Source organism: Sphingomonas phyllosphaerae FA2, assembly GCF_000427645.1.
Lineage (GTDB): Bacteria > Pseudomonadota > Alphaproteobacteria > Sphingomonadales > Sphingomonadaceae > Sphingomonas > Sphingomonas phyllosphaerae.
Window position 1 is genome coordinate 3040288 of sequence record NZ_KE386571.1, and the last position, 111140, is coordinate 3151427.

Annotated in this window: 115 protein-coding genes, 1 tRNA gene and 1 riboswitch (2 of these 117 only partly in view); of the genes, 57 read left to right on the top strand and 59 right to left on the bottom strand. The window is 67.7% G+C overall.

Translation table 11 applies throughout. From position 1 onward, the window contains the following. Nucleotides 1-268, bottom strand: the start of a protein-coding gene (locus SPHPH_RS0114750) for a ligase-associated DNA damage response exonuclease (RefSeq protein ID WP_028967385.1). Its footprint begins 731 nt before the window's first position; the window shows 268 of its 999 coding nt (coding positions 1-268); it begins with the start codon at nt 266-268; the stop codon falls past the left edge of the window. A gap of 73 nt (nt 269-341) precedes the next feature. Between SPHPH_RS0114750 and SPHPH_RS0114755 the strand changes: the two genes are divergently transcribed. The 5 genes from SPHPH_RS0114755 to pdeM all read left to right on the top strand — a co-directional run bounded on the left by SPHPH_RS0114755 (nt 342) and on the right by pdeM (nt 6228). Further along, entirely contained in the window at nt 342-521 is a 180-nt protein-coding gene (locus tag SPHPH_RS0114755) for a hypothetical protein (protein ID WP_028967386.1), read from the top strand. A gap of 172 nt (nt 522-693) precedes the next feature. Beyond that, nucleotides 694-3102, top strand: a complete 2409-nt coding sequence (locus SPHPH_RS0114760) for a ligase-associated DNA damage response DEXH box helicase (protein ID WP_028967387.1) — start codon at nt 694-696, stop codon at nt 3100-3102. A 30-nt stretch (nt 3103-3132) separates the two neighbouring features. Then, the gene (locus tag SPHPH_RS0114765; protein WP_028967388.1) at nt 3133-4056 is read left to right on the top strand and encodes an aspartyl protease family protein; all 924 of its coding nucleotides are present in this window, start codon (nt 3133-3135) and stop codon (nt 4054-4056) included. A 59-nt stretch (nt 4057-4115) separates the two neighbouring features. Beyond that, nucleotides 4116-5510 (top strand): M20/M25/M40 family metallo-hydrolase, encoded by a 1395-nt coding sequence (locus SPHPH_RS0114770; RefSeq protein WP_028967389.1) that lies wholly within the window; start codon nt 4116-4118, stop codon nt 5508-5510. A 40-nt stretch (nt 5511-5550) separates the two neighbouring features. Further along, nucleotides 5551-6228: a ligase-associated DNA damage response endonuclease PdeM gene (gene pdeM / locus SPHPH_RS0114775; protein WP_028967390.1), complete on the top strand. Its 678-nt coding sequence runs from the start codon at nt 5551-5553 to the stop codon at nt 6226-6228. A 3-nt stretch (nt 6229-6231) separates the two neighbouring features. Here the strand turns inward: pdeM and SPHPH_RS0114780 are convergent, their stop codons facing one another. Then, nucleotides 6232-7461 carry a UbiH/UbiF/VisC/COQ6 family ubiquinone biosynthesis hydroxylase gene (locus SPHPH_RS0114780; RefSeq protein ID WP_028967391.1) on the bottom strand — a complete coding sequence of 410 codons (1230 nt, stop codon included), beginning with the start codon at nt 7459-7461 and terminating at the stop codon, nt 6232-6234. Nucleotides 7462-7574: 113 nt separating this feature from the next. Here SPHPH_RS0114780 and SPHPH_RS0114785 point away from each other — a divergent pair, with 113 nt between their 5' ends. After that, the gene (locus SPHPH_RS0114785; protein WP_028967392.1) at nt 7575-9893 is read left to right on the top strand and encodes an FtsK/SpoIIIE family DNA translocase; all 2319 of its coding nucleotides are present in this window, start codon (nt 7575-7577) and stop codon (nt 9891-9893) included. Nucleotides 9894-10019: 126 nt separating this feature from the next. Here the strand turns inward: SPHPH_RS0114785 and SPHPH_RS0114790 are convergent, their stop codons facing one another. Then, nucleotides 10020-10712 carry a dienelactone hydrolase family protein gene (locus SPHPH_RS0114790; RefSeq protein ID WP_028967393.1) on the bottom strand — a complete coding sequence of 231 codons (693 nt, stop codon included), beginning with the start codon at nt 10710-10712 and terminating at the stop codon, nt 10020-10022. A 144-nt stretch (nt 10713-10856) separates the two neighbouring features. Here SPHPH_RS0114790 and SPHPH_RS0114795 point away from each other — a divergent pair, with 144 nt between their 5' ends. The 6 genes from SPHPH_RS0114795 to SPHPH_RS0114820 are packed head-to-tail and all read left to right on the top strand — an operon-like array spanning nt 10857 to nt 16393. After that, the gene (locus SPHPH_RS0114795; protein WP_028967394.1) at nt 10857-11093 is read left to right on the top strand and encodes a DUF6489 family protein; all 237 of its coding nucleotides are present in this window, start codon (nt 10857-10859) and stop codon (nt 11091-11093) included. Beyond that, nucleotides 11090-12367, top strand: a complete 1278-nt coding sequence (gene mnmE, locus SPHPH_RS0114800; protein ID WP_028967395.1) for a tRNA uridine-5-carboxymethylaminomethyl(34) synthesis GTPase MnmE — start codon at nt 11090-11092, stop codon at nt 12365-12367. The genes SPHPH_RS0114795 and mnmE overlap by 4 nt, the downstream gene beginning before the upstream one ends. A 9-nt stretch (nt 12368-12376) precedes the next feature. Next, entirely contained in the window at nt 12377-14089 is a 1713-nt protein-coding gene (gene mnmG / locus SPHPH_RS0114805) for a tRNA uridine-5-carboxymethylaminomethyl(34) synthesis enzyme MnmG (protein ID WP_037489734.1), read from the top strand. Next, nucleotides 14086-14694: a 16S rRNA (guanine(527)-N(7))-methyltransferase RsmG gene (gene rsmG, locus SPHPH_RS0114810; protein ID WP_028967397.1), complete on the top strand. Its 609-nt coding sequence runs from the start codon at nt 14086-14088 to the stop codon at nt 14692-14694. Before mnmG ends, rsmG begins: the two co-directional genes overlap by 4 nt. After that, the gene (locus tag SPHPH_RS0114815) at nt 14694-15476 is read left to right on the top strand and encodes a ParA family protein (protein WP_028967398.1); all 783 of its coding nucleotides are present in this window, start codon (nt 14694-14696) and stop codon (nt 15474-15476) included. The genes rsmG and SPHPH_RS0114815 overlap by 1 nt, the downstream gene beginning before the upstream one ends. Beyond that, on the top strand, nt 15473-16393 hold the full coding sequence (locus SPHPH_RS0114820) for a ParB/RepB/Spo0J family partition protein (protein ID WP_028967399.1): 921 nt from the start codon (nt 15473-15475) through the stop codon (nt 16391-16393). Before SPHPH_RS0114815 ends, SPHPH_RS0114820 begins: the two co-directional genes overlap by 4 nt. A 349-nt stretch (nt 16394-16742) precedes the next feature. Here the strand turns inward: SPHPH_RS0114820 and holA are convergent, their stop codons facing one another. Genes holA through SPHPH_RS0114840 form a run of 4 tightly spaced genes read right to left on the bottom strand, consistent with a single transcriptional unit; the run spans nt 16743 to nt 21262 of the window. Then, complete coding sequence (gene holA, locus SPHPH_RS0114825; protein ID WP_028967400.1) at nt 16743-17753, bottom strand: DNA polymerase III subunit delta; 1011 nt, start codon at nt 17751-17753, stop codon at nt 16743-16745. After that, complete coding sequence (lptE, locus tag SPHPH_RS0114830) at nt 17750-18220, bottom strand: LPS assembly lipoprotein LptE (protein ID WP_037489737.1); 471 nt, start codon at nt 18218-18220, stop codon at nt 17750-17752. The genes holA and lptE overlap by 4 nt, the downstream gene beginning before the upstream one ends. Before the next feature lie 38 nt (nt 18221-18258). Further along, a complete protein-coding gene (leuS, locus tag SPHPH_RS0114835; RefSeq protein WP_028967402.1) occupies nt 18259-20799 on the bottom strand; it encodes a leucine--tRNA ligase in 2541 nt (846 codons plus the stop codon). 16 nt (nt 20800-20815) lie between these two features. Beyond that, nucleotides 20816-21262 (bottom strand): DUF3576 domain-containing protein, encoded by a 447-nt coding sequence (locus SPHPH_RS0114840; RefSeq protein WP_028967403.1) that lies wholly within the window; start codon nt 21260-21262, stop codon nt 20816-20818. Between the two features lie 248 nt (nt 21263-21510). Here SPHPH_RS0114840 and SPHPH_RS0114845 point away from each other — a divergent pair, with 248 nt between their 5' ends. Next, nucleotides 21511-22179 carry a hypothetical protein gene (locus SPHPH_RS0114845; protein ID WP_238303118.1) on the top strand — a complete coding sequence of 223 codons (669 nt, stop codon included), beginning with the start codon at nt 21511-21513 and terminating at the stop codon, nt 22177-22179. Nucleotides 22180-22283: 104 nt separating this feature from the next. On the opposite strand, the gene SPHPH_RS0114850 is transcribed toward SPHPH_RS0114845, so the two are convergent. After that, nucleotides 22284-22820, bottom strand: a complete 537-nt coding sequence (locus SPHPH_RS0114850) for a thiamine phosphate synthase (protein WP_028967405.1) — start codon at nt 22818-22820, stop codon at nt 22284-22286. On the opposite strand from SPHPH_RS0114850, the gene SPHPH_RS0114855 reads away from it, so the two are divergent. Continuing rightward, on the top strand, nt 22819-23502 hold the full coding sequence (locus tag SPHPH_RS0114855) for a YggS family pyridoxal phosphate-dependent enzyme (RefSeq protein ID WP_238303120.1): 684 nt from the start codon (nt 22819-22821) through the stop codon (nt 23500-23502). The genes SPHPH_RS0114850 and SPHPH_RS0114855 overlap by 2 nt on opposite strands. Beyond that, nucleotides 23499-24167: an HAD family hydrolase gene (locus SPHPH_RS0114860; RefSeq protein ID WP_028967407.1), complete on the top strand. Its 669-nt coding sequence runs from the start codon at nt 23499-23501 to the stop codon at nt 24165-24167. Before SPHPH_RS0114855 ends, SPHPH_RS0114860 begins: the two co-directional genes overlap by 4 nt. Nucleotides 24168-24276: 109 nt before the next feature. On the opposite strand, the gene ribA is transcribed toward SPHPH_RS0114860, so the two are convergent. From ribA to hemE, 7 genes are all read right to left on the bottom strand, one after another. Next, a complete protein-coding gene (gene ribA / locus SPHPH_RS0114865) occupies nt 24277-25299 on the bottom strand; it encodes a GTP cyclohydrolase II (protein WP_051273316.1) in 1023 nt (340 codons plus the stop codon). 44 nt (nt 25300-25343) lie between these two features. Next, nucleotides 25344-26126 (bottom strand): exodeoxyribonuclease III, encoded by a 783-nt coding sequence (locus SPHPH_RS0114870; protein WP_028967409.1) that lies wholly within the window; start codon nt 26124-26126, stop codon nt 25344-25346. 256 nt (nt 26127-26382) lie between these two features. Then, entirely contained in the window at nt 26383-26994 is a 612-nt protein-coding gene (locus tag SPHPH_RS0114875; protein WP_028967410.1) for a LolA family protein, read from the bottom strand. A 65-nt stretch (nt 26995-27059) separates the two neighbouring features. Next, nucleotides 27060-27794: a TerC family protein gene (locus SPHPH_RS0114880; protein WP_028967411.1), complete on the bottom strand. Its 735-nt coding sequence runs from the start codon at nt 27792-27794 to the stop codon at nt 27060-27062. Nucleotides 27795-28029: 235 nt separating this feature from the next. Continuing rightward, entirely contained in the window at nt 28030-29286 is a 1257-nt protein-coding gene (gene rho / locus SPHPH_RS0114885; protein ID WP_028967412.1) for a transcription termination factor Rho, read from the bottom strand. A 293-nt stretch (nt 29287-29579) separates the two neighbouring features. Then, nucleotides 29580-30035: a CopD family protein gene (locus tag SPHPH_RS0114890; protein ID WP_028967413.1), complete on the bottom strand. Its 456-nt coding sequence runs from the start codon at nt 30033-30035 to the stop codon at nt 29580-29582. A gap of 2 nt (nt 30036-30037) precedes the next feature. Continuing rightward, a complete protein-coding gene (hemE, locus tag SPHPH_RS0114895; protein ID WP_028967414.1) occupies nt 30038-31057 on the bottom strand; it encodes a uroporphyrinogen decarboxylase in 1020 nt (339 codons plus the stop codon). A gap of 314 nt (nt 31058-31371) precedes the next feature. Between hemE and SPHPH_RS0114900 the strand changes: the two genes are divergently transcribed. The 11 genes from SPHPH_RS0114900 (at nt 31372) to SPHPH_RS0114950 (ending at nt 38273) form a co-directional block, all read left to right on the top strand. Continuing rightward, on the top strand, nt 31372-32202 hold the full coding sequence (locus SPHPH_RS0114900; protein ID WP_028967415.1) for a pyruvate, water dikinase regulatory protein: 831 nt from the start codon (nt 31372-31374) through the stop codon (nt 32200-32202). Then, nucleotides 32202-32789, top strand: a complete 588-nt coding sequence (locus tag SPHPH_RS0114905) for a Maf family protein (RefSeq protein WP_081668645.1) — start codon at nt 32202-32204, stop codon at nt 32787-32789. Before SPHPH_RS0114900 ends, SPHPH_RS0114905 begins: the two co-directional genes overlap by 1 nt. A gap of 120 nt (nt 32790-32909) precedes the next feature. After that, nucleotides 32910-33725 (top strand): shikimate dehydrogenase family protein, encoded by an 816-nt coding sequence (locus SPHPH_RS0114910; RefSeq protein WP_028967417.1) that lies wholly within the window; start codon nt 32910-32912, stop codon nt 33723-33725. Next, the gene (coaE, locus tag SPHPH_RS0114915) at nt 33722-34315 is read left to right on the top strand and encodes a dephospho-CoA kinase (protein ID WP_028967418.1); all 594 of its coding nucleotides are present in this window, start codon (nt 33722-33724) and stop codon (nt 34313-34315) included. The genes SPHPH_RS0114910 and coaE overlap by 4 nt, the downstream gene beginning before the upstream one ends. A gap of 10 nt (nt 34316-34325) precedes the next feature. Then, nucleotides 34326-35015 (top strand): DNA polymerase III subunit epsilon, encoded by a 690-nt coding sequence (gene dnaQ, locus SPHPH_RS0114920; RefSeq protein ID WP_028967419.1) that lies wholly within the window; start codon nt 34326-34328, stop codon nt 35013-35015. Nucleotides 35016-35070: 55 nt separating this feature from the next. Then, nucleotides 35071-35661 carry a ribosome hibernation-promoting factor, HPF/YfiA family gene (gene hpf / locus SPHPH_RS0114925; RefSeq protein ID WP_028967420.1) on the top strand — a complete coding sequence of 197 codons (591 nt, stop codon included), beginning with the start codon at nt 35071-35073 and terminating at the stop codon, nt 35659-35661. A gap of 9 nt (nt 35662-35670) precedes the next feature. After that, nucleotides 35671-36141, top strand: coding sequence for a PTS sugar transporter subunit IIA (locus SPHPH_RS0114930; protein WP_037488660.1), 471 nt, complete (start codon nt 35671-35673; stop codon nt 36139-36141). Next, complete coding sequence (locus tag SPHPH_RS0114935; RefSeq protein ID WP_028967422.1) at nt 36131-36583, top strand: PaaI family thioesterase; 453 nt, start codon at nt 36131-36133, stop codon at nt 36581-36583. The genes SPHPH_RS0114930 and SPHPH_RS0114935 overlap by 11 nt, the downstream gene beginning before the upstream one ends. Continuing rightward, entirely contained in the window at nt 36580-36909 is a 330-nt protein-coding gene (locus SPHPH_RS0114940; RefSeq protein ID WP_028967423.1) for a DUF1491 family protein, read from the top strand. Before SPHPH_RS0114935 ends, SPHPH_RS0114940 begins: the two co-directional genes overlap by 4 nt. Nucleotides 36910-37084: 175 nt before the next feature. Continuing rightward, complete coding sequence (locus tag SPHPH_RS0114945; RefSeq protein ID WP_028967424.1) at nt 37085-37717, top strand: cell wall hydrolase; 633 nt, start codon at nt 37085-37087, stop codon at nt 37715-37717. A 64-nt stretch (nt 37718-37781) separates the two neighbouring features. Then, complete coding sequence (locus SPHPH_RS0114950; protein WP_028967425.1) at nt 37782-38273, top strand: MmcB family DNA repair protein; 492 nt, start codon at nt 37782-37784, stop codon at nt 38271-38273. 51 nt (nt 38274-38324) lie between these two features. On the opposite strand, the gene SPHPH_RS0114955 is transcribed toward SPHPH_RS0114950, so the two are convergent. Continuing rightward, on the bottom strand, nt 38325-38936 hold the full coding sequence (locus SPHPH_RS0114955) for an ankyrin repeat domain-containing protein (protein WP_028967426.1): 612 nt from the start codon (nt 38934-38936) through the stop codon (nt 38325-38327). Nucleotides 38937-39002: 66 nt separating this feature from the next. On the opposite strand from SPHPH_RS0114955, the gene SPHPH_RS0114960 reads away from it, so the two are divergent. The 3 genes from SPHPH_RS0114960 to SPHPH_RS0114970 are packed head-to-tail and all read left to right on the top strand — an operon-like array spanning nt 39003 to nt 40695. Then, a complete protein-coding gene (locus tag SPHPH_RS0114960) occupies nt 39003-39590 on the top strand; it encodes an SCO family protein (protein WP_028967427.1) in 588 nt (195 codons plus the stop codon). After that, the gene (locus SPHPH_RS0114965) at nt 39578-40021 is read left to right on the top strand and encodes a YcgN family cysteine cluster protein (RefSeq protein WP_028967428.1); all 444 of its coding nucleotides are present in this window, start codon (nt 39578-39580) and stop codon (nt 40019-40021) included. Before SPHPH_RS0114960 ends, SPHPH_RS0114965 begins: the two co-directional genes overlap by 13 nt. After that, nucleotides 40018-40695, top strand: coding sequence for a M48 family metallopeptidase (locus SPHPH_RS0114970; protein WP_028967429.1), 678 nt, complete (start codon nt 40018-40020; stop codon nt 40693-40695). The genes SPHPH_RS0114965 and SPHPH_RS0114970 overlap by 4 nt, the downstream gene beginning before the upstream one ends. On the opposite strand, the gene SPHPH_RS19910 is transcribed toward SPHPH_RS0114970, so the two are convergent. The 4 genes from SPHPH_RS19910 to SPHPH_RS0114990 all read right to left on the bottom strand — a co-directional run bounded on the left by SPHPH_RS19910 (nt 40668) and on the right by SPHPH_RS0114990 (nt 44481). Next, complete coding sequence (locus SPHPH_RS19910) at nt 40668-42845, bottom strand: transglycosylase domain-containing protein (RefSeq protein ID WP_081668646.1); 2178 nt, start codon at nt 42843-42845, stop codon at nt 40668-40670. The two genes, SPHPH_RS0114970 and SPHPH_RS19910, sit on opposite strands and share 28 nt — an antisense overlap. A 109-nt stretch (nt 42846-42954) precedes the next feature. Further along, nucleotides 42955-43302, bottom strand: coding sequence for a hypothetical protein (locus tag SPHPH_RS0114980; protein ID WP_051273040.1), 348 nt, complete (start codon nt 43300-43302; stop codon nt 42955-42957). A 244-nt stretch (nt 43303-43546) separates the two neighbouring features. Then, nucleotides 43547-43633: transfer RNA gene (locus SPHPH_RS0114985), tRNA-Leu, on the bottom strand. Between the two features lie 92 nt (nt 43634-43725). Then, entirely contained in the window at nt 43726-44481 is a 756-nt protein-coding gene (locus SPHPH_RS0114990; RefSeq protein ID WP_028967431.1) for an MJ0042-type zinc finger domain-containing protein, read from the bottom strand. A 115-nt stretch (nt 44482-44596) separates the two neighbouring features. On the opposite strand from SPHPH_RS0114990, the gene ftsE reads away from it, so the two are divergent. Genes ftsE through SPHPH_RS0115010 form a run of 4 tightly spaced genes read left to right on the top strand, consistent with a single transcriptional unit; the run spans nt 44597 to nt 47386 of the window. Then, complete coding sequence (gene ftsE, locus SPHPH_RS0114995; RefSeq protein WP_028967432.1) at nt 44597-45304, top strand: cell division ATP-binding protein FtsE; 708 nt, start codon at nt 44597-44599, stop codon at nt 45302-45304. After that, the gene (locus SPHPH_RS0115000) at nt 45301-46173 is read left to right on the top strand and encodes a cell division protein FtsX (RefSeq protein ID WP_028967433.1); all 873 of its coding nucleotides are present in this window, start codon (nt 45301-45303) and stop codon (nt 46171-46173) included. Before ftsE ends, SPHPH_RS0115000 begins: the two co-directional genes overlap by 4 nt. After that, the gene (locus tag SPHPH_RS0115005) at nt 46170-46706 is read left to right on the top strand and encodes a YdcF family protein (protein WP_028967434.1); all 537 of its coding nucleotides are present in this window, start codon (nt 46170-46172) and stop codon (nt 46704-46706) included. The genes SPHPH_RS0115000 and SPHPH_RS0115005 overlap by 4 nt, the downstream gene beginning before the upstream one ends. Continuing rightward, nucleotides 46703-47386 (top strand): lysophospholipid acyltransferase family protein, encoded by a 684-nt coding sequence (locus SPHPH_RS0115010; protein ID WP_028967435.1) that lies wholly within the window; start codon nt 46703-46705, stop codon nt 47384-47386. The genes SPHPH_RS0115005 and SPHPH_RS0115010 overlap by 4 nt, the downstream gene beginning before the upstream one ends. A gap of 4 nt (nt 47387-47390) precedes the next feature. Here the strand turns inward: SPHPH_RS0115010 and SPHPH_RS0115015 are convergent, their stop codons facing one another. Both SPHPH_RS0115015 and SPHPH_RS0115020 read right to left on the bottom strand, forming a co-directional pair. After that, nucleotides 47391-47921 (bottom strand): YceD family protein, encoded by a 531-nt coding sequence (locus SPHPH_RS0115015; protein WP_028967436.1) that lies wholly within the window; start codon nt 47919-47921, stop codon nt 47391-47393. Beyond that, nucleotides 47918-48427, bottom strand: coding sequence for a ubiquinol-cytochrome C chaperone family protein (locus SPHPH_RS0115020; protein WP_028967437.1), 510 nt, complete (start codon nt 48425-48427; stop codon nt 47918-47920). The genes SPHPH_RS0115015 and SPHPH_RS0115020 overlap by 4 nt, the downstream gene beginning before the upstream one ends. A 119-nt stretch (nt 48428-48546) precedes the next feature. Between SPHPH_RS0115020 and SPHPH_RS0115030 the strand changes: the two genes are divergently transcribed. The 7 genes from SPHPH_RS0115030 to SPHPH_RS0115060 all read left to right on the top strand — a co-directional run bounded on the left by SPHPH_RS0115030 (nt 48547) and on the right by SPHPH_RS0115060 (nt 55739). Beyond that, on the top strand, nt 48547-49014 hold the full coding sequence (locus SPHPH_RS0115030; protein ID WP_028967438.1) for an outer membrane protein assembly factor BamE: 468 nt from the start codon (nt 48547-48549) through the stop codon (nt 49012-49014). Nucleotides 49015-49131: 117 nt separating this feature from the next. Then, nucleotides 49132-49677, top strand: a complete 546-nt coding sequence (locus tag SPHPH_RS0115035; RefSeq protein ID WP_028967439.1) for an RcnB family protein — start codon at nt 49132-49134, stop codon at nt 49675-49677. Nucleotides 49678-49899: 222 nt separating this feature from the next. Beyond that, nucleotides 49900-51273: a glycosyl transferase family protein gene (locus SPHPH_RS0115040; RefSeq protein ID WP_028967440.1), complete on the top strand. Its 1374-nt coding sequence runs from the start codon at nt 49900-49902 to the stop codon at nt 51271-51273. Further along, complete coding sequence (locus tag SPHPH_RS0115045; RefSeq protein WP_156026041.1) at nt 51270-52286, top strand: hypothetical protein; 1017 nt, start codon at nt 51270-51272, stop codon at nt 52284-52286. The genes SPHPH_RS0115040 and SPHPH_RS0115045 overlap by 4 nt, the downstream gene beginning before the upstream one ends. 40 nt (nt 52287-52326) lie before the next feature. Then, nucleotides 52327-53241: a sulfite exporter TauE/SafE family protein gene (locus SPHPH_RS0115050; protein WP_028967442.1), complete on the top strand. Its 915-nt coding sequence runs from the start codon at nt 52327-52329 to the stop codon at nt 53239-53241. A gap of 35 nt (nt 53242-53276) precedes the next feature. After that, on the top strand, nt 53277-53993 hold the full coding sequence (locus SPHPH_RS0115055; RefSeq protein ID WP_051273320.1) for a TIGR02186 family protein: 717 nt from the start codon (nt 53277-53279) through the stop codon (nt 53991-53993). Between the two features lie 72 nt (nt 53994-54065). Further along, complete coding sequence (locus SPHPH_RS0115060; RefSeq protein WP_028967444.1) at nt 54066-55739, top strand: ATP-binding protein; 1674 nt, start codon at nt 54066-54068, stop codon at nt 55737-55739. On the opposite strand, the gene SPHPH_RS0115065 is transcribed toward SPHPH_RS0115060, so the two are convergent. The 3 genes from SPHPH_RS0115065 to SPHPH_RS0115085 form a co-directional block, all read right to left on the bottom strand. Beyond that, entirely contained in the window at nt 55736-56143 is a 408-nt protein-coding gene (locus SPHPH_RS0115065; protein WP_028967445.1) for a DUF1810 domain-containing protein, read from the bottom strand. The two genes, SPHPH_RS0115060 and SPHPH_RS0115065, sit on opposite strands and share 4 nt — an antisense overlap. A gap of 425 nt (nt 56144-56568) precedes the next feature. Next, complete coding sequence (locus tag SPHPH_RS0115080) at nt 56569-57618, bottom strand: GGDEF domain-containing protein (RefSeq protein WP_238303122.1); 1050 nt, start codon at nt 57616-57618, stop codon at nt 56569-56571. 77 nt (nt 57619-57695) lie between these two features. Then, on the bottom strand, nt 57696-58229 hold the full coding sequence (locus SPHPH_RS0115085; RefSeq protein ID WP_028967447.1) for a peroxiredoxin: 534 nt from the start codon (nt 58227-58229) through the stop codon (nt 57696-57698). 112 nt (nt 58230-58341) lie between these two features. Here SPHPH_RS0115085 and crtY point away from each other — a divergent pair, with 112 nt between their 5' ends. The 3 genes from crtY to SPHPH_RS19915 all read left to right on the top strand — a co-directional run bounded on the left by crtY (nt 58342) and on the right by SPHPH_RS19915 (nt 62163). Then, nucleotides 58342-59499, top strand: coding sequence for a lycopene beta-cyclase CrtY (gene crtY, locus SPHPH_RS0115090; protein ID WP_028967448.1), 1158 nt, complete (start codon nt 58342-58344; stop codon nt 59497-59499). Continuing rightward, a complete protein-coding gene (locus tag SPHPH_RS0115095) occupies nt 59496-60971 on the top strand; it encodes a phytoene desaturase (RefSeq protein ID WP_028967449.1) in 1476 nt (491 codons plus the stop codon). The genes crtY and SPHPH_RS0115095 overlap by 4 nt, the downstream gene beginning before the upstream one ends. A gap of 160 nt (nt 60972-61131) precedes the next feature. After that, on the top strand, nt 61132-62163 hold the full coding sequence (locus tag SPHPH_RS19915) for an acyltransferase family protein (protein ID WP_162143932.1): 1032 nt from the start codon (nt 61132-61134) through the stop codon (nt 62161-62163). A gap of 36 nt (nt 62164-62199) precedes the next feature. Here the strand turns inward: SPHPH_RS19915 and thiC are convergent, their stop codons facing one another. The 6 genes from thiC to SPHPH_RS19920 form a co-directional block, all read right to left on the bottom strand. Continuing rightward, nucleotides 62200-64047, bottom strand: a complete 1848-nt coding sequence (gene thiC / locus SPHPH_RS0115105) for a phosphomethylpyrimidine synthase ThiC (protein WP_028967450.1) — start codon at nt 64045-64047, stop codon at nt 62200-62202. Between the two features lie 40 nt (nt 64048-64087). Next, nucleotides 64088-64198: riboswitch (TPP riboswitch) on the bottom strand. Between the two features lie 91 nt (nt 64199-64289). Continuing rightward, nucleotides 64290-65345 carry a ferritin-like domain-containing protein gene (locus SPHPH_RS0115110; RefSeq protein ID WP_028967451.1) on the bottom strand — a complete coding sequence of 352 codons (1056 nt, stop codon included), beginning with the start codon at nt 65343-65345 and terminating at the stop codon, nt 64290-64292. A gap of 63 nt (nt 65346-65408) precedes the next feature. Beyond that, entirely contained in the window at nt 65409-66467 is a 1059-nt protein-coding gene (locus tag SPHPH_RS0115115; protein WP_028967452.1) for a ferritin-like domain-containing protein, read from the bottom strand. 276 nt (nt 66468-66743) lie between these two features. Beyond that, a complete protein-coding gene (locus tag SPHPH_RS0115120) occupies nt 66744-67565 on the bottom strand; it encodes a MipA/OmpV family protein (protein WP_051273324.1) in 822 nt (273 codons plus the stop codon). Nucleotides 67566-67687: 122 nt separating this feature from the next. After that, entirely contained in the window at nt 67688-68041 is a 354-nt protein-coding gene (locus SPHPH_RS0115125) for a DUF2141 domain-containing protein (RefSeq protein WP_238303124.1), read from the bottom strand. After that, nucleotides 67977-68849 carry a sterol desaturase family protein gene (locus tag SPHPH_RS19920; RefSeq protein WP_051273044.1) on the bottom strand — a complete coding sequence of 291 codons (873 nt, stop codon included), beginning with the start codon at nt 68847-68849 and terminating at the stop codon, nt 67977-67979. Before SPHPH_RS19920 ends, SPHPH_RS0115125 begins: the two co-directional genes overlap by 65 nt. A gap of 46 nt (nt 68850-68895) precedes the next feature. Between SPHPH_RS19920 and SPHPH_RS0115135 the strand changes: the two genes are divergently transcribed. Next, nucleotides 68896-69714 (top strand): inositol monophosphatase family protein, encoded by an 819-nt coding sequence (locus SPHPH_RS0115135; protein ID WP_028967455.1) that lies wholly within the window; start codon nt 68896-68898, stop codon nt 69712-69714. A gap of 23 nt (nt 69715-69737) precedes the next feature. On the opposite strand, the gene SPHPH_RS0115140 is transcribed toward SPHPH_RS0115135, so the two are convergent. Further along, nucleotides 69738-71285 (bottom strand): glycoside hydrolase family 43 protein, encoded by a 1548-nt coding sequence (locus SPHPH_RS0115140; RefSeq protein ID WP_037488667.1) that lies wholly within the window; start codon nt 71283-71285, stop codon nt 69738-69740. Between the two features lie 261 nt (nt 71286-71546). Between SPHPH_RS0115140 and SPHPH_RS0115145 the strand changes: the two genes are divergently transcribed. From SPHPH_RS0115145 to SPHPH_RS0115160, 4 genes are all read left to right on the top strand, one after another. After that, entirely contained in the window at nt 71547-74729 is a 3183-nt protein-coding gene (locus tag SPHPH_RS0115145) for a TonB-dependent receptor (protein ID WP_337587826.1), read from the top strand. A gap of 73 nt (nt 74730-74802) precedes the next feature. Continuing rightward, nucleotides 74803-75504, top strand: a complete 702-nt coding sequence (locus SPHPH_RS0115150) for a SapC family protein (protein ID WP_028967458.1) — start codon at nt 74803-74805, stop codon at nt 75502-75504. Then, on the top strand, nt 75501-76526 hold the full coding sequence (locus SPHPH_RS0115155) for a cupin-like domain-containing protein (RefSeq protein ID WP_028967459.1): 1026 nt from the start codon (nt 75501-75503) through the stop codon (nt 76524-76526). The genes SPHPH_RS0115150 and SPHPH_RS0115155 overlap by 4 nt, the downstream gene beginning before the upstream one ends. After that, nucleotides 76523-77986: a tryptophan halogenase family protein gene (locus SPHPH_RS0115160; RefSeq protein WP_028967460.1), complete on the top strand. Its 1464-nt coding sequence runs from the start codon at nt 76523-76525 to the stop codon at nt 77984-77986. Before SPHPH_RS0115155 ends, SPHPH_RS0115160 begins: the two co-directional genes overlap by 4 nt. A gap of 5 nt (nt 77987-77991) precedes the next feature. Here SPHPH_RS0115160 and SPHPH_RS19925 read toward each other — a convergent pair whose 3' ends face one another. Together SPHPH_RS19925 and SPHPH_RS0115170 are read right to left on the bottom strand one after the other, a co-directional pair. Beyond that, nucleotides 77992-79041, bottom strand: a complete 1050-nt coding sequence (locus SPHPH_RS19925; protein ID WP_081668647.1) for a phytoene/squalene synthase family protein — start codon at nt 79039-79041, stop codon at nt 77992-77994. Next, entirely contained in the window at nt 79038-79619 is a 582-nt protein-coding gene (locus tag SPHPH_RS0115170) for an LOG family protein (protein WP_028967461.1), read from the bottom strand. The genes SPHPH_RS19925 and SPHPH_RS0115170 overlap by 4 nt, the downstream gene beginning before the upstream one ends. 104 nt (nt 79620-79723) lie before the next feature. Between SPHPH_RS0115170 and SPHPH_RS0115175 the strand changes: the two genes are divergently transcribed. Beyond that, a complete protein-coding gene (locus tag SPHPH_RS0115175; RefSeq protein ID WP_028967462.1) occupies nt 79724-80140 on the top strand; it encodes a hypothetical protein in 417 nt (138 codons plus the stop codon). Between the two features lie 53 nt (nt 80141-80193). On the opposite strand, the gene SPHPH_RS21240 is transcribed toward SPHPH_RS0115175, so the two are convergent. The 8 genes from SPHPH_RS21240 to sucC form a co-directional block, all read right to left on the bottom strand. Continuing rightward, on the bottom strand, nt 80194-80598 hold the full coding sequence (locus tag SPHPH_RS21240) for a hypothetical protein (RefSeq protein ID WP_156026043.1): 405 nt from the start codon (nt 80596-80598) through the stop codon (nt 80194-80196). A 179-nt stretch (nt 80599-80777) separates the two neighbouring features. After that, nucleotides 80778-81479: a uracil-DNA glycosylase gene (ung, locus tag SPHPH_RS0115185; protein ID WP_028967463.1), complete on the bottom strand. Its 702-nt coding sequence runs from the start codon at nt 81477-81479 to the stop codon at nt 80778-80780. Nucleotides 81480-81484: 5 nt separating this feature from the next. Next, a complete protein-coding gene (locus tag SPHPH_RS0115190; RefSeq protein ID WP_028967464.1) occupies nt 81485-82132 on the bottom strand; it encodes a peptidylprolyl isomerase in 648 nt (215 codons plus the stop codon). A gap of 40 nt (nt 82133-82172) precedes the next feature. After that, nucleotides 82173-82322, bottom strand: a complete 150-nt coding sequence (locus SPHPH_RS21445; RefSeq protein WP_202900669.1) for a hypothetical protein — start codon at nt 82320-82322, stop codon at nt 82173-82175. 76 nt (nt 82323-82398) lie between these two features. After that, nucleotides 82399-82779 carry a hypothetical protein gene (locus SPHPH_RS21450; protein WP_037489759.1) on the bottom strand — a complete coding sequence of 127 codons (381 nt, stop codon included), beginning with the start codon at nt 82777-82779 and terminating at the stop codon, nt 82399-82401. A gap of 210 nt (nt 82780-82989) precedes the next feature. Then, nucleotides 82990-83919, bottom strand: a complete 930-nt coding sequence (locus SPHPH_RS0115200) for an electron transfer flavoprotein subunit alpha/FixB family protein (protein WP_028967465.1) — start codon at nt 83917-83919, stop codon at nt 82990-82992. A 137-nt stretch (nt 83920-84056) separates the two neighbouring features. Further along, entirely contained in the window at nt 84057-84806 is a 750-nt protein-coding gene (locus SPHPH_RS0115205; RefSeq protein WP_028967466.1) for an electron transfer flavoprotein subunit beta/FixA family protein, read from the bottom strand. Between the two features lie 251 nt (nt 84807-85057). Continuing rightward, nucleotides 85058-86257 (bottom strand): ADP-forming succinate--CoA ligase subunit beta, encoded by a 1200-nt coding sequence (gene sucC, locus SPHPH_RS0115215; RefSeq protein WP_028967467.1) that lies wholly within the window; start codon nt 86255-86257, stop codon nt 85058-85060. A 239-nt stretch (nt 86258-86496) separates the two neighbouring features. On the opposite strand from sucC, the gene SPHPH_RS0115220 reads away from it, so the two are divergent. Continuing rightward, on the top strand, nt 86497-89217 hold the full coding sequence (locus tag SPHPH_RS0115220) for an ATP-dependent DNA helicase (RefSeq protein WP_028967468.1): 2721 nt from the start codon (nt 86497-86499) through the stop codon (nt 89215-89217). 16 nt (nt 89218-89233) lie between these two features. Next, nucleotides 89234-89773 carry a SixA phosphatase family protein gene (locus SPHPH_RS0115225; RefSeq protein WP_028967469.1) on the top strand — a complete coding sequence of 180 codons (540 nt, stop codon included), beginning with the start codon at nt 89234-89236 and terminating at the stop codon, nt 89771-89773. 13 nt (nt 89774-89786) lie between these two features. Here the strand turns inward: SPHPH_RS0115225 and SPHPH_RS0115230 are convergent, their stop codons facing one another. The 7 genes from SPHPH_RS0115230 to SPHPH_RS0115260 form a co-directional block, all read right to left on the bottom strand. Next, on the bottom strand, nt 89787-90446 hold the full coding sequence (locus SPHPH_RS0115230; protein WP_028967470.1) for a GIN domain-containing protein: 660 nt from the start codon (nt 90444-90446) through the stop codon (nt 89787-89789). Beyond that, nucleotides 90434-91144 carry a head GIN domain-containing protein gene (locus tag SPHPH_RS0115235; RefSeq protein ID WP_028967471.1) on the bottom strand — a complete coding sequence of 237 codons (711 nt, stop codon included), beginning with the start codon at nt 91142-91144 and terminating at the stop codon, nt 90434-90436. Before SPHPH_RS0115235 ends, SPHPH_RS0115230 begins: the two co-directional genes overlap by 13 nt. A 112-nt stretch (nt 91145-91256) precedes the next feature. Then, complete coding sequence (locus tag SPHPH_RS0115240) at nt 91257-91790, bottom strand: CarD family transcriptional regulator (RefSeq protein ID WP_022684772.1); 534 nt, start codon at nt 91788-91790, stop codon at nt 91257-91259. Between the two features lie 195 nt (nt 91791-91985). Next, the gene (locus SPHPH_RS0115245; protein WP_051273046.1) at nt 91986-92975 is read right to left on the bottom strand and encodes a proline iminopeptidase-family hydrolase; all 990 of its coding nucleotides are present in this window, start codon (nt 92973-92975) and stop codon (nt 91986-91988) included. 5 nt (nt 92976-92980) lie between these two features. After that, on the bottom strand, nt 92981-93322 hold the full coding sequence (gene fdxA, locus SPHPH_RS0115250; RefSeq protein ID WP_028967473.1) for a ferredoxin FdxA: 342 nt from the start codon (nt 93320-93322) through the stop codon (nt 92981-92983). 55 nt (nt 93323-93377) lie between these two features. Beyond that, nucleotides 93378-93656: an RNA-binding S4 domain-containing protein gene (locus SPHPH_RS0115255; protein WP_081668648.1), complete on the bottom strand. Its 279-nt coding sequence runs from the start codon at nt 93654-93656 to the stop codon at nt 93378-93380. Nucleotides 93657-93670: 14 nt separating this feature from the next. Beyond that, on the bottom strand, nt 93671-96283 hold the full coding sequence (locus tag SPHPH_RS0115260) for a helicase-related protein (protein ID WP_028967475.1): 2613 nt from the start codon (nt 96281-96283) through the stop codon (nt 93671-93673). A gap of 207 nt (nt 96284-96490) precedes the next feature. Here SPHPH_RS0115260 and SPHPH_RS0115265 point away from each other — a divergent pair, with 207 nt between their 5' ends. Together SPHPH_RS0115265 and SPHPH_RS0115270 are read left to right on the top strand one after the other, a co-directional pair. Continuing rightward, complete coding sequence (locus SPHPH_RS0115265) at nt 96491-97948, top strand: M23 family metallopeptidase (RefSeq protein WP_028967476.1); 1458 nt, start codon at nt 96491-96493, stop codon at nt 97946-97948. A gap of 40 nt (nt 97949-97988) precedes the next feature. After that, the gene (locus SPHPH_RS0115270; protein WP_028967477.1) at nt 97989-98396 is read left to right on the top strand and encodes a DUF1489 family protein; all 408 of its coding nucleotides are present in this window, start codon (nt 97989-97991) and stop codon (nt 98394-98396) included. 116 nt (nt 98397-98512) lie between these two features. Here SPHPH_RS0115270 and SPHPH_RS0115275 read toward each other — a convergent pair whose 3' ends face one another. From SPHPH_RS0115275 to SPHPH_RS0115285, 3 genes are all read right to left on the bottom strand, one after another. After that, on the bottom strand, nt 98513-99421 hold the full coding sequence (locus SPHPH_RS0115275) for a prephenate/arogenate dehydrogenase family protein (protein ID WP_028967478.1): 909 nt from the start codon (nt 99419-99421) through the stop codon (nt 98513-98515). Continuing rightward, nucleotides 99421-100569 carry a histidinol-phosphate transaminase gene (gene hisC, locus SPHPH_RS0115280; RefSeq protein WP_051273047.1) on the bottom strand — a complete coding sequence of 383 codons (1149 nt, stop codon included), beginning with the start codon at nt 100567-100569 and terminating at the stop codon, nt 99421-99423. The genes SPHPH_RS0115275 and hisC overlap by 1 nt, the downstream gene beginning before the upstream one ends. 74 nt (nt 100570-100643) lie before the next feature. Further along, nucleotides 100644-101204 carry a hypothetical protein gene (locus SPHPH_RS0115285; RefSeq protein ID WP_028967480.1) on the bottom strand — a complete coding sequence of 187 codons (561 nt, stop codon included), beginning with the start codon at nt 101202-101204 and terminating at the stop codon, nt 100644-100646. A 236-nt stretch (nt 101205-101440) separates the two neighbouring features. Here SPHPH_RS0115285 and metX point away from each other — a divergent pair, with 236 nt between their 5' ends. Genes metX through SPHPH_RS0115300 form a run of 3 tightly spaced genes read left to right on the top strand, consistent with a single transcriptional unit; the run spans nt 101441 to nt 103632 of the window. After that, entirely contained in the window at nt 101441-102571 is a 1131-nt protein-coding gene (metX, locus tag SPHPH_RS0115290; protein ID WP_028967481.1) for a homoserine O-acetyltransferase MetX, read from the top strand. Continuing rightward, on the top strand, nt 102568-103179 hold the full coding sequence (metW, locus tag SPHPH_RS0115295) for a methionine biosynthesis protein MetW (protein ID WP_028967482.1): 612 nt from the start codon (nt 102568-102570) through the stop codon (nt 103177-103179). Before metX ends, metW begins: the two co-directional genes overlap by 4 nt. Before the next feature lie 24 nt (nt 103180-103203). Beyond that, a complete protein-coding gene (locus SPHPH_RS0115300; RefSeq protein ID WP_028967483.1) occupies nt 103204-103632 on the top strand; it encodes a response regulator in 429 nt (142 codons plus the stop codon). Between the two features lie 42 nt (nt 103633-103674). Here SPHPH_RS0115300 and SPHPH_RS0115305 read toward each other — a convergent pair whose 3' ends face one another. The 7 genes from SPHPH_RS0115305 to SPHPH_RS0115335 form a co-directional block, all read right to left on the bottom strand. After that, complete coding sequence (locus tag SPHPH_RS0115305; RefSeq protein WP_051273048.1) at nt 103675-105222, bottom strand: PAS domain-containing protein; 1548 nt, start codon at nt 105220-105222, stop codon at nt 103675-103677. Beyond that, nucleotides 105223-105792 (bottom strand): single-stranded DNA-binding protein, encoded by a 570-nt coding sequence (ssb, locus tag SPHPH_RS0115310; protein WP_028967485.1) that lies wholly within the window; start codon nt 105790-105792, stop codon nt 105223-105225. A 9-nt stretch (nt 105793-105801) separates the two neighbouring features. Continuing rightward, the gene (gene feoB, locus SPHPH_RS0115315; protein ID WP_028967486.1) at nt 105802-107652 is read right to left on the bottom strand and encodes a ferrous iron transporter B; all 1851 of its coding nucleotides are present in this window, start codon (nt 107650-107652) and stop codon (nt 105802-105804) included. 22 nt (nt 107653-107674) lie between these two features. Then, nucleotides 107675-107938 carry a FeoA family protein gene (locus SPHPH_RS0115320; protein WP_028967487.1) on the bottom strand — a complete coding sequence of 88 codons (264 nt, stop codon included), beginning with the start codon at nt 107936-107938 and terminating at the stop codon, nt 107675-107677. Nucleotides 107939-107998: 60 nt separating this feature from the next. Then, nucleotides 107999-108667 carry a COQ9 family protein gene (locus tag SPHPH_RS0115325; protein WP_028967488.1) on the bottom strand — a complete coding sequence of 223 codons (669 nt, stop codon included), beginning with the start codon at nt 108665-108667 and terminating at the stop codon, nt 107999-108001. Beyond that, the gene (locus SPHPH_RS19935) at nt 108664-109584 is read right to left on the bottom strand and encodes a DMT family transporter (protein ID WP_202900670.1); all 921 of its coding nucleotides are present in this window, start codon (nt 109582-109584) and stop codon (nt 108664-108666) included. The genes SPHPH_RS0115325 and SPHPH_RS19935 overlap by 4 nt, the downstream gene beginning before the upstream one ends. A gap of 142 nt (nt 109585-109726) precedes the next feature. After that, nucleotides 109727-110302, bottom strand: coding sequence for a TlpA family protein disulfide reductase (locus SPHPH_RS0115335; RefSeq protein WP_028967489.1), 576 nt, complete (start codon nt 110300-110302; stop codon nt 109727-109729). Nucleotides 110303-110318: 16 nt separating this feature from the next. On the opposite strand from SPHPH_RS0115335, the gene argH reads away from it, so the two are divergent. After that, a protein-coding gene (gene argH / locus SPHPH_RS0115340; RefSeq protein ID WP_028967490.1) for an argininosuccinate lyase crosses the window boundary here: on the top strand, nt 110319-111140 show its 5' portion. It continues 537 nt past the right edge of the window; 822 of the gene's 1359 nt are visible here — the first part of the coding sequence; it begins with the start codon at nt 110319-110321; its stop codon lies beyond the right edge, outside the window.

A 111140-nucleotide genomic window follows, 5' to 3' on the forward strand; every position in this document is an offset into this window, starting at 1 on the left:
CAGGGACGAAGCCGACCTGGACGTCGCCGAGCCGGATGCTCTCGCCGTAGGCGACCGGGCGGCCGACCTGCTCACCGTAGCGCGCGTCCATGATCGCGAGCGTCTCGGGGGTCGCCCACACCTCGCCGTGCCCGCCGCGCGCGTGATCGGCGTGGCCGTGCGTGACGAGCGCACGCGCGACCGGGATCGAGGGGTCGACCCATGCATCGGCGGGGCGCACGTACAGCCCGTGCGGATGCGGTTCGAGCCAGTCGCCGAGCGTTGCCATGCCGCAACAACCGCGCGCGCGGATCGAAGTTCATCGGCGCGTCGTTGACGCTGCGATACCAAGGAGATGGATGATGGCTGGCGACGGTTTGTGGAGCTTCGTGGTGATCGCCGGACCGATCGTCCTGGTGGTGGCGCTGTTGTTCGCGATGCTGCGCAACCGCCGGAAGCCGCATGAGGAAGCGCGAACGGAACAGGCGACGCGCGAACTGTACAAGCAGCAATCGGCCGAGGATCGCACGCGAACGCCGTGAGATGTCGTCATTCCCGCGAAGGCGGGAATCCAGAACCTCTGACGCTGGTGGCTTTCACGAAGACCTGCGCGTCTGGATTCCCGCCTGCGCGGGAATGACGGAGTGGTGAGGTGCGCAGTTGCCTCACTCACCGCACCACCTACATCACTGACATGCCCGCCCGGACGCCCGATTGACCGCCCTCCCCGTCGTTCTCACCGACTGGTTCACACGGCGTGGCTGGCAGCCACGCCGGCACCAGCTGGCGATGCTCGACGAAGCGCGGGCCGGGCACCACGCGCTGCTGATCGCTGCCACCGGGGCGGGCAAGACTCTGGCGGGGTTCCTGCCGACGCTGGCCGAACTCATCGACGCGCCGGTTGACGGACTCCATACCCTCTACGTCTCGCCGCTCAAGGCGCTGGCGGTCGATATCCAGCGTAACCTGCTCGCGCCGATCGAGGAAATGGGGCTCGACCTGCGCGTCGAGACGCGCACCGGCGACACACCGTCCGATCGCAAGGCGCGGCAGCGGGTCAAGCCGCCGCAGATCCTGCTGACCACCCCCGAATCGCTGTCGCTGCTGCTCAGCTATCCCGACAGTTTCACGATGTTCGCCGGGCTGCGCACGATCGTGATCGACGAGGTCCACGCCTTCGCCACCGGCAAGCGCGGCGACCTGCTCAACCTGTGCATGGCGCGGCTCCAGACGATCGCACCCGACCTGCGCCGTGTCGCGCTGTCGGCGACGGTCGCCGACCCGGACGGCTATCGCGCATGGCTCGCACCCGATGGCGACATCGATCGCGTCGCGCTGGTGCATGGCGACGCCGGCGTCGATCCCGACATCGCAATCCTGCTCCCCAAGGGACGCGTGCCGTGGGCGGGCCATTCGGGGCGCTACGCCGCCGAGCAGGTGATGGCCGAGATCGAGACCCACAAGACCTCGATCGTCTTCTGCAACACGCGCAGCCTTGCCGAGCTGATCTTCCAGGATCTGTGGAAGGCCAATGCGATGCAGCTGCCGATCGGCATCCACCACGGCAGTCTGGAAAAGGAAGCACGCCGTAAGGTCGAAAGCGCGATGGCCGACGGCCGGTTGCGCGCCTTGGTGGCGACCGCCAGCCTCGACCTCGGTGTCGACTGGGGCGACGTCGATTGCGTGATCCAGATGGGCGCGCCCAAGGGCTCGTCGCGGCTGCTGCAACGGATCGGGCGCTCGAACCACCGGCTCGATCAGGCGAGCGAGGCGATCCTCGTTCCCGGCAACCGCTTCGAATATCTCGAGGCGCGCGCCGCACTCGACGCGGTCGAGGCGGGCGAGCTGGATACCGACGTCTTCCGCATGGGCGCGCTCGACGTGCTCGCGCAGCATGTCATGGCGTGCGCTTGCGCCGCGCCGTTCGAGCAGGCGGCGATGCTGGACGAGGTGCGCTCCGCCCTCCCCTATTCGGCGCTGACCGACGAACTGTTCGACCGTGTCCTCGGCTTCATCCGCGACGGCGGTTACTCCTTGCGCGCCTACGACCGGTTCAAGCGGCTGACGCAGGATGCCGATGGCCGCTGGCGCGTCAGCCATCCGAAATTCGTCGCGCAGCATCGGCTCAACGCCGGGATCATCGTCGAGGCGACGATGCTCAAGGTTCGCTTCCGCAACGGGCGCGCGCTCGGCAAGGTCGAGGAGGGTTTCGCCGCGACGCTGAGCCACGGCGACACCTTCTTCTTTGCCGGGCTGAGCCTCGAGGTCGAGAAGATCGACACCGAGGATCTGATCGTCCGCGCGACCAGCCGCCCGGCCCGAATCCCGACCTATGGCGGCAGCCGGATGCCACTGTCGACCAACCTCGCCAATCGCGTGCGGCGGTTCCTCGACACGCCGGCGGAGTGGCATCGCTTCCCCGACGACGTGCGCGAATGGCTGGAGATCCAGCAGCGCCGCTCGACGCTCCCGCATCCCGAGCAATTGCTGGTCGAAACCTTCCCGCGCGAGGGGCGGCATTACATGGTCGCGTACAGCTTCGAGGGCTGGAACGCGCACCAGTCGCTGGGAATGCTGGTGACGAAGCGGATGGAGACGCTGGGGCTCAAACCGCTCGGCTTCGTCGCCAACGATTATGCGATCGCCTGTTACGGGCTGGAGAAGGTCACCGATCCCGCCGCGCTTTTCAGCGCCGACATCCTCGAACACGAGTTCGTCGAATGGGTCGAGCGCTCGCACCTGCTCAAGCGCGCGTTCCGCGAAGTGGCGGTGATCGGCGGGCTGGTCGAGCGCCAGCATCCCGGCAAGCGCAAGACCGGGCGGCAGGTGACCTTCTCGACCGACCTGATCTACGACGTGCTGCGCCAGTACGAGCCCGGCCATGTGCTGCTCCAGGCCGCATGGGCGGACGCGCGCGCGCGGATGACCGACGTCGGGCGGCTCGCCGATCTGCTCGACCGCGCCGCGGACACGATGGTGCATGTCGATCTGCCGCGCGTCACGCCGCTCGCCGTGCCGGTGCTGACGCTGATCGGGCGCGAGAAGGTCGCGACCGGCAGCGCCGACGACGCGCTGCTGATCGAGGCCGAGGCGCTGGCGGCGGAGGCGATGCGCGTGGATTGATTGCGCGCCCGGCCGGGCGTAGCGTGAGTCATGGAGAGGTGGTTCGCGCTGTTGCTGGCCTGCGTCGCATTACCGGCGGCTGCGCAGGAGACGCCGCCGCCCGCCCCGCGGGCCGCGCCGGTCGGTGACGATCTCGCCTTTCTGAATCAGGAAGATCGCATGACCGTGCCGGTGCGGATCGACGCGGCCGGGCCGTTTCCGTTCATCGTCGACTCGGGCGCGCAACGCAGCGTCATCTCGCGCCAGCTCGCCACGCGCCTCGCGCTGCCGCCCGGTCCGTCGGTGCGGATGACGACGATCACCGGCACCAGCATCGTCGATACGGTCGTGATCCCGTCGCTGTCGGTCAGCACGCTGGGCGCACGGCGTGTCGAGGCACCGGCGCTCGACGCGCACGACATGGGCGCATTCGGGATCCTCGGCATCGACGCGATGCAGGATCATGCGCTGACGATCGACTTCGACCAGCAACGAATGACCGTGGCGCCCGCGATCGGCGTGAAGCCGCCGCGTCCCGAGCCCGGCGAGATCGTCGTGCGCGCGAAAAGCCTGTTCGGGCAATTGGTCGTCACCAACGCCACCGTCGCGGGGCGGCGCGTGCGCGTGGTGCTGGACACCGGGACCAGCGTCAGCATCGGCAATCTGGCGTTGCGCCGTTTGCTGACGCGTCGCGGTGGCGGGATCCCGATCGTCTTCACCAGCGTCACCGGCGACAGCATCACCACCGATTACGCCGCGGTGCCGATGCTGACCTTGGGCAGCGCCACGATCCGCTCGCTTCCGGTCGGTTTCGCCGATGCGCGGCCGTTCGCGGCGTTCGGGCTGGAGGGGAAGCCGGCGCTGCTGCTGGGGATGGATGTGCTGCGGCTGTTCCGCCGCGTCCATATCGACTTTGCGCGGCGCGAGTTGCGGCTGCTGCTGCCGCGTGACGCCGGACGCGCCAAGGTGTTGTAAGATGTTGCACCCCCTCCGCTTCGCTGCGACGATCGCCGCAACGACGAAGGGGAATGTGAATGCGTAACGTAGCGGTCGCGGCCGGCATAGTGACGATGCTCGCGACGGGCGCCACGGCGCAGACCCGCCCCGATCAAAAAGCGTTCTTCGATCTCTACAAGGAGATGGTCGAGACGAACACGGTCGTGAACGTCGGCAGCTGCACGCAGGCCGCGGCGCAGGTCGGTGCGCGGCTGAAGGCGGCGGGTTTTGCCGATGCCGACATCACGACCTTTGCCGTGCCCGAGCATCCCAATGACGGAGGGATCGTCGCGGTGCTGAAGGGCAGCGACGCGGCCGCCAAGCCGATGCTGTTGCTTGGCCACCTCGACGTCGTCGCCGCCAAGCGCGAGGACTGGCAGCGCGACCCGTTCAAGCTGGTCGAGGAAGGCGGCTATTATTATGCGCGCGGCGCGGTCGACGACAAGGCGATGTCCGCGATCTGGGCCGATGCGATGATCCGCTTCCGCCAGCAGAATTACCGTCCGAAGCGGACGATCAAGCTCGCGCTCACCTGTGGCGAGGAAACGACCTTTGCTTTCAATGGCGCGCAATGGCTGGCGCAGAACCGCCCCGAGCTGATCGCCGCCGAATTCGCGCTCAACGAGGGCGGCGGCGGGCGGCTCGACGCGGCGGGCAAGCGCCAGTTGCTGGCGGTGCAGGTCGGGGAGAAGGCGGCGCAGAACTATACGTTCGTCACCACCAACCCGGGCGGGCACAGCTCCGCTCCCACGCCCGACAATGCGATCTACGAGCTGGCCGACGCGATCAAGGCGGTGCAGGGCCATGAATTCCCGGTGCATTTTACCGACACCACCCGCGCCTATTTCACTGCCACCGCCGAACGCGCCGACAGCGAACAAGCGGGCGCGATCCGCCGTTTGCTCGCCGATCCGACCGACAAGGCCGCCGATGCGATCGTCAGCCGTGACAAGGTGCTTCACTCGACACTGCGCACGACCTGCGTCGCGACGCTGCTCAACGCGGGCCATGCGGAAAACGCGTTGCCGCAGCGCGCGACCGCCAACGTCAATTGCCGGATCTTCCCGGGCGAGACGGTCGACGGCACGCTCGCAACATTGAAGCAACTCGCGGGGGACAAGGTGACCGTCACCGCCAACCAGCCGGTCCGTCCGACCGCGATTCCTCCGACGCTCGACCCCAAGGTGATCGAACCGATGAAGCGCGTCGCGGCGAAACACTTCCCGAAATTGCCGCTGTTGCCGATGATGTCGACCGGTGCGACCGACGGCATCTTCCTCGAAGCGATCGGCATCCCGGTGTACGGTGTGCCCGGGACATTCGTCGATCCGCAGACCAGCGGCGTCCACGGTCTCAACGAGCGAATCCGCGTCGACTCCCTGTATGACGCGCGCGACTATATGTTCGATCTGGTGAAGGTCTATGCCGGCTAAGCGGTTGATCCGCGCCCGCGGCTGAGGCATGGCGGCCGGCATGGTTCCCGTTCCGTTCGCCGAACTCCGCTTCGCCGGGCACGTCTGGCAGGCGTTGCCCGAGGGCGCGCTGTTCTGGCCGGCGCGGCGGGCGCTGCTTGTCGCCGATCTGCATCTCGAAAAGGCGAGCTGGTTCGCGCGCGGCGGGCAGATGCTGCCGCCCTATGACTCGATCGCGACGCTGACCGCATTGTCCGCGATCGTCACCGCAACCGGGGCGGAAGAAGTCTGGTGCCTCGGCGACAGTTTCCACGATATCGCCGGCTGTGACCGTTTGCCCGACGCCGCACGCGAGCGACTGTCAACGCTGACCGCGACGACGCGCTGGACGTGGATTACCGGCAATCACGACCGCGTCTATGTCGATCGTTGCGGTGGCGCGGTGCGCGACGAGGAGGTCGTCGATGGCGTCGTGCTCCGCCACGAGGCCGATCCACGTGAAACACGCCCCGAGCTATCGGGCCATTATCATCCCAAATTGCGCGTGAAAGTCCGCGGCAAGCTCGTCGCCCGCCGCTGCTTCGTGGCGACCGCGACCAAGCTGATCTTCCCGGCGTTCGGCGTGCTGACCGGCGGGCTTGACGTCACGCATCCCGAAATCGCGCGTGCTACCGGCGGCGGGGCGGAGGCGTTGGTCGCGCTGCCCGACCAGCTGTTGCGATTCCCTGTCGCGGCCTGACCGTCAGGCCATCGTCCCCATCAGCAACTTGGGCAAGTCGCCGCTTTCGCCGCGCGCTTCTGCCATGAACCGGTCCTTGAGTGGCGGCAGGCGGTCGACCGCCGAGATGCCGAACCGCCGCACCGCACTCGCGGCCTTGCCGGGCACACCGAACAGCCGCGTCAGCGTATCGGTGGCGGCGGCGACCATGAAGGTGTCGAGACTCCGCCACCGCTCATAACGCTTGAGCAATTGCGCATCGCCGGCCTCCAGCCCGAGCCGCCGCCCCTCGACCAATACCTCGACCAACGCGGCGACATCACGATAGCCGAGGTTCACCCCCTGCCCCGCGATCGGATGGATACCGTGCGCCGCATCGCCGACCAGCACCAGCCGCGTATCGGTCAGCCGTGCCGCGTGATGGAAGCCGAGCGGATAGCTGGCGCGCGGCGAAGCATGCGACAGCGCGCCGAGGAACCCGCCCATCCGCTTCTCGGCCTCAGCCAGAAAACCACGGTCGCCGAGCTTGAGCATCCCCGCAGCATGATCCCCCGCCACCGTCCACACGATCGCCGAGCGGTGCCCGATCTCGTCATCGGGCAAGGGCAGCAATGCGAACGGCCCGGCCGAATAGAAGATTTCGTAGGCGACATTTTCATGGCTACGCTCGTGATGGAACGCGCCGATGATCGCGGCATGATCGTACTGCCAGCGCGCGACGTTGATCCCGGCGGCTTCGCGGGTCGGCGATTGCCGCCCCTCGGCTGCGACGAGCAGGTCGGCGGTGACGGTCGCTCCCGTCGACAAGGTCGCGCGAACACCGTTCGCGTCGCGGTCGATCTGCGTCGCGCGGGTCTGCATTCGAAGATCGACGTGCTCGGCCGCTAGGGCCGCATCGTAGAGCGAGCGGCGCAACAGGCGGTTCTCGTACATCGTACCCAATGCGGCGTCGTCGAGCGCAGGAATGAAATCGAGCTTGCCCGCCGCCAGCCCATCGCTCACGCGGATCTGCCGTATTTCGCACCCCTTCCCCCGCAGCGCGTCCCCGACTCCGATCGCATCCAGCATCTTGTGGCTCGCGCTCGCCACCGCGGAGGCGCGACCGTCGAACCCGGCGGTCAGCGTCACCGCCGGATCGGCAGGATCGACGACGATCGACGACAGGCCGTGGCGATCGAGCGCGACCGCAAGCGCGCTGCCGACCAGCCCGCCGCCGAGGATGAGCACATCTGCCCTGGCATCTGCTTTGTCCATGATCCTGCCCTATCGTCACCCGCGCGCGATGCCAACGTCCGCCGCCATCTTGACGTACAACGCGCGGAGGCGGAGAATATGGCGGTATTTTCTGACATCGTTGGGGGTTCGGGATGGCAAGCCGTGTCGACGCGCCGTTGTGGCGCGAGACGGTCAAGGCCGGGGCGTTGCGCAGCGGGGCGCTGATCGTCGCCACCGCGTTGTTCGTATTGACGGTGGCGATGGTGGTGGCGCTCGTCACCTATCGGCCGGGCGACGCCTCGCTCAACACCGCCGCCGCGGGTGTGACCGGCAACCTGCTCGGTAGCCCTGGCGCGTGGTTCGCCGATCTCGCGCTCACCATCTTCGGCCCGGCGGTGGCGCTGCTGCTGCCGGTCGCGCCGATCGTCGCGCTGCGGCTGTGGCGCGCGCAGCCGGCGGGCAACGGCTGGCGGATGCTCCGCAACACTGCGATTGGCGTTGCGCTGATGGCGGTGACGCTGACCTGCGTCGCGCCGGGCGCGGTGCCGGCGCTGCCGTTCGGCTGGGGCGGTGCGGTCGGCTCGGGTGTGGTCGGTGCGATCCGCTCGGGGATCGCGCTGATCGGCAATCCGCAGGTGACGTGGTGGAGCGTGCTTGCGCTCGGGCTCGTCACCGGGATCGCGGGCGCGATCCTGTGGGGACGCAGCCTCGAGATCGATCTGGCGCGGTTCACGCCCTCCCCGCGGCTGCTCCGTCGGCGTGCGCGCGATGGCGCGGAGGAGACCGACGATGACGTCTTCGACGATGCGCAGGACGATGAGGACGTCCCCTTTGCGCTTGCACGCAGCCCCGCGCCGCGCGCGGTGGCGCAACCGGACAACCGCCCTGCCCCGGTCATCAGCGATCGTACCACCTCACCGTCGCTCGCCCCGCCGAAGCCGCAACAGCGGCTCGACCTGCGCGATACCTTCGTCCTCCCCTCCCTCGACCTGCTCACCCCCGCACCGGCGAATCAGAGCAGCCCAGTCGACAAGGCGGGGCTGGAGCGCAACGCCCGGTTGCTCGAAACCGTGCTCGACGACTTCAAGGTACAGGGCGCGATCACCGAAGTACGCCCCGGCCCCGTCGTGACGATGTACGAGCTGGAGCCGGCGCCCGGCACCAAGGCGAACCGCGTCATCGCGCTCGCCGACGATATCGCGCGCAACATGTCAGCGATCTCGGCGCGCGTTGCGACCATCCCCGGCCGCTCGGTGATCGGCATCGAGCTGCCCAACACCAAGCGGGAAATGGTGTCGCTTCACGAACTCGTCGCCAGCCAAGCGTTCGAGGATCAGAACGCGCAGCTGCCCGTCATCCTCGGCAAAAATATCGCCGGCGATCCCGTCATCGCCGATCTCGCACCGATGCCGCACTTGCTGGTTGCGGGCACCACCGGGTCGGGCAAGTCGGTCGGCCTCAACGGCATGATCCTGTCGCTGCTGTACCGGCTGACCCCCGACCAGTGCCGAATGATCATGATCGATCCGAAGATGCTCGAACTGAGCATGTACGACGACATTCCGCACCTGCTTTCCCCGGTCGTCACCGATCCCGCCAAGGCGGTGCGCGCGCTCAAATGGGCGGTCGAGACGATGGAGGATCGCTACCGCCAGATGTCGTCGGTCGGCGTGCGCAGCCTTGCCAGCTTCAACGACAAGGTCCGCGCGGCGCGCGCCAAGGGCACCCCGCTCGGCCGCCGCGTCCAGACCGGTTATGGCGAGAACGGTCAGCCGATCTATGAGGAGGAGCAGCTCGACTACGACGTGCTGCCGCAGATCGTCGTGATCGTCGACGAGCTGGCCGACCTGATGATGACCGCCGGCAAGGAGGTCGAATTCCTGATCCAGCGGCTCGCCCAAAAGGCGCGTGCGGCGGGCATCCACCTCATCATGGCGACGCAGCGCCCGTCGGTCGACGTCATCACCGGCGTCATCAAGGCGAACCTGCCGACCCGCATCAGCTTCCACGTCACCAGCAAGATCGACTCGCGCACGATCCTCGGCGAACAGGGCGCGGAGCAACTGCTCGGGCGCGGCGACATGCTCTACATGCCCGGCGGCAAGGGCATCGTCCGCGTCCACGGCCCGTTTGTCAGCGATGACGAGGTGCGCGCAGTCACCGACCATTGGCGCGCGCAGGGTCAGCCTGATTACATCGAGTCGGTGACCGAAGAGCCGGCCGAGAGCTTCGCACTGGAAGGCGCACCGACCGGCGAGGATTCGGCGGAGGATCAGCAATATCGCGCCGCGGTCGCGATCGTCTGCGGCAGCCAGAAGGCATCGACCTCGTGGCTCCAGCGGCAATTGCGGATCGGCTACAATTCCGCGGCGCGGCTCATCGAGCGGATGGAGAAGGAAGGCGTCGTCAGCCGCCCCGACCACGTCGGCCGTCGCGAGGTGCTCCGCGATACCGACGGCAATCCGGCCTGACGAACACAGCCGCCTGATCCGGGACGCTTTGCCGGATCAGGCCGCGGGGGCGTAAGATCGATCCGTCATCGCGACCCGGCCCTTGAGCCGGGGTCGCAATGACGGTCGACCTCATGCCATCGCGCTTTATCCGAGATGCTCGGCGAAGAACGCCGCGGTCCGCTCGTCCGCCAGCGTCGCCGCGGCATCCGAGCGCCGCTTGCCGAACTCGGTGGCGAATCCGTGGTCCTCGCCGGGATAATCGTACAGCGTCACCTTCGGATGATCGTCGAGCCCGGCATGCATTGCCGCCTGCGTGTTCTTGTCGACGAAGCCATCGTCCCCGGCGATGTGGAGCAGCAGCGGCTTGGCGATCGCGTGCTTCTCCCCCAGCAGGCCGTCGATGCCGACCGCATAATAGCCGACACTGGCATCCACGTCGGTCCGCGCCGCGGTCATGTACGCCAGCCGCCCGCCAAGGCAGTAACCGACCGCACCGACCTTTTCGACGCCCTCGCCGCGAGCGAACCGGATCGTCGCCTCGATATCGCGGATGCCCTGGTCCTGATCGAACGCGCCCATCAACGACAGCGCCCGCTGCATCTCGGGTTCGATGTCGGGATCGAGCGCGATGCCGGGCTCGATCCGCCAGAACAGGTCGGGCGCCATCGCGAGATAGCCCGCCTCGGCCAGCGTGTCGCACTTGCGGCGGATGCCGGCGTTAATGCCGAAAATCTCCTGGATCACCACGATCGCCGCCTTCGGCGTCCCCGCCGGTGCCGCGCGATAGGCAGGCATCGCGGCATCATCGAGGGTCGGAATCAAAATCGTATCGGTCATCTGCTGCGTCTCCGTGGCAACTCGCTTCCATAAACCACGGCCGCCCGCAAAGTGCCACGGCAGCGCCGTTGCGGTGCGCCACGGTTCGCGGGCATAGATCACGCGTCGCCAGCGCGTTCGGCGGCGCGATCGAGGAGCGCAGCCATGAAGGTCACGATTGAGGTTGATTGTACGCCCGAGGAGGCGCGCCGGATGATGGGCCTGCCCGACCTGACGCCGCTGCACGATCATTTCCTGACCCGGATGCGCGAAACGATGGACGGTCAGGCGGCCTCCCCCGAACTGATCAACGCAATGTTCCGCAGCTGGGCACCGGTCGGCGACGCGGGGATGGACTTCTGGCGACAGCTTTTTTCGAGCGGCAGCAAGCCGGCGGCATGACCGACACGATCTTCGCCCTCTCCAGCGGCCGCCCACCTGCCGCCATCGCCGTCGTGCGGGTGAGCGGCCCGCAGGCCGGGGCGGCGGGTCAGGCGATCGTTGGAGGCGCTCTTCCCCCGCCCCGCATGGCGGCGCTGCGGCGATTGCGCGATGCGGAAGGTGAAACGCTCGATCAGGCATTGATCCTGTTCTTTCCCGGTCCGGCGACAGCGACCGGCGAAGATCTGCTCGAACTCCATCTCCACGGCGGGCGGGCGGTCGTGGCCGCGATCGAGCAGGAACTGGCCCGACAACCCGGCCTTCGGCTCGCAGAGCCCGGCGAATTTACCCGCCGCGCGCTGCTGAAGGGGCGGCTCGATCTGGCGCAAGCCGAGGGGCTGGCGGATCTGCTGGAAGCCGAAACGGACATGCAGCGTCGGGCGGCGCTGGCGATGGCCGAGGGGGGATTGAGCCGGTTGGTCACCGACTGGCTCGACCGGCTGAGTATGGCGGCGGCGCGGGTCGAGGCCGAACTCGACTTCGGCGACGAGGATGAGGTCGAACGCGCGGCAGCACTCGACCTCCCTGCCCTCGTCGCGCCGGTTCATGCCGAGATGATCGAGATGCTTGCGCGTCCTCCGGTCGAGCGGCTGCGCGACGGCATCGTCGTCGTCCTTGCCGGGCCGCGGAATGCCGGCAAGTCGTCGCTGTTCAACGCGCTGCTCGGTCGCGATGCGGCGATCGTCACCGACATTGCCGGCACGACCCGCGACGTTCTGGAAGCATCCGTCGTTCGCGCCGGCATCCCCTTCCGGCTGGTCGACACTGCGGGGCTGGTCGAGGAAACGGCCGACCCCGTCGAGGCGATTGGCGTTGCGCGTGCACGATCGTTGCTCGATATGGCAGACGTGCTGCTTTGGCTGGGTGAGCCTGCCGACGCTCCCCATGGCGCACTGCGGATCGGCTCCAGGATGGACGAGCGCCAGCACGAGCCATCAGCCTTCGATCACCTCCTCTCCATCCACGACACGCGCGCGATCGATGCTTTGTGGGCGGCGCTTTCCGAACGGGCGAAGACGGCGTTAGGCGACGGAACGACGATCGTGCCGCACGAGCGTCATCGCGCGCTTATCACCAGTGCAGCCCACGAATTGGAGTTGATCGACGGTACTGACCTGCTGATCGACGCCGAACACCTTCGTCTTGTGAATGTCGCGCTTGCAGCGATATTGGGGCGTGACGCCACCGAGGCGATGCTGGACGCGCTGTTCGGGCGTTTCTGCTTAGGAAAATGAGTGTTCCACGTGAAACAATATGATGTCGTCGTGGTCGGTGGAGGGCACGCCGGCACCGAGGCGGCGGCTGCTGCTGCTCGCAGAGGTGCTGGGGTTGCCTTCGTGACTCAATCGCTCGCGCACATTGGCACGATGTCCTGCAATCCATCGATCGGCGGATTGGGCAAGGGGCATCTGGTTCGCGAGGTCGACGCGCTTGACGGCATAATGGCCCGCGCCGCCGATGATGCCGGCATCCATTATCGGATGCTCAACCGCTCGAAAGGGCTTGCAGTGCAGGGGCCCCGCTTACAGGCTGACCGCCGCTGCTACCGGGCGTCGGTGCAGCGTCAACTCGCGGCGTACAACAATATCGATCTGGTCGAGGGGGAAGCAGTCGATCTTCGCTTGGAGGGCAAACGTGTAACGGGGATCGTTTTACAGGACGGCAGCACCGTTGGCGCCAGCGCGGTGGTACTCGCCACCGGCACGTTTCTGGGCGGCAAGATCTTCCGCGGTCTTGATCGCGAAGCTGGCGGTCGTATTGACGAGCGCCCCTCCAATTTGCTCGGCGAGCGGCTACGTGAGTTGAAACTTCCGATGGGCCGGTTGAAGACCGGCACACCCCCACGGCTTGATGGCCGTACGATCGACTGGGGGCGCCTCGACCCACAGCCGTCTGACGATGAGGCTTGGCGCATGTCGCCGATGACGCGCCACGATCGCCTTCCACAATTGGCCTGCGCAATCACGAGGACCTCGGCCAAAACGCACGACATCATTCGCGCCGGCCTCGACACATCCCCGCTCTATGCCGGCGCGATCGAAGGGGGCGGTCCGCGCTATTGCCCCTCGATCGAAGATAAGGTCCATCGCTTCGGCGATCGCGACGGCCATCAAATCTTCCTCGAACCAGAGGGCCTCGATGATCACCTAGTGTACCCAAACGGCATCTCGACGTCATTGTCCGCCGAGGTGCAGGATCAGATGGTCCGCTCCGTCGCCGGTTTGGAGTCGGCGCGCATTGCCCAGTATGGCTACGCCGTCGAGTATGACTACATCGATCCACGTGCGCTCGATCACCGCTTGGAGATGTCCGAACTGTCCGGGCTTTTGTGTGCTGGCCAGCTTAACGGCACCACTGGGTACGAGGAAGCGGCGGCGCAAGGCGTGATCGCCGGCGCCAATGCCGCCGCGATCGCGCTCGATCTGCCTCCGGTCATCGTTGATCGGGCGCGGGGTTACATGGGTGTGATGATCGACGATCTGGTGCTTCAGGGCGTAAGTGAGCCCTATCGTATGCTCACGGCCCGCGCCGAATATCGTCTCGCCCTCCGCGCCGATAACGCCGAAGCGCGGCTATCATCCTGGGCTGACGATCTAGGCCTCCTCACCCCCGCTCGCTGGGCGCATCTGGAGGCCCGCACCAACATGCGAACATCGGCGACCAACGGCGTCCGCGACAGGATCGATGACGACATCTTACGTGAGGTAGAGGAAGACCGCCGCTACGCTCCCTACCTGCAGCGTCAAAGCGACGAGATCGAGCGAATGCGACTGGACGGCAACATCGCCATCTTGTCCGATCGCATCACGCTGGCCGGCGTACCTGGCCTCTCCACAGAGATGATCGAGCGGCTCGAGCGCGCTTCGCCGAAGACGTTGGACGAGGCATCGCGGGTGCGCGGTGTCACCCCCGCCGCGGTTGCGGCACTGTGGCTACATTCGAGGCGCAAAGCATGACCGAGGAAGAGGCACGCGCTTGGTGCGACGCACGGTTCGGAGGTGCGGCGAGCGAGCGACTGGATGCATTCCGCGTGATGGTGCTGAAAGAGAACGACCGCCAGAATCTGATCTCGCCCGCATCAAAGGATGCAATCTGGAGCCGGCATATTGTCGATTCAGCGCAGTTGGTGGATTATTGTCACGAAGATGCGCGCACGTGGTTCGACATTGGATCAGGTCCCGGCTTTCCCGGCATGATCGTTGCGCTCGTTACCGATCTGGCGGTGACGCTCATCGAACCTCGAGGACGTCGGATCGACTTCCTGCATGCTGTAACAGACACGCTCGGCGTCGCAAACGTGACGATCGCCAAAGCCAAGGCAGAAGCGGTGACTGGACGAGCGGATGTCATCAGCGCACGGGCGGTCGCCAGCATTCCAAATCTGGTCACCATGACGAGCCACTTGCGTCACGCGAACACGCGAATGATCCTTCCTCGCGGGCAGAATGGTGGTAGTGAGGTTGCCGCGCTGCCAGCCAAATGGCGCGCGATGTTTCACGTGGAACAAAGCGTCACTGATCCCACCTCGGCGATCGTGATCGCCGATGGAGTGAAAGCCTGATGTTCTGCATCGCAGTAGCCAACCAAAAGGGCGGCGTTGGCAAGACCACTAGCGCGATCAATCTTGCAACCGCGCTGGCCGCATCAGGTCATCGCGTTCTGCTCGTCGACCTCGATCCGCAAGGCAACGCGTCGACCGGTCTCGGCATCAGCCAGGCGCAACGACAGCGATCGAGCTATGACGTGCTGATCGACAGCGATGGCGTTGCCGAAGCGGCAGTGGCAACCGACATCCCGCTGCTCGATGTCCTTCCCGCCACCGTCGACCTTTCCGGCGCCGAGATCGAGCTAGTCGAGTTCGAACAACGGACGCACCGGCTGCGGCGCGCCTTCGAGGTCGCAACCCGCTCATGGGATATTGTCCTGATCGACTGCCCGCCTTCGCTGGGTCTCCTGACGATCAACGCGATGGTCGCAGCCGATGCCTTGTTCGTCCCGCTGCAATGTGAGTTCTTCGCGCTGGAGGGCTTGAGCCAGTTGCTCAACACTGTCGAGCGTATCCGCTCCCGCTTCAACCCGTCGTTGGCAATCCTCGGCGTCGCACTGACGATGTTCGATCGGCGCAATCGCCTTACCGAGCAAGTGTCGAACGATGTCCGCGCGGTGCTCGGCAACGTCGTGTTCGACACGGTCATCCCGCGCAACGTCCGGCTTTCGGAGGCACCGAGCCACGGACTCCCGGCGCTGATCTACGATCACAAGTGTAGTGGTTCGGAAGCCTATATCGCGCTGGCGCGAGAACTGATCCGGCGTTTGCCGCAAATGGAGAATGAAGCAGCGTGAGTGATTTCGCTTCCCGCCGTGCCAAGGGCGGCCTCGGTCGTGGCCTCAACGCGTTGCTTGGTGACGTCGCCCAGGACGAGCGTGAGGCCGGTGAAAAGGGCCCCGCACGCGGTACAGTGCGGATGATCCCAGTGTCGGCGATTGCGCCACATCCCGATCAGCCGCGCCGACACTTCGACGAAGCGGCGCTCGACGAACTTGCCGCGTCGATCGCGCAGCGCGGGGTCATCCAGCCGATCATCGTCCGCCCGCATGGCCATGACTTCCAGATCGTCGCCGGCGAGCGGCGCTGGCGGGCGGCGCAGCGCGCGCGCCTGCACGAAGTTCCGGTGGTCGTCCGCGATTATTCGGACAGCGAGACGCTGCAGATCGCGCTGCTCGAAAACATCCAGCGGCAGGATCTCAACGCGATCGAAGAGGCACGCGCCTATCAGCGGCTGCTCGACGAGTTCGGCCATACGCAGGAAGAGCTGGCGCGTGCAGTGCACAAGTCGCGTAGCCACGTCGCCAATCTACTTCGCCTGCTCGATCTGCCCCCTGAGGTGCAGGCACAGGTCGTCGAGGGCAAACTGGCGATGGGACATGCGCGCGCGCTGGTCGGGGCGGCCGATCCGGCGGCGCTTGCCGAGCAGGTGCTGACACAAGGTCTGTCCGTGCGTCAGACCGAGAAGCTGGCCAGCCAGGACAAGCATGGCGCCCCTACTTCGCGCGGCGGCTCGCCGCGCTCGGCCAACGCGCCAGCTGGCGGCGGCGGAAGCGCCGATATCGAGGCATTGGAACGCCAACTCGCCGATTTGCTAGGGCTTCACGTGACGATCGCCTTCAACGACGACGGCCGCGGCTCGATCACGCTCGATTACAGCTCGCTCGAACAGCTCGACATGGTCTGCCAACGGCTCAGCGGTGAACGGATCTAGATCAACGTTAGCACAGGGGCACCGGAAGAAAGTTGATTCACGCGGAGGCGCGAAGACGTAGAGGTGTACCGTACGGCGTACGCATCACCTCCCATTCACGATCGTGAGAAGATGAGGCGGGTACGGCAAGCACAACATCTCTGCGCCTCTGCGCCTCCGCGTGAACATCCAATTCCCTGCACGGCGCATCAGCCTCCACGTCAATGGGTTCCACAGCGTTCCCGGAGACGCTTGGATCGCTGGCCGAAGGTTATTTCGATGGGATGCACTGCGTGAGAAGCATCACCTCACAAGCCCTACCCGCATCGGTCGCCCACAGGGCGATTGTTCAGCCTGCTCCAGTAACGCTCTAACGTGCCGAGCGCGTTAGACGCAGCAGGAAGGTATCGGCAACCACCCGCCCGGCAGGTCCGGCAGCGATCACCTCGCGCTCGACGCGCCGCGCGGCGTGTTGCGCAGCGGCCAGCATCGGCAGCGTCCAGCGACGGAGCGCCGCGCCCGTGGCCGCCTCTTCGCGCCAGAACACACGGTGGCGCTTCATCACTTGCTCCGCCCCCTCGCCAGCCTCGACCGCGGCGCGCATCTCCGCCAACATGACGAGCCGACGGCCGAGCGCGCGCAGGATCGGGATCGGCGAGGCATCCGGGCCGTTCATCCGGCGCAGACCGTCGATCAACGGCGCAACCTGACCCGCCGTGACCGCCAGCACCACGTCGCCGATCTCCCCCTCCGCAATGTCGGCGCCGATCGCCTCCAGCGCCGCATCATCGGCATCGACCGGGCGATCAGGCGCGGCATCGAGATAGAGCGCGAGCTTCTCGACCTCGCGCATCATCACCGCACGGTCGCCATCGCTGCCACGAATGATCCGCTGCACCGCGGCCGGCGACAGCCGCAACCCGGCACCGCGCGCCAGGTCGGCGACGATCGTCGCCGCGTCGCGCGCCCCCGGCGGGTAGCAGGCGAACGCTAGTGCACGATCCGAGTCGATCGCCGCCTTCACCAGCTTGCCGGTCGCCTTCACGGTCGGCGCCAGCACGATCGCCGGGTTCCCTGCCTGCTCGGCCGATAGCAGCGCCGTCACTGCCTCCAACGCGTCCTCGCCCGCGCCGCTGACCCGCACATAGCGGGCGCCCCCGAACAGCGACAAAGCCGCCGCCTCGTCCGCCAGTCGCGCCGGGTCGCCGCGCAGCGCCGGGCCGTCGAGGTCGACGCGCTCCGCCCCCTCGCCCATGCCCTTCGCCAGCCGCGCGACGAACGCCTGCGCCACCGCTTCGTCTGGTCCGTGAAGCAGGTAGAGCCGGATGTCGGCTGGCGGTCGGTCGAGCGCAGCCGTCAGCCGCGCCTCGGTCGCCTTCATGATTTGGGCGGCTGGGTCCGCCGCGCATAAAGCGCCAGCCGCGCGACGATCTGGTCGGCGATCGTCTCCGACAAGCGCTCCAATGCGGTGCTCTCCGCCGCGATCGTCGCATATTCAGAGCCGACGACATCGATCCCCGCATCCGATCCCGCCGTCGCGTCCAGCACCACCGATCCGCTCGCGGCATCGATCAACTGATATCGCGCGCGCAGCGTCCGCCGCTCGCGCGCGACCGAGTCATCGCTCCGCGCGCCCAGACCGACGATCTTGTCGTCGAGCCGCACGTTGAGCCGATACCGCGCCGCGCCGCTGCCGATCGCCTTCAGCCGCTCGTTCAGCGCACCGCCGACCAGCCACCCGGCCTTGCCGTCGATTGGCATCACCTCGACCTCGCCCAGCGTCGCGGCGATCGGCCCCGCCCCGCCGCCGGTGTAGAGCGGCGTCAGCCCACAGCCGGCGAGCGGCATCGCCGCCAGCAAAGCCACGATCAGGCGCGCACGCCCGCTCACGCGACGAGATTCACGAGCCGGTCGGGCACCACGATCACCTTGCGCGGTATCTTGCCGTCGAGCGCGCGGATGATCTTGTCGGATGCGAGCGCCGCCGCCTCGGCATCCTCCTTCGAGAGCCCCTTGGCCAGCGTCAGCGTATCGCGCAGCTTGCCGTTGATCTGCACCGCGATCGTCACTTCGTCCTCGACGAGCAGCGCCGCATCAACGTCGGGCCAGGCTGCATCGGCGATCAGCCCGCCGTCGCCGTGCGTCGCCCATGCCTCTTCGGCGATATGCGGCGCCATCGGCGCAACCAGCCGCATCAGCGTTGCGACTGCCGTGTCGCGCGAGGCAGACGGCGCGGCCTTCTCGATCGCCGCGACCAGTTCATAGAGCTTGGCGACCGCCTTGTTGAACGACAGCGCCTCGATCGCGGCCGCGACATCGGCGATCGTGCGGTGCAGCTTGCGGTCGAGCGCGCTGTCGGCGCCCACGCCGGACTTTTCGCTTTCGAACAGCCGCCACAGCCGCTGGACGAAGCGCCACGCCCCCTCGATGCCGTTCTCGCTCCACTCCAGATCGCGCTCGGGCGGCGAGTCGGAGAGCATGAACCAGCGCACCGCGTCCGCGCCGTACTGATCGACGATCGGCTCGGGATCGATCGTGTTCTTCTTGGACTTGGACATCTTCTCGACGCGACCACGGATGATCGGGATCGCCCCGCCTTCCTCGGTCTGAAAGAACAATGCCCCGCCCTCGCCGACGCTGAGGTCGGCGGGCGATACCCAGAGCGCACCCGGCGGGCCGTCATGATCAGGGATGTCGAGCTTGTAGGTCTCGTGCGTCACCATCCCTTGCGTGAACAGCCCGGTGAACGGCTCGGCAAGGTCGATCAGCCCGACGTGGCGCAGCGCGCGCGTCCAGAAGCGCGCATAAAGCAGGTGGAGGATCGCATGCTCGACCCCGCCGATATATTGCCCGACCGGCAGCCAGCTCTCCGCCACCGCCCGGTCGAAGGGCCGGTCGTCGGGTTGGCTGGCGAAGCGGATGAAATACCACGACGAATCCGCGAAGGTGTCGAGCGTATCGGTATCGCGCAGCGCATCGGCCCCGCACGTCGGACAGGCGACATGCTTCCACCTCGGGTGGCGGTCGAGCGGGTTGCCGGGGACATCGAAGGTGACATCCTCGGGCAGCTTCACCGGCAATTGCGCGCGCGGGACCGGCACTTCGCCGCACGTCGCGCAATGGATCACCGGGATCGGCGTGCCCCAATAGCGCTGGCGGCTGACGCCCCAGTCGCGCAGGCGATAGACGGTCGAGCCCTGCCCCCACCCGCCCGCTTCGGCGCGCGCAATCACCTCGTGCTTGGCGGCATCGATGTCGAGCCCATCGAGGAACTGCGAATTCACCAGCCGACCGGGGCCGCTATAGGCCGCGTCCTCGTCGAACAACGGGTCGGTCTTGTCGCCATCGGCAACGACGCGGCGGATCGGCAAGCGGTATTTGGTCGCGAAGTCGAAGTCGCGCTGGTCGTGCGCCGGCACGCCGAACACCGCGCCGGTGCCGTAGTCCATCAGCACGAAATTGGCGATATAGACCGGCAGCTCGCCCGCGCCGAACGGATGCGTGGCGGTCAGTCCGGTTTCGTAGCCGAGCTTTTCCTGCGTCTCCAGCTCGGCGGCGGTGGTGCCGCCCTGCTTGCAGCGCTCGACGAACGCCGCGGCGTCGGCATCGCGTGCGGCGAGCGCCTGTGCGATCGGATGATCCGCGGCCACCGCGACGAAGCTGGCGCCGAACATCGTGTCAGGCCGCGTCGTGAACACCTCGACCGATCCGCCATCCGACAAAGCGAAGCGAAATTGCAGCCCCTGGCTCTTGCCGATCCAGTTCTCCTGCATCAGCCGGACCTTGTCGGGCCATTGGTCGAGCGACCCCAGCCCCTCGATCAGCTCGTCGGCGAACTGCGTGATCTTGAGGAACCACTGGCTCAGCTTGCGCTTCTCGACCAGCGCGCCAGAGCGCCAACCGCGGCCGTCGATCACCTGCTCGTTGGCGAGCACGGTCATGTCGACCGGGTCCCAATTGACCGCCGATTCCTTGCGATAGACCAGCCCGGCCTTGTAGAAATCGAGGAACAGCGCCTGTTCGTGCCCGTAATAATCGGGCTCGCACGTCGCCAGTTCGCGCGTCCAGTCGAGCGCGAAGCCCAACCGCTTCAGCTGCGCCTTCATCGATGCGATATTCGCGCGCGTCCAGTTGCCCGGATGCACGCCCTTTTCCATCGCCGCGTTCTCGGCGGGCATCCCGAACGCATCCCACCCCATCGGGTGGAGCACTTCATGCCCGGTCATCCGCCGATAGCGCGCCAGCACGTCGCCCATCGTATAGTTGCGCACGTGCCCCATGTGGATCTTCCCCGACGGATAGGGGAACATCTCCAGCACGTAGCTCTTCGGCTTGGGGCTGTCGTCACGCGCGGCGAAGGTGGTGCGTTCATCCCAGACGCGCTGCCAGTGCGCGTCGGCCTTCAGGGCATTGAAGCGGGTGGTCATTGCGGTCGTCGTCGCCTCAGCCGGTTACCGCGCCGCGGCGCAGGTCGCGCGCACGCGTCAGGATGATGTCTTCCAGCTTCTGCGTCGTCGCGGCCTCGACCGGCGAGGCGACCCACTGCCCGCCGCGATTCACCTCGCGCAGCGCGGCGACGCGCACCGCATCGGCACGCAGATCCTGGTCGAGGATCGAGACGGTTACCTTCATGCGCTCGGTCGGGGTCTGCGGATTGACGTACCAGTCGGTGACGATCACGCCGCCATTAGAATCGGTCTGAAGCAGCGGCATGAAGCTGAGCGTGTCGAGCGTCGCGCGCCACAGATAGCTGTTGACGCCGATCGTCGTCACCTTCGACGCGGCGAGATCGCCCGCCGGCTTGCCGCCGCGCCCGCCACAGGCCGAAAGGCTCAACGACAGGGCAACAGCGGCCGACAGGCCAGCCGCGAGGCGCAAGGGGCGGAACATCGGCATCGTCCTTACAGGGAATTCGGGTAATCCTGCCCGCTCTACCCGCACCGTCTGCGCCCGGCAAGCACGCCTCATTGTGGACATGATGCAACAGGTGCACGACAAACCGTCGCGGCGGTAATGGACTCGGAACGGATTCCTGTTAGGCCCGCTCCAATGGTCGGACAGATTCGTTCGGCAAAAAGGGGATGGATACGATCGTGGCCGTACGGTGCCGCATCGCTGCAATCATCGGGGGGGGGCTGTTGGCCGCCGCCGTTGCAGCCGTGCCCGCGCTCGGCGCCGCCGATTCGGTCCAGCGGCCGGCCCGCAAGCTGATGTCCACCCCGCGCATCGCCGGTTCGTTCACGCCCTCCGCGGCCGATCCCAAGCTCGCGGCGCTCTTCGCGCGCGGCGGGCTCGACGCCAGCGGCTTCCGCTTCACCCCGTCTGAATCGCGGATCGGCAACCGCGCGGTGACGGTGGCGGTACGTGCGCGCTCCAGCATGACCGCGCGCGACAATGCGCGCTATGCCTCGGCCAATCCGACGACGGTCGGGCTCGCCCCGATCGCCTATAATCTGGGCGTGTCGGTCGGCTGGAAGCGGTTCGCGATCTCAGGTGACGTCGCCAAGGTCGATCTGGCCGGCATCCCGGGCAGTCGCGAAGCCGCCGACGTCGCGGTCAGCTATTCGGGCGCCAAGTGGAGCGGCCGCGTCGGTGCCACCGCAGATCGCCCGCTGCCCGGCACCGTGCGCAGCCTTACCGAGCCGAACAGCTATTCGATCGACGTCGGTGGCAGCTATTCGCTCACCCGCAATCTCGATCTGACCGCCGGCATGCGGCTGAAGACCGATCGTGAGCGCCTGACCCGCGTCGATGACGACCGTCGCGACAGCCAGGCGATCTACGTGGGCACCGCCTTCCGCTTCTGAGCCGACTGCTCATGCTACTGCCCGACCAACTGCCATCGTCGTCCCGGACTTGATCCGGGACCCCGCTTCTTCTTTAAGTCAGCGATGAAAAGCGCGACCTCGGATCAAATCCGGGGCGAAGGCCCGGACGACGCCGACCACGCATCGATCGCCGCATAGCCATCGAACCCCAGCGCCGCGATCCGCCGAAAGCGCCGTTCATCCATCCCGCCCAGCGCGATCACCGTCACCGGCAACCAACGCGCGATCGCCGCCGCACGCCACAACCCCAGCGCCGCCGCGCCCGGATGCGACCGCGTCGCGAACACCGGCGACACCAGCACCACATCGGCCCCCGCCCGCACCCCCGCCAGCGCCTCACGCCGATCATGCGCGGGCCACGTCACGATCCCCCGTCCGCGCCGCGCATGAACCCCCGTCGCACCGCGCAAGCGTGCCTCCCCCGCCACCACCAGCACCAGTCCACGCCGCCGCGCCACGCCGCGCACGCGCGCGAACAGCGCCCGACGCTCCCGCGGCGCAGTGCGATAATGGCGGAAAATGACTCCCGCGCCACGCGGCAGCCGCTCCAGCGCCGGCCACAAGCCCGCGCCCTGACGCTCGTCGGTCATCAACCAGCGGACGGGGTGGCGGGCAGGCATGCCGCTCCCTATAGCGCGCACGATGACCCCCGACGACCGTCTCGCCGCCACCCACGCCCGCATCGCGAGCGCCGCCCGCATCGCGCGGCGCGCGCCTGCCGACATCACGCTGGTCGCGGTGTCGAAGACCCATCCGCCCGAGGCGATCCGTCCGCTGCTGCTCGCCGGCCAGCGCGACTTCGGCGAGAACCGCGTGCAGGAAGCCGCTGCGAAGTGGCCTGCATTGCGTGAGGAATTCGCCGATTGTCGCCTGCATCTGGTCGGACAATTGCAATCGAACAAGGCCGCGGAGGCGGTTGCGCTGGCAGATGCGATTCACAGCATCGACCGACCGTCGCTGATCGCCGCCGTGGCGCGCGCGAGCGACGCGACCGGCCGCCGCCCGGATTGTTTCGTTCAGGTCAACATCGGTGACGAACCGCAAAAGGGCGGCTGCGCGATCGCCGACCTCCCCGCCCTGCTCGCCGAGGCACGCACGGCGGCGCTGCCGATCGCCGGCCTGATGTGCGTCCCCCCCGCCGCGGTCGAACCCGCCCCGTATTTCGCGCTGCTGGCGAAGATCGCGCGCGACCACGGCATCGCGGGGCTCAGCATGGGCATGTCCGACGATGTCGAACAGGCGGTATCGCTCGGGGCCACCCACGTCCGCGTCGGCTCGGCGCTGTTCGGAGCGCGCGCATGACCCGCTTCGACGCCCTGCTCTTCGACTTCGACGGCGTGCTGATCGAAAGCGAGGCCAGCGGCAATCGCCATATCGCCGATTATCTGACCGGCATCGGCTATCCGACCACGCCCGAGCAATCGATGGCGCAATTCATGGGGCTGGCCGGCAAGGATTTCCTCGCTGCGATCGAGGCGCATATCGGCGCGCCGATCCCGCCCGACTTCCAGACCGCGCGCCGCGCCGAAGACGAGCGCTGCCTGCTGGAAGGGATCGAGGAAGTTGCCGGCGCGACCGCCTTCGTCCGTGCGCTACCCGCGACGCTGCCGCGCGCTGTGGTATCGTCCAGCCGGGTGCGCTGGATCGCCACGCATCTCGAGCATCTCGGCCTGCGCAGCGCCTTCGGCGAGCATCTCTATTCGGGCGCCGAACATGTCACCAACGGCAAGCCCGCGCCCGATCTCTATCTGCTTGCTGCCGAAAAGCTCGGCGTCGCGATCGAACGCTGTGCGATCATCGAGGATTCGCCGGTCGGCGCGACCGGTGCCGTGGCCAGCGGCGCATTCGTGATCGGCCTGGTCGCGGGCGCGCATTGCGCTCCCAACCACGGCGACCGCCTCCGTGCGATCGGTGTCGATGCGGTCGCGAAGGATTTCAACGAGGTATCTAGCCTATTGGACCTCTGATCGCCGTCATTGTGACCCCGGCGAAGGCCGGGGGAAGCAATCCAGGGCGTCCTCATCCGGCTCTGGTTTGCTTCGCTCCGCTCGCAATGACGGGCCACAGCACCGCGCATCACAATTGATGCCCGGTCCTGTCCCGCTTGGTCGCCAGATACCGTTCGTTGTGCGGATTGGCCGGCAACGCATGCGGAACGCGCTCGATCACCGCGACCCCCGCCGCCTCCAGCCCGGCGACCTTCGCCGGGTTGTTGGTCAGCAACCGCACCCGGTCCTGCCCCAACAGCCGCAGCATCCGCGCCGCGACCCCGAAATCGCGCGCATCGATCGCAAACCCCAGCCGGACGTTGGCGTCGACGGTATCGAACCCCTGATCCTGTAACGCATAGGCGCGCAGCTTGTTGACCAGCCCGATCCCGCGCCCTTCCTGCCGCAGATACAGCAGGACGCCCCACCCCGCCGCCGCGATCGCCTGAATCGCGGCATCCAGCTGCGGCCCGCAATCGCATTTGAGGCTGCCCAGCACATCGCCGGTCAGGCATTCGCTGTGCAATCGCACCAGCGGCGGCGTGCCGTCCGAGCTGCCGATCAGCAGCGCGATATGCTCGTCGGCGCTCTCCGGCGATCGGAACGCGACGATCTCGGCATGTTCCGCTCCCGCCACCGGCAATCGCGCGCGCACCGCAATCTGCAGCGCCTGTGCATCTTCGTGCGCCGCGATCGCCCGCGCATCCACCACCTGCGCAGCCTCGCCGTCCCCGATCACGAACGCCGGCAACAATCCCGCGATTCTCGCCAGTTGCAGCGCCGCTCCCGCAGCGATCGGGGCCGAAACCGGGATCGTGCGAAACGGCCCCTTGAGCGGCGTCGCAAGATCCAGCTGCGGATCGGCCAGCGCGGTGGCCAGCGCCATGTCGAACCACGGCGCGTGCTCGACTACCACCGGCCGGTCGGGCACCGCGGCATCCAGCTGATTGGCGAGTTTCAGCGTGGCGGCGCGGCCGTTCGACAGCAGCACGTCGAAACGCCCATCGGATACGAACCGGGTCAGGCGCGCGGCATCAGCGGTTTCGATCGCCAGCAGCGTCAGCGGCGGCTCGCCCTCCGCCGTCACCGTGATCGGCCAGCCGCGCCGCATCGCATCGATCGCTCGCGCCGCATCGCGGGCTTCGGCGGTCGGTGTCACCACGCGAACTCGGTCATGATCGGTACGTGGTCGGACGGCTTCAGCCAGCTTCGGCACGGCTCGAAGACGGTGTGCGCGGTCGCGGTCCTCGCCACGTCGCCCGTCGCCCACATATGATCGAGCCGGCGGCCGCGATCGTTCTTGGTCCAGTCGGGCGAACGATAGCTCCACCAGGTGTGCAGGCGCGCCGGGGCCGGATGGAAATGCCGCCCCAGGTCGACCCAGTCGTTCGACGCCTTCAGCCGGTCGAGCGCCTCGACCTCGACGGGCGTGTGGCTGACGACCTTCAGCAGCGCCTTGTGGCTCCACACGTCGCTGGGCAGTGGTGCGATATTAAAGTCGCCGGTCAGGATCGTCGGCTCGGTCAGCCCTTCGGACCAGCGCGTCATCCGCTCGACGAAGTCCAGCTTCTGCCCGAATTTGGGGTTTACCTCGCGATCGGGGACGTCGCCGCCGGCCGGGACATAGACGTTCTCCAGCCGCACGCCGTTGGGCAGCCGCACCCCCAGATGCCGCGCCTCGCGATTGGCCTGCCAGTCGAGCCGGTCGTCGGCCGTGACCGGCACGCGCGCGATAATCGCGACGCCGTGGTGCATCCGCTGCCCGTGCAACAGGATGTGATCGTAGCCGAGCGCGCGAAACGCCTCGGACGGAAAGTCGGTGTCGACCACCTTGGTTTCCTGAAGGCACAGCACGTCGGGCTGCGCCTCGCGGAGAAATTGCTCGACGATCTCGATGCGGAACCGGACCGAGTTGATGTTCCAGGAAACGATTTTCACGGCGGTTAGGTAGCTTCGCCCCATGAGGTCGACAAGGCGTCAGGTCGACAAGGCACGCCGGCACGGCGGTTCCTGAACGAGAAAGGCCCCCGCTCCGGGGGCATGGAGCGAGGGCCGACTCAGCGTTCGTCACGCAAGCGGTAGGCGAGAGACCGAGCAACAGGGGGAAAATCCCGGCGGCCCGCCGACCGTGTTCACATACCTAAAGGCTCCCGCCTTTCGGGAAGATGAACGAATTGGACAAAAGTGCCATGATTTAGCTGGATCGCCCCTGCCGACGCGGATCGACCCAGCGGAACGTGCCATCGCTGACCGGCACGTTGAACTTCTGATCGGTCAGTCGGATCGTGGTGCGATTGCCCTGGCTGTCGAGCGCGGCCCAGCCCTGCAGCATCAACCCGCCCGGCGCGGCGGCACTGCGCGCGAACACCAACGTGATCCGGCCATATTCGGGATGTTTGGGGTCGTACGCCTCCACCGACAGTACCCCCGGATTGGTCGACGGCACCACCTTCGCATACTTCGATATGTCGCGCGTGGGATCGAGCAGCACGCCCAGCGGCGAGTTGCCGATCGGCCAGCGCTGCACCTGCTTCACCGAATAATCGATGAAGGTCAGCGCCTTGCCATCGCCGACGATCAGCAGCGGCACACCCTTCTGATATTGGAAGCGGATCTTGCCCGGCTTCTTGAGCGTCAGTGTCCCGGTCAGCACCTGTCCGTTGCGATCGGTCTGGCTGAACGCTGCGGTCATCGAATCGAGCCCCGCGATCGAGCGTTGCACCGCGGCAAGGTCCGCGCCGGTTTGCGCCGCGACCGGCGCCGCCGCCGCGGCCAGTACGGCGAGCGGCAGAAGATAGTTCGACATGTCGTCTCCCGACCGAATGAATGGCGGCGTGATGGCGGGGCGGCATTGAACCGCCCCTGAACCCGTCAGGCGAACAGCGTCGCCAGCCCCGGGGTCGTTTCGCTGCCGACCCACCCTTCGTGGATCATCCGCACCGCGACGAACAGGATCACCGCCAGCCCGATATAGGCGATCCAGCGATAGCGATCGATGATCCGCGCGATCAGGTTCGCCGCCAGCCCCATCAGCGCTACCGACAACAACAGCCCGATGACGAGGATGCCGGGATGCTCGCGCGCCGCGCCCGCCACCGCCAGCACGTTGTCGAGGCTCATCGACACGTCGGCGACCGCGACTGCCCAGGCCGCGGCGGCGAAGCTCTTGACTGGCTTGACCGCCGCAGTGCCGTCGGCAGCTTCGATCTCCGAATGCCCGCCGCTGCGGATCTCGCGCCAGAACTTCCAGCTCACCCACAGCAGCAGCAACCCGCCCGCGAAGATCAGCCCGACGATCCCCATCAGCCAGGTGACGATCAACGCGAAGAAGATCCGCAGCACCAGCGCCGCGCCGATCCCGATCAGGATCACCTTCTTGCGCTGCTCGTCGGGAAGCCCCGCGGCCAGCGCGCCGACCACGATCGCGTTATCGCCCGCCAGCACCAGATCGATCATCAGCACCGATCCGAACGCGGCCAGCGCGGCGGGATCGGACAGGTTCGAGAAGTCGGCGACGATGTGCTGCCAGATGTCACCCAGCGAGCCGGGTCCCTGGATGGCCGCACCTGCAGAAGCCGCGGCGACAAGCGTGGCGATAAGGCTCAATGTAGGTCACTCCCCGTCTGACCGCATCAATGATGCTGGCCCGCATAACGTTCCGGGCGGGGAATGCCATGGGGTTACCGTCGTCCCGGACTTGATCCGGGACCCCGCTTCTTCTTCAACCGCGCGAGGTAAGAAGCGCCGCGGGCAAAGCCCGCGTCGTCGGTCGGGTGCGCAACCGCACCCGCCGGCCGAACCGGCGTGAGTCCTGCGCCAGCATGGCGCAGGCCACGCTCGGTTATTGATTCATCGAATCGAAGAAGTCGTCGTTGGTCTTCGAATCCTTCATCTTGCCGAGCAGGAACTCCATCGCATCGACGGTGCCCATCTGCATCAGGATCCGGCGCAGCACCCACATCTTCGACAGCTGGCCCTTCTCGACCAGCAGCTCTTCCTTGCGCGTGCCGCTCTTGCCGACGTCGATCGCCGGGAAGATGCGCTTGTCGGCCACCTTGCGGTCGAGGACGATTTCGGCGTTGCCGGTGCCCTTGAACTCCTCGAAGATCACCTCGTCCATGCGGCTGCCGGTGTCGATCAACGAGGTCGAGATGATCGTCAGCGACCCACCTTCCTCGATGTTGCGCGCCGCGCCGAAGAAGCGCTTCGGCCGCTGCAGCGCATTGGCGTCGACACCGCCGGTCAGCACCTTGCCGGACGAGGGCACGACGGTGTTGTAGGCGCGGCCCAGACGCGTGATGTTGTCGAGCAGGATGACGACATCCTTCTTGTGCTCGACCAGCCGCTTGGCCTTCTCGATCACCATTTCGGCGACCTGGACGTGGCGCGTCGCGGGTTCGTCGAAGGTGGAGCTCACCACCTCGCCGTTCACCGTGCGCTGCATGTCGGTGACTTCCTCGGGTCGCTCGTCGATCAGCAGCACCAGCAGGAACACCTCGGGGTGATTATGTGCGATCGCGCGCGCGATGTTCTGCATCATGATCGTCTTGCCGACGCGCGGCGGTGCGACGATCAGGCAGCGCTGCCCCTTGCCGATCGGCGCGACGACGTCGAGCACGCGGCCCGACTTGTCCTTGATCGTCGGATCCTCGATTTCCATCTTCAGCCGCTCGTCCGGGTAGAGCGGCGTGAGGTTGTCGAAGTTCACGCGCTGGCGGACGCGCTCGGGCTCCTCGAAATTGACCTGCGTGATCTTCACCAGCGCGAAATAGCGCTCGCCGTCCTTCGGCCCGCGGATCTCGCCCTCGACGGTGTCGCCGGTGCGCAGCCCGTGCTTGCGGACCTGATTCGGGCTGACATAGATGTCGTCCGGGCCGGCCAGATAATTCGCCTGCGCCGAGCGCAGGAAGCCGAAGCCGTCGGGCAGCACCTCGATCGTGCCCTCGCCCATGATCTGCTCGCCATTTTCGGCCTGCACCTTCAGGATCGCGAACATCAGATCCTGCTTGCGCAGCGTCGAGGCGCCCTCGACGCCCAGCTCCTCGGCAAGCTGCACCAGCTCGGCGGGGGCCTTCTTCTTCAAATCCTTGAGATGCATGTATCTGTCCGATGTGATCGGGGGTCGGGGAAAGCTCGGCCGGCGATGGAGAACGCTCGAGAAACGAAGCTGTAGAGGATGCGGCGCGCACCGAGGACCGGCGACGTCACGGGCGCGAGGTATGAGTCATGCGGGGGATAGTCAAGCGCATCCGTCATTCCCGCGCGCCCGTCGTTCCCGCTCCCCTTCGTCATTCCCGCGCAGGCGGGAATCCAGACGCGCAGGTTCTCGAAAGAGTAACGGACCTCAGGGGTTCTGGATTCCCGCCTTCGCGGGAATGACGGGAGATCAGATCAAAACGGCTTCACGATCACCAGGATCACGATCAACGCGGTCGCGAGCGCCGGAATCTCGTTCATCATCCGCAGCGCCTTGTTCGACACGCCCGCCTGCCCGCGCGCCAGCTTCTTCGCATAGCCGACCGCCCAGCCATGATAGCCCGACAGCAGCAACACGATCGCCAGCTTGGCGTGCAGCCACCCCAGCCCCGGCACGCCATCCGCCAGCCCGGCGTTGAGTGCCAGCGCGAGGCCCAGCACCCAGACGACGATCATCGCCGGCGTCAGGATGATCGCGCGCAGCTTGTTCTCGCGCTCGACCCAGCGCGCGGCATCCGCGGGGTCGGACAATCCCTCCTGATGATAGACCAGATAGCGCGGCAGCATGAACAACCCGGCCATCCAGAAGATCACGAAGATGACGTGCGCCGCCTTCACCCAATCATAGGTCGCGCCCAGAAACCCGACCATGTTCAGCCCCTTACCCGTTGCAACAAATGTTCGACATGCGCGATCGGCGTATGTTGCCCGATCCCGTGGCCGAGATTGAAGACATGCGGCCGCTCCGGGAACGCCGCCAGCACCCGGTCGATCCCCGCGTCCAGCGCCGCCCCACCGGTCAGCAATGCGAGCGGATCGAGGTTGCCCTGCACCGGCAGCCCCACCGGCAGCACCGAATCCGCCCAATGCGGATCGACCGTCTCGTCCAGCCCGATCGCGTCGACCGCGGTGCCCGCGGCATAAGCGGCCAGCTTGCCGCCTGCGCCCTTCGGAAAGCCGATGATCGGCACCCCCGGGCAGCGTGCACGGACGCCGTCGACAATCGCGCGGTTCGGCGCGATCACCCAGCGCTCGAACTGCGCGGGCGACAGGCTGCCCGCCCAGCTGTCGAAGATCTGCACCGCCTCCACGCCGCTCTCGATCTGCGTCGCCAGATAATCGATCGTCATCGCGACGACCGCGTCGATGATCGCGCCGAACGCCGCCGGATCGGCATAGGCGAAACGGCGCGTCACTTCCTGATCGCGGCTGCCCTGCCCCGCCACCATATAGGTCGCGACCGTCCACGGCGATCCGGCGAACCCGAGGAAGGTCGTCTCCGCCGGCAGTAACCCGGCGACCCGCCGCACCGTCGCATAGACCGGATCGAGCCGCGTCGGCTCGGGAGTCAGCGCCGCCAGCGCCACGTCGACCAGCGCCGGGGCCAGCCGCGGTCCCTCGCCCGCGCCGAACGTCAGCTCCTGGCCCAGCGCCCACGGCACCATCAGGATGTCGGAGAACAGGATCGCACCATCGAATCCGAAGCGGCGGATCGGTTGCAGCGTCACCTCTGTGGCCGCGACCGGATCGGTGGCGAGCGCGAGGAACCCGCCCTTCTCCGCGCGCAACGCCCGATATTCGGGAAGGTACCGCCCGGCCTGCCGCATCAGCCACGTTGGCGGGCGGTCGGCGCGCTCGCCGTTCAGGGCTCGCAACAGGGGTTTGTTAACCATCGTGTGCGATCCTTCTACCTTCTAGGTAAGATTCTAAGAGAGTCTGGTTGTTGATGCGGTAGGCGCGTGGATCGCGGGGGCTTATGCGTCACCACCGGAATTGCCAACAGCTTGACTCATCCGCCAACGCCGGACGCCGTCGGATTCGACGCACACTGTCCACGTTTTTCACAGCCTGTGGATAAAATCCGGCGTTGGGGACGGCGCTGTGGATAAAATCGAGGTTGTCCACCGATCGGGGTCGCGCTTGGCGGGGCGATGAAGTTGGTCTAGCGGCTGTCCACGACTTATCCACAGATCGGTCCAGCCCGCTGATGCTCCGCCTCCACCTCCACCTGCTGTCGGACTCGACCGGCGAGACGCTGGAGAACATCGCCAAGGCTGCGCTCGCGCAATATGACGATGTCGAAACCGTCCGGCACTTCTGGCCGATGGTGCGCACCGAGACGCACCTCGACCGCATCCTTCAGGAAATTGCGCAGAATCCGGGGCTGGTGATTTTCACGCTCGTCAATCCGGTGACGCGCGCCGCGCTGGAGACGCGCTGCAAGGCGCTCGGGCTGCCCACCGTCGCCCCGCTCGATCCCGTCAACGACGCGTTGTCGATGCTGCTGGGGCAACAGGCCAAGGCGCGGCCCGGTCGCCAGCACGTCCTCGACGCCGCCTATTTCGCGCGCGTCGACGCGATCCAGTTCACGATCGCGCATGACGACGGGATCGCGCACGAGGAATGGGAGGAGGCCGATATCCTGCTCGCCGGGGTCAGCCGCTCGTCGAAGACCCCGACCTCGATCTATCTCGCCAATCGCGGGTTCAAGACCGCCAACATCCCGATCGTGGTCGAGAGCCCCCCGCCGCGCGCGCTGTTCACGCTCAAGAATCCGCTGGTGGTCGGGCTGACCACCAGCACCGACCGATTGATCCAGATCCGCCGCAACCGGCTGCTGTCGCTCAACCAGGCGACCGAAACCAATTATGTCGATCAGGACGCGGTCGCGCGCGAGATCGCCTATGCGCGGCGAATGTTCGCCGATAACGGCTGGCCGGTGATCGACGTCACGCGCCGCTCGATCGAGGAAACCGCCGCCGCGATCATCGCGCTCGTCAATGAACGCCGCGGGCTGGCGGCACGGAACACCGATTGATGCTGATTCTCGCTTCGCAAAGCGCCTCGCGCACCACGATGCTCGCCGCCGCCGGCGTGCCCTTCACCGCCGAGCCGGCCTATGCCGACGAGGCGGCGCTGAAGGCGGCGATGGCCGGCCGGCACCCGCGCGACGTGGCCGATGCGCTCGCCGAGCTGAAGGCGCTCAAGGTCAGCGCGCGGCATCCCGGCCATCTGGTGCTCGGGTCGGACAGCCTCGCGGTGCTCGACGACGGCACGATCCTCGACAAGCCGACCAGCCGCGACGAGGCGCGCGATCACCTCACGCGCATGGCGGGCAAGCGCCACGATCTGGTCAGCGCGGCGGTGATCGCGGAGAACGGTCAGGCGGTGTGGCGGATCGTCGACAAGGCGAAAATGTTCGTCCGCCCGCTCTCGCCCGCGTTCATCGAAACCTATCTCGACGCCGAATGGCCGGCGATTGCGGGCTGCGTCGGCTGCTACCGGATCGAGGGGCCGGGCGCGCAATTGTTCGCGCGGATCGACGGCAGCCAGTTCACCGTGCTCGGCATGCCGCTGCTTCCGGTGCTCGACTATCTGCGGGTCCGACAGGTGCTGCCGGCGTGAGCGTCCGTCCCTCCGTGACACCCCATTACGCCGTCACCCCGGCGAAAGCCGGGGTCCATGTTTCCGCGAGCGCAGCGGTGGAGACGAGGTCACCGACGCCCGATCGGCCAAGGTAGCATCATGATCAACACCCCCTATGCCGAGGTGATCGGCGACCCGATCGCACATTCCAAATCGCCGCTGATCCACGGCTTCTGGCTCGAAAAGCTCGGGCTGACCGCCGACTATCGCGCAACGCGGGTCGCCGGCGACGATCTCGCCGACTATTTCGCGCGCCGCACCGATGACGCCGACTGGCGCGGATGCAACATCACCGTCCCGCACAAGGTCGCGGCGCTCGATCACGTTCCCGACCCCGGCGACGTGCGCGGGATGATCGGCGCGGCGAACACCGTCTTCCGCGGTGAGGGCGGCGCGTTGATCGCGACCAACACCGATGCCGCCGGTTTCCTGTCGCCGATCGCCGATCTCGATCTGTCCGGCCAGCCGGTGGTGGTGGTCGGCGCAGGCGGCGCGGCGCGCGCGGTGCTGTTCGCGCTCGCGCGCAGCAACGTCGGCCGCGTGACATTGCTGAACCGCACCCCGCTGAAGGGCGCGGCGTTGCTGGCGCGGTTCGGCCTGAAGGGCGACGCGCTCCCGCTGACCGCACGGCTCCCCGCCGCGGCGCTGCTGGTCAACACCAGCGTGCTCGGCATGACCGGGCACGACCCGCTCGACCTCGACCTCGGCTCGCTCCCGGACGAGGCGGTCGTCTACGACATCGTCTACGCCCCGCTCGAAACCCCGCTGCTCAAGGCGGCGCGCGCGCGCGATCTGGAGACGGTCGACGGACTGGAGATGCTGATCGGCCAGGCCGCGGTCGCGTTCGAACTGTTCTTCGGCGCCGCCCCGCCACGCGAGCATGACGAGGAATTGCGCGCCCGCCTGCTCGCATGATCCTCCTCGGCCTCACCGGCTCGATCGGCATGGGCAAGTCGACCGTCGCGGCGATGTTCGCCGACGCCGGTGTGCCGGTCTTCGACGCCGACGCAACGGTGCATCGCCTGCAAGGCCCCGGCGGCGCACTGGTCACCGCGATCGAGGCGCGCTTCCCCCGCACCACCGGCCCGGCCGGAGTCGACCGCGCCGCACTGGGCGCCGCCGTGCTGAACGACGACGCAGCGCTGCGCGCGCTGGAGGCGATCGTCCACCCGGCGGTCCGCGCCGAGCGCGAAGCCTTCCTCGCCCGGCACCACGACTCGCCGCTGGTCGTGTTCGACATCCCGCTATTGTTCGAAACCGGCGGCGACCGCGACATGGATTTCGTCGTCGTGGTGTCCGCATCCGCCCCGGTGCAGCGCGAACGCGTGCTGGCGCGCCCCGGCATGACCCCGGCCCGGTTCGAAGCCATCTATTCCCGGCAGCTTCCTGACACCGAGAAGCGCGTCCGCGCCGATTTCGTGATCCCGACCGACGTGTCGCTCGACGAAACCCGCGCCGCGGTGATGCGCGTCATCGCTTGCGTGCAAGCCGGACAGCGCCGATAACGACGCGATCATGCGTGAGATCGTCTTCGATACCGAAACCACCGGCCTCAGCTTTGTCGGCGGCGACCGTATGGTGGAGATCGGCTGCGTCGAACTGGTCAACCGCGTTGAAACGGGGCGAACTTTTCACGCCTACTTCCACCCGGAACGCGACATGCCCGCCGAGGCGGAGCGTGTTCACGGCCTGTCCGCGGCCTTCCTCGCCAAACATCCGGTCTTCGCCGCCGGGGTGGAGGCGCTACTCGATTTCCTCGGCGACGCGCCGCTGGTCGCGCACAATGCCGGCTTCGATTTTTCCTTTTTGAACGGTGAGTTGGAACGCTGCGGCACTGCCGCGGTCTGTCGTTCGCGGATGGTCGACACGCTCGCGATCGCCCGCACGCGCCATCCTGGCGCGAAGCACACGCTCGACGCGCTCTGCAACCGTTACGGAATCGACCGCTCGCACCGCGTGCTGCACGGCGCCCTCCTCGACGCGCAACTGCTGGCGCAGGTCTATGTCGAGCTGATGGGCGGCCGGCAGATCGGGCTGGGGCTGGTCAGCGAGGCCGCGCCGATCGTCGTCGAACAGGTCGTCGCCGCGCCGGCCCGCACCCGCCCGCTGCGGGTCTTTTCGCCGAGCGATGCGGAACTGGCCGCGCATGCTGCGTTTCTAAAGAAGGTCAAAGAGCCTTTGTGGGGGGTCGCCGCGTCCGAATGACGCGAACGTACCGCCGGGTCGCAAGGGGGCGAGCCGGCATAGATGGAGGAAAAATATGGATATCCGGATTTCAGGTCACCAGGTGGCGATCGGCGACGCGCTGAAGGCCCATGTGCAGGACCGACTCCAGGGTATCACCGACAAATACTTCGCGCGCGCCATCTCGGCGGAAGTGACGTTCGGCAAGGGGCCGCACGACAATGGCTTCACCTGCGACATCGTCGCACACGTCACGCGCGGACTGATCCTGAAGGGCCGGCACGACGCGCATGACGCGCACCTCGTTTTCGATGGTGCCGCCGAGAAGATCGAGAAGCAGCTGCGTCGTTACGTCCGTCGGCTCAAGGATCGCCATGCCGTGCACGCGGCGACCGAGGAAACGCAGGACCGCACCGGCTATGACAATGCCGGCTACACCCTCTTCGCCGAGCAGATCGGCGAGGACGAGGCCGGCGACGCGCCGCTGGTGATCGCGGAAACGCGCGTCGACGTGCCGGACGCCAGCGTGTCGGATGCGGTGATGATGCTCGATCTGCGCAACACGCAGGCATTGTTGTTCAAGAATGCGGGCACGGGTTCGTACAACATGGTCTATCGGCGCGGCGACGGTACGATCGGCTGGGTGGAGCCGCAGCGTGGTGGTTGACCGGACCTGATGGCGAGCGATCTCAGCGACCTGCTCGCCCCCGAACTGATCGTCCTCGGATTGCCGGCCGCCTCCAAGAAGGCGTTGTTTTTCCAGCTGGGTGCGCTCGTCGCCCCCACGCTGGGGATCGACGCACGGGTGGCGGCCGAAGCGCTGGCCGCGCGCGAGAAGGAAGGCTCGACGGGTTTCGGGGACGGGGTCGCCATACCCCACGCGCGGATTCCGGAGCTGTCGCGCATCGTGCTCGCGGTCGCACGGCTCGCGCAGCCGCTCGATTTCGGTGCGCTCGACGATGCGCCGGTCGACGTCGTGGTGGCGATGTTCTCGCCTCCGCAAGCGGGCGCGCAGCATCTGAAAGCGCTCGCGCGGGTTGCTCGCCGCCTGCGCGACCGGGCGCTGGTCGCGAAGCTGCGCGGCGCGGGATCGCCCGATGCGATCTATGCGCTGCTGACCGATCATGGGGTCCGTGATGCCGCCTGAAGGTGCCGCCGCGCATTATCGCGCGCTCGAATCGCTCTATGCCGCCGCGCCGATCAATCGTTTCTTCGAATCGCGGCTCGAAGTCACCGCGCCGGGCGAGTCGCGTATCCATTTCTCGGTCGACGAGCGCCATTTCCACGCGGCAGGGGCCGCACACGGCACCAGTTATTTCAAGATGCTGGATGATGCCGCCTTCTACGCGTGCAACAGCCTCGTCACCGATCGCTTCCTGCTGACGACGCAGTTCAGCCTGTTGTTGACCCGCCCGTTGGGGGTGGGTCCGGTCGTGGCCGAAGGGCGCTGGATCAGCGGGCAGCGCCGCGTCTTCGTCGCGGAGGCGCGGCTCGTCACCGCCGACGGCGAAGAGGTAGCGCGTGGCACGGGGACGTTCATGCGTTCGCGGATCGCGCTCGCCTCGTTGCCCGGATACGCCGGGTCGTGACCATGCGTTTGCCGACGCATCTCGTGATCGGGGCGCTGCTCCGCCGCGTCAACGATTCGGGCGGGCTGGCGGTGGTGCGCGCGCGCGGCGAAGCGCAGGGCGGCGCGGTGCTGATTCTGATCGCCGAGGGACGCGGGCTGCACGCGGTGGAGCGGATGCGCGGACTCGACGATCGCGATATGTTGGTTCCCGCTGGCCCGTCGGGCGCCGATTCCGCGGGGATCGAGGAATATTGGCGGAATCGGCGTCGCGGCGATCCCGATCTGTGGGTTGTCGAACTGGACGTCCCGCACGCCGAACGGTTCGTCGCTGAAACGATCCTGTAGCATTGACCCTGTTAACCTGTTGGCCGTAGCCGAGCCGCATCGACAACGTGCGTTGTGCCGATGCGGGGTGCGATCCCGACGGTGACGCAGTCGGGGGGGACCCGGGCGATATCGAATCAGCTCACGCTGCTTCAGCGATCGTTTCCGCGCACCCACCGCACAAAAATGATGTGGAATGCCGTTCAGCTCGCGCCTCGCGACTTTCGCGACGCTTACTCTTTCGGTCCTTGCTCTGGTAGCGCAGAGTGCTCCCGGACTGGCTGCTGAACTTCCGGCGGTCCCCGCCGCGTCTACTGCGATTCAACTCGCTCTCCCCGCCCAGGTTCCCTCGATCGCCCCGGCCGAAGCGGCCGTCCAGGAAGCGACCGTCACCCCGGCGCAGGTCGAAGAGCAGATCGCCTATCCCACCCTCGCCGCGGCTGTTGCCGATCAGTCGATCCGCTCGGACGCCGACGAGGATTTGCGCTGCCTCGCCGGCGCGATCTATTTCGAGGCACGTGGCGAACCGCTCAGCGGCCAGCTTGCCGTCGCGGAGGTGATCCTCAACCGCACCCGCTCGCACCGCTTCGGCGGCAGCGCCTGTGACGTGGTGACGCAGAAGGGCCAGTTCTCCTTCGTGCGTGGTGGCCGGATGCCCGAGGCGCCGTCCAACGACGACTGGCGCACCGCGATGGCCGTTGCCAAGGTCGCGCTCAAGGATGCGTGGGAGAGCGATGCCTCCAACGCCCTGTATTTCAACCATCGTCGCGCCGGCCATGCCAATGGCGTCCGCGTCGCCTCGATCGGCAACCACATCTTTTATCGCTGATCGCGGTCGAATGGCACGAACGAGGGCGTGGCTTTCGTTCGCGTGATGTTCTATCCGGGTGGCCATGCTGACGCCTCCCGCAACCTGCCATCGGGAAGAAACCGCGGCGCTGTGCGCGCTGGATGTCGCGCGCGGCGTGACTCGGATGTTCCTGCGGCATGACCTCACCGCCATCGCGGAAGTCCCGCTGGACGGCGGGCGTCGTGCCGACCTGATGGCGGTCGATCCACGCGGACAATTGGTGATCGTCGAGATCAAGGTGTCGCGCGCCGACCTGCTCGGCGATGGCAAGTGGCAGGATTATCTCGCGCATTGCGACCGCTTCTATTGGGCGGTCCCCGCCGGCTTCGATGCCTCGCCGATCGCGGGGGAGGCATTTCTGCCCGAACGGACCGGGCTGATCGTCGCCGATCGCTATGACGCGGCGATCGTGCGCGAGGCGCGCACCGATCCGCTCCCTGCCGCTACGCGGAAGCGCTGCACACTCGCCTTTGCGCGCCGGGCGGCGCGGCGCGTCATCGCGGCACACGATCCCGATGCAGTGACCGGTTTCTGACGGCCTGGATGGCGTCGTCGCCCCGTACGAGGTCCGGGGTGACGGATCGGATCAGAATTTGGGGCCGGCGACCGGGCGCTGCGCCTTGGCGGGCGTCTCGTCTAGAATCTTGCCGATCACCGTCGCGCGCGGATCGCGCTTCACATAGTCGCGCGCCGACATGCCGGCGACATTGTCGGGCTGGTCGGGATTGCCGCCCGCGGCCAGCACCGCGCGCACCAGCGCCAGGTCGCGGCGCTGCACCGCACGGATCAGCGGCGTCTCGCCGCCATTGTTGCCGAGGTTGGCGTTGGCCTTCGACGCGGCGAGGATCTGGATCAGGTCGGGCTGGTTCGCCTGCACCGCCAGCAGCATCGCGGTGTTGCCATCCCCGTCGCGCAGGTTCGGATCGGCGCCCTTCGCGAGCAGGTAGCGCAGATACGCCGCATCGCCGCGCTTGACGACGATATGGATCGCGCCCTCGCCATTGGTGATGTCGCGCGCGTTGATGATCGTCTGGCCGGGCTGGTCGAGCATCCCGATCACCGCATTGCCGTCACCTTTTCGCACCGCCTCCAGGAATTTGTAGCTTTGCGATTGCTGCTGAGCAGCGGCGGGCAGAGCGGTGGCGGCGACGGGCAGCGCGGCGAGCAGCGCGATGGTAAGGAGCGGGCGGCGAAGCATCGGGTCAGTTCTCGCGAGGGCTGAGGGTTGCGTCGTCGCCTATAACCCATCACATCTGGCATCACCATGAACATGCGCCGTTTCGCCGCCACGCTCGCGCTGCTGCTCGCCGGGCCCCTTTCGGGCTGTGGCAGGGAGCCTGCTGGCCAGCCGCCGCTTGCCGGCGCGCGGATCGGTGGTGCCTTTTCGCTGACCGATCAGGACGGTCGCACGGTGACGGATCGCGATTTTGCGGGGCGCTACCGGATCGTTTATTTCGGTTACACCTTCTGCCCCGACGTCTGCCCCACCGATGTGCAGAACATCGCCGCGGCGCTCAAGACCATCGAGCGCGACAACCCGGCGCTGGGCAAGCGGATCGCCCCGATCTTCATCACCGTCGATCCGGCGCGCGACACCCCGGCCGCGCTCAAGCGCTTCGTCACCGCTTTCCACCCGCGGCTCGTCGGGCTGACCGGCACGCCCGCGCAGATCGCGAAGGTGGCCAAGGAATATGGCATCTATTTCGCGCGCGGCGCCGGCACCGCCGACGGCTATCTGATGGACCATAGCCGCCAGATCTATCTGTTCGATCCCGACGGCAAGCCATTGGCGCTGCTGCCCGAGGGACCACCGGCGGCGATCGTCGCGGAGGTGAAGAAATGGGCGCGCTGACCGGTCGCTTCTGGGAGACCACGCCACTCGACAAGCTCGATCGCGCGCAGTGGGAAGCGCTGTGCGACGGGTGCGGCAAATGTTGCCTGCACAAGCTGGAGGATGAGGAAACCGGCGAGCTAGTGCCGACCAACGTCGCATGCCGGCTGCTCGACCGGCGTAGCGGACAATGTTCGAACTATCGTCATCGCCGCGCCTATGTCAGCGAGTGCGTCCGCCTGACGATGGGCAACGTCCATGCGATAGACTGGCTGCCGTCCACCTGCGCCTATCGGCTGCGGGCGGCGGGCGAGCAATTGCCCGATTGGCATTATCTCGTTTCGGGCGATCGCGAGGCGGTGCACCGCGCCGGCCAGTCGGTGCGCGGCTGGACGGTCAGCGAGGACGATGCCGGCGAGCTGGAACTGCATATCGTCGACCGCGAGCTGTGACCGAGGAGATTGCGGTGGTGCGCAACCCGCGCGCGCGCCGCACGCGATTGTCGTTCGATCCGGTCACCGGGCAGGCGCGGCTGACGCTGCCGCCGCGCGCATCGCTGGCCAAGGCCCTGGCCTGGGCACGTGCGCAGGAAGGATGGATCGCGCATCAGCGCGATCGGCTCCCGGAGGCCCGGCCGTTCGTGCCGGGCGCGACGATCCCCGTCGATGGTCACCTGCTGACGATCGAATGGCGCGCGGCGGCGCTTCGCACGCCGGCGATCGATGGTGATCGGCTGGTGCTCGGCGGTCCGGTCGAGAGCGTACCGCGCCGCATCGAGCTGTGGCTCCGCCGCCGCGCGCTGGCGTTGCTGGAGCAGGATACCGCCTTCTACGCCGCGCGTGCCGGCGTGACGGTCGGCGGGGTGACGATCGGCGACGCGCGCGGGCGTTGGGGCAGCTGCGCGCATCACGGTGCGATCCGTTATAGCTGGCGGCTGGTGCTCGCCCCACCGGAGGTACGACGCGCCACCGCCGCGCACGAGGTCGCGCACCGCGTTCACATGAATCACGCGCCAGCGTTCCACGCTTTGGTCGCCGAGTTGTACGGGCGCGATCCGGTAACCGAGCGCGCGTGGTTACGCGCGAACGGGGCGGCGCTTCATTGGTTCGGGCGTTCGCCCGACTGAGCCGGGATGGTCGGGCGCGCCGGCGGCGCACCGCGCGCGGGCGGCGGCGTACGAACCGCATCGCGCCGCGGCTGCCCGGTTACGCGATCGAGCCATTCCTGATCCAGCCGCTCGTCGGGGCGCGGCTGCTGCGCCGGACGCGGCTGTTGCTGCTGCGGCTCATCACCCTGCGGCGGCAGCGGCTGCACCACCGGCCGTTCGGGGCCGAACACCGTCCCCTGCTCCGGCGCGGGAACGGCGTCGGGGCCATAGCCCGCATCCTCGCCATAGGTCGCGTTGTCGGGCGAACCATAATAACTCTCGGCATCGGGCTCGAGCTGCGCCTCGGGCAGCGTCACCGCGGTTTCGAACTGCTCGATCGGGCGCTTGGCGACCGCCTTGACCATGAACTCGCGGAACGCGCGCGCCGGCGCGGTGCCGCCGTGCAACCCGGCGATCGGGCGCGCATCGTCACGCCCCATCCACACCCCGGTGGTCAGCCCCGACGAGAAGCCGAGGAACCAGCCGTCCTTGCTGCTGGTGGTCGTGCCGGTCTTGCCCGCCACTGGCCGCCCGATCTGCGCCGCGCGCCCGGTGCCGGTGTTGACCGCGGTCTGCAGCAGGTCGGTCATCTCGGCCGCGACGTTCGGCGCGACGAGCACCTGGCTGCGGTCGACCTCGTGGCGATAGATTTCCTCGCCATCGGCGGTGACGCGCGTGATCCCGAACGGCGTAATCGCCACGCCCTTGTTGCCGACGCTGGCGAAGGCACGCGTCATGTCGATCAGCCGTACGTCGGAGGTGCCGAGCACCATCGACGGATGCGTGTTGACCGGCGTGCTGATCCCGAAGCGCCGCGCCATGTCGGCAACGGTCTGGAACCCGACCGCCTGCCCCAGCTTCGCGGCGATGGTGTTGAGCGAATAGGCGAACGCGGTGCGCAGCGTGACGCTGCCCGAAAAGCGTCGCGAATCGTTGCGCGGGCTCCAGCCGTCGATCGTGACCGGTTCGTCGACCTCGCGGTCCTCTGGCGTCCGGCCCGCTTCCAGTGCGGCCAGATAGACGAACAGCTTGAACGACGAGCCCGGCTGCCGCTGCGCCTGGGTCGCGCGGTTATAGATCGAGCTGACGTAATCGGTCCCGCCGACCATCGCGCGCACCGAGCCGTCGCGATCGATCGACACCAGCGCCCCCTGAGCACCCTTCGGCACATTGGCGCGTACCGCCGCATCGGCGTCGCGTTGCATCGCCGGGTCGAGCGTCGTCCAGACCTCCAGCGGCTTTTCGGTTTCGTCGATCAGCAGGTCGAGCTGTGGCAACGCCCAGTCGGTGAAATACCGGACGCTGTTCTGGCGCGGCGCGGGGGCGAGTTTCACCCCGACATCGTTCGCCTCACGCGCCTGATCGACCGAGATGAAGCCGTTGCGCACCATCTGCTGGATCACGACCCCGGCGCGCCCGACCGCGGCCTGCGCATCGGCGGTCGGGGAGTAATTCGACGGCGCCTTGACCAGCCCGGCGATCACCGCCGCTTCGGGCAGGCTCAGATGGTCCGCGCCATGACCGAAGAACTTGCGGCTCGCCGCGTCGATCCCGTACGCGCCGCCACCGTAATAGACCTTGTTGAGATACAGCTCGAGGATCTGCTCTTTCGAGAACTTCCGCTCCAGCGCAAGCGCAAGGATGCCCTCGCGGAACTTGCGCCCGAACTTCTTTTGATTGTTCAGGAAGATGTTGCGTGCAAGCTGCTGCGTGATCGTCGACGCGCCCTGCACCCGCCGCCCGCGTTCGTAATTGACGTATAGCGAGCGCGCGATCCCGACCGGATCGACCCCGACATGGCTGTCGAAGCGCCGGTCCTCGACCGCGATCGTCGCCTCGCGCATCACCGCGGGAATGCGATCATAGGTCAACCACTCGCCATAGCTCGGCCCGAGCGACACCAGCACCGACCCGTCGGCGGCATGGACGCGGATCATCTGCCCGTTTGGCGACGATTTGAGCGATTCAAAGCTGGGGAGCTGCGACCGCGCGATATAGACTGCGGTGAGCAATGCGGCGAACGCGAGCACGACCGCGCCAAGCACGAGTTTGACGGCAAGTCCTAACCGACGCCGCCACGGCGAGCGGGTCTTGGACGGAACGGAGCGGGAGGTGCGGGCGCGGGCCATGTCAGCCCCGTGGCGGATAGCGGCTTGAGCGATGGTGAACAAGATGTTTGGCGGCGGATGACCCGGCGCGCTTGCCCGCTGTCCCTACCGCCGGCTGCTATCTAAGGGATCACACCGCCGGTGCGCAGTCCTGTGCGTCGCGCAACGCCTCCAGTTCGGCAAGGCGCACGGGATCGTCAGCGGCGAGGGCTTCCTCTAAATAGAAGCCGTCCGGAATGCTGCGTACCAACTCCTGTGCCTCAACGTCATATTCCTCGGCGATCAAAGGAAATGCGTCCACAAGGTGACGAAGAAAGCCCTTCTCCAGATTTCCCATTTCTGCGGCCAAATACTCGAGTAATTTCGCGGCATCATCCGGGTTTACGCTATCTTCATCAGCTGTTTCCAGGAAACAAACGTAATTCGCGATGATTCCCGCAACTTGTCTGGCAATAAGCCTTTCACGATCGACGTTCATGATGCAACCATCCTGACTGTGTGTCGTGGCTACGACAATAAGCCTCGGCGATCGAAGTTGTGCTGATCCACTGACCCACCATGAGCGCCCACGTCCGCGTCGAAAAAACGACGCGGTTGGAAGTGAGTCCTATCGCCGGAGGTAGCAAGCCGCGAACCTGCATGCGTAGAGGGCAGGCACAAGCCGCCGCATAATGAGACCGGATGGCCGTCACCGCCGCGATCGTTCGCATTTTTCAAAAAACTGGTGCGGTCGAGAAGACTCGAACTTCCACGTCCTTTCGGACACAACGACCTCAACGTTGCGCGTCTACCAATTCCGCCACGACCGCACGTGTTGTCCACCGGGCAGACCCGGCGTCTGGTAGGCGAGCGCCCCTAGCAAAGCCGATCGGGGCTGGCAACGCCCTTTATCGCATTGATCTCAGCTTGCCTCGCCGACGAAGCTGAGATCGAGCCGCTTGGAGCTGGCCGGCACGTCCACCTGCGCCGAGTTGAAGTCAATCGCACCGCCGGGCAGCAACGTCCGCTGCTGCGGGGTGATCGTCCAGCTGAAGACGATGCGGTTCTGCGAATCGCGCAGATCGGCGCGGATGTCGGGCACGCGCTGCCGCGTCGAGGACGGGTTGGTGATCCGCCCGCTGACCGCGAACAGCTCGGATCCGTTCGCCATCTTGCGGCGCTCGATCGGGTTGTCGGCGATCCGCAATGGCAGTTCCTCGGGGCCGATCGACAGGCCGATCTGCTGCGCGAGCCCCGGCGCGGTCGTCCACAGGATCACCGCCACCGCCGCCAGCATCAGCAGCCCGGCGGCGATGCTTGCGATCGTGCGGATACGTCCGCTGCTCCGAACCGGCGCGCGGAACGGCGGACGGTGCGCAAAGGCGTCGTAGCGGGCCGGCTCCGGCGCCGGTTCATCGACGATCGGTGGCGCGGACTGGAGCGGAAGGCCGGGCGGGGGTGCTGCGACCTCCGCTACCGCCGGTTCGGGCGGGGGCGGCGGTGTGGGCGTGACCTCATCGGGTGGCGACGCCGGCTCTTCGGCCAGCGTGTCGTCATAGCTGACGTCCTGATACCAGCTATGCCCGCAATTGGCGCAGCGCACCGTGCGCCCCGGCGGGGCGATCGCGTCGTCCGGCACCAGATAGCGGGCGCGGCATTCTGGACAATCGAGGATCATAGGCGCGGCACCGGCAGGACGAACGAACTGAATCTAAGCACGCGTGCGACCTGCAAGGCAAGCGTGAGTCGCGATGCTTGAAGCCGCCGGGCGTGGCGTGCAAAGGCTGTGGCCGATGGCGGCGATCGTGCAGTTCGAGAACGTGGGCCTTCGCTACGACCAGGGCGAAGAGGTGCTGCGCGATGTCAGCTTCTCGTTCGTGCCCGGCGCCTTCTATTTCCTCACTGGCGCCAGCGGGGCGGGCAAGACGTCGTTGTTGCGGCTGCTTCATCTGGCGCAGCGGCCCAGTCGCGGGGTGATCCGGCTGTTCGGCGCCGATGTCGTCACGCTGCCGCGCGCGCGGATGCCGATGCTGCGGCGTCGAATCGGGATGGTCTATCAGGACTTCCGCTTGGTCCCGCATCTCTCGGTCACGGACAATATCGCGCTGCCGCTGCGCATCGCCGACACGCCCGAAGACGAGGTTCGAGAGGCGGTCGGCGAGATGCTGGCCTGGGTCGGCCTGACCCATCGCGCCGGGGCAAAGCCGGCGACGCTGTCGGGTGGCGAGCAGCAGCGCGTCGCGATCGCGCGTGCGGTGGTGGCGCGCCCGGACATCCTGCTCGCGGACGAACCGACCGGTAATGTGGACGATGCGATGGCGGATCGGTTGATCCAGCTCTTCGCCTCGCTCAACCAGCTCGGTACGACGGTGGTGGTCGCGACACACGACCTGAACCTGCTCCCGCGCGTTCCCACCGCTCAGATGATGCGGATCGCGGCGGGGCGGCTGAGCCAACCGGCCGGCGGCCTGCGTGCGCCTGCGCGGCGCGAGCGCGCATGACCGCCGCGACCGCCCGCCTGCTCGACACCGCGCGTGACGGCTGGACGATGACCGGCGTGCTGGCGGTGATGATCTTCCTGGCGGTGCTGGCGACCGCGAGCGGCGTCGGTACCGCGACCGCCGGCCGCGCGCTGGGTGCGGCGATCGAGGGGCAGGTGACGGTGCAGCTCGTCTCGGGCGATGCCGCGACGCGCGCGCGTCGTGCGACGCAGGCGGTCGCCGCGTTGCGCCGGCTGCCGGGCGTGTCGCGCGTGACCCCGGTGTCGCGCGTCGAGCTGGCACGGTTGCTCGGCCCGTGGCTGGGGAGCGCGGCTGGTGAGGATGATCTGCCGGTACCGGCACTGATCGACGTAACGGTGGTACCGAGCGGAGAGGTGGTGGGTAAAATCCGGCGCATCGTGGCACCGCTCGACCCCGCCATGCGCATCGACGCCCACGGTTTGGCGCTGGAAGGTACCCGGGCGCTGCTGAAGACCGTCACCCTGCTCGCCGCGGCGATCGTCGCGCTGATGATCGCCGCGGGGATGGCGATGGTGCTACTCGCGACCCGCGCCGGTCTGACCGCACATCAGCTATCGATCGAGGTGATGCACCGTCTTGGCGCTACTGACGGGCAGGTCGCGACCCTGTTCTGCCGCCGGATGGCGCGCGATGCGGCGCTGGCAGCGGTGATCGGCGCGCCGACGGCCTGGGGGGTGATCCTGCTGCTTGGTCAGGCTGTTGCGGGGTCCGGGGCGCAGTTGCTCGGCGGGATGACTCTCGGACGCGCCGGCTGGGGTGTGGCGATCGCCTTGCCGATCGCGTTCGTCGCCTTGGCGGCGCTGGTCGCTTATCTGGCGGTACGCCGCGCGCTGGGGCGGCTGACATGATCCGGCGTGTCGTCGCCTTGGCGTTGTTGCTGTGGATGCTGGGCTTTGCGGTGTTCATGCTGGCCCTGCCGCAGCCCGCCGATCCCGGGCTGCGCACCGACGGCATCGTCGTTCCGACCGGCGCGGCGGGCCGGATCGCCCGCGGGCTCGACCTGCTCGAACACGGTCGCGCGCGGCGGATGCTGGTGACCGGCACGGCGCCAGGAGTCACGCGCGCCGATCTGACGCGGGTCGCGGGGCATGCCGCGACGATCGCCTGCTGCGTCGACCTCGGTGCCGAGGCGGTCGACACCCGCAGCAATGCCGAGGAAACCGCCGCCTGGGTGCGCGCGCGCGGCTATCGGTCGATCCGGCTGGTGACGTCGAACTGGCATGCGCGTCGCGCTGCACTGGAGCTTGGCCCGGCGCTGGGCGAAGGCGTCACGGTGGTGGTCGACGGAGTGGACGCACAGCCGACGCTGACTCAGGCATTTAATGAGTACAACAAGCTACTGCTGCGCCGGTTGGTGCTGTGGGGGGAGCGATTGCGGTGAACTGGCTGCGCACGATCGTGTTTCGCGCGATCTTCTATCTTGCCTCGGTACCGATCGTCGCGACGACACCGATCGCGGCGCTGTTCGGGCAACGCGTGGTGATCGCGCATGCCGATCGCTGGTCGCGGCTCCACCGGGTGCTGATGCGCCTGATCCTCGGCATCCGCGCGAAGGTGGAAGGCGAGGTGCCGGTCGGGCAATTCCTCTACGTCGCCAAGCATGAAGCGATGTACGAGACCTTGGAGCTGCAACTGATCCTCGGCTCTCCGGCAATGGTGCTCAAGCGCGAGTTGATGCGCATCCCGCTGTGGGGCTGGTCGGCAGTGCAATATGGCGCGATCGTCGTCGATCGCGAGGCGTCGGCCAAGGCGCTGCGAGCGATGATGAAAGAGGCGGCGGTGGTGCGCGCGACCGGACGCTCGGTGGTGGTCTATGCCGAGGGAACGCGAGTGCCGCATGGCGAGTCGCCGCCGCTACGTTCCGGCTTTGCGGGTCTGTACAAGGCGCTGGCGCTGCCGGTGGTACCGATCGCGCTAGACAGCGGGCGCTTGCTCCCGAAGAAGGGGGCGAAGAAACCGGGCGTGATCACGATACGGATCGGCGAAGCGATCCCGCCGGGGTTGCCGCGCGCCGAGGCCGAGGCGCGCGTCCATGCCGCGATCAACGCGCTCAATCATTGAGCGATCAGGCTTTTCCTTCAAGCTTCGCCTTCAGTCCGGCCAGCGCGCTGAACGCACCCGCCTCCTCCTCGCTGATCACTCCTGCCTGCTTCAGCACGGCGGCGGCGTCCGGGCTGCGCGGAAACGGATCGAGCGCGAGCGCCATCGTCTCCGCCGCCGCTTCGCCGAGGTCGATGCCGCCACCCTCGATCTCGATCGTATCGAGCGCGTCGCCGGAAAGTTCGACTTCCTCTTCGCCACCGGTCGCGGTGGCGGGCTCCACGAAGCGCAGCGCGACATCCTCATCGACCGTCGCCGGCAGCGGGGTGCCGGTAACGGTGCAGCTCTGCACCACCGCGGCGCTGACATGGCCGCGGGCGCTTACCGCGTTACCGTCGCGGCGGATCGCGAAGGCCGCGCTCAGGTGGTCGAGCGACACCAGGCCGAACCGGCGCGAAAGGGCGAGCCGCTCCTCGGCATTGGCCTCGATCGACACCTGACGATCTTCGCCGCCGATCATGTCGAGCCGCTCGACCCGCGAAAATTCCGTCGTCATGCCCATCGTCCTTCCATCAATTGCAGCAGCGGGACGCCGTTCAGCGACTCGCGGAACGCGGTCAGCTCCCGACGCACATGCGTGACCGCGGCGGCATCCGGCGCCTGTCCGCGGTAAAGATTGCGGACCAGCGCGGCGTCGAAGTCGCCACCTGCGAGCCCGTCGCGATACGCGCCCAGCCGGCCACCAAGCATCCCCATCATCCGGCCGACATGTTTGCCGACCACCATGTCGCCGAAGCCGATCTGCCGCACCTGCGCGTCCATGTCGTCGACGAAACGCTCGGTCAGCCGTGCGATCGGCTCTGCATCGTGCGGGTCTTCCTCCAGCCGCAGCAGCACCATCGCCAGCACCGCCGCGACCATGTCGAACCGCCCGTCGAGCGTATCGGGCACCGCGCCGTCCAGATACCAGTGCGGGGCACGGGCGCGGGCGATGACCGCATCGTACAGCGGCAAGGCGGCATCGCGATCGCGCCGTCCCAATACCTTCGTCAACCAGCCCACCGTTTCATCCCTTTGCCGTTCCGCGCGATCCATTCGGCCGCGCGCTTGTTTCGCCGCGCCGCTGGGCATATTGAGGCGGACGGCCGCAATGTCCACGCGCGCCTGTGACCGGAGTATCGATGCGCCCGCTGATCTTCCTTGCCCTGGCCGGCGTTCTTGCCGCGGGCTGTGCTCCGCTCCGCTCGCATCAGGGCTATATCGTCGATGCCGATCTGGTGAACGCGATCCAGCCGGGGGTCGACAATCGCCAGTCGGTGCTCGCCACACTGGGCACGCCCAGCTTCGCCAGTCAGTTCAACCAGGGTGACTGGTATTATATCGCGCGCGATAGCCGCAATTATGCGTTCAACGCCCCGCGTCCGAAGGATCAGCTGACGCTGCAGATCAGCTTCGACCAGGCGGGCAACGTCAGCGCGATCCGCAAGTCGGGTGTGGAGCAGGTCGTCAGCCTGAAGCCATATGGCAAGACCACCCCGACGCTGGGCCGCGAGCGTGGCTTCTTCCAGGATCTGTTCGGCAATATTGGTGCCGTCGGTGCGGCGGGTGCGCCGGGCGGGGCGGGGCCGACCGGGCGTAACGGCCAGTAATTTCGATCCTTTCTGATCGCTGACGCCCGCGTTCGCGGACCGTTCAGCGCCACGCCGGCAATGATCCTCCATCAACGGCGCGACACAGGGTCGCGCCGCCGCGAAGGAGGATCAGTGATGCGTAACCTTGTCACCGCCGCTTTGCTTGCCGCCACCGCGCTGTCGGGCGTCGTGGCGTCGGCACCGGCCGCCGCACAGTCGCGCGAGGAATTGCGCCGGGACCGGCAGGACATCCGGCACGAGGCGCGGCAGCTCGACCGTGCCCGCGCCCGGGGCGACTGGCGCGACGTCCGTGAGCAGCGCCGTGACCTGCGGGAAGCGCGTCAGGAATATCGCGAGGACCGCCGCGACGTGCGCCAGCAACGCCAATGGCAGCGTGACCGGCGCGAGTGGCGCGCCGATATGCAGCGCTGGCGGGCCGGGCACCGCGATCTGTACGCGCGGGGTGGCTGGCAGGCACCGTTCCGCTACCAATCGTTCCGTCCCGGTGCGCGGATTGGCGCGAATTATTGCGGCGCGCGCTACGTAATTGCCGATCCGTGGCGCTATCGTCTGCCCGCGGCACCGCTTCGGGCACGCTGGGTGCGTCATTATGACGACGCGGTGCTCGTCGATTACCGTCGTGGGATCGTTCTGGACGTCGTGCGCGGCTTCTACTTCTGACGCCGGTGATTCGGCCGCGCCGCCAATAACGCGGCGGCGCGGCCGGTACCGGCTTGGGTCGGCACCGGTCCCGAAAGGGGGAAAGGGGACCGCACCGGCAACGTTCGGTCGCTAATTCGGTTCGTAGGTCAGAACGCTTCTTCGGCGTCGTTGCTTTTCTGCCACAGTCCCGCCATCGATGTGGCGGTCGTGGGGGGCAGGCAACATGGGTCGCGAGGCGCAATGATGATCGGGCCGGGCGCGCTGCTGGTCGCGTTCGACCGCGCCGTGGCGGAGCTGGCCCTGTTCGCGGCGGTCGTCATCCTGCTGGGCGGGGTGGACGATGTCCTGATGGATCTGGTGTGGTGGCGCGTGCGGCGGCGCGAGCCGAACCGCGCCGATCTTCCCGCCGCGCCGCCGCTGCCGTTGGCGGTCTTCGTGCCGGCCTGGGACGAGCAGCACGTGATCGGCGCGATGCTGCGCGCGACGCTGACGCGCTACGATCATCCGGATTACCGGCTGTACGTCGGCTGCTATCCCAACGACCCCGGCACCCTGGATGCGGTTGCCGAGGTGGCGTCCCACGATGCGCGGGTGCGCCGCGTGGTGGTCACGCACGATGGCCCGACCACCAAGGCCGATTGCCTGAACCAGCTATGGCGTGCGCTGGTGTCGGACGATGTTGACAGCGGACGGGTGACCGCGGCGATCGTGCTCCACGATGCGGAGGATGTCGTCGATCCGGCCGAGTTGCGGGTGTTCGACGACCATCTGCGCGACGCGGCGCTGGTGCAATTGCCGGTGGTGCCGCTGATCGATGCGCGGCGGCGGCTGGTCTCGGGTCATTATGCCGACGAGTTTGCCGAATCGCATCGGCGCGACCTGGCGGTCCGTTCCGCGCTGGAAGCGGCGGTGCCGCTGGCGGGGGTCGGGTGCGCGATCCGGCGCGATGCGCTGGAGCGGCTCGAGGCCGGCGGTGGCGCGCCGTTCGAGCCGCACAGCCTGACCGAGGATTACGAACTCGGCTTGCGGGTCGCCTCGCTGGGTTTGCGCGCGCGGTTCGTGCGCTGGCGCGATAGCGGCGGGCGGCGGTTGATCGCGACACGGGCGTATTTTCCCGACACGATCGACACCGCCGTGCGCCAGAAGGCGCGCTGGGTAACGGGAATCGCGCTGTCGGGCTGGGACCGTACCGGCTGGGGCGCGCGCGCACATGCTGCCGAATATTGGATGCGGATGCGCGACCGGCGCGGATTGCTGGCCGTGGCGGCGCTGGTCGCCGCCTATCTGGCGCTCGTCGGCTGGGGCATATCGTCGCTGGCCCATGCCGTTACCCGCAGCGAGGCGGCGGCGGTCGGCCCGGGACTGCGCGTGCTGTTGATGCTCAACACCGGTTTGTTGTGCTGGCGGCTGAGCGCGCGGGCACTGCACACCGCCGCCGAACATGGCTGGCGTGAGGGGTGCTGGTCGCTACCGCGCGCACTCGTCGCCAACTATATCGCGATGCTGGCGGCGCGACGCGCCCTGGTGCGCTATGTCGCGACCCTGTTGGGTGCCGCACCGCTCTGGGACAAGACCGCGCACCGCTTCCCCGAACAGCTGCCGGACGTGTCGTGAAAAGGGGCGGGCGACCGCTGCGCTTTCTGGTGCTGGTGTTCGGCGCGTGGATCGGGCTTCGGACCTGGCAGCTCTGGCCCGACCCGCCGGTGCCGGAGATGTTCCGGCAGGTCGTACGACGGAGCGCGACGCTGCGCGATCCACCGCGAACGGTGATCGTGTCGCGATCCACGAGCGACGTCGCCCCGGCACCTTCGGCACCGCCGAACCAACAAGCGGTCGCAGCGCTGCGGTTCGCGGCGGGAAGTGCGGCGGCGGACGTCGTTGCATCGGCGGCGCAGGTCGATCCTGCGGAAAAGGAACGAGCTTCATCAGCCTATACCCTCGGGCTGCTCGGGATGGTCCGCTACGGTACCCCTGCGCCGCCGGCATCCGGTGCGCGGCGCTGGTCGGCGAGCGGCTGGGCAATGCTGCGCGAAAGCGGCGCAGGGGGCGGGGTGGCGACGCCACAATTGGGCGGTTCGCAAGCGGGGATCAGGATCGCCCGGACACTCGACCAAGCGAGCCGTCTTGCCCTCGTCGCGCGGGTCGCAGCGGCGCTCGATACCCGCCAGCAGGAAGCGGCGCTCGGTCTCGACTGGCAACCGACCGCCTTGCCGGTACGCATCGTCGCGGAACGGCGGATCGGGCTTGCCAACCAACGTGGTGGCACGGCCATCGGGCTGGTCGGTGGGGCGACCGATCGGCCGCTGCCGGGCGGCCTTCGGCTCGACGGCTATGCACAGGCCGGGGCGCTGATCCGCGATCGCGTCGAAGGTTATGCCGATGGCGCGCTTCACCTCACCCGGCAGGTCGTGAGCAGGGGCGGGAGGACGACCATCGCGCTGGGGCTTGGCCTGTGGGGCGGGGCGCAGCGCGACGCGGGACGATTGGATATTGGGCCCGCAGCGACGCTCGATCTACCCGTCGGAAGCGCGTCGCACCTGCGACTCGCGGTCGAGTGGCGGCAGCGTATCGTCGGCGATGCGCGCCCGGCGTCCGGGCCGGCGCTGTCGATCGGCACCGACTATTGATGGCATCGCGCCCGCGAAACGGCTAGCGCTTCGAGCCGTCATGGACATCTATCTGCCGATCGCGAACCTGTCGGTGAACGCACTGGTGATGATCGCGCTGGGCGCGGGCGTCGGCCTGCTGTCGGGGATGTTCGGGGTCGGCGGCGGGTTCCTGACCACGCCGCTGCTGATCGTTTACGGCATCCCGCCGACCGTCGCCGCGGCCTCGGCCGCCAGCCAGGTGACGGGCGCGAGCGTGTCGGGGGTGTTTGCGCATTTCCGGCGCGGCGGGGTCGATACGCGAATGGGGACGGTGCTGGTGATCGGCGGCGTCATCGGCTCGCTGTTCGGCGCGTGGTTGTTCCGACTGCTCCAGCAATGGGGACAGATCGATACGACGATCGCGATCACCTATGTGCTGCTGCTCGGTTCGATCGGCTTCATGATGCTGAAGGAAGCGGTCGACGCGATCCTGATCGCCAAGGGGCGGCGGAGCGCACCGGCGCGGCGGCGGCGGCACCATCCGCTGGTCGCCAGCCTGCCGTTCCGCACGCGCTTCTATGCCTCCGGGCTGTACATCTCGCCGCTTGCGCCGCTTTTGCTCGGCTTCTTCACCGGCATCCTGACGATCCTGCTCGGGGTCGGCGGCGGGTTCGTGCTGGTGCCGGCGATGATCTATCTGCTCGGCATGTCGACCGCGGTGGTGGTGGGGACCAGCCTGTTCCAGATCCTGTTCGTCACCGCCGCCGCCACGCTGGTGCACGCGACCACCACCAAGGCGGTCGATATCGTGCTGGCGGGATTGCTGCTGATCGGATCGGTGGTCGGTGCGCAGGTCGGCGCGCGCTTCGCAGCCAAGGCGCGGCCGGAATATCTGCGGCTCGCGCTCGCGCTGATGGTGCTGTTGGTGGCGGGGCGGATCGCGCTGGGGCTCGGCTGGCGGCCCGACGAAATCTATACGGTCGAGCTGTCGTGAGGGCCGCGCTGCTGCTGGCCGTCGCGCCGCTGCTGATGGCGCAGGCCAAGCCGGTGCTGGTGCCCGACGTCTCGCAGCGCGAGATCGACATCGCCTATAGCTTCGCCGGGGCCGAGCTGCTGTTGTTCGGCGCGATCATCTACCCCGGCGGCCGGACGCCGACCGACACCAAGGGCGCGGACGTCGTGGTGGTGGTGAAGGGCCCGACCCAGTCGATCGTGATCCGCGAGAAGGAGAAGGTCGCCGGCATCTGGGTGAATGCCGGGCGGCTGCGGTATCGCTCCGCGCCGTCCTTCTATGCGGTCGCCTCGTCGCGGCCGCTGAACGAGCTGGTCGATGCGCGCACCCGCGCGATCTACGAACTTGGGCTGGGCAGCCTGCAATTGTCGCCCGCGTCCGCCGCGCCGTCGGACGTGCAGGATCGCTTCACGCGCGGGCTGGTCGAGCAACGCGTGCGCACCGGGCTGTTCTACGAAGCGCCGCGCGCGGTCGAGATCAGCGATGGCGTGCTGTACCGCGCGCGCGTCTCGATCCCGGCGCGGGTGCCGGTCGGGCGCTTCACTGCCGAAACCTTCCTGGTGCGCGACGGGCGCGTGCTGGCGGTGGCGGTGCGCGATATCGATATCCGCAAGAAGGGGTTCGAGCGGTTCGTCGCGCAGGCGGCCGATCGCCACGAATGGCTGTACGGCGGTGCGGCGGTGCTGCTTTCGGTTGCGCTCGGCTGGGGCGCGGGGCGGCTGGCCCGGCGCTGAGCGCGTCCACCCGATCTTTACGGAACACGCGGTAGGGCAGGCACTTCACAGGCCTTGGACGTGCTTTCGCCCATGAACGACATTCCCGGCTCGCACGCCTTCGACGCCGCAATCGCCGCTGCCTTCTCGGGCGCGGGACCGGCGGAGGACGACGCCAGGGCAATCGGCTACGTGTGCCAGATCGCGGGGGGGCGTGGCGAGCTGTTGCTCGATCGCGCCGCGCTCGACGGCTTGCGCGCGCATCGCGATCCGGTGCTGGCGATGGCCGGGCAAGTCGGCGGACAGGTGAAGGTGCGGGTCGGCGCGACGTGGCTGATCGCGACGACGCGTGCGCTGCGGCTGGCCGACGATCGCGGCGAGGCGGTGATCGCCGAAGTCGATTTTCTCGGCGAGGGCGACGAGGAACGGTTGACCGGACGGATGCAGCGCTTCCGCCGCGGGGTGACCAGCTATCCGATCCCCGGCGCGCGGGTGTTCGCGGTCGACGGGCATGAATTGCGCGAGATCTATGCCGCGCGCGGGCGGGCGGCGATCGAGATCGGCACCGTCCATCCCAGCCGCGACGTGCGCGCCTCGCTGTATGTCGATGCGATGCTCGGCAAGCATTTCGCGCTGCTCGGCTCGACCGGCACCGGCAAGTCGACCGCCGCCGCGCTGATCCTCCACCGCATCTGCACGCTGGCGCCGCAGGGGCATATCGTGATGATCGACCCGCACGGCGAATATGGCGCGGCGTTCGGCGAGGCGGGCGCGCTGTTCGACGTGTCCAATCTCCAGATGCCGTACTGGCTGATGAACTTCGAGGAACATTGCGAGGTGTTCGTCACCTCGACCGGGGCGGCGCGGCAGGTGGATGCCGACATCCTCGCCAAATGCCTGCTCGCCGCCAAGGCCAAGAGCCGGGCGGGGCAGGAGATCGCCAAGCTGACCGTCGATGCGCCGATCCCATACCTGCTGAGCGACCTGATGCAGATTCTGCAGCAGGAAATGGGCAAGATGGACCGGGCGGGGGATACCTCGCCGTACCTGCGGCTGAAGAACAAGATCGACGAGGTGCGCGCCGATCCGCGTTACGGCTTCATGTTCTCCGGCATGCTGGTCGGCGATACGATGGCGGCGTTCGTCCAGCGCATCTTCCGTCTGCCCGGCGACGGGCGGCCGATCTCGATCATCGACGTGTCGGGCGTGCCGAACGAGATCACCTCGGTGGTGGTGGCGGTGCTGGCGCGGATGGTGTTCGATTTCGCGATCTGGTCGCGCGGCGAACCGCAGCGGCCGATCCTGCTCGTCTGCGAGGAAGCGCACCGCTACGTCCCCGCGGATCCGGCGGCGCGCGGGTCGGTGGCGCGGATCCTCGGGCGGATCGCCAAAGAGGGGCGCAAGTATGGCGTCGCGCTGGGGCTGGTGACGCAGCGGCCGTCCGATCTGTCGGAGGGGGTGTTGTCGCAATGCGGCACGATCATCTCGATGCGACTCAACAACGATCGCGATCAGGCGTTCGTCCGCGCCGCGATGCCCGAAGGTGCGCGTGGCTTCCTCGACGCGCTTCCGGCGCTGCGCAACCGTGAGGCGATCGTCTGCGGGGAGGGTGTGGCGATCCCGATCCGCGTCGCGTTCGACACGCTGGAGGAGGGCCGGCGTCCGGCGTCGGACGATCCGGTCTTCTCCGCGCTGTGGCGCGAGACGGGGGGCGAGGAAGCGATGATCGCGCGCACCGTCCAGCGCTGGCGCGCGCAGGGGCGTTAGCCGCCGAGCAGGCGCAGCGTCGCGTCGTCGGGGCCGTCGAAGAAGGCGTGCAGCGTGTCGCGGACCGCGGGGGGCGCGCCGGCACGGTCGAACAGGGTCAGCGACGAACGCAGCTTCATCGCATCGATCCCGCCCATGATCGCTTCGGCCGGGCGGTCGCGATGACGGTCGAGCGCGGCGACGCAGGCGAGATAGCGCGGGCCGAGCAGCGGGTGCGCGAGGTAGGCGCGGGCTTCGGCGAGATCGTCGATCGCATAGTGGCGCGCGGTGGCGCTGTGGCCGAGGCCAGCGATCTGCGGGAAGATGAACCACATCCAGTGGCTTTGCTTGGCGCCGCGCGTCAACTCGGCGAGCGCGGTGTCATAGTGAGTGGCCTGGGCGGAGACGAAGCGGTCGAGGTCCATGCCGCCTGCAACGCGCCGGGGGCCGCGGCGGTGCCGCGCCGCGGTCAGACGACCGGGGCGGTGACGGCGTCGACGTAGAGCAGCAGGGCAGTGGTGGCGAAGCTGGCGGCGCTGAGCAGCAGCGACCGGACAAGCGTGGGATAGTTGTTCATCGACACGGGCTCCGCTCAGGCGATCGGGGTAACGGGAACGGCGGCGCTGACCATCACGGCGGCGACGGCGAAGGCAGCGGCAACCGACAGCAGCGACTGGCGAAGGGCGGTGAAACGGATCGTCATGGCAGGGCTCCTTGGTGAAGGCCGGTCGATCCGGCCCATGCCAGGGTCTTTGCAGAACCCGTGCCAAATGCTTCCCCGAGGGGGCCGGCGCATTTTACGACGCGAGTTGGTGCGATCCGCCAGCCCGATCGGGCAAGATGCGCCAGATTACGGCGCAGTCTCCGACGTGATCGTCCGCGCACGGCCCTGATCCTTCGCGCGGTACAAGGCGGCGTCGGCGCGTGCCATCAACGCGGCGCGTCCTTCGCCGACGCGTCCCTCGGCCACGCCGGCCGAGAAGGAGACGACCCCGATCGATTCGCCCGTCTCGCGGACGCGGGGACGGCGCTCCGAAATCGTGCGGCGAACGCGTTCGATCACCTGTGCGGCTTCGTCGAGCGGCACGTTCTCGAACAGCAGCGCGAATTCCTCGCCACCGTAGCGCGCGACCATCATCCCCTTTTCGGCTGCCAGCGTCTGCGCGACCATGCGGATCACGCGGTCGCCGACCGCGTGGCCGAAATTGTCGTTCACCTGCTTGAAGTGATCGATGTCGCAGATGGCGACGGTCACCGGGGTGTCGCGGTGGAGCGAGGCGAACGTCTCGTCGAAGGCGCGGCGATTCGGCAGGTCGGTGAGCGGATCGGTGCGCGCCGAGCCGCGCGCCTCGTCCAGCGCGGTGCGCAGCTCGTCGGTTTCGCGCAGCGCGGTGTCGAGCCGCGCCTCGGCGAGCTGGACGCGCCCGATCATGTCGGCGGTCAGCTGCGTGATCGCCTCGATCCCCGCCTCCGCGCCCATGTCGCGCATCGTATCGGCGGAACGTTGCAGGTCGCGGCCGAAATCGTTGGCCTCGGCATGGACGATGCGCATCGCATCGCCGAAGCCCTCCAGCTGGAACATCATCCGTTCGAGCAACGCCTGTTGCGTGTCGACGTCGCCGCTCATCGTCGCATCGTCGTCCGCGGAGTCGATCGGCGCGCCGCTGACGGTCGTTCCGCCCAGGCTTTCGATGTCCTGGCTGGTCAGCCGCACGCCACCGTCGGTAAGTTCGGCAACGCGCTGGGCGATCAGCCCGGTGGCGTTGGCGACCACTTCGTACGCGAAGGCATAATGCGCCGGATCGGGGCTGAGGCGGTGCGCGGCGAGGAACGCCCCGATTCGGGCGAACAGGCGATCTCCCCCGTTCGCTTGCCCGATATCGATCGCCCTGCTCGCCATCATCCGCCCCACATCGCCCCGAATTCCGGGATCGAAGCAGTACGCGGCAACTCCTAAGATATAATAACTGCTTGCTTTCAGTGGCCTGTGAGGCGGTGCACCGCGTCGAGCGAGCGCGTGACGTGTTCGGCCGGATTCATATCGGAATAGACCGAGGCGATCCGCCCGTCGCGACCAATGACATAGCTGGTGCGGCTGGTGACTTGCCGGCCCTTGATTTCCTTGCCGAGTGCGACGTCATAGCCGGCGACGACCTTCGGACCGGCGCTCGCGACCGCGAACTTGCCGGCGCATTCGCTCGACGAGAATCGCTGCAGGTCGGGGACGTTGTCCGCCGACATGCCGATCACGGTCGCGCCGGCAGCACGAAAGGCGTCGACCTTCTCGGCGAAGGCGCGCGCCTCGGCATTGCAGCCGCCGGTGAACGCGGCGGGGAAGAAATATAGCACGACCGGCCCGCGCTTGAGCTGTTCGGACAAGCGCACCGGCACCACCTTGCCCGCGATCGCGCCGCGGGTGGAGAAGTCGGGTGCCTTGGCACCGGGCGCGAGCGTCGCGGCGGCGGGGGCGGCGAGGGTCAGGGCAGTGACGGCAGCGAGCAGACGGCGCATCGGGACGACTCCGGCAGGAGGAGGTTGATCCACAAGCCATATCATCGCCCGCCGGTTCCGCCAGCCTGCGCCGGGCTTCCGCAACGCACGGCAATAGGATAGCGCAAGCGTCATGCCGGCCACCCACAAATGCGACCTTGCGATCGTCGGCGGCGGCCTGTCCGGCGCGCTGATCGCGCTGGCGGTGCAGGCGCGGCACCCCGCGATGGATGTGCGGCTGGTCGAGGCCGGCGAGACGATCGGCGGCAATCATTTCTGGTCGTTCTTCGGCGCGGACCTGCACGGGGCCGAGCAGGCGCTGGTCGCGCCGGTGATCGCGCATGGCTGGCCCGACTATGACGTACGCTTTCCGGGTCATGCGCGGACCTTGGCGCAGCCGTATTTCACCGTCCGCTCGGCGGCGCTCGACGCGCATGTCCGGCGGATGTTGCCGCGGCGGGCGCTGATGACGGGCCGATCGGTGCTGGCGTGCAGCGCGACCGCGGTGGTGCTGTCGGACGGCGACCGGCTGAGCGCCACCGGCGTGATCGATGCACGCGGCGTCGGGGATGTGTCACTGCTGAGCGGAGGGTGGCAGAAATTCGTCGGGCACGAGCTGCGCGTTACGGGCGGGCATGGCGTGACGCGCCCGGTGGTGATGGATGCGACGGTGCCGCAGCTCGACGGCTATCGCTTCGTCTATCTGCTGCCGTTCACCCCTGACACGTTGCTGGTCGAGGATACCTATTACAGCGATTCGGCCGTGCTCAACGACGCGGCGATTGCGGCGCGGGTGGCTGAGTATGCGCGCGAGAAGGGCTGGCAGGCCGAGGTGATCCATCGCGAGCGCGGCGTGCTGCCGGTGGTGAGCGGCGGCGACTTCGCGGCTTATTGGCAGTCGAGCGGCGCGAAGGTCGCCAAGGCCGGGGTGCGGGCCGGGCTGTTCCACCCGACCACCGGCTATTCGCTGCCCGATGCCGCCAGGATCGCGGTGCTGATCGCCAATCAGCGCGATCTTTCGGGCAAGGCGCTCCACGACCTGACTTTTCGCCACGCCGCGCGTTCGTGGCGGCAACGAGGTTTCTACCGGATGCTCGACCTGATGCTGTTCAAGGCTGCCGACCCCGACCAGCGCTATCGCGTGCTGGAGCGCTTCTATCGCCTGTCGCCCGAACTGGTGGCGCGCTTCTATGCCGCGCGTTCGACCGGGCTCGACAAATTGCGCGTGCTGAGCGGGAAACCGCCGGTGCCGGTCGGCCGCGCGATCGCCGCGCTGGGAGGCCGCGCATGACGCGCCGAGCAGTGGTGGTCGGCGCGGGATTCGGCGGGCTGGCGCTCGCGATCCGGCTGCAATCGGCGGGGGTGGCGACGACGATCGTCGAGTCGCGCGACAAGCCTGGCGGGCGCGCTTATTATTGGGAGCAGGAGGGGTTCACCTTCGACGCCGGGCCGACCGTCATCACCGATCCGGCGTGTCTGGAAGAATTGTGGGCGCTGTCGGGGCAGAAGCTGGCCGACGACGTCACGCTCGACGCGGTGCAGCCCTTCTACCGGCTCAACTGGCCCGACGGGACCAATTTCGACTATACCAACGACGACACCGTGCTGCGCGCCGAGATCGCGAAGCTGAACCCGGCGGATGTCGCGGGCTATGGCCAGTTCCTCGAATATGCCGCGGGCGTGTATCACGAGGGGTATGAGAAGCTGGGCACCGTCGCCTTCCTCGACTTCGCGTCGATGGTGAAGGCGGCGCCGGCGCTGGCCAAATATCAGGCGTGGCGCTCGGTCTATTCGATCGTGTCCAAATATGTGCAGGACGAGCGGCTGCGGCAGGCGCTGTCGTTCCATACCCTGCTGGTCGGCGGCAATCCGATGACGACCAGCGCGATCTATGCGCTGATCCACAAATTGGAGCGCGATGGCGGCGTGTGGTTCGCGCGCGGCGGGACCAATCGGCTGGTCGCGGGGATGGTCGCGCTGTTCGAGCGGCTGGGCGGCACGCTGCGGCTGTCGGACCCGGTGACGAAGATCGAGACGCTGGGCGACCGCGTGACCGCGGTGGAAACCGCCAGCGGCTGGCGCGAGCCGGTCGACATGGTCGCGGCCAATGCCGACATCATGCACGTCTACCGCGACCTGCTGCCGGAATCGGGCGCGGCGCGGCGGACCGCGGCGCGGCTGGAGCGCAAGCGTTACTCGCCATCGCTGTTCGTGGTGCATTTCGGGGTGAAGGGGACGTGGCCGGGCATCCCGCACCACATGATCCTGTTCGGGCCGCGCTATAAGGGGTTGCTCGACGACATTTACGAGCACGGGATGCTCAGCGAGGATTTCTCGCTGTATCTGCACCACCCGACCGTCACCGATCCGTCGCTGGCGCCCGAGGGTGACTCGACCTTCTACGCGCTGGCGCCGGTGCCGCATCTCGGCAAATATACCGGCGACTGGGAGACGGTGCGGCCGATCCTGGAGAAGCGCATCCTCGACGAGGTCGGGCGGCGGCTGATCCCCGACATCCACGACCGGATCGTGACGAAGTTCAGCTATGCGCCGACCGACTTCGCGCACGACCTGAACGCGCATATGGGCAGCGCGTTTTCGCTGGAACCGATCCTGACGCAAAGCGCCTATTTCCGGGTGCATAACCGCGATGACGCAATCCCGAATTTGTTCTTCGTCGGTGCGGGGACGCATCCGGGGGCGGGGATTCCGGGGGTGGTCGGGAGTGCGAAGGCGACGGCGGCGTTGATGCTGCGGGCGTGAGCCTGGCGCTTGCGGAGCCTTTCCGATCGGCTGGAACGCGGAACGCCGCCAGTCGACGGTGAGTGACGGATCGAACTCGCCAAAGGGGGCGGTGGCGATCACTTGCGAACAACATAATTGAAAGCTTTGTCTGTCAACACCGCGCTGGATGGCACGGTCGTTGGCAGTCAGCGCAGCAGAGCAACGCAACAACTTCAATTTGTTGCGTCTGGCTTGTGCTATCGCCGTCATCGTGTCGCATTCGTTTCCACTCACGACCGGTGTCACCGAGTCGGAGCCCCTTTATCAGCATGGCCTTACACTTGGAGGCTATGCGGTCATCGTCTTTTTCGGGATCTCCGGCTTTCTCATTGCCGGCAGCTTCGAACGAAAATCCGATGTTATGCGGTTCGCTGTTGCACGCGCGCGACGTATCTACCCAGCCCTAACCGTCGTGCTGTTGGTATCGACATTGTTGCTGGGCGCAGCGGTGACCGATTTGCCTTTAATCAGCTATTATCGCCAGTTTGGTACGTTCGAATACCTTGCGAATAATTTTATGTTCGATACCACTATCAAAGGATTGCCGGGCGTGTTCGTCGACAATCCGCATCGGTACACTGTCAATGGTTCGCTATGGTCATTGCCCCTTGAGGTGATTTGCTACTGCCTGTTGTACGGTATTGGTCGTGCGGGTCTGATGACACCGCGACGTTGCTTGATCTTCCTCCTGCCCGGGCTGGCGCTATGCAGTTTCTGGCGCATTGCCGGCGTAGCGGGTACCCTGCCGCACGTGATGCCCAGCTTCCTGACGGGTATGGCGCTCTACGTTTACCGAGAACGCATCCCGGCGAGCGTGCCTTTGCTCATTGCCTTGACGGCGGCGTGCTTCGCGACGCGGAACCTCGCAATCCATGAGGAGCTGGTTCGGGTGACGATCGCCTACGGCGCGCTGTGCTTTGCTACCGGGAGCAGCGCGGCGGGCCGCTATGTCGCGGCTAAAGGCGATTACAGCTATGGACTGTATCTCTACGGATGGCCCGTCACGCAGGCGATTGTCTTTGCGCTGCCGTGGATGACCGTGGCCGGTGTCTTGACCCTCACGCTGCCAATTACAGCGGCGTTGGCGTGCGCTTCATGGCATCTGGTCGAACGACCGGCCCTTCGGGCACGGGTTCCCGGTCCCAAGGCAGGAGCGGTACTAGCGGTCTGAACCGACAAGTCGCGCCACCCAGCCGGAAGCTCCAGCTTACTCCGTCGCCGGCAGGTACACCTCCCCACCCTTCTCCTTGAACCGCTCGCTCATCTCCGCCATTCCCGCCTCGGCATCCTCCGCCGCGACGAACGTCTCGACCGGCGCGTTCTGCTTCGCCGCGAAGTCACGCACTTCCTGCGTGATCTTCATCGAGCAGAATTTCGGGCCGCACATCGAGCAGAAATGCGCGGTCTTCGCGCCTTCCGCGGGCAAGGTCTGATCGTGGTACGATTCAGCCGTGTCGGGATCGAGCGACAGGTTGAACTGGTCGCGCCAGCGGAACTCGAAGCGGGCGCGGCTCAGCGCGTCGTCGCGGAGCTTGGCGGCGGGGTGGCCCTTCGCCAGATCGGCGGCATGCGCGGCGAGCTTGTAGGTCACCACACCGACCTTCACGTCGTCGCGGTCGGGCAGCCCCAGATGCTCCTTGGGCGTGACGTAGCAGAGCATCGCGGTGCCGTACCAACCGATCATCGCCGCGCCGATGCCCGAGGTAATGTGATCATAGCCCGGCGCGATATCGGTGGTGAGCGGCCCGAGCGTGTAGAAGGGCGCCTCGCCGCACGCCTCGAGCTGCTTTTCCATGTTCTGCTTGATCTTGTGCATCGGCACGTGGCCGGGACCCTCGATCATCACCTGTACGTCCTGCGCCCAGGCACGCTTGGTCAGCTCGCCGAGCGTGTACAGTTCGGCGAATTGCGCCTCGTCATTGGCGTCGGCGATGCTGCCGGGACGCAGACCATCGCCCAGCGAATAGGCGATGTCATACGCCTTCATGATCTCGGTGATCTCGTCGAAGCGTTCGTAGAGGAACGACTCCTTGTGATGGCTCAGGCACCATTTCGCCATGATCGAGCCGCCGCGCGAGACGATCCCGGTCACGCGCTTGGCGGTGAGCGGGACATAGGGCAGGCGGACGCCGGCGTGGATCGTGAAGTAATCGACGCCCTGTTCGGCCTGCTCGATCAGCGTGTCGCGGAAGATCTCCCACGTCAGCTCCTCGGCGATCCCGCCGACCTTCTCCAGCGCCTGGTAGATCGGCACCGTGCCGATCGGCACCGGCGAGTTGCGGATGATCCATTCGCGCGTGTCGTGGATGTTGCGCCCGGTCGACAGGTCCATGACCGTGTCCGCGCCCCAGCGGATCGACCAGACCAGCTTGTCGACCTCGGCCGCGACGTTCGAGGCGACCGCGCTGTTGCCGATATTGGCGTTGATCTTGACCAGGAAGTTGCGGCCGATCGCCATCGGCTCGGATTCGGGGTGGTTGATGTTGTTGGGGATGATCGCGCGGCCGCGCGCGACCTCGTCGCGAACGAAGTCCGGCGTCACGTAATCGGGGATCGTTGCGCCGAAATCCTCGCCGTCGCGGACGTATTCGCGCAGCATCTCGCGGCCGAGATTCTCGCGCGTCGCGACATATTCCATCTCGGGCGTGATGATGCCGCGGCGGGCGTAGTGCATCTGGCTGACGTTCGCGCCGGCTTTCGCGCGCAGCGGGCGGCGGTTGACGTTCGGGAAGGGCTGGACGCCGCCCGAGCGATCGGGGCCGAGCTGGCCGTTGTCCTCGGGGCGGAGTTCGCGTGCGTCATAGGCCTCGACATCGCCGCGCGCCATGATCCAGTCGCGGCGCAGCGCGGGCAGGCCGGCGGCGATGTCGATGCGAGCCTTCGGGTCGGTGTAGGGGCCGGAGGTGTCGTAGACGTTGAGCGGCGGCTCGCCGGAGGAGGGATCGAGGTCGATCGCGCGCATCGCGACGTTCAGCGGGCCGACGTGGATCTTGCGGCTGCCGCGGATCGGGCCGGTGGTGACACCGATTTCGGTACGGGCGGGAACGTCGGCCATAACTCTTCTCTCCAACTCGATGGGAGGAAGACGGTGGCCGGAGGACGCCGCATCCACTCCCTACGCCGGTGTCAGCCGGATCAGGTTCAGCGGGTCGAGGACTGCGGTCCTCCTCTCAACCGCAGCATCGGCGGTCCCCCGGGGAGCGTACGGTATAGGCGCGTCGGGGGCGCGACAGCAACGAAAAAGGCCGCACTCCGCGCGATGCGGAATGCGGCCGAGAATGAGGTCGATGAAGCGGATCAGCTTGCCTTGGTGAAGTCGCCGCTGGTGCGCAGCGCCTCGATCGAATTGTTGGTGCCGGCCGGGAAGAAGCCGCCCGACGTCTTGGCCGCGTCGGTCAGATAGACGATGTTGTGGACCTGCAGCGTCGAGCGGCTGAACGCGACGCCGTTGGCATCGGCGGGAACGATGTTGGCCACCTCCGCACCGTTGACCGTGGCGGTGATCCCCTGATCGAGATCCTTGCGATCGGTGGCGGTGTCGGTCGGCTTGCCGTCTAGGGAGTCTCGCGCGTCGGAGATCTTGTTCGCCTTGACCCGCGCTTCCGATCCGCGGCGGTAAAGCTCGGCGCGGATCAGCCCGGCGTGATACGCCTCGGCAGCGAGGATGCCCGCGGCGGCTTCCAGATAGATCGCGCTGCTGATCAGCGGTGACGCGCCCTTGTATGCAGTCACCCCGACATCTTCGAACAGATAGGCGGCGAGCAGGAAATTGTCGTCGTTGAGATAGGGATCGAATTCACCGTTGGCGTCGGCGATCCCCGCCGCGCGCGCGGCGGCGCTGAACGCCCCTGTCGTCCCGCCGTCGATGTTGATCGCCGGCTGATGGATCACCTGCGCCGCGTTGACCGAGGTGATGACGGCGCGCAGCGCGTTGACGTGCGCCAGTTCGTCGGCGGCGATCTCCCGCGCATAGCTGGCGATGATCGGATCGGTGAAGGTGACCTTGCGCCCTCCGGTCACGCCGCCGCGCTGGCCGACCGTCCCGGTCAGGCTCGCTTCGGGCAGCGACCGGCCGAAGGCGGCGAAGGAGTAGAATTGCGCCTCGAGATATTCGAGGTTGAGCGCCAGTTGCAGGATGGCGACATCGGTCGTCACGCTGCCCGTGGCGGTCGGCGTCGGCGTGGGGGTCGGGCTGGGCGTGGTGCTGTTGTTGTTGTCGCTGCCGCACGCCGACAGCAGCGCGAGGCCGCCCGCGGCGGCGGTGCCGGCGCCGGCCAGCTTGAGGAAGCGGCGGCGCTCGGCGCGGCGAAGCTCGGCCAGTTCGAGCGCGGCGAAAACGGAATCCTTGATCATGGCGTCATTCCCTAATGCGGGGCGTATGGGGCAAAGGCGGGAGGCGGTGCGCGCCGTCTCGCGTCAGGCCGATGCCGCGCTCGTCTTGATGTTGCCGTTGACCCCGGCCGGGAAGAAGCCGCCGCTCGTTACCGCCGACTGGTTGAGATAGACGATGTTGAGCACCTGCAACGGCGTGCGGCTGAACGCGATGCCGTTGGTGTTGAGCGGAGCGATGTTCGACACGTCGAGCGTGACGCCATTGTCGACGACCGTGCCGGTCGCCAGCCCGCTGTCGTCTACCGGGCCGATGCCGCGCACCAGATCCTCGGTCGGATTGCCGTCCACCGTGTCGCGTACCTTGGAGATGGCGGTGGTCGCCTCGATCAGCCGGAGCGAGGGCGTCTGGAGCCCCTTGCGATACAGGACCGAGCGGATGATCGCGGCATGATACGCCTCGACCGCGAGGATGCCGGCTGCGGCCTCCAGATAGATCTTGCTGTTGATGAGCGCAGGCGCCGCACCCTTGTAGGCGGTGACGCCGACGTCCTCGAACAGATAGGCGCCGAGCAGGAAGTTCTCGTCCGAGGCATAAGGGTCAAACGCCACGCCGTTGCCGACCAGTCCCGCGGCGCGCGCCGCCGTGCTGAACGCGCCGGTCGCGCTGGTGCCGAGATCGATCGTGGGCTGCGCGAGGAGCGACGATGTCGTGAACTGTGAGCGCAGGAAGCGGACGTGCGCCAGCTCGTCCTGGTAGATTTCCTGCGCATATTGCTGGACGATCGGGTCCTTGAACCCGACCGCGCGACCCCCGGTGGCCGCGCCTGCTGTCCCAACCGCGCCGCTGATGTCGGCGGCGGCGAGACCGCTGCCGGTGACCGCGAAGGCGTAATAGTTCGCCTCGAGATATTCGAGGTTCAGCGCGAAATTGAGCACGTCGACTTCGGTATAGGTCGACGTCGGGGTGGGGGACGGCGATGGCGAGGGGGACGGGGTGGGCGTGGCGGTCTGCGCCTGCGCGGTGCCCGACAGCGTCGCGGCCGCAGCCGCGGCACCCAGCGCGCCGGTGAAGAAGGCGCGGCGCGAATCGCGGCGACGCACGCGCGCGTCGAGCGTCTCGATCAGCTGCTCGCTATCGGTCATGGCAGGCTCGTCCCTTCTATTACTCGCGCCGGTACGCGGCGTTGATGCGCGTGATAGGCCAGCATCGCGCGAGGGGCAAAGACGGGATGATGTTTTTTGGGATGCGCGCCATTCGCTTGTGGTCCCGGGCTTGATCCGGGACCCCGCCTTCTATCGACTGAGGTAAGGAATGGTAGGCCCGCCGCGGCGAAGCCGCGTCGTCGGTCGGGGCAGTGCCCCGCCGGCCGATCTTGGGCGAGGTCGACGGAGCTGTGCTCCGGCGCCCCGCCCTGCGATTTAAAACGTATACCCTACACCAATCGCCGCCAGCCACTGGCTACGCGACCCCGCGATCGACACCACCGGCGTGTCGCCGAAGTCGTTGAGCATCTTCTTGTAGGTGACGCCGCCGATCGCCTTCCACCCCTTCAGCAGATTGCCGGTCAGTGAATAGGTGCCCGCCATGCCGACCGTCCAATGCTTCCACCCGCCGCGGGTGCGATATTGCGGCAGCCCGCTGGCCAGCGACTGCGCGGCGTCGACGTCGAAATAGGTGCGCGCGAAGCCGCGCTCGACGCGCTCGGCCGAGGCGAAGAGGCCAACGCCGGCCTTCAGGCTGAGCGGCGTGAAGTAATTGACCGATGGCGACCAGATGCCGCTGTCGTGGACGCCGCTGACGTCGTGGCGATAGCTGAGCGAGGCGGACAGCTTGTCATAGGGGCTGGTGAGGATGCCGGTCTTGCCAAGCCCGACATAGCCGCCCAGCTCGATCGCGGTGTCGCGCTCGCCCAGCGCGCGGATGCGACGGTCGTCGATCGCCTTGTTGTTGGTGCGGTTGAAGTTGATGACGCCGATCGGTCCGGCCTGCACGTCCCAGCTCGGCCCCGAGGCGTTCGGGATCAGATCGACCGACGCACGGTTGCCGATTACCTGGAATGCGAAATTATGGAACGAGCCGATCGCCGCCGGGCCGGGGACGACGCGGTAATTGTCCGAGCCTTCGTAGTCCGGCAGATACGCCGCCGCGACCGCGACGGTCACCGTATCGCCGACCAGCGCCGGATCGGGTGTCGGGTTGGGCTCGGCCGGAACCGAGGCACTCTGCGCGAACGCGGGCATCGCAAGGCAGGCAAGCGCGGCGGCGAGCAGCGCACGAGCGGCGGAACAGTTGACGTACACGTAAATTCCCCTTTGGTCTGCGCGCCCAACCGTTCGCGGGGAATTTTGCTCCATGTTGTTGGTTACAGCATGTAGCGCATCCGGATCTGTTGCTCTTCGGCATCAGTGGTCAGCGAGAAGCGCGCCGCCGAGAAGCGCGGCGGGCCGAAGCGGATCGCGGGGTTGCGCGAGAAGCCGAAGCCTTCCTTGGGGATGCCCGCGAACGTATCCAGCTTCTTGTTGCCGTTCTCGTCGTGGATCACCGCCACCGCATAGTCGCCGCGCGGCAGCGCGGGGAAGCGGATGCTGGTCTGCCCGGCGGGCACCGAGCGCGTCACCGCGTCGCGATCGTCGACGCAGTTCGGGAAATTGTCAGGATCGGCGGTCAGGCACAGCCGCAGCATCCCCTTGGCCGAGCGCAGATGATCGATCTCCACCTGCAGCGAGCCGACCGGCGCCGCCCCGATCAGCGGCACCGCCAGCAACGCCAGCCCCATCGCGGCGCGCCGCTTTCGCGTGATCGCGCGCGAAATCGCCGAGCCCATCGTCCGTGCCGCAGAGCCGGTCCCAGAAGCGGAAATAAAGGCCATAGTTACATCCGTACCGTTCATGGTGCCGCTGGTGATGGCTGGCGGTAATCAGCCACCGGCCTACCCGTCCCCCCCACATGAACCGCGGGAACATTTCCCAGCCCATATGGTTGGTCACCCCCATAATCGTCATGACCGTCAGCACCACCCCCAGTGCGGTGACATGGATCGGAATCGCGAAGACCAGTAGCGGAATGGCAACAGCGCCGGTCACCGCCTCGATCGGATGAAAGGCCATCGCGGCCCATGCCGTCGGCGGGCGGCTGGCGTGATGCACCGCATGCGCCAGCTTGAAGACGCGCGGGCGATGCATCCAGCGATGCGTCCAGTAGAACCACGTATCGTGCGCGATCAGATACAGCAGCACCGATACCGGCAGATACCATAAGGGAAAGGCATGGACGTCGCCGTAGATCCGCGTCCAGCCACGGTTCTGCCAGCCCCAGGCGATGATCCCGGCGGGCACGCCGTAGATGCCGGCCGAGGCGAGGCTCCACAGGATCTCGCGGCGAATCTGCGGGTCGAGCCCGGCATACAGCCGCGGGTGCTTCAGCCGCGTGGCGAGCGCGAAGCCGGCGCTCGCGGCCAGATAGCGTACGCCGACGATGACGCTCATCGCCAGCGCCGACAACAGGATAGCGATCGTGGCGGACATGGCATGGCTTCTAGCGCATCGCCGACGGGCGCGATAGGCAGGGGCCATGCCTGTACGTCCCGCCGATATCGCGCTCGCCCACCGCCTCGCCGACGCCGCTGGCGCGGTGATCCGACCCTATTTCCGCCAGCCGGCCGGGCTGGAATTGAAGGAAGATCGCTCGCCCGTGACGCGCGCCGACCGTGAGGCGGAGGAGGCGATGCGGCGGCTGCTGGACGCCGAATGCCCCGGCGACGGGGTGGTCGGCGAGGAACATGGCGTGAAGGACGGCGTGACCGGGCGGCAATGGGTGCTCGACCCGATCGATGGCACGCGCAGCTTCACCGCCGGACGCGCGATCTTCGGGACGCTGATCGCGCTGGTCGAGGATGGCTGGCCGGTGCTGGGGATCATCGACCAGCCGGTGCAGCGCGAACGCTGGACGGGCGTGACCGGGCGGCCGACGCTGCTCAACGACGCGCCGGTGCAGACGCGGGCGTGTCCGGCGCTGGAGGGGGCGATTGTCGCCACGACCAGCCCGCATCTGTTCGAGGACGCCGATGTGCCGCATTTCATGGCGCTGGTGACGGCGGCGAGCGGCGGCGCGCCGCGGCAGGGGCCGGTCTATGGCGGCGACTGCTACAATTACGGGCTGTTGGCGAGCGGGTTCCTCGACATCGTCTGCGAATCCGGGCTCAAGCTGTATGATTTCGCGGCGCTCGCGCCGATCGTCGAGGGCGCGGGTGGGCGGATGTGCGATTGGAACGGGGACCCGCTGACTGCCGACAGCGCCGGACATGTGCTGGCGATCGGCGACCCGGCGCGCGCCGACGAGGTGCTGGAGGCACTGCGCAACGTCGCGGGGCATGACCACCACGATCACTGAAAATACTGGCCGGATGCAGCAGCTTAGAACTTGGACACCGTGAATTTGTCGACGTCCAGCCAGCCGCCTTTGCCGGCGGGATTGTAGCAGGACAGCGCGAACTGGACGCCCTGGAAGGTGCCGGTCTGCCAGTCGAATACCAGCGGTACCGTGCCGCCGAGGGGCATGAAGCGGCGGCCGTCTTCGCTGTAGGAGAGCGTCGCGGTCTTCGCGGGGAAGTCCATGTCGGTGCGCAGCCACAGGCGCGTGCCGCGGAAGCGGTGTGCGGGGACACGAAGGTCGACGTGGGGGCCGTCCTTGCGGTCCTCGGTGACGCGCATGGTCAGAAAATAGGTGCCGCCGCGGACCGCCAGTTGCGCGCTGTACTTGCCCAGGGTGCCAAAACCACAGACATCGCCGCGTTTCAGCCCGCGCGTGTCGATCAGCACCTCGCCCCGCGCGCGCGGCGCCTGACCTTTCTGGACGAGCGTGTTGCGCGCCCACCAGAACTGATCGCCGGGCGCGGCATGGAGGCGGAGCCAGCCGGGGCGCTCGGCAAGCGACCAGAGGTGGTCGAGCGGATTGTGGTTCCACTGCCATTGGCGACCGAGCGTGCGGGAGGCGAAATCGTCGCTCGATGGCGGTTCGGTGAAGGGCTGACCCGCGATCGGCTTGCGCGCGACATCGGGGACGCGGCCGGGGGCATCGGGCGTGCCCCAGACCGGCCAGTCGTCGCGCCAGAACACGGGGCTGATGTTGGTAACGCGCCCGATCGCACCGGAATCGCGCATCACGAAGCCGTACCAGCCGCCGCCGGGCAGATCGACCAGCGCGCCCTGGTGGCCGCCGGTGGTGTCGTCGATCTGCGGGCGCGTTTCCCACGGGCCCTCAAGGCTGCGGGCGCGGGAGACAGTGAGTGCGAGTTTGCCGGGGATCGCGTTGAACAGATAATAGAAGCCGTTACGCTTGAGGAGCTTCGATCCCTCCGCGCCCTTGTTGTAGTAAATGACGCGCGACGCGGTGATCCGCGTCAGGTCGCGATTGAGCGTGTGGAGCGTGATCGTCCCGTCGCTGCCGATCGAGGTCGCGAGATAAACGGCCCCGTCGTCGTCGAAGAACAGCGCGGGGTCGAACGCGGCGCGGTCGAGCGTCACGTGGGTCCACGGGCCGCGCGGATTGGTGGCGCGATAGATGCGCGTATGCTGCCCGACCGGCGTGACCGCGACGTAGAACACGCCGTTCCGGTGGCGCAGACTGGGGGCATAGAAGCCGTGCCGGTACGATCCGCCCGCGGCGAGATCGAAGGTCGGCGATCCATCAAGCCGCGGGATCAGGTGCGAGACGATGTCCCAGTTCACCAGATCGCGCGAGTGAAGCAGCGTGATGCCCGGCGCGTTCGCGAAGGTGGTGCTGGCGAAATAGAAGTCCGCGCCGACCCGGATGATGTCGGGATCGGGATAGTCGGCGTTGAGCGGTGGATTGGCATAGGTGCCGTCGCCGCGATCGCTACGCCAGACCTGCGCCGTGGTAGCGGACGCAGCGAGCACCAGCATGGCGGCGCCAGTGGTGCAACGCAGCAACAGCCGTGTCATTCTCGCCAAATTTCCATCCTCTTATTTATATGATCGTATAACGATTTTGCGTGTTGTCGCCGCCGCTTATGAAACACGCCGTTACACATGAAAGGTGATGTTGCTAATCCGCCACAGTGAGGATCAGCTTTACGCCAAATCAGCTTCACATTGGCCTTTACGACCATCCCCAGATTGACAGCGCAGAGCGCCCTGATAGCGATAACGTCAATCATGTCGCAAACATGAACAAGACGGCGCGTCGCCGTCACGGAGGAGGGGATGATGAAGGGAAGCCATGTCATGGGCGCGCTCGCGCGTTCGTCGTCGGTGTGGGCATTGGCGGTAGCGGCAGCGTTGCCGGGCGTCGCGATGGCGCAGACCAGCGGCCAGAGCACGACCGAAAGCCCGACCAACGCACAGCCGGCTGATGCTACGCCAGTCGGTCAGGATCCGGCACCGGGCGCCGACGACATCGTCGTCACCGGCGTGCGCGCCAGCCTTGATCGCGCGATCGCGATCAAGCGCGATTCGCCGGGTGTCGTCGATGCGATCAGCGCCGAAGACATCGGCAAGTTCCCCGACACCAACCTCGCCGAATCGCTGCAGCGCATCACCGGTGTGTCGATCAATCGCGTCAACGGCGAAGGCTCGCAGGTCGCGGTTCGCGGCTTCTCGGGCGGTTTCAACCTCGTCACGATCAACGGCCGTCAGCTGCCGGCCACGAACATCGACACCAGCGGCGGCAATCTGTTTGCACGTGGTGCGGGCCGTTCGTTCGACTTCCAGAACATCGCGTCGGAAGGCGTCAGTGGACTGGAAGTGTACAAGACCGGGCGCGCCTCGGTGCCGACCGGCGGCATCGGCGCGACGATCAACATCGACACGCGCAAACCGCTGAATTCGCGCGAAACCGGCGTGACCGGATCGATCGGCGTGAAAGCCTTGTACGATACCTCGGTCGAGAAGTCCGAGGACACCAAGCATCGCGTGACCCCGGAAGTCTCCGGCCTGCTGAATTATCGTAACGAGGAAGGCACGTTCGGCGCGGCGGTGTTCGGCAGCTACCAGCTCCGCTACTCGGCCTCGGCGCAGTCGAACCCGAACTACTGGAACGTCATCAAGACCTCGGACTTCTTCAATCCGGGGACGTTCATCAACTCGACGACCGTGATCGACGGCGCGCGTCCGACCGCGCCGTATGTGCTGGTCCCGAACGACAGCCGTTACCAGTTCTCGGAAAACCGCCGCGAGCGCATCAATTTCCAGGGCGTGTTGCAGTTCAAGCCGACCGATAATCTGGAATTCACGGTCGACAGCCTGTTCGCGCAGAACCGTCTGCGTGAATCGCGCAGCGAGCAGACGAACTGGTTCAACCGCCCGTTCAGCGAAGTCCGCTTCGACGACAACCCCAACATGGCGACCGCGATCTTCCTGCGCGATTACCTGCCGACCAGCCCGAAGGACGAAGGCTTCGAGCAGCAGCAGGCGGCGACCAAGGCGCGGCTCGGCTCGGTCGGTCTGAACGCCAAGTGGGAATTCGCGTCGAACCTGACGCTGACCGTCGACGGGCACCATTCGGTGTCGACCTCGTCGCCGGACAACCCCAACGGCACCACCGCGACCACCGTCGCGCTCGGCGCGCCGGTGATCCAGGGCCATTCGCTCGACTTCAGCACCGGCTTCCCGCAGCAGGCGCAGGTCATCAACGATTGCTATCGCGCGACGCCCGCGGATCAGCCCAAGGGCAATTGCAACGGCGTGCTCGACATCGGTGATCTGGGCTCCGCACCGGCGCGCACGATCATCTCGCGCCAGACGCAGCGGATCGACCAGATCCAGGCGCGATTGGGCTGGGATCTGGGCGGCGGCAGCCGCTTCGACGTCGGCGGTTCGTACACCGACTCGAAGATGCATTCGACGCAGACGCAGACGCAGCAGACGCTGGGCGACTGGGGCCTCCAAAACCCGGGCATCATCCAGCAGCTCGCGCCCGAGCTGGTCAGCCAATATTGCCTGACCTGCAAGTTCGACCACTTCAACCCGGCGTCCGAAGGCGCGTCGCTGATCGCGTTCCGCGGCAATGCGATCGACCTCTACAACGTGCTGAGCCCCTATTACTCGCAGCGCGGCGCGCCGCCGGCGCCGTCGGCCCCGGCTGACGACACCGTGCAGGAGAAGATCTGGTCGGTGTTCGGCCAGTTCACCTGGAACGGCGAAGTCGCCGGCAAGGCGGCGAACCTCGTCATCGGTGCGCGTTACGAGCAGACCCGCGTCGTCTCGGACGCGGTGCAGACATACAACAATATCGTCTGGACTGCGGACAACGACTTCCGCGGCGATGCCAGCGGCGTGTTCACCGCGATCCGCCAGCGCGGCAGCTACGAGAATCTGCTGCCGTCGGTCGACTTCAGCATCGAGCCGATCACCAACGTGAAGGCGCGTGTGTCGTTCAGCCGCACGCTGGCCCGCCCGGATTATGGCAATCTGTTTGCGACCGCCTCGGCGGGGGCACCGGGTCGTCCGACCGCGCTGGGCGGCATTCCGACGGGCAGCACCGGCAACGCAAACCTGCTGCCGCTGCTGTCGGATAACTTCGACGTGTCGCTGGAATGGTATTACAAGCCGTCCAGCTTCGTATCGGTCGGCTTCTTCGACAAGCGCGTCGCCAACTTCCTGGGCACGGGCATCGTCAACCAGAACCTGTTCGGGCTGCGCGATCCCAGTTCGGGCGCGGCGGGGTCGCGTTCCGGCACCGCGGCGGCGTTCCTGCGCGCCAGCGGCTATGACCTGAGCGACGTCAACCTGTTCACCTATTCCGCGCTGCTGGTGCAGAATGGTGGCAATCAGGCGGCGGCGACCACGCAGTTCAACGCCAATTATGTCGCGGGACGCGGGTTGCAGCAGACGTTCGTCGACCAGATCCTGTCGCAGGTCGACATCTCGTCCGACGCCAACGATCCGCTGTTCAACTTCTCGGTCTCGCAGCCGATCAACAACCGCGAGGGCAAGATCCACGGCTTCGAGCTGGCGTGGACCAACTTCTTCGGCAACACCGGTTTCGGTTTCGCGGGGTCGTTCACGAAGGTGAGCGGCGACGTGAACGTCGATCCGTACGCCGACCCGACCGTGAACATCTTCGCGCTGACCGGTCTCGGCAACAGCGCCAACGCGACGGGCATCTACGAAAAGAACGGCATTTCCGCCCGTATCGCCTACAACTGGCGCGACAAGTATCTGGCGGCGACCAACCAGGGCGGGAACCGCAACCCGTTGTTCGTGGCGCCGTTCGGCACGCTGGACGTGAACATCAGCTATGACGTCAACGACCAGATCGCGGTCACGCTGGAAGGGATCAACCTGACCAGCGAGAGCGTGAAGACCTATGGCCGTACCGAGCGCAACCTGGTGTTCGCGCAGGAGCTGAAGCCGCGCTTCCTGCTGGGGGCACGCTACAAGTTCTGATCGGTCGCGACGATCGACGTTACGGGGAGGGCCATCGCTTGCGGTGGCCCTTTTCGTTTGGAACAAGGGTGCCATGACCTTTACGACTCTCGACAATGTCGACGATGCCGAGCTGCGCGTCGCGGTGCGCGCCGGGGCGGCGTTCGGCGATCATGCCAATCTGCTCCCGATCATGCCGATCGAGTTCGAGGAGGCGCAACGCGAGCTGCCGATCGTGTTCCGCCGCAGCGAGGACGGAGACATCCGCGCCTATGTGCTGCTGGGGCTCGACCGCGGCGAAAATCTGTTCCTCGACGGGGATCGCTGGACGACGCGCTTCGTGCCCGCGTTTCAGCGGCGGGGGCCGTTCGCGCTGGCGCGTGGCGCCGATGGCGACGCGGTCGTGCAGGTGAATCGCGACGATCCGCGCGTCGGGGTGGCGGACGGTCTGCCGCTGTTCCGCGATCATGGTGGCGATGCGCCGTATCTGGAGCATGTTCGCGCCGCGCTGACGCTGCTGGCCGAGGGGGCGCAGAGCGAGCGGGCGATCCATGCCGATTGGGCGGCGGCGGGGTTGCTGCGCGGCGTGACGCTGCGGATCGATCTGGGCGATGCGGGCGGCTATGAGGTGAGCGACGTGTTGACGATCGATCAGGCGGCGCTTGCCGCGCTGTCGGGCGCGACGCTGGAGCGGCTGCACGCCAACGGCTTGCTGCGTGCGGCGACGATGGCGGCGGCGTCGCTCGGCAATATCGAACGACTGGTCGAACTGAAGACGATCAAGGAGGGGGCATGACCGCGGCGATCACGGAGCGGCGCGTGCGGGAGATCGCGGCCGACGATCCGGCGGCGCGCGATCTGGCGGCGCTGGTCGCGGCGGGCGCGCCCGTGGTGGTGCGTGGGCTGGCGGCCGGGTGGCCGCTGGTTGCCGCGGGGCGCGAGGGGCCGGCGGCGGCGGTCGACTATCTGCGGGGCTTCTACAACGGGCAGCCGGGGGTGGGGTATACCGCGGCGGCGGCGCATGGCGGTCGATATTTCTACGACGAGACGCTGACGCGGCTCGACTTCGATGCCGAACGTGTCGCGCTCGACGATTATATGGCGCGGATGCTGGCGGCGCTGGACGGTGAGGGCGCGCCGTCCTTCTATATCGGGTCGACCGATCTGGAGCGGTTCTTCCCCGGATGGAGCGCGGAGAACCCGTTGGAACGGGCCGATTTCGCGCGCGTGCTGCGCAGCATCTGGATCGGCACGCGCACGACCGCGCAGGCGCATTACGACATGTCGAACAACATCGCGGTCTGCGCGGTCGGGCGGCGGCGGTTCACGCTGTTTCCGCCCGATCAGGTCGCGAACCTCTATCCGGGCCCGCTCGAACCCACGCCGGGTGGGCAGGTGGTGTCGCTGGTCGATTTCCGTGCGCCCGATCTCGATCTTTTCCCCGGCTTCGCGGAGGCGCGCGCGGCGGCGCAGGTTGCCGAGCTGGAGCCGGGCGATGCGGTCGTCTATCCGGCCTTGTGGTGGCACCATGTCGAGGCGCTGGCGCCGTTCAACGTGCTCGTGAACTATTGGTGGAACGACGCAGCGGCGTTCATGGATACGCCGATGAACACCTTGCTCCATGCGCTGCTCAGCCTGCGCGACCGCCCGGCGGACGAGAAGCAGGCGTGGCGCGCGTTGTTCGACTATTACGTGTTCGGCGATGCGACGCGCGCGGCGGCGCATCTGCCCGAGGCGGCGCAGGGCGCGCTCGCCCCGCTGGACGATGCGCGGGCGCGGCGGTTGCGCGGCGATTTGTTGAGGAAGCTGAACCGATGACGGGTGTGCGGCGGGTGGTAATCGCGGGCGGCGGCACCGCCGGGTGGCTGGCGGCGGCGATGCTGACCAGGCAACTCGGCGGGATGGTCGACGTGACGCTGGTCGAATCGGAGGAGATCGGCACGGTCGGCGTCGGCGAATCGACGATCCCGACGGTGCGCGCCTTCCACCAGTTGATCGGGGTCGACGAGCGCGACTTCGTCCGCGCGACCGGCGCGAGCTTCAAGCTGGGGATATCGTTCGAGGGCTGGTCGCGGCCCGACGAGCGCTATCTCCATTCGTTCGGGTCGATCGGGCAATCGACGTGGATGGCCGACTTCCACCATTTCTGGCTGGAGGCGCGCGCGCAGGGCAGCGCCGAGGAGATCGGCCGCTATTGCGTCGAGCATGAGGCGGCGCGCGCGGAGAAGTTCGCGGGCGGCGCGGAGGGGGGGCTCAACTACGCCTATCATTTCGATGCGGCGCGCTATGCCCGCTATCTGCGCGAACGCTGCGAGGCGGACGGGCTGACGCGCGTCGAGGGGAAGATCGCGCGTGTCGAGCGCGATGGCGAAAGCGGCGACATCGCGGCGCTGGTGATGGAGGATGGCACGCGGATCGCGGGCGACCTGTTCCTCGACTGCACCGGCTTCCGCGCGCTGCTGCTCGGCGAGACGCTGGGCGTCGGCTATGAGGATTGGGCTGAGTGGCTGCCCACCGACCGCGCGATCGCGGTGCAGACCACGGCGACCGGGCCGGCGGTGCCTTATACGCGCGCGATCGCGCATGATGCCGGGTGGCAATGGCGGATACCGCTCCAGCACCGGCTGGGGAACGGGATCGTCTACGCCAGCGATTACCTGAGCGATGACGAGGCGCAGGCGCGCTTGCTGGGAAGCGTGACCGGCGAGACGCTGATCGCGCCGCGCGTGATCCGTTTCCGCACCGGGCGGCGGGTGAAGGCGTGGGAGCGCAATTGCGTCGGACTGAGCCTGGCGGGTGGGTTCGTCGAGCCGCTGGAATCGACGAGCATCCACCTGATCATGATCGCGCTGACGCGGCTGCTACAGTTGTTCCCGTTCGACGGGGTGAGCGAGGCGGCGGCCACGCGCTTCAACGACATGGCGCGGCGCGAGATCGAGGGCGTGCGCGACTTCATCATCCTGCATTATACGCTCAACCAGCGGGACGAGCCGTTCTGGAAGCGGATGCGCGACATGCCCCTGCCCGACTCGTTGGCGACGCGGATCGCGTTGTTCCGCGAGGGCGCGCAGGCATTTCAGGCGAACGACGAGCTGTTCACGATCACCTCGTGGGTGCAGGTGATGCTGGGGCAGAAGCTGACGCCACTCGCGCATAATCGCGTGGCGCGGATGATGCCCGAGGGGCGGTTGCAGCAGACTCTGGGGCAGATGGCAGCGAAGATTGCCGGCGCAGTGCGCGAACTGCCGTCGCATCAGGCATATCTGGATCGGGTTTGAGTTCGTCACCCAGTACCGTCATTCCCGCGCAGGCGGGAATTCAGAACCTCTGACGTTGCGTTTCTGTCGACGGACCTGCGCGTCTGGATTCCCGCCTGCGCGGGAATGACGGGAGGGGGGCAGCGGGGCCGAGTCCACAGGCGGGGATCGCGTGGGGTGTCGGGTAGCGACTGACGTCGTGCCGCCTTCAGTCCCGCGCGTGCGATCCACGCCAACTTCGCCCCTTTCGAGGTGGTCACCCGGTGATCCCACGCGCGCGGCCCGCGCGCCGCAACTTCGCGCGCGATGTCGCCGTAGATCCCGGCCGCCGCCAGCACCGCCCAGGCCGAGCGGAACGACAGCGCCTTGGTGCCGATCGCTGCGCTATCCTCATGAAGCTGTGCGCGCGTCGCCAGTCGCCTGGCGAGCACCGCCAGCCGCTCGCGATAGGGCGGCTTCATATGTTCGCCCGGCGGCATGTCCATTTCGACCAGCCAGTCGACGGGCAGATAGCAGCGATTGACCCGCGCATCTTCCTCGATATCGCGCGCGATGTTCGCCAGCTGAAACGCAAGCCCGAGATCGCAGGCGCGGTCGAGTGTTGCGTCGTCGTCGGGCGACACCCCCATCACCACCGCCATCAACAAGCCGACCGCGCCCGCGACATGGTAGCAATAACGGTAGAGATCGTCCGCGCTGCGCGGGCGCCAGTCCTCGGCATCGAGCTGGAAGCCGTCGATCACGTCATGGACGAAGCGGCGCGGTAGACCCGTCTCGCGCGCGACGACGCCGAGCGCGTCGAACGCCGGATCGCCGGTCGGCTCGCCATCGAGCGCGGCGTCGCTGAGCGCCCGTACCCGCGCGACCCGCGCGCGCGCGTCGGTGACGATCGTGCGGTCGTGGCCATGATCCTGCCCGTCGACGAGATCGTCGCAGGCGCGGCACCACGCGTAGAGCAGCCACGCACGCTCGCGCACCACCGGCGCGAACAGTTTCGAGGCGGCGGCGAAGCTCTTCGAGCCGCGCGCGATCGACAGCCGCGCGGTTTCGACCAGCGCCGCGCGCGTGTCGGTCACAGGTCGGAGGCGGCCATGCGCACGATCGGCTGCGTCGGTACGTGCGCCGCCATCCGGTCGAGCAACCCGCCGAGCGTCTCGTCGACGATCAGCAACTCGCGGTGCTGCGCGCGCAGGAAGCCGACCTCTCCCATCTTCTCCCAGAAGGCGACGATCGCGTCATAATAGCCGCCGGCGTTGAGCAGCCCGACCGGATCGGCGTGATAGCCGAGTTGCGCCCAGCTGAGCGCCTCCCACAATTCGTCCATCGTGCCGGTGCCGCCGGGCAGGGTGACGAAGCCGTCGGCGAGATCGGTGAACATCTGCTTGCGCTGGTGCATCCCCGTCACGACGTGGAGTTCGGTGAGGCCACGATGCGCGACCTCGGCATCGACCAGCGCCTGTGGGATGACGCCGATCACCTCACCGCCCGCCGCCAACGCGGCATCGGCGATCGCGCCCATCAGTCCGAGCCGCCCGCCGCCGTAGACGACGCCGATGCCGCGTGTGGCGAGCGTGTGCCCGACCTCACGCGCGAGATCGAGGTAGAAGGGGTCGGCGGGGGTGGCGGAGCCGCAATAGATGGCGAGGCGCTTCATGGCGAACGCGCTACGGGATCGGCGCGGGCGGGGCAACCGGGGTGGTGGGGTGTGGGCGATCGTGGCAGGATAACGCGCTGGAAGCGGCAGACGAGGGGAACGGTGTGACGACGGAGGCGGGTGGGCGCGAGGCGCGGTCGCCGCTTGTCCTGCGCACCATCTACGCGCTGTGCCTGCTCGGGGCGACGTACAACCATTGGGTGATCATCGTCCGTCACGAGCTGCTGTGGGACTATGACGGCTTGCCCGTGGTGAGCGCGATCTTCTGGACGTCACTGGCGTTCCTCGATCCGGCGGCGGTGCTGCTGCTGTGGCGTCGCCCGCGCGCCGGCGTGGCGGCGACGATGGCGATCATCGTGGTCGACGTCATCCACAACCTGTCGATCATGGCGCTCTATTATCCGCCGCTGTCGCGCACCTTGCTCGAAACGCCGGGCGTGATCGCGCAGATCGTGTTCATGGTCTTCGTGCTGGGGACCGCGCGCATCGCAACGCCGCGCGGAGAGCGAGCGAATGGTTAGCGTGTGCGAGGAAAGAACCGGTGCTCGGCAGGGGCGGCAATCGATGCGAACTTTCAGTCGGCGTCGGGATCGATCAACTTGCCGGCCAGCTTGACGGCAACGGTCAGCGGATCGCGGCCCTGCCCATAACCATAGGCAGCAGCTTCCTTCGTCGAGCAAGTTCGCTGCCCGGCAAACATGCCGCATGGGGCAGCTGGCGTGAGCGCCGCCACGCCGGTCGCACGATCATCCCGCGCTTGCCGAGCGGCTGAACGCTCGACCGGGAGTGGCAGCCTGTATCGACCCTCGTGCTGCCCGCAGACCGTTATTTCCTCGGGCGAGGAGGCGGTATCGTCGCAGCCGGAAACCACCGACAGCTTGAAGTGATCGACCGACTTGCCCGCTTTCGACAGATCGAAGCCAGTCGAAGTCGTCGTTGTTGATAGTGAGATTTGCAAAGCAACAATCATCCACATCATGCCGTCAAGGTAACATCACCGACGAGCGCTGCCAACGAAGATGTGAGGTGAGTGAACGCGCTCAGCGGAAGCAGTTTCGTGCAGCATTCGACCGGCAAGAATTTTCGCTTGCCCGTTGAGAAGTGGCAACTATTCCGGTGTGTACTGGTGACGCATCTCAGTTAGGCCGCAGCGTACCACTATTTACCGTTCAGCGGCGGGACGCTCCAGTCGATCGTGCCGCGGCCGTGCGCTTCCAGAAAGGCGTTGGCCTTGCTGAAATGGCCCGAGCCGAACCAGCCCTTGTAGGCTGATAGCGGCGAGGGATGCGGCGCGGTGAGGATCAGGTGGCGGTCACCGCCGGACGCAGTGACGAGCGGCGCCTTGGCCTGTGCGTGGCTGCCCCAGAGCATGAACACGGTCGGTGCGGCCTGTTCGGCGACCGCGCGGATGATCGCGTCGGTCAGTTGCTCCCAGCCGCGCCCGCGATGCGCGGCGGCGCGGCCCTCGGCGACGGTCAGCACGGTGTTGAGCAGCAGTACGCCCTGCCGCGCCCAATGTTCGAGGAAGCCGTGGGTCGGCGGCGCGATGCCGCAATCGGTGGCCAACTCGCGATAGATGTTGGTGAGGCTGGGCGGGGGCTTAACGCCCGGGCGGACCGAAAAGCACAGACCATGCGCCTGCCCTGCGCCATGATAGGGGTCCTGCCCGAGGATCACCACGCGCACATCGGGCAGCGCGGTGAGTTCGAGCGCGCGGAAGCGGTCGGCGGCGGGCGGGAAGATCGTCGTGCCGGCCTGTTCCTCGGCGGCGAGGAAGCGGGTGAGCGCCGCCATCGTCTCGCTGGCGAGCGGCGCGGCGAGGGCGTCGCGCCACGTCGGATCGAGCGTCGGGGTGTTCATGCGCGTCAGCCGTCGCGGCGGTGTTCGAGCAGCCACGGGCGCGGGCGGCCGGTCGGCTTCGGCGTGCCGTCGAGCCGGACCGAGCGTGTTACCACGACCGGGCGCAGCATCAGCGTGCCGTTCATTTGTTGTCCGGTCGGCTCGGCGAGGATGCGCTTGACGGTCTTCTGCCCGGCGACGACGCGCCCGAATGCGGCATAGCCGGGGTCGCGCGGGCTCCAGTCCATGTACGCCGCCGGGCCGACGGTGATGAAGAAATTGCCGTTCGCCGACCCCGGCGGCCCCTTGCGCGCCATCGAGATCGTCATGTCGAGATGGCGGATGCCGGTCTTCTTCGTCGATTCGTGCGGGATCATGTCGAGGAAGCGGCGCGCGTCGGTGCGGATGCCCGACTGGATGAAGCCGGTGCCGGGCAGCTTCTTGCTGCGCGCGGTGCGGTAGAAGCTGACGCCATCGAAGCGGCCGTCGTCGACGTAGCGGAGGAAATTGGCGGTGGTGAGCGGCGCGTGGCGCTGATCGAGCGCGAGGACGATCGGGCCATCGGCGGTTTCCAGTCGCACGCGCACCCAGCCCGGCGTAGCGCGGTCGGCGCGCTGTGCCTCGGCGGGAGCGGCGACGGCGAGAAGGGCGAGCAGCGGGAAAAGGCGACGCATCGCGCGGATGTACGGACGCGCGCGTGCGATCGCAACGTCGTCAGAGGCCAAGCCAGACGAGCGGTTGGGGGAGCGCGATTGCGGCATAGTCGACCTGCAGCACGCGGCGGCGACGGTTTCCTTGTGCGGCGGCGGAGGCGTGGAGGATCGGGGTGGCGACCGCACCGTCATTGCGAGCGCAGCGAAGCAATCCAGGGCGTCCTGGTCCGGCACTGGATTGCTTCGCTGCGCTCGCAATGACGGACTAGCTTTGGCCGGCGTGGCGATCAGGCGTGCTCGATGTCCTGCTTGGTCGACCACGGACCGTGGCCGGGGACGTCGGCGCGGGCGCGAAACGCGATGGTGCGGTCCTGATGCCAGCCGAGCGACCAGTTGGTGACGGGGGTCTTGTCGAACAGAATCGCGCGGACCGACTCCGCGAGCGGGCCGAGGTGGCGCGCGGCGATGGCGTGGATCGGGCCGGTGGCGAGGAGGGTGGGCAGCGCGGGGTGGCCGTGGAGGCGAAGGCCGGCGCGGTCCTGCGGGAGATCGGCGGCGAGTTGGTGGAGAGTGGGGAGGAGTTCGGTCGCGGCGGCGGGGTGATGGGTGGCGCCGTCGCGGGACCAGTCGAGTGGGTGGCGCTCATGGGTCGGTGGGTACCAAGCCACCTTCGTCATTGCGAGCGTAGCGAAGCAATCCAGTGCGTCCTGGTCCGGCTCTGGATTGCTTCGCTACGCTCGCAATGACGGCGTCCCATGTGGCCACGACGCGGGAGTGAATCCCGCGTCGTCGGACGGCGCTGTGGCGCCGCCGGCCGTGTCGGCGGATGCAGCGTTGCTTCGCTTGCTGCACCGGCGGGCGGGCGCCCGCCTTCCGCCTTACAGCTTCTCCGTCAGTTCCGGCACGATCTTGAACAGATCACCCACCAGGCCGAGATCGGCGACCTGGAAGATCGGCGCGTCCTCGTCCTTGTTGATCGCGATGATCGTCTTGGAATCCTTCATGCCGGCAAGGTGCTGGATCGCGCCGGAGATGCCGACCGCGACATAGACTTCCGGCGCGACGATCTTGCCGGTCTGCCCGACCTGATAATCGTTCGGCACGTAACCGGCGTCGACCGCCGCGCGGCTCGCGCCGACGCCTGCGCCCAGCTTGTCGGCGAGCGGCTCGATCAGCTCGTGGAACTTCTCGCCCGAGCCGAGCGCACGGCCGCCCGAGACGATCACCTTCGCGCTGGTCAGCTCGGGACGCGTCGAGGCCGCGATCTCCTGATTGACGAAGGTCGACAGGCCCTTGTCGCCGGTCGCCGCGACCGGCTCGACGGTGCCGGTGCCGCCCTCGGCCGCCGCCTTCTCGAACGCGGTGCCGCGGACGGTGAGGACCTTCTTGGCGTCCGAGGTCTTGACGGTGGCGATCGCGTTGCCCGCGTAGATCGGGCGCGTGAACGTGTCCTCGCCCTCGACCGACAGGATGTCGCTGATCTGCATGACGTCGAGCAGCGCGGCGACGCGCGGGGCGACCGCCTTGCCGGTGGTGGTGGCCGGCGCGACGAACGCGTCGTGGTGCCCCATCAGTTCGACAACCAGCGGCGCGACATTCTCGGCGAGCTGGTGCGCATAGGCGGCGTCATCGGCGACATGCACCTTGCCGACGCCCGCGATCTTCGCCGCCGCCTCGGCGACCGCGCCGACGCTGTGCCCAGCGACGAGCAGATGCACCTCGCCGAGCTTCGCCGCGGCGGTGACCGCGGAGAGCGTGGCGTCCTTGACGGTCGATCCGTCGTGTTCGACCCAAACCAGAGTCTTCATTCCACTATCCTCTCGAACTTCCGAGCCGTTCGTCCTGAGGAGCCGCTGAGCGAAGTCGAAGCGGCGTCTCGAAGGACTGTGGTTCGAGACGAGGCTTCGACACGCTCAGCCTCTCCTCACCATGAACGGAAAAGGGACTACTTCGCGATGCCCATCGACTTGAGCCGATTCACCAGCTCGTCGACATCGGCGACCTTGACGCCGGCCATGCGCTTGGCCGGCTCGGCGACGTTGACCACGGTCAGCCGCGGCGTGACGTCGACGCCGAAGTCGGCCGCGGTCTTGGTCGCGAGCGGCTTCGACTTGGCCTTCATGATGTTCGGCAGCGAGGCGTAGCGCGGCTCGTTGAGGCGCAGGTCGGTGGTGACGATCGCGGGCAGCTTGAACGTGTCGGTCTCCAGCCCCCCATCGACCTCGCGGGTGACGGTGACGCTGTCGGCGGCCAGCTCGACCTTCGACGCAAACGTGCCCTGGCCCCAGCCGAGCAGCCCGGCGAGCATCTGGCCGGTCTGGTTGTTGTCGTCATCGATCGCCTGCTTGCCGAGGATCACGAGGCTCGGCTGTTCCTCCTCGACGATCTTGGCGAGCAGCTTGGCGACGCCCAGCGGTTCGACCTTGGTTTCCGAGGTGACGAGGATCGCGCGGTCGGCGCCCATCGCCAGCGCGGTGCGCAGCGTGTCCTGCGCCTTGGGCTCGCCAATCGAGACGACGACGATCTCGGTGACCGCGCCCTTTTCCTTCAGCCGGATCGCTTCCTCGACCGCGATCTCGTCGAAGGGATTCATGCTCATCTTGACGTTCGCGAGATCGACGCCCGAGCCATCCGCCTTCACGCGGGGCTTCACATTATAGTCAAGCACGCGCTTGACCGGCACCAACACCTTCATTGCGCTAACCCTCCTCAAGCTGTCCGGGCTGCTACCTGACGTTTACGTAAACATCAAGTGAGCGGCCGGATGCGGCCGGGTCGCGAGCGGCCGGCATCCATTGTCTGAAAGCGATAAAGCGTCAGGCCGCCTAGATGTCCATCGCGATATGCAAGACCGCGGCGCAGCGCCGGATACGCGAAGGGCGGGATCGGCGAACCGATCCCGCCCTTGCGAGTGCTCAAGGCGTTCCGCGGTGGCCGCGGCGCGCGTCAGGCGACCTTCTTGACCTCGGCGACGATCTTCTGCGCGGCATCGCCCAGGTCGTTGGCCGGGACGATCGCGAGGCCCGAGCCGGCGAGGATTTCCTTGCCCTTCTCGACGTTCGTGCCTTCGAGGCGCACGACCAGTGGCACCGACAGGTTCACTTCCTTCGCCGCGGCGACGATGCCCTCGGCGATGATGTCGCACTTCATAATGCCGCCGAAGATGTTGACGAGAATGCCCTTCACCGCCGGATCGGCGAGAATGATCTTGAACGCCGCCGTCACCTTCTCCTTGTTCGCGCCGCCGCCGACGTCGAGGAAGTTGGCCGGGAACATCCCGTTCAGCTTGATGATGTCCATCGTCGCCATCGCGAGCCCGGCACCGTTGACCATGCAGCCGATGTCGCCATCCAGCTTGATATAGGCGAGGTCGTACTTCGACGCTTCCAGCTCGGCAGCGTCTTCCTCGGTTTCGTCGCGCAGCTCGGCGAGGTCCTTGTGGCGGAACATCGCATTGCCGTCGAAGCCGACTTTGGCGTCGAGCACCATCAGCTTGCCGTCTTCGGTGACGGCGAGCGGGTTGATCTCGATCTGCTCGGCGTCGGTGCCGAGGAACGCGTCGTACAGCTTCGCCGCGACGTTCGCCGCCTGCTTGGCGAGATCGCCGGTCAGTTCGAGCGCGCCCGCGACCGCGCGGCCGTGGTGCGGCTGGAAGCCGGTCGCCGGATCGACGTCGATCGAGTGGATCTTCTCCGGCGTGTCATGCGCGACGGTCTCGATGTCCATCCCGCCCTCGGTCGAGGCGACAAACGAGATGCGGCCGGTGGCGCGGTTGACGAGCAGCGCGAGGTAGAATTCCTTCGCGATGTCGACGCCGTCGGTCACGTACAGGCGGTTGACCTGCTTGCCGGCCTCGCCGGTCTGGATCGTCACCAGCGTGTTGCCGAGCATCTCGGTGGCGGCGTGGCGGACCTCGTCCTCGGTCTTGGCGAGGCGGACGCCGCCCTTGCTGCCCTCAGGAAGCTCCTTGAACTTGCCCTTGCCGCGGCCACCGGCATGAATCTGCGCCTTCACGACGTAGAGCGGCCCCGGCAGCTTCTTCGACACCTCGACCGCTTCCTCCACGCTCATCGCGGCATAGCCGGCGGGCACGGGGACGCCGAATTTCGCGAGCAGTTCCTTGGCCTGATATTCGTGGATGTTCACGGGGCTCTCCCAGGTGCAGCGATAAAAATCGCGCCAGCCTAAAGCACAGGGGCGCGCGCAAATCCACCCTTTATCGTCGCGCAGTTGCGAAGCAAATGCAATAAGGAGATTTTTGGAGCTAGGTTACACTCTACACCGTTCGTGCTGAGCTTGTCGAAGCATGAGACTTCGACAAGCTAAAGGCGAAGGGTTGCAGGGTTGGCCTGTCCAGGCGGTTGCTCTTTCGTTCTGGCAGCGCCATGTCGTTACCCGTGATCCGGCTCCCGCATCCTGCGCTCCATGCGAGCCATTCCGGCATCTGGATGGCGGATGGCGAGGAAACGCGGGCGTTGTCGCGGGGCGAGGCGATCCGGCTGGCGGCGGATACGCCGGTGATCCTGCTCAATGCACCGCTGATCGGGCAGCGGCTTGGCTATGCCGAGCTGTCGGGGCTCGATCTGCTCGAATTGTTCGCCTTCCTCCATCCGGCGCGGTTCATGGTGCCGACGCCCAAGGGCGTCGCCGACGCGTGCGGCATGGCCGCGCCCACACGCGATGACGAGGTCGCGGCGTTCCTGCGCGACGCGGCGACGCGGATGCTGGCGGTGACCGCGGGTGACTGGCCGGAGCGCGAGGGCGCGTGGACCGCGGCGCAGTCGCTGACGCGCGCGCGCTGGGCGTGGGCGCCGGTCGTCGCGCCGCGGATTGCCAAGCCGCAGCAGAACGAGCGCTGGCTGTTCGCGCGATTGCCGGAGTGGGAGGAGGTCGCCCCGCGCCCCGCACCGCGCAGCATCACGCTGGAGGAGCGCACGGTGCTCGATCGGCTCGACCGGCTGACCGGCGCGGGGGCCGAGCCGCGCGCGGGGCAGCGCGCCTATGCCGCCGCCGCCAGCGCCGCTTTCGCGCCGCGCGTCACGCGCGAGGCACCGAACCTGATGCTCGCGGAGGCGGGGACGGGGATCGGCAAGACGCTCGGCTATCTCGCCCCCGCCAGCCTGTGGGCCGAACAGGCCGGCGGCGCGGTATGGGTGTCAACCTATACCAAGGCGCTACAACGGCAATTGGGGCATGAGACGCGGCGGCTCTACCCCGATCGCGCGCTGCGCAAGGCCAAGGTGGTGACGCGCAAGGGGCGCGAGAATTACCTGTGCCTGCTCAATCTTGAGGACGCCTTGCAGGGCGGGTTCGCGGGGCGCGCGGCGATCCTTGCGCATCTGGTCGCACGCTGGGCGGCCTATACCGACGACGGCGACATGATCGGTGGCGACCTGCCCGGCTGGCTGGTCGCGCTGTTCCGCCGCAACGGCTCGGCGGCGCTGACGGACCGGCGCGGTGAATGCGTCTACGCCGGCTGCCCACATTACCGGAAATGCTTCATCGAGCGTGCGGCGCGCGCGTCGGCGGAGGCGGATCTGGTGATCGCCAACCATGCGTTGGTGATGGTCAACGCCGCGCGGGGGCGCGAGCTGGCGACGCGGCCGACACGCTATGTCTTCGACGAAGGGCATCATCTATTCGACGCCGCCGATGCGATGTTCGGCACCGCGCTGACCGGATCGGAGACGATCGAGCTGCGGCGCTGGATCGTCGGGCCGGAGGGGACGTCGCGCGGGCGGCGGCGCGGGTTGCAGGCGCGGTTGTCCGACGTCGCGAGCTATGACGAGCAGGGCGGGCGCGCGGTGACCGATATCGTCGGCGCGGCGCAGGCGCTGGCGTCGGACGGCTGGCTGTCGAGGGTGGCCGAAGGGCAGCCGTTCGGCGCGATCGAGGCGTTGCTGGGGGCGGTGCGCGGGCTCGCCTACGCCCGCGCCGAGGAGCGCGGCGCAGATGCCGGCTATGGGCTGGAGACTGAACTCGCCGAGCCGTCGCCCGAATTGATCGAGGCCGCCGCGCCCGCCGCACAGGCGCTCGATGCGCTGGTGCGGCCGATGGTGGCGCTCGGCAAGCGGCTGGAGGCGGTGCTCGCGGAAGGGCCGGACTGGCTCGATGGGCAGGCGCGTGCGCGGGTGGAGGGGGCGATCGCCTCGCTGGGCTGGCGCGCGGAGACGGTGGCGTCTTGGCTGGCGCTGCTCGCGCGCGTCGGCGGCCCGGCCGACCCGCGCTTCGTCGACTGGCTGGCGGTCGATCGCGTCGAGGGGCGCGAATATGACATCGGGCTGCATCGCCGCTGGCTCGATCCGACGCTGCCTTTCGCGGAGACGGTGCTGAAGGGCGCGCACGGGGCGCTGGTCACCTCCGCGACGCTGACCGCGGGCGGCGACTGGGACACCGCCGAGGCGCGGGTCGGCGCGCCGCATCTGCCGCGTGCGGCGGGGCGATTCCAGGTCGAGTCGCCGTTCGATTATGCGGCGCGCGCCGAGGTGGTGATCGTCACCGACGTCAAGCGCGGCGACATTCCCGCGCTCGCCAATGCCTATGCGCGGCTGGTCGAGGCGAGCGAGGGTGGCGCGCTGGGGCTGTTCACCGCGATCCGGCGGCTGCGCGCGGTCCATGCGCGGGTCGCCGACCGGCTCGCGCGCGCCGGGCTGCCGCTCCACGCGCAGCATGTCGACCCGGTCGATACCGGCACCTTGGTCGACATCTTCCGCGACGATCCGCACGCCAGCCTGTTCGGCACCGACGCGCTGCGCGACGGGGTCGACGTGCCCGGCCATTCGCTGCGGCTGGTGGTGATGGAGGGCGTGCCGTGGCCCAAGCCGACCGTGCTCCACGCCGCCCGCCGGCTGGTCGGCGGTGGCAGCGCCTATGACGACCGGATCGTGCGCGCGCGGCTGGCGCAGGCGTTCGGGCGACTGATCCGGCGCGGCAGCGACGCCGGGCTGTTCGTGCTGCTGTCTGCCGCGATGCCGTCGCGGTTGCTCGACGCCTTTCCGCCCGGCGTGACGGTGACGCGCGTGTCGCTCGACGAGGCGGTCGAAAGAGTGAAGCGGCGGCTTTCCAGCGGCGTTAACATGGGGCATGACGCGCCCCTCGACGCCTGACGGAGACCGACGCCCCGTGAAGACGCTGACGCTGTTGCGCCATGCCAAATCGGGCTGGGACGATCCGGTGGCGCGCGATTTCGATCGCCCGCTTAACGCGCGCGGGCGGCGTGCGGCGGTGACCATGGGTCGGCATGTCCGTGACCTGGGGCTGGCGTTCGACGTGGTCGTGGCTTCGCCGGCGACGCGTGTCGACGAAACCGTCGTCGAGTTCGAGCGCGGGCTGGGGCGAGCGTTGATGCCGGTGTGGGACCGGCGGCTGTACCTTGCCGCGCCGACGACGTTGCTCGACGTGGTGCATGAGTGCGATGCCGCATCGGACGCGCTGCTGCTTATCGGGCACAATCCCGGGCTGGAGGAACTGACGCTGCTTCTGGTGCCAGAAGACGATGGCGCGCTGCGTGCGGCGGCGGAGGAGAAATATCCGACCGCAACGCTGGCCGAGATGACGTTCGATACCGATGACTGGGCAAAGGTGACCGCACGGAGCGGGCGACTGACCCGCTTCATCCGCCCGCGCGATGTCGATCCTGCTTTGGGACCCGACGGAGACTGACGAACGTCTTGTCCTAGCAGTGGACGTTGGCGGGGGTTGCTGCGCGGATCGTGCATTGCCGATGACCGCTCATCGTCACCTGTGCGTCCGGGCCGGCGGTGATCGTGGCGGCGCTGCGTGCGGAGGCGCGCACGATCAGGTCGCCGGCCGCCTGAACGACGGTGCGCTCGGCGGAAAGCGCAGCGGTGTCGATCGTGCCGGGTCCGTTGCCCGCGAGCCGCGCCTCGGTCGCGCGTCCGGCGGCGGAGATCGCTCCCTCACCGACCAGCGTCGCGTCGAACCGCTCGGCATCGACGCGTGCCACCTCGACGCTGCCCGCGCCGGCAATCGACACCGTCGCGCACGCGCCACGTAGCGTGTCGATGCGCACCGTCGCGGGCGCGAACAGCATGATGGTGTCGAGGCGCGGGGTAGCGATGACGATCTCGGCGGGCGCGGTGCTGCCGCGCGGCGCGCGGATCGTCAGCGTGGTGCCGTCGACGCGCAAGTCGAGCGCGTCGAGCGTCGCGCGGTCGGTTGCGGTACCGCGGACGCCTTTGCCGCCGCCGGTCACGACCCGCACCGTGACCGGCGCCTCGATCCGCAGGCGTTCGATGCTGCCGACCGGCCAGCGCCGCTCGGCGGCCTCTGCCGGCGTCGCGAGCAGCGCGGCGAGCGCGATCAGCCGCCGCACCGGACCGTGCCGGACCCGGCCTTGCGAACGGTGCAGCGCGCGCCACCGCCGAGATCGACATCGCCCGAGCCGACAAGCGAAATTGTCGCCGGTCCGCGGACGGTGGCGCGGATGTCGCCCGAGCCGGCGGACTTGATCGCCGCCTGACGCGCCACCAGCGCCGCGGCATCGACGTTGCCCGACCCGGCAAGGTTGAGCGAAAATTGCCCGGTCTGACCCGCGGTGGCGATATTACCCGATCCGGCGAGCGACAGCCCCAGCGACTCGGTGGCGACCTGCGCGATCCGCAAATTGCCCGATCCAGCGAGTCGCGCGTCGAAGCTGCCACCGCGCACCTGGTCGATGGTGAGATTGCCCGATCCGTCGAGCGAGGCGGCGGTCAGCCGTGGCAGGGTGACGTAGACGCGGGCGTTGCCGCGCGCCCTGCTCCAGCGTCGCGAGATCGTCAGGCGGTCACCCTCGCGGGTCACCGTGATTTTGTCGAGAACCCGCGGGTCGCCTTCGGCGCGGACCGAGAATCCGCGGCCGACGCGCACGTCGACATCGTCGCTGCCCGCAAGCTTGATCCCGGAAAAGTCGCGGACATCGTAGCTGCGGGTCGTGCCGCTGCCGCGCGCAGGCGCTTCCTGCGCGATGGCGCCATCGAAAGCGCATGCGAGCATCGGCAGCACAGCCGCCGCAAGAACCTTGAACCGCATCCTGCATCTCCGCTTCGTGTATTGTTTTGTTAATACACTACGTGAACACGCACAAACGAAAAGAGGCGACCGTAGCCGGCCGCCTCTTCTGCACGCACAAGGGGATGCCGCGTCAGGCGGGCACCTTGTCCTTGTTGTAAATCGCCGCGGCCTTGCGGAGAATGTCGAGAATCTTCTCCTGCGCGGCCGGCTCGTCGATCTGCTCCATCGCGGCGAGTTCGCGGGCGAGGCGGCTGCACGCGCCCTCGAAGATCTGCCGTTCGGAGTAGCTCTGTTCGGGCTGGTCGTCGGCGCGGAACAGGTCGCGGACCACTTCGGCGATCGACGCGAGGTCGCCCGAATTGATCTTCGCCTCATATTCCTGCGCGCGGCGCGACCACATGGTGCGCTTCACCTTGGGCTTGCCCTTGAGCGTTTCCATCGCCTCGCGCATCGTCTTGTCCGACGACAGCTTGCGCATGCCGACCGACTCGGCCTTGTTGGTGGGGACGCGGAGCGTCATCCGCTCCTTCTCGAACCGCAGGACGTACAGCTCCAGCTGCATCCCGGCGATTTCCTGTTTCTGCAACTCGATGACGCGCCCGACGCCGTGCTTGGGGTAAACGACATAATCGCCGACATCGAAATGCAGAGCCTTGGCAGCCATAGGTGGCCTTTCCAATGTTGTGGCCCCAACGGACCCGACCGTGGCGCAAGCGCCGCGTTGCTGGTCAGGGCGGGGCAAAAAGGTTGGACGTCTCCGGTGGACGCTAAGGAAGCGCCCGTGCCGGACGTATATAACCCATCCGCAATAAAATTTCCAGCCTGTTTAGGGCAGGGTCGCTGACGGGGCGGAACTTTTTTACAATGGATGCGTGTCGTGACGGGTCAGCCACGCGCGCAGGATGCCGACCGTTTCGGCCGGGCGATCGCTGAGCGTGCCGTGCGCGGCACCGGGGATGACCGCCACCTCCGCCCCGCCCGGAATGCGTGCCGCAAAGCCGAGGGCGGTCACCGGACGCGCTTCGTCATACTGGCCGACCATGAACAGCGTGCGTGCACCATCCAGCCTCGCGAGCAGGGGCGTGCCGTCGTAATCGCGCAACGTGCCGGTCGAGACGAACTCGCTTTTGCCCCACATCGTCTCGTAAAGCCGTTGATTGAACCCGCGATTTCCGACCGCGCGCGCCGCCTCGCGTAGCGCGGCCGGCGCGTCCTCGCGGCGATTGTAGTGACGATAGAAGACGTCGGTTGCCGCGTCGCAGGCGGCGGGGGCGGGTGGCGTCGCGCCTTCGCAGGCGAGCAGCGTGGCACGGGCCGCCGCGGGCAGTGCGGCGCGCAGCGCGTCGGCGTCGGCAAGCCAGGCTTTGGTGGCGATCAACGGGCCGCCGAGCACCGTGCTGACCAGTTCGGCCGGTTGCCGCGCGGCATATTCGAGCGCGATCGTGCCGCCCCAGCTGATCCCGCAGACGTGCCATCGTGGGACATTCAGGCCACGCCTGATCGCCTCCAGTTCGTCGACGAAGCGCGGCACGCGCCAGTTGACAGGGTTCTGCGGCCAATCCGAGCGACCGCTGTCGAGCTGGTCGTAGAGGATCACCGCACGTTCGTCGGCGAGTGCGAGCGCGTCGAGCATCCCGGTGTGCGTCCCGCCGGGGCCGCCGTGGATCAGGACCAGCGGCGGGCGCGGTCCGTTCAGACCACCGTTGATGCGGACGTAGACGCGCCCGCCCGGGACAGGCAGCATCGCCTCGCGATCGGGCGCCGGATAGACGGCGTCGCGCGCGAACGCGGGCAGCGGTGCCAGCGTGGCCGCACCACCGGCCAGCAGCGCGCGGCGCGACAGCCGCATCCGCGTCAGTCGCCCTTGCCGGGCTCGGCCGAGAAGAACTTGTCGTACTTGCCCTCCACGCCCTTCATCTCGTCGGCGTCGGGCGGGGTCTGGTCCAGCTTGCGCGTGACGTTGGGCCATTGCGCCGAGAAGGTGTTGTTCAGCTCAAGCCATTGCTCCAGCCCGCTTTCGGTGTCGGGCAGGATCGCCTCGGCCGGGCATTCAGGCTCGCACACGCCGCAGTCGATGCACTCCGACGGGTTGATGACGAGCATGTTCTCGCCCTCATAGAAGCAGTCGACCGGACATACTTCCACGCAGTCCATATACTTGCAGCGGATGCAGGCGTCGGTGACGACATAGGTCATGGTCGGCTAATTCCTCACTTCTCGCGCGCCGCTTTCGCGCCGTCGGTGTCGCGCGTCAACGCTCTGGTGACGAAACCGGCTCAGACAGGGCCAGTTCCTGATAACAACCTTGCGCCTCCGGGGCGGAGCCGCGGCGCACCGGGAGCGCCTCGACGCGCAACACGCGCACGCGGCCGGCATGGAAGAAGGTCAGGATATTGCCGACGCGCACCGGCGCGTGTGCGCGGTCAATCGCGCGCCCGTCGATGCGGAAATGGCCATCGCAGGCGAGCGCCTGCGCGACGTCGCGGGTTTTCGCCAGCCGCGCGAACCACAGATAGCGGTCGAGCCGCATCGTCGCTCCACCCGTCATCGCCCCATCAGCCCGGCGAGCGCGGCGAAGGCATTGGCGGGATCGGGAGCGGCGACCTTGGCACGCGGACGTCCGCGCCAGACGTAACGCGGGGCCGTGTCCGACGTGGCGACCGGGCGGAAGCCAAGTTCGGCCATCAGCCGTGCGACCGTCGCGGGTTCCAGCCCGATCGACACCGCCAGCGCGGGATCGGGCGCGAAGGGCGTGCGGCCGTTCGCGCCACGCGCGTCATGCGCGGCGCGCGCGACACGCTCGACGAGGTCGATCCGCACCGCCTGTCCGCCGAGCGCGCGATAGCCCATCAGCGGCACTGCGCCGGGCGCGCCGCGCGGCAGCGTCGTCGCGCCCGCCGGCGGCGCGGGCGGGGTGGGCGTGCCATAGGCGGCAAGCAGGGCGCGTCGCCACGCCTGCGCGGCGGGCTTGAGCAGCCGCGGATCGAACAGGTCGAGCGCGCCGATCGTGATCCGCTGCCGTCGCAGCCATTGCCGCTGGCCCGGGGCGAGCGCCTCGATCGCGTCGCGCAGCGGCAGGCGTGGCGCGAAGCCGGCACCGGTTTCCATGGCTGCGGCGATGCTGCGCAGCGCGGGGCCGGCTTCGGTGGCGCGGGTGGCTTCCGACAGCGCGGCGAGCGCGGGGAGGGTGCGTGCGATCGTCGCGGCGGTCCACTGCCGCAGCCGCTCGGCGACGCGGTTGCGCAGCGGCGGGTCGAGACAGTCGAGCGCGTCGTCGAGCGTTACCTGCGGGCGGGCGAGCGAGGTGCCGCGTGACAGGCGGGCAATGACGAGGGTGCTCTCTTCATGGCGCGCCTCTTCGGCACCGTTCGTGCTGAGCGTGTCGACCGGCGCGGCGTCGGGCACGTGCTTCGACAAGCCCAGCACGAGCGGGGTGGGGGTGTCAGATCTGGAAAGGTGCCGCAGCCTACCGACCGTAATCGTCCCGTCATCGCCGACCGCGAACCGCGCATCGTCGCTGGCGATCAGCGCCTCGGCGCGACGGCGGCGTTCGCTGGCGAGTCGCTTCTCGGCGGTGGCGAGCAGCAGGCGTTTGTCATGCGCGCGGGCATCGGGGGCGACGACGAAGCGGAAGCCGTCGAGCCGCCCGATCGTGTGAGTGTCGATCGTCACCTCGCCCTGCGCGTCGATCTCGACCGGCAACGCGCCGACCCCGCCGCCGATCTTCTTCGCCAGCGCAGTGGTGCGCTTGTCGACGAAGCGCTGCGTCAGGCTGAGGTGGAGCGCGTCCGATAGCCGCGCCTCGATCTCGAGCGTGCGGCCCGCCCAGGTCTGCGGATCGGCGAGCCAGTCGGGGCGCTGCGCGATATAGGCCCAGCTGCGGATCGCGGCGATCCGGCCGGCGATCGTCTCGACATCGCCCTCGGTGCGGTCGAGCCGCGCGACCTCGTCGGCGAACCATTGGTGCGGGATATGGCCCTGCGAAAGATAGCCGAACACCCGCCCCACGAACCGCGCGTGCGGGTCCAGCCCGAGCTTGGCGAAATCGGGGATGCCGCACGCCGCCCACAGCCGCGCGACATTACCGCGCGCGCGGTCGCGGACGCCGGGCTCCTCGGCGAGCCGCTTGAGGATCTTGAGGTCGAGCGCCTCGGGCGCGGCACGGAGCGCGAGATCGTCGGGGCGCTCCGACAGGCTGGCGACCAGCGCGTCGATGCTCGACAGATCGGGGGTGCCGTTGCGCCAGTAGAGCCAGTCGAGCCGCGGGAAGCGGTGGCCTTCGATCGCGGCGACTTCCTCAGGCTCGAACGCGTCGGGGCCTTCTTCGGTCAGCGCGCCGAACGTGCCATCGCGCTGGTGCCGCCCGGCGCGTCCGGCGATCTGCGCCATCTCGGAGACGCGCAGCCGGCGGCGCTGCTGGCCGTCGAACTTATGGAGCCCGGCAAAGGCGACATGCCCGACGTCGAGGTTGAGCCCCATGCCGATCGCATCGGTGGCGACGAGATAATCGACCTCGCCGGCCTGGAACATCGCAACCTGCGCGTTGCGGGTACGCGGGCTGAGCGCCCCCATCACCACCGCCGCCCCGCCGCGCAGCCGCCGCAGCATCTCGGCGGTGGCATAGACTTCCTCGGCGGAGAAGGCGACGATCACCGAGCGGCGCGGCAGCCGCGACAGCTTCTTCGCGCCGGCATAGCTGAGCGTCGAGAAACGCGGGCGCTCGACGATCTCGATGCCGGGCACCAGCGCGCGCAGCACCGGGCGCAGCGACTCGGCGCCGAGGATCATCGTTTCCTCGCGACCGCGCGCGCGCAGGATGCGATCGGTGAAGACGTGTCCGCGCTCCCGGTCGCTGCCGAGCTGCGCCTCGTCCAGTGCGACGAACGCCACGTCTTGCTGGAGTGGCATGCTCTCGGCGGTGCACAGGAACCAGCGCGCGTCGCGGGGCACGATCCGCTCCTCGCCGGTGATCAGCGCGACTCGCCCGGCGCCCTTGATCGCGACGACACGATCGTAGACCTCGCGCGCCAGCAGGCGGAGCGGGAATCCGATCATGCCGCTGGAATGCGCGCACATCCGCTCGATCGCGAGATGGGTCTTGCCGGTGTTGGTCGGACCCAGCACGGCCGTGACGCGGGGTCGGTCGAAAGCCACCATGACCTGCCCTACATCGGATGTGCGGCGCGTGGATGCAATTGCTGCAAATCGGGCGCCTCCAGTTCGCCGTCCCAGATCAACGCTCCACCGCAGCGTGACGCTCCGAAGCGCGCGGTTAATTTGACTTTAGCGAATCACGTCCACAACGCTGCGCTTGACGCAGGTCGCTTGCGCGGCGTGCTTTTCGAGAGCGGGGCAGAAGCCGGCGTGTTCTTGCGCGAGCAACAGGGACTGGAATGGGCGGGTGCGGGCGCGGGTGTGCCCGGCCGCGTAATTCCGCCCTCCGCCGATCGCGCCTGGCTGCACCGCGCCCGCGCCGCGGCACGCGAGACTGACTGGGTGCCCGATCTCGGCCGCGATATCGGTAGCCGGACATGGTGGCGCGGGCTGGCGACGTGCACTGCTCTATGTGCGGGTGCGTGGTTCCTGTCGCCGGGCTTCCAGCCGCTGATCGGCGCAAGCGCGCCGGTAATGGGCGAGGCGGCGTTCGAGGAAGCGCGCACGCAGTCGTTCGCGCCGCTCGCGTTGGGAGCGACAACCGGTCGGCGGATGGCGGCGGGGGCGCTGGTGCGGCCGCTGAGCGAAACCCCCGAGCGCCCGCAGATCGAGCTGACCGCGGCGCTCGGCGACGGCGACACGCTGACGGGGACGTTGCAGCGCGCCGGGGTCGGCGGCGGCGAGGCGGCGCGGGTCGCGGCGCTGGTCGGGGCTGCATCGCTGCGGCCCGGCACGTTGCTGTCGCTGACGCTCGGTCGGCGGCCGACCAAATTCCAGCCGCGCCCGCTCGAAAAGCTCGATTTCCGCGCGGCGTTCGACCTCAACATGACGGTGCTGCGCGCGGGCGAGGGGCTGACGGTGCTGCGCCGTCCGATCGCGATCGACCGTACGCCGCTGCACGTCCGCGGGATCGTCGGGGCGAGTCTCTACCGCTCGGCGCGCGCTGCCGGAGTGCCGGCGCGGGTGGTCGAGACCTATCTCAAGGCGCTCGGTGCGCACATGCCGATCGAGCGGATCGATCCGGGCGACACATTCGATATCGTCGCCGACCAGCAGCGCGCCGCTACCGGCGAGGTCGAGGTCGGGCAACTGCAATATGCCGGGCTCGATCAGGGGCGGCAAAAGGTGGCGTTGGTGCGCTGGGGCGATCGCGACGGCGATGGCGGCACGCTGATGGATCCCGGCGGGCAGGTCGAGCGGCGCGGGACGATGGGGATGCCGGTCGCTGGCCGCGTCACTTCGACCTTCGGGATGCGGATGCACCCGCTGCTCGGCTTCATGCGGATGCACAAGGGCACCGATATCGGTGCGGCCTATGGCAGCCCGATCTATGCCGCGATGGACGGCGTGGTGCAGTCGGCGGGGCGCGCCGGGGGCTATGGCAATTTCGTCAAGCTGGCCCATGCCGGTGGGCTGGCGACCGGCTATGGCCATATGAGCCGCTTTGCGGTGCGCGCGGGGATGCGCGTCGCGCGCGGGCAGGTGATCGGCTATGTCGGGTCGACCGGTATCTCGACGGGGCCGCATCTCCATTGGGAGGTGTGGCAGAACGGCCGGCCGGTGAACCCGCGCAGCATCTCGATGAGCAGCCTGCAGGCGCTGCCCGCCGCGACGATCCGCGCGATGAAGGCGAAGATGCTGCGGCTGCTCGACACGCCGTTGCGCTGATCTTGCGGGCGGCGCGTGGCCGACCCACATCGCTGTTTCCATGCCGCTTCATCTCACCAAAGTCGCGTTCGGCGCGGCGAGCGTCGACCTGCTTGCCGAGCGGTTGCAGGCGCGCGCCGCCGCCGGGCCGGTGTTCCTGACCACGCGCTATCTGCCCAAGCGGCACGAGGAAGTCGCGGGGCAGGGGTCGCTGTTCTGGATCATCAAGCACCAGCTGGTCGCACGCTCGCCGATCCTGTCGTTCGGCGATGCCGAGGGCGGGCGGGTCGCGATCCATATCGATCCCGATCTGCGGCTGGTGCTCGCGCAGCCGCGCCGCGCGCATCAGGGGTGGCGCTACCTGGAGGCGGGCGACGCGCCGGTCGATCTGGGCGGCGACGTGGCCGATGGGCTCGCCGCCATGCCGCCGGTGCTGGTGGGCAAGCTGAACGAGCTGGGGTTGATTTGACCCCTGCTTGTCATTCCCGCGAAGGCGGGAATCCAGACGCGCAGGTCCGTTGATAGAGCCGAAACGTCAGAGGTTCTGGATCCCCGCCTTCGCGGGGATGACGGCCGGGCGTGGGATCAATCGTGCTTGCGGCCGAAATCTGCCGCGGCATCGTCCTGTCCCTGATCCACGATCGAGCGGCGGATCGCGCGGGTGCGCGCGAAACGATCGTGGAGCGCGTCGCCGTCGCCCCAACGGATCGCGCGCTGGAGCTGGCTGAGATCCTCGCTGAAGCGTTGCAGCATCTCCAGCACCGCTTCCTTGTTCGACAGGAACACGTCGCGCCACATCACCGGGTCGGAGGCGGCGATGCGCGTGAAGTCGCGGAAGCCGCCGGCCGAAAACTTGATGACCTCCGATTGGGTGACCTGTTGCAGGTCGTCGGCGGTCCCGACGATCGTATAGGCGATCAGATGCGGCAGATGGCTGGTGACCGCGAGGACGAGGTCGTGGTGGTCGGGCGCCATCCGCTCGACATCCGCGCCGAGCCGCCGCCAGAAATCCTCGACGCGGATCGTCGCCGCCCCGTCGCTCTCGGCGAGCGGCGTGACGATGCACCAGCGGCGGCGGAACAAGGTCGCGAAGCCCGCCTCGGGTCCGCTCTGCTCGGTCCCCGCCACCGGGTGAGCAGGGACGACGCGCGCCGCGGGGAGCACTGCGGATAGCGCCTGCGCGACCGACGCCTTGCAGCTGCCGACATCGCTGACGATCGCGTCGGCCGGCAGATCGGCGGCGATCTCGGCGGCGACCGCGCCCATCGCACCGACCGGCACGCACAGGATGACCAGATCGGCGTCGGTCACCGCCGCCCCGGCATGGTCGGCGACGTCGTCGAGCAGGTCGATTCGGCGCGCGGTTTCGCGAACGTCCGCGTCGGCGTCATGCCCGGTCAGCCGCACGGTCGGCATATATTGCCGCACCGCGCGCGCGATCGAGGAGCCGATCAGCCCGAGGCCGATGATCGAGACACGCGCGAACGGCAGCATCAGCCGCGCTCGATGCCCTTGTCAGGCGCGGTGGCATATGCGGCGGCGGCACCACGCTCGACCAGATCGCGCAGCGCCGCGGCGACGCCGCGCGTCTCCGCCTCGGTGCCGATCGTGATGCGCAACCCCTGCGCAAGCCCCTGACCCGGCAGCCAACGGACGATATAGCCCGCGTCCATCAGTCCCTTGTAGGCGGTCTCGGCGGTCAGCTCGCCCTCGAACACCACCAGCACGAAATTGGCCTCGCTCGGGATCGCGCGCAGCCCGGCATTGCCCAATTTGGCGATTTCCGCCGCGAACCACGCGCGCCACTCGGTGTTGTGCGCGCGGGTGTGCTCGACGAAGGCGCGGTCCTCGATTGCGGCGACGGCAGCGCGCTGCCCGCCGATCGTGATGTTGAACGGCAGGCGGATGCGGTGCAGCGCCTGCACGATATCGGCATGCGCATAGCCCCAGCCGATCCGCTCGGCAGCGAGACCGTGAATCTTCGAGAAGGTGCGCGTCACCAGCACGTTGCGCGCGGTCTTCGCCAGTTCCAGCCCGCCGTCGTCATCCGCGTCGGCAAGATATTCTGCGTAGGCCTGATCGAGCACCAGCAACACGTTGCCGGGCAGATGGGCGTGAAGCCGCGCGATCTCGGCGGCGGGTGCGAAGGTGCCGGTCGGGTTGTTGGGGTTGGCGACATAGACGACGCGCGTGCGGTCGCTGACGCACGCGAGGATCGCGTCGACGTCGGTGGCATAGTCGCGGTCGGGCGCGATCACCGGGGTCGCGCCGACGCGCCGCGTCGCGATCTCGTAGACCGCAAAGCCGTAGCGGACGAAGATCACTTCGTCTCCCGGCCCGGCGAAGGCACCCGCGGCGAGGTGGAGGATTTCGTCCGAGCCGTTACCGTAGATGATCCGCGCCGCATCAAGCCCGAAGCGCGCCGCGATCGCCTCGCGCACGATCGCGCCGCTGGCGTCGGGGTAGCGCTCCAGCGTATCGGCGGCGGAAGCATATGCCGCGCGCGCGGCCGGCGAGGTGCCGAGCGGATTCTCGTTCGACGACAATTTGGCGACGGTGCGCCCGTCGTCGGTGGTCGAACGCCCCGGAATGTACGGGGCGATGTCCATGATCCAGGGCTTGGGAGCGGGCGCGTTCGTCATGGCCGATGCAGGTAGCGCGCGCGCGCGCCGGGGGGAAGGGGGCGGGTGGCGGAGCCGTTGCCGCCCACCATTCCCTAAAGCGGCGCGTCGGGCTTGTAGCCGACCTCTGCGATCACGGTGCCGTCGGGGTTTCTGCCGTCGCGATAGAGCGCGTTCACCTTCTGGCGTTGCGCCCAGGTCAGCGTGTCCCAATCCTCACGGTCGTTGCCCGGATGGCGTTCGCCGCCGCGCTCCTTGCGGCGCGGCGTGCCGGTGCTCGTCGCCTGCGATCTGGCACGTTCCTCCTGATGCGCCTTCAACGCGTCGTCGAGTTCGCCCGCCTCCACCGCCTGTTCCAGCTTGTCGAGGAACATCGCGAACATCGCTTCGGGGAGGTGGTTGGTCGCCGATCCGTTGAGCGGCAGCGGGCCCCCGGGCAGTTTCACCGTGAAGGCGACGATGCCGTTCTGGACCTGCCACCAGCGGCCGCCCGCCTTGGCGGTGCCGGGGGTGCGTTCCGCATATTGTTCGCGCGTGCGCTGGATACCGTCGAGCAGCGGGCGCCGCGCCTTGGCGGGATCGTCGGGCTTGATCGCGAACGCCTCGGCAAGACCTTCGTTGTCGATGAAGCCGGCGAGTGAATCCAGTAATCCCATGTGGCCTCCATGCCCTTGGTTGCGAGCTAGGCAGCAGTCCTTACCGATTGGTCAACGTGGCGGACGAACCGCGCAACATGGATTTGAACGCCGGCAGGGTGCGAGGAAGTGGCGTCGGTTCTGTCGCCGGCCCCTTGGTGCTGGCGCGCTCCTGCCCATCGCGGGTCAGGCGTCGGCGGCGGGGCGTCGAGGCATCTCGACACCCCGCCCGCGGGCCGGGTAAAGGCAGCGGCTCGATGCTCACCACTCCTTCCTCGCTCGATCAGCGGTTCGGCCTGTCACGGCGTGTCGTGCTGCCCGGGCCGCTAAGGCTCGATGGTGGTGCGCTGCTTGCGCCGGTCGAGATCGCCTATGAAACCTATGGCACGCTGGCGGCGGACGGCGGCAATGCGATGCTGGTCTGCCACGCGCTTACCGGCGACCAGCATCTGGCGAGCGCGCATCCCCGCACCGGCAAGCCGGGCTGGTGGCAGCGGATGGTCGGGCCGGGCAAGCCGATCGATACCGATCGCTATTTCGTGATCTGCACCAACGTGTTGGGATCCTGCATGGGGTCGACAGGCCCGGCGAGCGTCGACCCCTCGACCGGGCGACCCTATGCAATGGCGTTTCCCGTCATCACGATCCGCGACATGGTGCGTGCACAGGCGCTGTTGCTCGATCATCTGGGGGTCGCGCGGCTGACGGCGGTTGTCGGCGGGTCGATGGGCGGGATGCAGGCGCTGAGCTGGGCGGCGACCTTCCCGGAACGCGTCGGGAAGTGCGTGGTGATCGCCTCAACCGCACGGCATTCGGCGCAGAACATCGCCTTTCACGAGGTCGGGCGACAGGCGGTGATGGCCGATCCGAACTGGCGCGGCGGCGAGTATTACGACGGCGACCCGCCCGCCGCCGGGCTGGCGGTGGCGCGGATGGCGGCGCACATCACCTATCTGTCCGAGGCGGGGCTGACGGAGAAGTTCGGGCGGCGGTTGCAGGCGCGAGCGCAGAAGTCGTTCGGGTTCGATGCCGATTTCCAGGTCGAAAGCTATCTGCGGCATCAAGGGCTGGCGTTCACCGATCGGTTCGATGCCAACAGCTATCTCTACATCACGCGCGCGCTGGATTATTTCGATCTGGCCGAGGAGCATGGCGGGCTGCTCGCCAACGCCTTCCGCGGCACCGCAACGCGCTTCTGCCTCGTCAGCTTCGACACCGACTGGCTGTATCCAACCGCCGAGTCGCGCAGCATCGTCCATGCCCTGATGGCGGCGGGCGCACCGGCGAGCTTCGTCGAGCTGTCGAGTCCGTTCGGGCATGATGCCTTCCTGCTCGACTCGCCGGAGCTGGACCGCGTGATCCACGGCTTCCTGAGCGCCGGCCGATGAGTTTGCGACCCGATCTGGCGATCATCGCCGCGCATCTGCCCGCCGGCGCGCGCGCACTCGACATCGGGTGCGGCGATGGCGAGTTGATGGCGGCACTGCGCGACGAACGCGGCGCCGACGTGCGCGGGCTGGAGCTGGACCCCGGCAATGTCGCGGCGGCGGTCGGACGCGGGCTGTCGGTGATCCAGGGCGATGCCGATACCGATCTGGCGGGCTATCCCGACCAGAGCTTCGACTATGCGATCCTCAGCCAGACGTTGCAGACCGCGCGTGCGCCAGACCGGGTGTTGGGCGAATTGCTGCGGATCGGGCGTTACGCGTTCGTCAGCTTTCCCAATTTTGCGCACTGGCGCGTGCGGCTGTCGCTGTTGTGGGGCGGGCGGATGCCGGTAACGCGGCTGCTGCCCGAGCGCTGGTATGATACGCCCAACATCCACCATCTGACGATCGACGACTTTCGTGCGCATCTGGTTGAACGCGGGGTGATCGTGGAAGGGGCGTGGTTCCTGTCCGGCGACAAGCAGACCGGCGGCGCGGCGGCGAACTTCCTTGCCGAACATGCGATCTTCCTGCTGCGCCGGGAACAAAGCAAAGTTGATCGGGGTTAAGGTATCCGTGATGAGGACCCCGGCATGACTGCGACTGCGCTGATCGTCGAGGACGAGATTTTCGTCGCGCTCGATCTGGAACGAATTCTGGAAGACGCGGGATACCGCGTCGCGGCGATCGCCGCGGATGCGCAATCCGCGCTGGACGCCGCGCCGGGATGCCGTTTTGCCTTCGTCGACGTCAATCTCCGCGACGGGCCCACGGGGCCCGACATCGCCGAGCGGATCGCGCGCGATTACGGCGTGAAGGTTGTGTTCGTGACCGCCAATCCCGGACAGATTATCAACCGTGACGCGGCGTTGGGCTATGTGCGCAAACCGTTCAACGAGGAGGCGATCCTGGCGGCGGCGCGCACTGCCGCGCAGTCGGATACCGCCGGCGGCGACTGCCTCGACTTCGTACGCTGGCCGACATCGGCGATCAGCAGCAACGGTTCTGCTCAGGCGGGCTAAGCGCGCCGCAACACGTCGTTACGGCACATCGGGCCTTGCAGCCTAGCGGCTGAACGCGATCCTCGGCACGCGCGTCGTCACTTCCAGCCCGGCCGTCGGCCATTCGCGTATCACGGTACCGCCCAGTTGCCGCGCGGCACTCATCTCGATCAGTTGCGAGCCGAAACCGGTCTGCGTTGGCAGGCCCGACAGCGGCGGGCCGTCGCGCTCGCACCAATGCAGCACCACCTCACTGGCTTCGACAGTGATGGTCAGCGTGACGTGCCCGTCCGCAGTCGACAGAGCACCATATTTACTCGCGTTGGTCGCCAGCTCGTGGAAAATCAGCGCCAGCGGGGTCGCGGCACGATCGTCGACGGTCACGTCATCGCCGACGATATGAATCCGCTCAGCGTTCGGTGCGTGATAGGGGGCGAATAGTTCGCCGAGCAGCCCGTGCAGGCTGTCCTGTCGAAGCGCCGGGCGCGATTGATCGCTATGCGGGCGGACGAAATCGTGCGCGCGGCCCAGTGCGGTGATCCGCTGACGTAGCTCGCCGAGCAGCCCGGACAGTTCCGGGTGGGTGCGCCCGGTCAGATGCACCAGCCCGGCGACCACCGAGAAGATGTTCTTGATGCGGTGGCTCAGCTCCTGGCTGACGATCTCGCGCTGTTCGAGGGCGAGCTTCTGTTCGTGAATGTCGGTGCAGGTGCCGAACCAGCGCGTGATCGCGCCCGCGGCGTCGCGGATCGGCAATGCGCGGCCGAGCACCCAGCGGTAGGTGCCATCGTGGTGGCGCAGGCGATATTCGATCTCATATGGCTCGCCTGTGTCGAGCGAATGGCGCCATGCCGTCCAGGCGCGGGCCTGATCGTCGTGGTGGAACATGCCGTTCCACGCCTCGCCATCGGTCGTCCCCTCGGGAACGCCGGTGAACGCGTACCAGCGGGCGTTGTAATAATCGTGATAGCCGTCGGGCAGCGTCGACCACACCATCTGCGGCATGGTGTCGGCAAGGATGCGGAAGCGGGTTTCGCTCTCCGCGGCCTCGTTGCGAGCGCGGCGGACCGAGGCGCGCCGCGCTGCGCCCTCCCGCGAGTCGCGCAGCCGGGCAAGGACGTTGGCGGCGAGGACCGTCAGCCCCTCGCGCTGCAACGCGTTCAGTCCCTCGGGATGCGGCACCGTGTCGAGCACGCACAGCGAGCCCATCGGAAAACCGTCATCGGAAATCAGCGGCACACCGGCGTAGAAGCGAAGGTTCATCTCGCCGGTGACCAGCGGATTCGTGGCGAAGCGCGGGTCGGCGGTGGCGTCGGGGACGATCATCAGCCCGTCGCCCCACATCGCATGCCCACAGAACGAATATTCGCGTGGCGGCTCCGGCCCTTCCGGGTAGCCGGTGCGCGCCAGGAAGGTCTGATGATCGGTATCGAGGATGCTGACGATCCCGACCGGCAAGCCGCAGAGATGCGCGGCGAAGTCGGTGATCTGCTTCAGCGCCGCAGCACCGCGCAGGGATTCGACATCGTAGGTGGCAAGCACCTGCGACCGCTTCGCCTCATCCAGCGCCTCGGGGCAGATTTCCAGACGGCTGGCGGGCTGCTCCGTCACTTAGAACGGCACGTCGTCGTCGAGGTCATCCGCGAAGCCGCCGCCGTAGCTGCTACCGCCGCCGCGCGCGCCGCCGCCTGCACCTGCACTGCCGCCACCACGCGATGCGGCGCCGCCACCGCCGCGCGCGCCGCCGCCATAGCCACCGCCGCCACCGAAATCATCGCCGCCGCCGAAGTCTTCACGACCACCGCCGCCACCGCCACCCGCATTGCCGCCCGGGCCGTCGAGCATCGTCAGCACCGAGTTGAAGCCCTGCAGCACGATTTCGGTGCTGTATTTGTCGTTACCCTGCTGATCCTGCCACTTCCGCGTCTGGAGCTGGCCCTCGATATAGACCTTGCTGCCCTTGCGCAGAAATCGTTCGGCGACGTTCGCGAGCCCTTCGTTGAAGATTGCGACCGAATGCCATTCGGTCTTTTCCTTGCGCTCACCGGTGTTGCGGTCCTTCCACGATTCCGATGTGGCGATGCGCAGGTTCACTACCTTGCCGCCGTTCTGGAACGAGCGCGATTCGGGATCGCGCCCGAGATTGCCGACGAGAATGACCTTGTTGACGCTGCCTGCCATGAAGCCCTCTTAGAGACCGGCGAACGTCGCCAGCCAAAACGTGATTCCGGCCATGACATAGGCGGTCACGAACAGATAAGCCAACATGAACACCGGCCACTTCCAGCCGTTCGTCTCGCGCCGCGTGACCGCGATCGTGCTGATGCATTGCGGGGCGAACACGAACCACATCAGGAAGGCGAGTGCGGTCGGCAATGACCAGCGCCCGCGCAGATGGTCGACCAGGCTCTTTGCGCCCGAGGCGTCCTCGGTGTCGTCAATGGCATAGGCGGTGCCGATCGCCGCGACCGCAATTTCGCGCGCGGCCATCGTCGGGATCAGCGCCAGCGCGATATCGTGGTTGAAGCCGATCGGGCGGACGATCACCTCCAGCCCGCTCGCGATCCGCCCGGCGATCGAATATTCGACCTGTTTCTGCCCGGCCGGTGCCTGCGGGAAGCTGAGCAGCGCCCAGAGCACGACGGTGGTCAGCGCGATCGTCGTGCCCGCACGCTTCAGGAAGATCGTCGCACGGCTCCAAAGCCCGATCGCGACATCGTTAAGACGCGGCAGCTGGTATTTGGGCATCTCCATCATGAAGCCCGAGCTTTCGCCCTTGGTCACGGTGCGGCGGAGCAGCAGCGCGGCGACGAATGCGCCGACGATCCCCATCAGATAGAGGCCAAGCAGCACCAGCCCCTGCAACCCGACGAACGGCAGCACCTGCCGAGCCGGGATGAAGGCGGCGATGATGATCGTGTAAACTGGCAGCCGCGCGGAACAGGTCATCAGCGGCGCGATCAGGATCGTGGTCAGCCGGTCCTTCTCATCATCGATCGTCCGCGTCGCCATGATCCCGGGCACCGCGCAGGCGAAGCTGGACAGCAGCGGGATGAACGCGCGCCCCGACAGCCCGACGCCGGCCATCAAGCGGTCCAGCAGGAACGCGGCGCGGACCATATAGCCCGATGCTTCCAGCACGAGGATGAACAGGAACAGGATCAGGATCAGCGGCAGAAACACGATCACCGCGCCAACCCCGGCGATCACGCCGTCGGTCAGCAGCGAGCGCAGGAAACCGTCGGGCATCATGCCCTTGATCGCGGTCTCCAGCGCAGCGAATCCGTCCTCGATCCAGCCGACCGGAGCTTCGGACCAGCTGAACACCGCCTGGAACATCACGAACAGCAGGGCGACGAGCAGGATGGGGCCGAACACCGGATGCAGTGCGACGCTGTCGAGCGCATGGTGCCAGCGGCGGGTCGGCGTCTCGCTGATCGTCGCGGCCCGCGACAGCGCGCGGGCGCGGCGTTGCAGCGTGCGGATGTCCTCGACCGGGGCGGTCGAGGCGACCGGCGCGGCGGGTGCGCCGACCAGCGCGGTCAGCGTGGCGCGCAACGTGTCGATCCCGCGTCGGCGCACCGCAACCGTGGGAACGACCGGCACGCCCAGCTCGCGCTCCAGCACCGCCGGATCGAGCACCAGCCCGTCACGCTCGGCAAGGTCGACCATGTTGAGCGCAATCACCACCGGCAGCCCGAGCGCGATCAATTGCATCGCGAAGCGCAGGTGGTTGTCGAGATTGGCGGCATCGAGCACCACCACCAATGCGTCGGGGCGTCGCTCGCCGCTTTGCGCGCCGAGCAACACGTCGCGCGTTACGCGCTCGTCGGGAGAGGACGGTTCGAGGCTGTAAGCGCCGGGCAGGTCGACCAGCTCGACCGGACGCCCGTCATCGAGCGCGAGTCGGCCCGAGTGGCGCTCGACGGTGACGCCGGGATAATTGCCGACCTTTTGCCGCGCGCCGGTCAACGCGTTGAACAGCGCGCTCTTGCCGGCATTGGGATTGCCGACCATCGCGACCAGCGGGGGCATTTCCATCACGCGTGGCGCCGGGGGCGCGTCACTCGGCGGGGAGCGGTTCGACCGAGACGCGGATCGCGCCGGCGACCGCGCGGCGCAGCGCCACGGTCATCCGTCCGATCCGGCACGCGACCGGGCCGCCGCCAAGCTGTGCGCGGTGAAGCACCTGCACAGGCACGCCGGAGTCGAACCCAAGTTCGCGCAATCGCCGCGCTTCGGGCGTGGCGAGCCGCGCCCAATCGATGTCGTCGACAATGGCGGCCTGATGCCGCGGGAGCGTTTCGAGGCTGATGGGCGTGGTCACCCGGCTTCTATAATCGCAATGAGATTGATTATCAATTAGCGATTGGCGCGCATCGGCGCGTCACACGACCGGATAGCGCAGCCGGCCGATGAAGCGGCTGAGGCTGGGGCGATGCTGCGTTCGGCGGGTGAATTGCGCCTTGGCCTTCTCGAGTCGCATGATCCCGTCGATGCGCCGCGCAAGGAACGCGCGGGTCTCCGCCTGCTCCTCGCTGTCGTCGTCGAGGAAAACGGTGGTGGTGGCAGCATAGACCGCCAGCAGCATCGCGCGCTTCGTATAGTGATTGTAATCGGTCGCATGATCGCCAGCGAGCCGCCACATCGCATCGACGCTGCGCCAGCCCAGCCGTGCGGCGACGGCGACGTTGGTCGGCAGCGCAAGGATCGCGCGCGCACGGCGCAGCGCTTCCCGCTCGGGGGCAAGCACCGCCAGCCGCGCCTCGACCAGCGCGGTGATCCGCTGGCGAATCTTCATCGTCGCCAGTGTCGCGGGCGGCAACGCCGCGGCCATCGCGGCATCGACATGCGCGAACCACGCGTCGATCATCGTCACCGCGCCGTCGGCAAACGCGAGTCGGGCGACGTCGGGGTCAATGCCTTCCTGCTCGGCGGCGAGATCCCGCGCGGTGTCGCCCCAGCCGTCGAAGGCGGCATTGGCGGCGATCGCGGGGGCGAGCCGCGCGCGGACCTCGTCCAGCGTCAGGTCTTCCGGCGTCAGATTCTCGGTCATCGCTTTTCCTCCGGCACCGGATGGGCGGCTGGCGGCTCATTAGCATCGCGCCGCGTGTCGCGCACCAGCACCAATGCCGCAGCGATCATCGCGATCCCCACGAAATCGGGTGCGCCAAGCGCTTCGCTGAAATGTACCCAGCCGATCGCCGCCGCCACGGTCGGCTGGATCAGCAACGCCAGCCCGACCACCAGCGGCGAGAGCCGGCCGAGCGCATAGATCATGCAGCCCTGCCCGACCAGTTGGCACACGATCGCCAGCGCGATCAAAGGGGGCCAGTGCTGCGGCACGATCCGCTCGCCGAGGATCAGCGCGAAGCCGAGCAGCGGCAGCAGCGAGGCAAGCGACGACAGCGCCAGCGCCGGCCACGGGGCGAGCGCGCGGCGCACGTCGGACATCAGGATGAAGTAGAGCGCGTAGAGCACCCCGGCGACGATGCACAGCAGGTCACCAGCGAGATGCCGCGGGTCGAGCTGGTAGGACCGCCCCATCAGCAGCGCCGCACCCGCAGCGGCGAGCAGCAACGCGGCGCCTTGCATCCGTGTCGGCCAAGCGCGCGCGACGAGGAACCCCCAGAGCGGGAACAGGAAGGTCGCCGAATTGCCGAGCAGCGTGGCGTTGGCCATCGTGGTGTGGATGATGCCGAGGTGCCACGTCCCGAGGTCGGCGGCGAAGGCGACACCGGCCAGCGCGACGAACAACCAGGTGCGCCACGACGGCGCGACCGTGGCGGGCTTGCGGGTAGCGAGCGCGATGCCGGCGAGCACCGGCACCGCCAGCGCGATCCTCCAGAAGGCGGCGGCGACCGGGCCGGTATCGGCCAGGCGGACGAACAAGGGACCGAAGGCCAGTGCCGCATTCGCGACGATCACCGCGACGAGCGCGGGCGCGGTGCTGGTGGAGGCGGGGCGGGTCATATCTAGTCTCAACTTCTTCGTCATTCCCGCGAAGGCGGGAATCCAGAACCTCTGACCTTCGCGCCTCCATCGACAGACCTGCGCGTCTGGATTCCCGCCTTCGCGGGAATGACGGTCTTTGTTGTGGGGGTAACGGAGCCGCCTACGCCGCTTCGGCGAGCAACTTCTTTGCCTCCGCGCCCGTCCAGTCCATGTCGCCGGTCACGCGCCAGATCTCCTTGCCGTCGGCGCCGTACAGGATTGTCGTCGGCAGGTTCGCACCATAGCCGGTGCTCAGCCCCAGCTTCGGGTCGAGGAACGGGCGCAGGTTCGCGAACTTGCGCTGCGCGAGGAAGGCGTTGGCCTTGGCGGGCTCCATGTCCTGGCTGATCGCGAGCACCGGCAGCTTGTCGCCCAGCGTCGCGGCAGCGGCGTCGAGCGTCGGCATCTCCTTGACGCATGGCGCGCACCACGTCGCCCACAGGTTGACCAGCACCGGCTTGCCCTTGAACGCCGCCAGCGTCGTCGCCGCGCCGCCTGCGGCCGGGGTGAAGGACACGTCGGGGGCCGCCTCGCCCTTGTGGCTGCGGTCGATCTTGTCGACCTTCGGCGCCGACGTGGCGGGGACTTCGTCGCTGCTCGCCACCCCCGCTTGCCCGTTGCCCGGGGACGGCTTATCGCACGCGGCCATAGCCAGCGCGGTGCCGAGGAGACAGACGATCGCGACGCGGGATGCCATGAGCGGTTCCAACCAGATGTGGGGCGGGCGGTTCGCCGAAGGGCCGGCCGCGGTGATGCGCGAGATAAACGCCTCCATCCCCTTCGACAAGCGGATGTGGCGGCAGGATGTCGCGGGCAGCCGCGCGCATGTCGCGATGCTCGCCGAACAGGGGATCGTCTCGCCGGCGGACGCGGCGGCGATCCGCGACGGGCTGGAGCAGGTCGCGACCGGGTATGCCGCCGACGGCGTCCCCGACGATCTGGCGATGGAAGACATCCATATGCTGACCGAGGCGCGGTTGTCCGACGCGATCGGTGCCGCTGCGGGGCGGCTCCACACCGCGCGCAGCCGCAACGATCAGGTCGCGACCGACTTCCGGCTGTGGGTGCGCGACGCCACCGATCAGGTGCTGGCGGCGCTCGACGCGCTCGATGCCGCCTTGCTGGCGCGCGCCGAGGAACATGCCGGCAGCGTGATGCCCGGCTTCACGCATCTGCAATCCGCGCAGCCGGTGACGCTCGGCCATCACCTGATGGCCTATCACGAGATGGTGTCGCGCGACATCAGCCGCTTCCGCGACAATCGCGCGCGCGGCAATCTCTGCCCGCTGGGTGCGGCGGCGCTGGCGGGGACCGGCTTCCCGGTCGACCGCCACGCCACCGCCGCCGCGCTCGGCTTCGACGGGCCGACGCGCAACAGCCTCGATTCGGTCAGCGACCGCGACTTCGCGCTCGATTATCTGACCGCCGCCGCGCAATGCTCGCTGCATCTCAGCCGGCTCGCCGAGGAGTTCGTGCTATGGGCGTCGCAGCCGTTCGGCTTCGTGTCGCTGAGCGATCAATGGTCGACCGGCAGC

Coding starts and splice junctions, on each gene's coding strand:
- ung (WP_028967463.1), bottom strand. CDS start 81,479: ATGAACACCCCGACGCTCGATCCGACGTGGCGCGACGCCCTCGCCGCG.
- SPHPH_RS0115080 (WP_238303122.1), bottom strand. CDS start 57,618: ATGGCGAGCAGGGCGATCGATATCGGGCAAGCGAACGGGGGAGATCGC.
- SPHPH_RS0115240 (WP_022684772.1), bottom strand. CDS start 91,790: ATGGCTGCCAAGGCTCTGCATTTCGATGTCGGCGATTATGTCGTTTAC.
- SPHPH_RS0114765 (WP_028967388.1), top strand. CDS start 3,133: ATGGAGAGGTGGTTCGCGCTGTTGCTGGCCTGCGTCGCATTACCGGCG.
- SPHPH_RS0115035 (WP_028967439.1), top strand. CDS start 49,132: ATGCGTAACCTTGTCACCGCCGCTTTGCTTGCCGCCACCGCGCTGTCG.
- lptE (WP_037489737.1), bottom strand. CDS start 18,220: ATGCCGCTCGCCGGCTGTGGGCTGACGCCGCTCTACACCGGCGGCGGG.
- SPHPH_RS0115260 (WP_028967475.1), bottom strand. CDS start 96,283: ATGGTGGCTTTCGACCGACCCCGCGTCACGGCCGTGCTGGGTCCGACC.
- SPHPH_RS0115200 (WP_028967465.1), bottom strand. CDS start 83,919: ATGAAGACTCTGGTTTGGGTCGAACACGACGGATCGACCGTCAAGGAC.
- SPHPH_RS0114770 (WP_028967389.1), top strand. CDS start 4,116: ATGCGTAACGTAGCGGTCGCGGCCGGCATAGTGACGATGCTCGCGACG.
- SPHPH_RS0114990 (WP_028967431.1), bottom strand. CDS start 44,481: ATGATCCTCGATTGTCCAGAATGCCGCGCCCGCTATCTGGTGCCGGAC.
- SPHPH_RS0115095 (WP_028967449.1), top strand. CDS start 59,496: ATGACGCGCCGAGCAGTGGTGGTCGGCGCGGGATTCGGCGGGCTGGCG.
- mnmE (WP_028967395.1), top strand. CDS start 11,090: ATGACCGACACGATCTTCGCCCTCTCCAGCGGCCGCCCACCTGCCGCC.
- SPHPH_RS0115190 (WP_028967464.1), bottom strand. CDS start 82,132: ATGCGTCGCCTTTTCCCGCTGCTCGCCCTTCTCGCCGTCGCCGCTCCC.
- SPHPH_RS0114945 (WP_028967424.1), top strand. CDS start 37,085: ATGCCGTTCAGCTCGCGCCTCGCGACTTTCGCGACGCTTACTCTTTCG.
- rho (WP_028967412.1), bottom strand. CDS start 29,286: ATGCATCTCAAGGATTTGAAGAAGAAGGCCCCCGCCGAGCTGGTGCAG.
- SPHPH_RS0115325 (WP_028967488.1), bottom strand. CDS start 108,667: ATGACCGAGAATCTGACGCCGGAAGACCTGACGCTGGACGAGGTCCGC.
- SPHPH_RS0114890 (WP_028967413.1), bottom strand. CDS start 30,035: ATGGTCGGGTTTCTGGGCGCGACCTATGATTGGGTGAAGGCGGCGCAC.
- SPHPH_RS0115085 (WP_028967447.1), bottom strand. CDS start 58,229: ATGCGCCGTCTGCTCGCTGCCGTCACTGCCCTGACCCTCGCCGCCCCC.
- SPHPH_RS0115285 (WP_028967480.1), bottom strand. CDS start 101,204: ATGGGATTACTGGATTCACTCGCCGGCTTCATCGACAACGAAGGTCTT.
- SPHPH_RS0115140 (WP_037488667.1), bottom strand. CDS start 71,285: ATGACACGGCTGTTGCTGCGTTGCACCACTGGCGCCGCCATGCTGGTG.
- SPHPH_RS0115030 (WP_028967438.1), top strand. CDS start 48,547: ATGCGCCCGCTGATCTTCCTTGCCCTGGCCGGCGTTCTTGCCGCGGGC.
- SPHPH_RS0114905 (WP_081668645.1), top strand. CDS start 32,202: ATGCTGATTCTCGCTTCGCAAAGCGCCTCGCGCACCACGATGCTCGCC.
- hemE (WP_028967414.1), bottom strand. CDS start 31,057: ATGGTTAACAAACCCCTGTTGCGAGCCCTGAACGGCGAGCGCGCCGAC.
- SPHPH_RS0114850 (WP_028967405.1), bottom strand. CDS start 22,820: ATGCCTGCCCGCCACCCCGTCCGCTGGTTGATGACCGACGAGCGTCAG.
- SPHPH_RS0115110 (WP_028967451.1), bottom strand. CDS start 65,345: ATGATCAAGGATTCCGTTTTCGCCGCGCTCGAACTGGCCGAGCTTCGC.
- ftsE (WP_028967432.1), top strand. CDS start 44,597: ATGGCGGCGATCGTGCAGTTCGAGAACGTGGGCCTTCGCTACGACCAG.
- SPHPH_RS0115060 (WP_028967444.1), top strand. CDS start 54,066: ATGAACGACATTCCCGGCTCGCACGCCTTCGACGCCGCAATCGCCGCT.
- SPHPH_RS0115145 (WP_337587826.1), top strand. CDS start 71,547: ATGATGAAGGGAAGCCATGTCATGGGCGCGCTCGCGCGTTCGTCGTCG.
- SPHPH_RS0114815 (WP_028967398.1), top strand. CDS start 14,694: ATGTTCTGCATCGCAGTAGCCAACCAAAAGGGCGGCGTTGGCAAGACC.
- metX (WP_028967481.1), top strand. CDS start 101,441: ATGCTCACCACTCCTTCCTCGCTCGATCAGCGGTTCGGCCTGTCACGG.
- SPHPH_RS0114790 (WP_028967393.1), bottom strand. CDS start 10,712: ATGACCGATACGATTTTGATTCCGACCCTCGATGATGCCGCGATGCCT.
- SPHPH_RS0115275 (WP_028967478.1), bottom strand. CDS start 99,421: ATGCTGCCGTTCGCGCGTGTCTCGATCATCGGCCTCGGGCTGATCGGC.
- leuS (WP_028967402.1), bottom strand. CDS start 20,799: ATGACCACCCGCTTCAATGCCCTGAAGGCCGACGCGCACTGGCAGCGC.
- SPHPH_RS0115205 (WP_028967466.1), bottom strand. CDS start 84,806: ATGAAGGTGTTGGTGCCGGTCAAGCGCGTGCTTGACTATAATGTGAAG.
- SPHPH_RS0115135 (WP_028967455.1), top strand. CDS start 68,896: ATGCCTGTACGTCCCGCCGATATCGCGCTCGCCCACCGCCTCGCCGAC.
- SPHPH_RS19910 (WP_081668646.1), bottom strand. CDS start 42,845: ATGGCCCGCGCCCGCACCTCCCGCTCCGTTCCGTCCAAGACCCGCTCG.
- SPHPH_RS0114900 (WP_028967415.1), top strand. CDS start 31,372: ATGCTCCGCCTCCACCTCCACCTGCTGTCGGACTCGACCGGCGAGACG.
- SPHPH_RS0114785 (WP_028967392.1), top strand. CDS start 7,575: ATGGCAAGCCGTGTCGACGCGCCGTTGTGGCGCGAGACGGTCAAGGCC.
- hpf (WP_028967420.1), top strand. CDS start 35,071: ATGGATATCCGGATTTCAGGTCACCAGGTGGCGATCGGCGACGCGCTG.
- SPHPH_RS0115245 (WP_051273046.1), bottom strand. CDS start 92,975: ATGCGGCTGTCGCGCCGCGCGCTGCTGGCCGGTGGTGCGGCCACGCTG.
- SPHPH_RS0115160 (WP_028967460.1), top strand. CDS start 76,523: ATGACGGGTGTGCGGCGGGTGGTAATCGCGGGCGGCGGCACCGCCGGG.
- SPHPH_RS0114960 (WP_028967427.1), top strand. CDS start 39,003: ATGAACATGCGCCGTTTCGCCGCCACGCTCGCGCTGCTGCTCGCCGGG.
- SPHPH_RS0115000 (WP_028967433.1), top strand. CDS start 45,301: ATGACCGCCGCGACCGCCCGCCTGCTCGACACCGCGCGTGACGGCTGG.
- SPHPH_RS0114930 (WP_037488660.1), top strand. CDS start 35,671: ATGGCGAGCGATCTCAGCGACCTGCTCGCCCCCGAACTGATCGTCCTC.
- SPHPH_RS0115005 (WP_028967434.1), top strand. CDS start 46,170: ATGATCCGGCGTGTCGTCGCCTTGGCGTTGTTGCTGTGGATGCTGGGC.
- SPHPH_RS0114910 (WP_028967417.1), top strand. CDS start 32,910: ATGATCAACACCCCCTATGCCGAGGTGATCGGCGACCCGATCGCACAT.
- SPHPH_RS0114860 (WP_028967407.1), top strand. CDS start 23,499: ATGACCCGCTTCGACGCCCTGCTCTTCGACTTCGACGGCGTGCTGATC.
- ssb (WP_028967485.1), bottom strand. CDS start 105,792: ATGGCAGGCAGCGTCAACAAGGTCATTCTCGTCGGCAATCTCGGGCGC.
- SPHPH_RS0114980 (WP_051273040.1), bottom strand. CDS start 43,302: ATGAACGTCGATCGTGAAAGGCTTATTGCCAGACAAGTTGCGGGAATC.
- coaE (WP_028967418.1), top strand. CDS start 33,722: ATGATCCTCCTCGGCCTCACCGGCTCGATCGGCATGGGCAAGTCGACC.
- rsmG (WP_028967397.1), top strand. CDS start 14,086: ATGACCGAGGAAGAGGCACGCGCTTGGTGCGACGCACGGTTCGGAGGT.
- SPHPH_RS0114855 (WP_238303120.1), top strand. CDS start 22,819: ATGCCGCTCCCTATAGCGCGCACGATGACCCCCGACGACCGTCTCGCC.
- SPHPH_RS0115300 (WP_028967483.1), top strand. CDS start 103,204: ATGACTGCGACTGCGCTGATCGTCGAGGACGAGATTTTCGTCGCGCTC.
- SPHPH_RS0114965 (WP_028967428.1), top strand. CDS start 39,578: ATGGGCGCGCTGACCGGTCGCTTCTGGGAGACCACGCCACTCGACAAG.
- SPHPH_RS0115255 (WP_081668648.1), bottom strand. CDS start 93,656: ATGCGGCTCGACCGCTATCTGTGGTTCGCGCGGCTGGCGAAAACCCGC.
- fdxA (WP_028967473.1), bottom strand. CDS start 93,322: ATGACCTATGTCGTCACCGACGCCTGCATCCGCTGCAAGTATATGGAC.
- SPHPH_RS0115055 (WP_051273320.1), top strand. CDS start 53,277: ATGGCGCAGGCCAAGCCGGTGCTGGTGCCCGACGTCTCGCAGCGCGAG.
- SPHPH_RS0114755 (WP_028967386.1), top strand. CDS start 342: ATGGCTGGCGACGGTTTGTGGAGCTTCGTGGTGATCGCCGGACCGATC.
- metW (WP_028967482.1), top strand. CDS start 102,568: ATGAGTTTGCGACCCGATCTGGCGATCATCGCCGCGCATCTGCCCGCC.
- SPHPH_RS21240 (WP_156026043.1), bottom strand. CDS start 80,598: ATGATGTGGATGATTGTTGCTTTGCAAATCTCACTATCAACAACGACG.
- SPHPH_RS19920 (WP_051273044.1), bottom strand. CDS start 68,849: ATGTCCGCCACGATCGCTATCCTGTTGTCGGCGCTGGCGATGAGCGTC.
- holA (WP_028967400.1), bottom strand. CDS start 17,753: ATGAAGGCGACCGAGGCGCGGCTGACGGCTGCGCTCGACCGACCGCCA.
- SPHPH_RS0114795 (WP_028967394.1), top strand. CDS start 10,857: ATGAAGGTCACGATTGAGGTTGATTGTACGCCCGAGGAGGCGCGCCGG.
- SPHPH_RS0115155 (WP_028967459.1), top strand. CDS start 75,501: ATGACCGCGGCGATCACGGAGCGGCGCGTGCGGGAGATCGCGGCCGAC.
- SPHPH_RS0115170 (WP_028967461.1), bottom strand. CDS start 79,619: ATGAAGCGCCTCGCCATCTATTGCGGCTCCGCCACCCCCGCCGACCCC.
- SPHPH_RS0114950 (WP_028967425.1), top strand. CDS start 37,782: ATGCTGACGCCTCCCGCAACCTGCCATCGGGAAGAAACCGCGGCGCTG.
- SPHPH_RS0115270 (WP_028967477.1), top strand. CDS start 97,989: ATGCCGCTTCATCTCACCAAAGTCGCGTTCGGCGCGGCGAGCGTCGAC.
- SPHPH_RS0114840 (WP_028967403.1), bottom strand. CDS start 21,262: ATGTTCCGCCCCTTGCGCCTCGCGGCTGGCCTGTCGGCCGCTGTTGCC.
- SPHPH_RS0115040 (WP_028967440.1), top strand. CDS start 49,900: ATGATGATCGGGCCGGGCGCGCTGCTGGTCGCGTTCGACCGCGCCGTG.
- SPHPH_RS0115050 (WP_028967442.1), top strand. CDS start 52,327: ATGGACATCTATCTGCCGATCGCGAACCTGTCGGTGAACGCACTGGTG.
- SPHPH_RS0114935 (WP_028967422.1), top strand. CDS start 36,131: ATGCCGCCTGAAGGTGCCGCCGCGCATTATCGCGCGCTCGAATCGCTC.
- SPHPH_RS0114780 (WP_028967391.1), bottom strand. CDS start 7,461: ATGGACAAAGCAGATGCCAGGGCAGATGTGCTCATCCTCGGCGGCGGG.
- SPHPH_RS19935 (WP_202900670.1), bottom strand. CDS start 109,584: ATGACCCGCCCCGCCTCCACCAGCACCGCGCCCGCGCTCGTCGCGGTG.
- SPHPH_RS0115150 (WP_028967458.1), top strand. CDS start 74,803: ATGACCTTTACGACTCTCGACAATGTCGACGATGCCGAGCTGCGCGTC.
- thiC (WP_028967450.1), bottom strand. CDS start 64,047: ATGGCCGACGTTCCCGCCCGTACCGAAATCGGTGTCACCACCGGCCCG.
- SPHPH_RS0114875 (WP_028967410.1), bottom strand. CDS start 26,994: ATGTCGAACTATCTTCTGCCGCTCGCCGTACTGGCCGCGGCGGCGGCG.
- SPHPH_RS0114955 (WP_028967426.1), bottom strand. CDS start 38,936: ATGCTTCGCCGCCCGCTCCTTACCATCGCGCTGCTCGCCGCGCTGCCC.
- feoB (WP_028967486.1), bottom strand. CDS start 107,652: ATGGAAATGCCCCCGCTGGTCGCGATGGTCGGCAATCCCAATGCCGGC.
- SPHPH_RS0115015 (WP_028967436.1), bottom strand. CDS start 47,921: ATGACGACGGAATTTTCGCGGGTCGAGCGGCTCGACATGATCGGCGGC.
- SPHPH_RS0115115 (WP_028967452.1), bottom strand. CDS start 66,467: ATGACCGATAGCGAGCAGCTGATCGAGACGCTCGACGCGCGCGTGCGT.
- dnaQ (WP_028967419.1), top strand. CDS start 34,326: ATGCGTGAGATCGTCTTCGATACCGAAACCACCGGCCTCAGCTTTGTC.
- SPHPH_RS0115065 (WP_028967445.1), bottom strand. CDS start 56,143: ATGGACCTCGACCGCTTCGTCTCCGCCCAGGCCACTCACTATGACACC.
- SPHPH_RS0115335 (WP_028967489.1), bottom strand. CDS start 110,302: ATGGCATCCCGCGTCGCGATCGTCTGTCTCCTCGGCACCGCGCTGGCT.
- hisC (WP_051273047.1), bottom strand. CDS start 100,569: ATGACGAACGCGCCCGCTCCCAAGCCCTGGATCATGGACATCGCCCCG.
- crtY (WP_028967448.1), top strand. CDS start 58,342: ATGCCGGCCACCCACAAATGCGACCTTGCGATCGTCGGCGGCGGCCTG.
- ribA (WP_051273316.1), bottom strand. CDS start 25,299: ATGCGGCGCGGCTGGCCGATCACGGTGACGGCGGAGGGCGAGCCGCCG.
- SPHPH_RS0115220 (WP_028967468.1), top strand. CDS start 86,497: ATGTCGTTACCCGTGATCCGGCTCCCGCATCCTGCGCTCCATGCGAGC.
- SPHPH_RS0115120 (WP_051273324.1), bottom strand. CDS start 67,565: ATGCCCGCGTTCGCGCAGAGTGCCTCGGTTCCGGCCGAGCCCAACCCG.
- pdeM (WP_028967390.1), top strand. CDS start 5,551: ATGGTTCCCGTTCCGTTCGCCGAACTCCGCTTCGCCGGGCACGTCTGG.
- SPHPH_RS0115235 (WP_028967471.1), bottom strand. CDS start 91,144: ATGCGGTTCAAGGTTCTTGCGGCGGCTGTGCTGCCGATGCTCGCATGC.